This is a genomic window from Agrobacterium vaccinii, assembly GCF_021310995.1.
Taxonomy (GTDB): Bacteria; Pseudomonadota; Alphaproteobacteria; order Rhizobiales; family Rhizobiaceae; genus Agrobacterium; species Agrobacterium vaccinii.
In genome coordinates, this window is sequence record NZ_CP054150.1 from 1,360,269 (window position 1) to 1,475,611 (window position 115,343).

Genomic DNA, 115,343 nt, shown 5'->3' on the forward strand with positions numbered 1-115,343 from the left:
TTTTTATATTCGCCTTTACGACCTCTGATCATGGGCGCAAGAATATAGAGCCGCTTGCCCTCCTCGAACGCGAGGATGCGGTCGACCATCTGGCTGACGGTCTGGCTTTCGATGGGCAGCCCGGTCGCTGGCGAATAGGGAACGCCGACACGCGCAAACAGTAGGCGCATGTAGTCATAGATTTCCGTGACAGTTCCGACCGTCGAGCGCGGGTTGCGCGAGGTCGTCTTCTGTTCGATGGAAATGGCCGGCGACAGACCTTCGATCTGATCCACGTCGGGCTTCTGCATCATTTCCAGAAACTGCCGGGCATAGGCCGAAAGGCTTTCGACGTAGCGACGCTGCCCCTCCGCATAGATCGTGTCAAATGCGAGAGAAGATTTGCCGGAGCCCGACAGCCCAGTCATGACGATCAGCTTGTTGCGCGGCAAATCCAGATCGATGCCTTTGAGGTTGTGCTCGCGGGCGCCACGGATCGAAATCGTCTTTAATTCACTCATGAGGAGGCTCAAAATACTCGTTGGGAGGCGTAGGCTCTTATGTAATGACCGAAACCGGCGTGTCGAGGTATATTAAGATTTTCGTATGCTTTTCGATGCGCTTGACTCACTCGATTGCCTTTAATAGAACAAATGAAGAACGATTGACAAGTGTCTTCACAGGACAAAAACATTCCTTGTGGATTGTCGTTCCATCCGGTGCCCTTCCGGCGCAAGGATGGTCTATGGTGAATGAGATTTTGAACAGTATGAGGCTGGCCATGACGGCTGGTAGACAGGATTGAAGAGATGGCTGGCAGCGTAAACAAGGTTATTCTGGTTGGAAATGTCGGCGCTGATCCCGAAATTCGCCGCACGCAGGACGGTCGCCCCATCGCGAATTTGCGGATTGCCACGTCTGAAAGCTGGCGTGACCGTAACTCCGGTGAACGCCGCGAAAAGACCGAATGGCACACCGTCGTGGTTTTCAACGAAGGCCTTTGCAAGGTCGTCGAGCAATATGTGAAGAAGGGTGCCAAGCTCTATATCGAGGGCGCGCTTCAGACCCGCAAATGGCAGGACCAGACCGGCGCCGATCGTTACTCCACGGAAATCGTGTTGCAGGGCTTCAACTCCACGCTGACCATGCTTGATGGTCGCGGTGAAGGCGGCGGTGGTGGTGCAGGCCGTGGCGGAGACGATTTCGGTGGCGGCGGCGGAAATTACGGCGGCGGCAACGATCAGCCATCGTCCTCTTCGCGCGGTGGCGCATCCCGCGGCGGCCAGCCAGCAGGCAATTTCAACAATGACATGGACGACGATATTCCATTCTGATTTTTGAACCATAGCAGGGGGACAGCATGACCGAGACGACGACAACGACGCGCCAGCCATCGACTTGGCGCATCGTCCTTGCAGCGATTCTGGATTTCTTTACGGCCTTCTGGGTATTCGGATATCTCGTTGCTGTTGTGTCCGGCGGACGCACGGAAAGCGGTTTCAGCCTGCAGGGCATGCCTGCGCTTATTCTCTTTGCGCTCATCGTTGCCTACTTTTTGGTCTTCAATCGCTACTTGGGCGGAACGATCTGGAAGCGCATTTTGAAGGCGAGGCGGTCCGACTGAACGTTTACTGACGCTGAGGGGCACGCAGGCCATTAGGTTCGGTCTGTTGCTTCATTGGTCTGTTAGATGAAGTTTCGGTTGGCGGCGTTTATTTGCCAGCCTTGTCCGCCAACATTCCCACCATCACGTCCGATTGGGAAATGATGCCAGCAAGTTTTTTGTTGCTGTCTACGACAGGCAGATAATGCAGGCCCTGTTCCGCCAGCATAATGATGGCGTCCTCTATCGGCGTCTCCGGTGAGACGGTTTTGACCGGCGATGTCATGATGTCTTTGACGGTGCCATTCGGCGCGCTGCGTCCTGAAAAGATCAGCCGGATGCGCTGAAGAAGCCCGATCACCGGGCGGCCACTCGTCCAGCTTGCCTTTTCCAGAAAATCCGTCTGCGTCACAATGCCGACCACCTCGGCTGTGTCGTTGGTCACCGGTAGAGCCTTGAAATGGTGGTCGCGCATCAGGTCGTGCGCGGTTTTCAGAGAGTCGTCCGGCGCCACACCAACGACGTCGCGTGACATGATGCTCGCGCAATCCAGATGGGTCGTGCGGCGTCTGTAGGAGCGCAGTTCGGTACGGCGCAAAATCGTTTCGAGATCGTCGCGATCGATGTCGATGACCTGATCATACTCCCTCAAGACATCATCAAGATCATCTCTGGAAAAGCCGATACGCTGGATAGGTGAGGGGTCTTTCGTGCCATGGCTGGCGGGGACGGAGCGGACGACGTGAGGGTAACGACGGCCTGAGATGTTGTTGAAGATCACAGCGAGGGCGAGAAGCGCTACGGAGTTTCCAGCCACTGGCCACAGCACGAAGCCGTAACCCAATCCTTGAATGGCTGATCCACCCAATACCGCAGTCAGTGCAACAGCGCCGCTGGGCGGATGGAGGCAACGCAGCGTCATCATTGCAGCAATGGCGATGCTGATCGCCAGTGCTGCCGCCAAGAAGGGGTCTGCGACCAACATCGCGACGGTTACGCCCACAAAAGCGGAAACAATATTGCCGCAGAGAATGGACCAAGGCTGCGCAAGCGGGCTTGAGGGAACGGCGAACAACAGCACGGCGGAGGCGCCCATGGGCGCAATAAGGGCTGGCAACGCGGCATTGTCGCCAACTGCCCAGTGCCCGATAAGGCCTGTTACAAGAATTCCGAGTAGTGCCCCGGTCGCGGAGCGAAGACGCTCCTTATAACTGACCGGCATTGTCTCCGGCACAACGCGGCGTAACGGATTTAGCATTCTGAAACTCTCGTGTGTCGTTACGACGCAATAACAGATTTCACGCCGTCCACCACGAACTGCACCGAAAGCGCTGCCAAAAGTACGCCCAGCAAGCGGGTTAGGATGGCGCGGCCGGTGTTGCCGAGAAAGCGGTCCAGACGGTCGGCAGCGAGCAGCGCGAGAAACACCAGCAGCATGCTGAAGGCGAGGATGAGAATAAAGATGATCTTGTCGAACGTCGTCTGCATCGAGCCTGAGATCAGCACGGTTGCGGAGATCGCACCGGGACCGGCGATCAACGGGAGCGCCAAAGGAAAGACGGCGATATTCTGGATGTGATCCAACGTGATCGCCATTTCCGACGTCTTTTCCTTACGCTCCTGCCGCTTTTCGAAAATCATTTCAAAGGAAATCCAGAAGAGCAGAAGGCCGCCGGAGATGCGGAAGGCACCCAGAGATATACCGAGGAGTTCCAGAATGGACGAACCGAACAGAGCAAACATGGCGAGAATGGCAAAGGCGATGATCGAGCCTCTCAGCGCCACCTGGCCGCGCTGGGCCCGCGTCATGCCAACCGTCAGCGCCAGAAACACAGGCGCAAGGCCGGGTGGGTCGAGTGTCACCAGCATCGTTGTCAGCGCGTTGATGAGAAGTTCGGTGGTTGCCATGGTGTCCCCGTTTCAGCGCTTGCAAACCCCGTGCATTGGCAGGAGTTTCGACGTCTTGTTTTGCGTGATGGTAGGTAAGTCACGCCCGGTTTGAAACCCCGCCCGAGCCGTTTTCGCCCACCACCTTGATAAAACTGTGTATCGTCTTGCAAATGACGCAAAAGACTGTTCAAAACGCCCTTGGAAATTGGCGCTTTAGCACTGTTTCCGCTATAAAAATCCATCCGATTCTTAACATAGAATGTGATCCGATTTGACTGACCAGAGCCCCCCAGGCGGCGGAAAGCTTCCGCCAGGCATTGAGCCGATTTCCATCATGGAGGAAATGCAGCGGTCGTATCTCGATTACGCCATGAGCGTTATCGTCAGCCGTGCGCTTCCAGACGTCCGTGACGGACTGAAACCCGTTCATCGCCGTATTCTTTATGGGATGAATGAACTCGGCCTCGACTGGAACAAGAAATACGTCAAGTCCGCCCGCGTAACCGGTGACGTGATGGGTAAATACCATCCGCACGGGGACTCGGCGATTTACGACGCGTTGGCACGTATGGCCCAGGACTGGTCGCTGCGCATGCCGCTGATCGATGGCCAGGGCAATTTCGGCTCCATTGACGGCGATCCGCCAGCTGCCCAGCGTTATACCGAGTGCCGCCTCGAGAAGGTGGCGCACGCGCTGCTGGATGATCTCGACAAGGAAACGGTCGATTTCCGCGACAACTACGATGGCACCATGACGGAGCCGGTCGTGGTTCCCGCCAAGTTCCCCAACCTTCTCGTCAATGGCGCAGGCGGCATCGCCGTCGGCATGGCGACCAACATTCCTCCGCACAATCTGACCGAAGTCATCAACGGCTCCATCGCGCTGATCGACAACCCGGAGATCGAGTTGCCGGAACTGATGGAAATCATTCCCGGCCCGGATTTCCCGACAGGCGCCTTCATTCTCGGACGCTCGGGCATTCGTTCGGCTTACGAAACAGGCCGTGGTTCCGTCATCATGCGCGGCCGTGCGACGATCGAGCCGATGCGTGGCGACCGCGAACAGATCATCATCACCGAAGTTCCCTTCCAGGTGAACAAGTCGTCGATGATCGAAAAGATGGCCGAACTGGTCAAGGACAAACGCGTCGAAGGCATTTCCGACCTTCGCGACGAGTCCGACCGCCAGGGTTACCGCGTGGTGGTCGAGCTGAAGCGTGATGCCAATGCCGAAGTCATTTTGAACCAGCTTTACCGTTACACGCCATTGCAGACGTCTTTCGGTTGCAACATGGTGGCGCTGAACGGCGGCAAGCCGGAGCAGATGACGCTGCTGGACATGCTGCGCGCTTTCGTTTCCTTCCGCGAAGAAGTCGTCAGCCGTCGTACCAAGTACCTGCTGCGCAAGGCGCGTGACCGCGCGCATGTGTTGGTGGGTCTGGCGATTGCAGTCGCCAATATCGACGAGGTCATTCGAGTCATCCGTCAGGCACCTGACCCGGCAACCGCGCGTGAGCAGTTGATGACACGCCGCTGGCCTGCCTCGGATGTCGAAAGCCTGATCATGTTGATCGACGATCCGCGCCACCGCATCAACGAGGACAAGACCTATAATCTGTCCGAAGAGCAGGCGCGCGCCATTCTCGAATTGCGCTTGGCACGTTTGACGGCTCTCGGTCGCGATGAAATCGGTGACGAGCTGAACAAGATCGGCGCCGAGATCAGTGAATATCTCGATATTCTGTCGTCCCGCATTCGCATTCAGCAAATCGTCAAGGATGAGCTGGCAGCGGTGCGTGATGAGTTCGGCACGCCGCGTCGAAGCCAGATCGTCGAAGGCGGCCCTGATATGGACGATGAAGACCTCATCGCCCGCGAAGACATGGTCGTGACCGTATCGCACCTCGGCTACATCAAGCGCGTGCCGTTGACGACCTACAAGGCGCAGCGTCGTGGCGGTAAGGGTCGCTCCGGCATGGCAACGCGCGATGCGGACTTCGTGAACCGGCTGTTCGTGGCAAACACCCATACGCCCGTTCTGTTCTTCTCCTCGCGCGGTATCGTCTATAAGGAAAAGGTCTGGCGTCTGCCTATCGGCACCCCGCAGTCCAAGGGCAAGGCACTGATCAACATGTTGCCATTGGCGGCTGGCGAGCGCATCACCACCATCATGCCATTGCCGGAAGACGAGACGACGTGGGAAACGCTGGACGTGATGTTCTCGACCACGCGTGGAACGGTTCGCCGTAACAAGCTCTCCGACTTCGTTCAGGTCAACCGCAACGGCAAGATCGCGATGAAGCTGGACGAAGAGGGCGACGAAATCCTCTCCGTCGAAACCTGCACCGAACGTGACGACGTGCTCCTCACCACGGCGTTGGGCCAGTGCATTCGCTTCTCCGTGGATGACGTTCGCGTCTTTGCAGGCCGTAACTCGGTCGGCGTTCGCGGTATCAACATGGGCGAGGGCGATCGCATCATCTCCATGACCATCGTCGGCAGCAGCGACGCGCAGCCATGGGAGCGTGCGGCCTATCTGAAACGTTCTGCCGCCGAGCGTCGTGCAGCAGGTGTGGATGAGGAAGATATCGCGCTGGTCGGCGAAGAGGTTCTCGAAGAGGGTGATCTTGGCGAAGAGCGCTATCAGGTACTGAAGGCACGCGAACAATTCGTGCTGACTGTCTCCCAGAAGGGCTTCGGTAAGCGCTCCTCTTCGTATGACTTCCGTACATCCGGTCGTGGCGGCAAGGGTATCCGTGCTACCGATACGTCCAAGACGACGGAAATCGGTGAGCTGGTTGCGGCCTTCCCGGTCGAAGACGGCGACCAGATCATGCTCGTCTCCGATGGTGGCCAGCTGATCCGTGTGCCTGTCAATGGCATCCGCATCGCGAGCCGCGCCACAAAGGGCGTCACGATCTTCTCCACAGCCAAGGATGAGAAGGTTGTCTCTGTCGAGCGCATCAACGAGCCGGAGGGCGACGACGAGGTCGAAGCCATCGAAGGTGAAGTGGTCGTTGAAGGCGGGACTGCTGATGACGCAGCCGCTCCAGACGGCGACGCTCAGGAATGACAATAGGGAACGGCGGGCTCAACCCCGCCGTTTTCGTTTGCAGTCGATGTATTCCTCATAAAACTAACCTATAAGCAAACAGCAAAAAGCCCTGCGAAACACATGTCTCGCAGGGCTTTTTATATGCCGTTAGATTTCAGCGCAGGCGCAAATGAATGACGCTTTGGCCGGAGCGGGAAGCGATATGAAGATGTATCTTTGCTTCCGGCTGGTTGCTTCGCCAGGCGCGGGCGCCGTGGCAAAGCAGGAGATTGACGAGATCGCGTGTCTTGTGGCGCGATTTATTCAGGCCGAGATCGGCAATTCGCATTGCCGCTTCGTGGATCGGATGCAGCACGGAAAGACTTTGCTGTCTGCCTTTGCCCGCTGCCATGTCCGCATAATTTTCGTTGATCGCCATCTGGAAACCCTCGTTACACAATACAATTCGAGGAGTGGAACCGGTAATTTTAAGTTTGATAGTCATTACCGGCCCCGATACCGTCTGTCGCTTACTGGAGAGAAGCCCAGCAGCTGATGCCCTTCTTCTTCAAGAGGTTGCATGCGTTGACCGCTTCGTTCTGGCCGCCGAAGCCGCCGAAACGTGCACGGTACATCTGGGAGCCGTCCTTGCTAAAGGCGACCGTGAATGGCTTGGCAGTGCGAAGTAGACTGCCACCCTTGTCCTGTGCTGCCTGAAGCAGGTTGCGTGCAGAGCCTTCATCCGGCGATGCGCCGATCTGAATGACCCAGCCAGCGCTGCCTGATGTTACAGGCGCAGGAACTGTAGATGCCGTCACGATGTTGTCGACCTTGGTGGAGTTCGTCACAAGCGAACGATCCGGCTTCATGTCGACAGGAGGAACGGGACGGGCAGGGGTCTTTGCGCGTGTCACGACATCCATGGCAGCGACAGCAGCATTGGCTTGAGCCGGTGCAAAAGCCGTAACCGGTGTCTCGTCTGCATAGCGTGCCTGCGGAACGGGCCCGGCATGCGGCAGACCGGAAGGTTGTGTGGACGCAGCAACGGCCATTGGCTCTTCGAGCAGAGCAGATGGAGTAGCTGCGATCAGGTTGCTGTTACCACCACGAGATGCCTGTGGAAGATATTCCGCAACAAGCTTACGCATCGTCGCATCGCGAGCAGCGCTGGAACGACCGCCTAGGACAACAGCAACGATGGAACGACCGTCCAGCTGTGCTGATGTTGCAAGGTTGCTACCGGCAGCGCGCGTATAACCAGTCTTGATACCATCGACGCCGCGAACGGTGCCAACGAGGCGGTTATGATTGCCGATGACCTGCTTGCCGAAGGTAAAGGTGCGGGTGTTGAAGTAGCCGTAATACTGCGGGAAGTGCTGACGCAGCGCAACGGAAAGACGAGCCTGATCGCGCGCCGTCGTCATCTGCGCCGTATTGGGCAGGCCGTGAGCATTGCGATAGGTCGTGCGGGTCATGCCCAGTGCACGTGCCTTCGCCGTCATGAGCCGTCCCCAACGTTCTTCCGAGCCGCCGAGATATTCGCCGAGTGCCGTCGCAACGTCGTTGGCCGAGCGGGTGACCAGAGCAAGAATGGCCTGCTCGACCGTAACCGAGCCGCCTGCGCGAACGCCCAATTTCGATGGAGGCTCTTTCGCAGCGTTGGCAGAAATCGGAACTTTCGAGTCGAGAGTGATGCGGCCTGAGTTCAACGCTTCGAACGTCAGATACAGGGTCATCATTTTGGTCAGCGATGCAGGATAGCGCAAACCATCAGGGTCCTCACTATACAGAACCTTGCCGGTTCTGGCATCCAGAACGATGCCCGCATATTTGGGATCAGCTTTCGCGATCTGCGTTGTGGCGGTGGTTGCCGTCGCCATAGCGACCGCAAACATGAAAACCTTCACGCAAGACTTAGCGTTTACCGCTTGCCCGAGTACCTCAGATATTTTTTTGAACACGGTTGAACTCATTAATCGCATGCCACTGTTCCGTCCGACACGCCCCGCCAGACTTTTCACCCGCCAACTTTAGAGTGATGGCGTTACCAAGTGGTTTATGAATGGTATCTGAAGCCGATAAAATGCATGGCGTGATCAAAACCGATACAGGCCACTCAAGTCTGTGCAGCGATGGCAATGCATATTGAAACACAGCGCGCCGATTGCTACCTGTCGCGAAACGAAGGATGCACCATGGCCTCACGCGATCGATATTCCCGCAAACTCGAATGTTCCAAATGCGGCCATAGCGGCTTTGCAGAAGCGTCCGAGCAGGATGAGAAGGCAAATCCCGATGTGGATTTTCGCATAGATGAAATGCCCAGGGGTTTTCGTGCGGAGCGTCCGTCGAGAAATCCAGCTGAGTACATGATACGCTGCGGGCAGTGCGGAAACATCTTCCGCTTCCTGCAAAAGGTGGCCTATGCGCCGGGTGGCGAACCGCGAGCCAGCCAGCGTTGATCATCCAGCCCGGAGTGCATTATGAGCACCGTTGACAATAACCAGAGACGAGACAGGCCACCGCCACGTAAAAAGCCGATCTGGCCGTGGCTGCTTCTGCTCGTCCTCACGCTCCTTGGTATTTACGCCTGGAACCGGGCGCACGAGCTTTTCGACGAATTCTCAAGAAACATGCCAACTGCCATCATAGAGTTGTTCGAAGACTTGCTGAAAGAAAATCACGAGAGCAGGCCTGCGCCGGGACTGGATGTATCGGCCCCGTCTCCCAGCCGCAGCTACTGACAGATTTCCGGCTGCAAACAAAAAAGCCCCGCAATGGGCGGGGCAGGTTGGTCGCTCGGGGAAAGTCGGGCAAAGCCCTTGAGCGATGGCTCTTTCTATTTGAGATTTGCCAAATTAGGAAAGTGCACATCCAGCCGCATCGGTACGCTCGTTAAAAATAAGTCAGCAATCACGACATAATTTTTCTGACGGCATAAAAAAAGCCCCACCAAAAGGCGGGGCCAAGCTATGCCTGATTGGCTTTCAGGACTTGGGAGCTCCTCCCGTGGAGGAAGCAAATCAGGCATAACGGTGGATGCCAGCGTGTGAAAGGCCATTGTGGTGGCGAACGGTACGCTTCTGGTTGAATTTCAAACCTTGGCGATACGCGTTTTCCGCGTTCAGCACTTGTTCATCACTGCCGTGCCATTTTGCGAGCATATTGAGCCGATACCCGAGACTGGTTCGGCTCACATGGAGCAGCCCGCAATGAAAAAGATTCTTCTCGCTACACTTGCCGCAATCATCGCCAGCGGCGCGGTGTTGACCAGCGTTCAGACTGCATCAGCACAATATTACGATGGCCCCTACAGGTACGACCGTCGCGGTCCGCCGCCACCTCCTTATCGTGACCCTCCGCGCAGACACCGCGACCATGACGGCAGAATTATTGCCGGTGGCATCGCAGCTGGCGTTCTGGGTGGTATTATTGGCGGCGCTCTCGCCAACAGCGGCCCTCGCTACGTCGAGCCACCACCACCTCCGCCGCCAAGATGCTGGTTCGAGGACCGTCAGATCCGCAACGCCTATGATGGCGGCTGGCACACCGAAAGTTTCCGCGTCTGCCAGTAATGGCTGCACAACGAATGAGTTGATGAAAGCCGGCCTTCAGGTCGGCTTTTCTTTTGCGCCACCGACACTTCATATCATCGCCTCATTGTTTTCGAAGGGTCTGATCACGACAGACTTGAAAACAAGGACAATATGATGCGCAGCGCAACACACGACGTTTTTGGCGAACCGCAGGACGTGCTTGCTTTGAAGGACGCTCCGGTCCCAAAACCTGGTGAAGGGCAGTTGCGCATACGCACGCTTCTTTCCCCCATCCATAATCACGACCTTTGGACGGTGCGTGGCAACTATGGATACAAGCCACCGTTACCCGGCGCGATCGGTGGCAGCGAAGCGGTTGGTATCGTTGAAGAACTGGGCGAGGGCGCTGATGCTTCTCTGTTGGGTCGACGGGTCGCGGTAGCGGGTGTGCACGGGTCCTGGGCCGAGTATTTTCTCGCACCTGCGGCTGGCGTCGTTCCCGTGCCCGATACGATATCCGACGAAGCGGCCGCGCAGTTGATCGCCATGCCCTTCAGTGCCATCACATTGCTGGAGTTTCTGGGCGTCAAGGAAGGTGACTGGATGATCCAAAACACCGCCAACGGCGCCGTTGGCAAGGCCGTCGCCATGCTTGCGCAGGCCCGCAACATTCACGTCGTCAATCTCGTGCGTCGTGATGACGGCATCAAGGAGCTCTCCGACCTCGGCATCATCAACGGTGTGTCGACGGCAACGCCGGATTGGAAGGATGAGGTGCGCTCAATGACCGGGGATCATCCAATCCGCGCCGGTGTCGATTCTATTGGTGGCACTGCCAGCAACGATATTGCCGAATTGCTGGGTGATGACGGTCTGCTCGTTTCCTTTGGATCGATGACCGGTGCGCCCATGCAAATTTCGTCCGGCCCTGTCATTTTCAAACAACTGACCATCAAGGGTTTTTGGGGCAGCAAGGTCATTGGCTCCATGCCGACGGATGTCCGGCACCGCCTCTTCGGTGAACTCATCAGGCTGGTGGAAGATGGCACGATCAAACTACCCGTAGAGGGCGTCTACGATCTGGCTGACATCGCCGATGCAGTGAAGGCGTCACTCGCGTCAGGAAAGGCGGGGAAAGTTCTGTTGAAGCCGTAGGACGTCAAGCGAGAGGCGCACGGCGGGGCGGTCAAAGCCGCTTCCGCACGCCGATGTTTGGTGCTAACTGGCGATTGGAGCATTACATCCGGGGGGATAGACTTTGATCGCCAATATTCTCATCGTGCTGATCGCAGCACTTCATTTCTATATTCTGATCTTGCAGATGGCCTTTTGGACAAAACCGGCGGGTCGAAAAGCCTTCAGGCTCTCGCCGGAATTTGCAGAAAGCAGCAAGGTGCTTGCCGCCAATCAGGGTCTTTACAACGGTTTCCTCGCGGCTGGTCTGATCTTCAGCTTAGCACACGGCATCGCCGACAGAAGCATCGCTATCTTCTTTCTGGTCTGCATCTTCGTCGCTGGCATCTTCGGTGGCGTGACGGCGCATCGAAAAATCATGATGATCCAGTCAGCACCTGCGCTGATCGCTCTCGTCGCGGTGCTAGCGGGGGTCTGACCTACTTGGATGCCGCAGCGTGGAGGCGGGCGACGATGTAATCGTAGCTCTCCATGACCTGCACGCGCTCATTTCCAGCACGCAGAATAAGTGTGCCTTGCGCCAGCGGTGAAATCTGGGTGACGTGGTCGAAATTGATGGCAAACTTCTGATTATTGCCCGCCGCTGTCACTTCAATCCACATCTTAAAGCCCTTTGAGAATCGTCAATTCCGGCTCTTATAAATGCTGCGATAAAAGCCGCCAATGATTCACGATAACAATTTGCAAGCATAAGCGCGCAAGCGTTGTATAGGCTGAAAAAACAGAAGAATAACTGGGAATGCAGGATGCGTATCGCCACAATCGGCAATGGAAAATCCTGGCAGATGGGGTGGGATTCGAACCCACGGTACGCTCTCACGCACGCCGGTTTTCAAGACCGGTTCCTTAAACCACTCGGACACCCATCCGTGTTATGCGTGGCTTTATAACGGTTTGCTCTACTGCGTCAATCCGTCGTTATGGGCTTTTCGGCGTCGTGGAAGAGGTGGTGCGATTAATAAAGCGGTAACCACGTTGGTTACAATTTTATCTAAATCGCATTACCCGTTCGCAATTTCGCCATGTTGCGAGCAAGATTAAGCGGCTGTTAGGTGCTTCGATGTCAGGGGCATGATCATCGAGGCATGAGAGGGGTTGTCGTAAAGACGGCTCAAAGCAGCACGGGGCACGGATTTGAAATCTACGGTAACGAAAGTCGGTGTGAGCGCGAAGTGGCTCGGCATTGCCGTTCTATGCGCAGCGACAGCATCCTGTTCGACAACGTCGAAGACCGAAACCAAGCCTAAGCGGAGCAAGGAATATTTTTCCGAATCCGAGTATGGCGTCAAGGCCAGCCCGCGTGTTGCCGATGGCGCCAATATTCCAAAGGGCGGCGGGCGTTTCCTCGTCGGTAATGCCTATACCGTCAAGGGTCGCCGCTATTTCCCGAAGGAAGAACAGAATTACGACAAGTCGGGCCTTGCGTCCTGGTACGGCTCCGCATTCCACGGTCGTCTCACGGCCAATGGTGAAGCCTACGACAAGGAACACCTGTCTGCGGCGCACCCGACTTTCCCTTTGCCCAGCTATGCCCGCGTTACCAACCTGAACAACGGCTCCTCCGTCATCGTCCGCGTCAACGATCGCGGCCCGTTCCACGAGGGTCGCTTGATCGACGTGTCCAGCAAGACAGCCGATCTACTGGATATGAAGGCCACCGGCACGGCAAACGTCCGCGTCCAATATGTCGGTCGCGCACCGCTTGATGGCCATGATATGCCGTATCTGATGGCGTCCTATTCGCCGAAGGGTTCGCGTGGTCCGGGCATCAATCCCGAGGGACAGATTGCGACGGGCGTGATGGTCGCATCCGCTTCGGCAACCAATATTCCAATTCCGTCCAGCCCTGCCTATGGCGGCTCTGCGCAGATGGCGATGGTTGGTACGAAGAAAAATCAGGCGCTACAGGCCATGCCACTGGTCAATGGCCCGGCACCTGTCATGAGCCAGGGCTCCGAGCAATTCGTGATTCTCCCTGAGATCGGCCCGTTCCTCAGTGAGCGCCCGGAAGGCAATTTCCTTCGTGCGCCGACGCCAGCAGGCCGTTTCGCTTCAGCCTATTCCGAAGAAGCCGCACCTGTTTCAAAGGCCGCGAGCGCCTTCGACAAGGTTCTCGTCAATCGCGGGCAACTGACCGAAGCGTCCATTCTGAGCTTCGTGAAAAACAAGCAGGGCAAGGCACGCTGATTCTTTGCCCCTCCTGCCTGCCTCGAACCCATCTTCGACTGCGGAACGATTCAGAAAGTGTTTTCAGGAAAATTGCCTGAAGATGCTGCAAGTCGTTGCGCTTGCTGAAAGACACAGACTGGCGGGCTGAGACGTTATGCGCACACTTATTTTCCGACATTTTCGCCCACTTCTGATTGCTGCGGTCTGTATCCACGCTGGCGCAGGCATTGCCTCGGCCCAAGCAACCATCACGGTCAAGGCGCAGCAGGCCTATATGGTCGATGCCGAGACCGGCACGGTTCTGCTTGCCATAGATGAAAACAAGCCGTTTCCACCCGCATCACTTGCCAAACTGATGACCGTCGAAGTGGTGATGGACGCGTTGACACAGGGGCAGGTGAGTGCCGAGACGGCCTATCCCGTTTCTGAATATGCCTGGCGCACCGGGGGCGCACCATCGCGGACATCCACGATGTTTGCGGCACTGAAATCCTCCGTTCCGATCAATGATCTTCTGACCGGAATTATCGTGCAGAACGCCAATGACGGCTGCCTTATCGTCGCCGAAGGTATGGCGGGGTCCGATCCGGCTTTCGCAAAGCGGATGACCGAGCGGGCAAAGACGCTCGGCATGACAGCCAGCGCCTTTGCAAACTCGACTGGTTTGCCCGACCAAGTCAGCAGCACCACGGCGAAAGACATGGTTTTGCTGGCAAAGCACATTCACGACACGTCGGGGGATCGCTACGGCCTGTTCAGCAAGCCGGATTTTGAGTGGAACCGCATTTTCCAGCGCAACAAGAATTCGCTGATCGGTAACGGAATCGACGGGTTGGGATTGGGTTATGCCGAGGGCCACGGCTTTTCAGCTGTCGTTTCGGCTGAGCGTGATGGACGCCGCATTTATCTCACTCTCGCGGGGATAGCGGATGACAAGACCCGGCAGGAAGAAGCGCGTCGCGTGGTGGAGTGGGGACTGACAGCGTTCGAAAAGCGCAGCCTGTTCCAGAAGGATGAGACCGTTGGCAATATCAGCGTCTACGGCGGCTCTGTTTCGGCTGTCGATCTGGCGGTGCACGAGCAGGTCAGCATTCTCGTGCCGATCAACAATCCCGACCGGCTTTCTGGCCGCATCGTCTATAAATGGCCGCTTAATGCCCCGTTGGAGGCCAATTTCAATGCGGCAACGCTGCGGATTTTCTCCGGCGAAAAACTGCTGCGTGAGGTGCCGCTTTACACCAAGGCCGCTGTAGACACGGGAACGTTGACGCAGAATGCGACAGGCGCACTGAAAGAACTGTTGTTCTTCTGGTTATAGCAACATCGCACGGTTTGGCTGCGGTTTTCCGAGACGTGCTTTCACGTCGATAGTTTCCCAATCTGCTGATATGGGTTACACACAGGCCGACCTATTGCGGAAGTCAGGAAGTTACATTGTCCGAAAACACTGGATTGTTCATCAGCTTCGAAGGCGGCGAGGGCGCTGGAAAATCCACGCAGATTACCCTTCTTGCCGAGACCTTGCGCAAGCGCGGACTTGAAGTCGTCGTGACCCGCGAGCCGGGCGGTTCTCCGGGTGCGGAAGCCGTGCGTCATGTGCTTCTTTCGGGTGCCGCCGAACCTTTTGGCGTGCGCATGGAGGCCATGCTGTTTGCCGCCGCGCGCAACGACCATGTGGAAGAGGTGATCAGACCAGCACTGAACAAGGGCTCCGTTGTTCTGTGCGACCGCTTTCTGGATTCCTCCCGGGTTTATCAGGGTACGACAGGCAATCTGGAGCCGGAATTCATCGAGACCCTGCAGCGCATTGCAATCGACGGCACGATGCCGGATCTGACGCTTATTTTCGATATCCCTGCCGCCTCCGGTCTTGCACGGGCGCGTAAGCGGGCAGACGAGGGCGCGACGCCTGACAGGTTCGAGAAGGAAGAGCTGGAAACGCACGAGAAGCGGCGCGAGGCCTATCTCGATATCGCCCTGAACGAGCCGCGGCGGTGTCGCATCGTCAACGCAGATCAGCCACCTGAAAAGGTAACCGAAGACGTGTTGTTACTGGTAGAACCGCTGCTGGCGAACGTCACGGAAATTGCGGAATGAGCGAGGTTCACGGCGTTCTGGACGGAGCCATTCCGCCGCAGGAAAACCCGAAATTATTCGGTCATGACGAGGCAGCGCAGTTCCTGGCGCAATCCTATCGCTCGGGTAAGGGTCACCATGCCATCCTGATCGAGGGGCCGGAAGGCATTGGCAAGGCGACGCTTGCGTTCCGCTTTGCCCACCACGTGTTGTCTTACCCGGAGCCCGCGCTGGCGCCGGAAAATCTAGCCGACCCTGACCCGGAATCTCAGGTCAGCCATCAGATTGCGTCTGGCGCATCGCATAATCTGCTGCATTTGACACGACCGGTCGATGAGAAAACCGGAAAGGTGAAGTCGGCTATTACGGTGGATGAGGTTCGAAGGGCAGGGCACTTCTTCTCCCAGACCTCCGGTACCGGCAACTGGCGTATCGTCATCATCGACCCGGCAGACGACCTGAACCGCAATGCCGCGAATGCAATCCTGAAAATTCTTGAAGAGCCACCGAAACGGGCGCTGTTTCTGGTTCTTTCGCATGCGCCTGGCAAACTTCTGCCCACCATCCGCTCACGCTGCATGCCCTTGCGTCTCCTACCGCTGGGCAATGGCGATATGGAGCGGGCCCTGCAAAATCTCGGCCTGACCATGTCTGATGACAAGCGGACATCGCTTCTGGCCGCGTCCAAGGGCAGCGTTTCGCAAGCGCTGAAGCTTCTGAACTACGGCGGCTCCGACATCGTGGATGTGTTCAGCGACGTCATGGCGGCGAGCGGTCCTTCTGCGCGAAAACAGATGCACAAACTTGCCGACGTGCTGGCCCAGAAGGACGGCGACATCGTTCTCGGCTTCTTCATGGAGCATGCAACCGAAACTCTGATGGACAGAGCAAGGGCTGCGGCCATGGCAGGCGATATCAGTGCCGCCGAGCGTCATGCGCGCCTGTCATCATCGCTTTCAGAACGCATTACCATCGCGCAGGCCTATAATCTGGACAAGAAGCAGATGGTGCTTTCCATTCTGGAAGACATGCGCGCCGTTTGACAGTCCGTCAATTTTGTACGGCTTTTGCTTTCGCTTGCGCGAACAATAGGCTAAGAGCGGTCTATCTCAAAAACAGACCGTAAAGCCGATCGAGCGTCATGACAGACAAGACACCTTTCTACATCACAACAGCGATTTCCTATCCCAACGGCAAGCCGCATATCGGCCATGCCTACGAGCTGATCGCAACGGATGCCATGGCGCGTTTTCAGCGTCTGGATGGTAAGGACGTCTTCTTTCTGACCGGCACGGACGAACACGGCCAGAAGATGCAACAGACAGCGCGCGCCGAAGGCATCACGCCGGAAGAACTGGCGCAGCGCAACTCCGACCAGTTCCGCGCCATGGGCAAGCTGCTCAACGCCTCCAATGACGATTTCATCCGCACCACGGAAGAACGTCACCACGAGACGTCGCGCAACATCTGGAACCTGATGGCCGATAACGGCGACATCTATAAGGACAGCTATGCCGGCTGGTACTCCGTGCGTGACGAGGCCTATTATGCCGAGGACGAGACAGAGGTGCGTACCGATGGCGTCCGGTACGGCCCGCAGGGCTCACCGGTCGAATGGGTCGAAGAGGAAAGCTATTTCTTCAAACTGTCCGAATATCAGGACAAACTGCTGAAGCTCTACGAAGAGAACCCTGATTTCATCGGTCCAGCCGAGCGCCGCAACGAAGTCATCTCCTTCGTTAAGTCCGGTCTGAAAGACCTCTCAGTCTCGCGCACGACGTTCGATTGGGGGATCAAGGTCCCCAATGATCCGAAGCACGTCATGTATGTGTGGGTGGATGCCCTCACCAACTACATCACCGCGACCGGCTACATCGAAGACAAGGATGGCCCGCGCGCCAAATACTGGCCTGCCGACGTGCACATCATCGGAAAGGACATCATTCGCTTCCACGCGGTGTACTGGCCTGCCTTCCTGATGAGCGCTGGCTTGCCACTGCCCAAGCGCGTTTACGCCCACGGCTTCCTGCTCAACAAGGGCGAGAAAATGTCGAAGTCTGTCGGCAACGTGGTCGATCCCGTCGATCTGGTGAACCATTTCGGGCTGGATCAGGTGCGTTACTTCTTCCTGCGCGAAGTCTCCTTCGGACAGGATGGAAGCTACAGCGAAGACGGAATCGCCACCCGCATCAATGCCGATCTGGCAAATGGCATCGGTAACCTTGCCAGCCGCTCGCTATCCATGATCGTCAAGAATTGCGATGGTCAGATTCCGACACCCGGTGCCTTTACCGAAGAAGACAAGGCGATGCTCGCCGCCGCCGATGCGCTGCATGCGACATGCCGCGACGAGATGGGCAAGCAGATGATCCACAAGGCGCTTGCCGCGATCATCGCTGTCGTTTCTGAAACTGACCGCTACTTTGCGGGACAGGAACCTTGGGCGTTGAAAAAGACTGACCCGGAGCGCATGGGCACGGTTCTCTATGTGACGGCAGAAGTGGTTCGCCAGATCGGCATTCTTCTTCAGCCGTTCATGCCAGGTTCTTGCGAAAAGCTTCTCGATCTCGTTGCCGCACCTGCGGACAAACGTGATTTCGCAGCCTTGGGTGAGGGCGGTCGTCTCGTTCCCGGTACGCCGCTCGAAGCGCCGAAGCCGATCTTCCCGCGTTATGTGGCGCCAGAGGCTTGAAGCCGATGCTGATCGATACCCATTGCCATCTGGATTTTGCCGATTTCGATGCAGAGCGCGACGATATCATCGCGCGCGCTCATACATCCGGCGTCAGCCAGATGGTGACGATCTCCACCCGCGTCGCGCGTCTGCCGGAACTGCTGAAGATTGCGGAAAAATATCCCTCAGTCTTTTGTTCGGTCGGCACGCATCCCAACAATGCCGACGAAGAACTCGACATCATGGCCGACGATCTGGTGCGGCTGGCCAACAGCCACGATAAGATCGTTGCCATAGGCGAGGCGGGTCTGGATTATTTCTACGATACGCAAAAGCCTGAAGATCAGAAAACCGGTCTGCGACGCCACATCGGAGCTGCGCGTATTACGAAGCTGCCTCTCGTCATCCATAGCCGCAGCGCCGATGACGACATGATCGCGATTTTGCGCGAAGAAAGCGGGAAGGGTGCTTTTCCGTTCATTCTGCACTGCTTTTCAGCTGGTCAGGAACTGGCGAATGCCGGTGTGGAGCTTGGCGGCTACGTCTCCTTCTCAGGCATTCTGACCTTCCCAAAATCGCAGGACATCAGAGATATCGCAGCGACCGTTCCGCTGGACCGGCTGCTGGTGGAAACAGATGCGCCCTATCTTGCGCCCAAGCGCTGGCGCGGCAAACGCAATGAGCCATCCTACGTCGTCAACACGGCCGAGGTATTGGCCGAGGTGCATGGCATCTCCTATGAGCAGATGGCTGACATCACCACGGAAAATGCTTTCCGCTGCTTTTCCAAGATGACGAAGGTGTAGGTTTGGCAGGCTATCGGCGTCGCTTCACGATACTGGGTTGCGGCTCGTCGCCGGGCGTGCCGCGTATCAATGGTGACTGGGGCGCTTGTGATCCTGAAAATCCCAGAAATATGCGCACTCGCGCGGCCTTCATGGTCCAGCAATTTGCTCCCGATGGTGGCATGACGACCGTGGTGATCGATACCGGGCCGGATCTTCGTGCGCAGCTGATTGCCGCGAGGGTCGAACATTTAGACGCTGTGATCTACACCCACTCCCATGCCGACCACCTCCATGGCATCGATGACCTGCGTGGATATTTCATTTCCAGCCGCAAACGGATTCCCATCCACGCCGACCCGGCGACGATGCAGCGCATTCGCGATGGATTTCCCTATTGTCTGGAAACACCGCCGGGCAGCAACTATCCACCCATCGTCGAGCCGCATATCATCCACGACATGGACACGGAATTCGAGGTTGCCGGGGCAGGCGGCACTATCAGTTTCAAGCCACACATGCAGCAGCACGGCGACACGCACTCGCTGGGTTTTCGCATCGGCGATGTCGCCTATTGCACCGATGTCAGCGACTTTCCGCCCGAGTCCGTGGAAAAGCTGATGGATATCGCCGTGCTGGTGATCGATACGTTGCAGTACCGCTTTCATCCCAGCCATCTGTCGCTTGAACAGTCGCTGGATTGGATTGCGAAGCTTCGAGCCAAGCGCGCCATACTAACCCACATGCACACGCCGCTAGATTATGACACAGTCATGCGGGAAACGCCCGACCACGTAGAGCCGGGTTACGACCAGATGCGCTTCGAGATCGACCTGATTTGACCTGATCTCGGACTGCCAAGGAAAAACGATGTCGACCAAGCCTTTCCGTGCACCCACTATGGCAAGCTTCTTCGATAATCTCCGCTCAAGCCGCCTGCGCGCGGTTTTCCGGCGCGGCGAAGTCGCGTTGGTCATACTGGCTTTGTTTGTGGGCGCGGCGGCGGGTCTTTTCGTCGTCCTCATCGGCGCAATCACGACCTTTCTCCACACGCTCGTCTTTGGCGTAGAGCGATTGAGCAGCAGCGACCTGTCCGGCTGGATCGTGCTTCTCGGGCCGCTGGCCGGCGGTATCATTCTCGGCACCATCATTTTCATTATCTCGAAAACCCGCAAGAAACCGATGATCGACCCCATCGAGGCAAACGCCTTGCATGGCGGTCGCCTGTCTTTGACCGATAGCGTTATCGTCTGCTTGCAGAACATCGTTTCCAACGGATTTGGCGCATCCGTGGGGCTTGAGGCCGGTTACACACAGGTCGCCAGTGGCGTCGCATCGAAGCTCGGCGTCAATCTGAAGCTGAGGCGAGGCGACATGCGTATCCTGGTCGGCTGCGGCGCGGCAGGTGCCATCGCTGCGGCCTTCAATGCGCCGCTGACAGGCGCGTTCTATGCCATAGAGCTCATCATCGGCACATACACCATCGTCACGCTCGCGCCCTTGATCGTTTCAGCGCTGGTCGCGACCATCGTAGCTGGCCTGTTGTCCCAGCATGGCCTCAGCATCGACATCGTCGGCCACAGCGCCGTGACGCCACCCGATTATATTCCCGCGATATTTCTGGGCGCGGTCTGCGCTGGCATCGGCATCATTCTCATGCAGACTGTGTCTTTCATCGAGGAAACAGCCCGGAAAAGCCGAATCCCGATCTGGCTCAGGCCAGCGCTGGGCGGCATTGCCGTCGGCGCACTGGCACTGATTTCGCCGCAGGTTTTGTCCAGCGGCCACGGCGCGCTGCATCTAAACCTCGATGCGGCCATGACGGTCTGGGCATTGAGCGGATTGTTTGTTCTGAAAGCCGCTGCCAGTGCCATTTCAATTGGCTCTAACTTTCGCGGCGGCCTATTTTTTGCATCCTTGTTCATGGGCTCGCTGTTGGGCAAAATTTTTGCGATTTTTGCGCCCTATATCGGTTACGGCGATACCCAGCCCATCGTCTACGCCGTCATCGGCATGAGTGCCTTCGCAGCCGCAATCATCGGCGGACCCTTGACCATGACGTTTCTGGCGCTGGAACTGACGGGCGACTTCCAGATCACCGTTTTGGTGCTCGCAGCGGTCATGACGACTTCGCTGGTGGTGCGCACGACCTTCGGATATTCCTTCGCCACATGGCGCTTCCATTTGCGCGGCGAAAGCATACGCAGCGCCCACGACATCGGCTGGATTCGCGACCTGACCGTCGGAAAAATGATGCGCGCCGATATCAGAAAAGAAACCGTCAGCATCGGCCTGCCAGCCTTCAAGGAAAAGTTTCCACTCGGCTCGACCCAGCGCGTCATCATGACGCACGACGACGGACGCTACGCCGGCATCATCCTCGTACCGGAAATCTACGCCGACCCCATGGAGCGGGATTCCAAAACGATCAGCCTCGAAACCTATCTACGCTACAAGAGCGACGTACTTTTGCCAACCATGAACGCCCGCCAGGCCGCGGCCTTGTTCGACACCACGGAAAGCGAAGTGCTCGCTGTCGTCAACGACAAGATAGAGAACAGACCCATCGGCCTGCTAACCGAAAGCCACACGCTCCGAAGGTACAGCGAAGAACTCGACATCAGACGTCGGGAGGCTTCTGGGGAAATATGATTTTGAAGGAGGTCTTCTCTCTATGAATTCAAACCGGCAACGCTAGATGGCTTGAGACACCCGGCTTATTCCTCGGCGCTACCTTGTTCCACTTAAAAGGGCTGCAAATTTCAGGATAAACCGAGCTGCGTCTGACGCTCGAGACTGAAGAAGAAAGTGCGGTCCATCAATCGTTGAAATCGTCTCGGAGACCAGTTCAAAATCTTGCGACATTCTTGCGGGCACCAACCGATCCTGCGTGGCGCGAAGATAGATAAATGGCAGAGACAATTCTTTCAATTGGTCACGCATGTCTACCTTCAGAACCTCTCTCAACCGACCGGAAAAGGTTCTTGCAGGTACGAGATTCACAGCGTTCTGAAACCTTTCCGTGAACATCTTGCTCGACCATCGACCCATTAGGAGCGGCTGTATCAACCAAGCCAGGAATGGTGATTTGAACGGTATTATTCTCACCAAGTGGGGCAGAAACGAAGGCAAATGTAGAGGCGATCGCGCAAATGTCGCAACGAAGACGATGCCTCTCAAACCCACAGGCCTTTGCGACGCCAACATAATCGCAAGTGGCCCAGCAAAGGATTCCGCTACCACAATGAAATCATCACTCGGAAGTTTGTCTTTCACCCAACACAGAAGATCATCATATCGATAGCAATCTGTGGGATACCGAATAACCGAAACCGCGTTCTCTTTTGCGAGAATACTCTCTAGCTCCGTAAGAAGAAGCCCAGTCCCATCCAGTCCTGGTAGAATGAAGATTTTCATATCATTATCGCTCATGAGCCTTTGCCGCGAGAGCAATCTTGCAAAGAGTGGCAACGATGTCGAGCGTTGTGATAAACCTCAAGTTCCGGCAAACGCATCGTATCAAAAAGTTCCATAATATATGTTATGCAATCTTTATGTGTAACGGCTATATAGTAATGCGACAGTTGGGCCAGTTAGAGATGCGACAGTCTCGCCTCTCGACGCACTGTGTTATGCGCACCCACACCTTGCCGAGGCGCACCCTAGTTTGCCAAAATCGGCTTGCTGATGATCTGTATCCTCTCTGTCTTCAATAACGCACGGACAACTCTGTCGCTTGATAGACTCTGCCACTCATCTGGCCAATAGAGATTAAGATCAACGCTACGCTCGAAGATCGCCTCCATTTTCGCAACTGCTGGCGCCAATTCGAAAAGGTCCACGTCGCCGATGATCATCAGATCGACATCGCTATCCGCACGCTCGGTTCCTCGGGCAACAGATCCGAAGACGAAAGCTTCGCTGATCCGCTCTCTGATTGGACCAAGTTCGTCAGCAACAACATTTGCGATTCCGAATGTCTTGCGCATGATCGACCTGAGCTCTTCGTAGATCGGACTATTGGTGTTGACCGAGTACACAAGCTGGTTTCTACGCTTGGCTGCAACCACCACCCCGGCCTTGATTAGAGCACGGATGACGTTCCTCCCCGCTCCGACACCAGGGCCGCCGATTGCTATGAGTTCGTTCGTGCCGAATTCTCGCCGAGGATGAAGTAGCAATGCCCGAAGTATTTTTTGCTGGCGCTTTGAAAACATGAAATCAATTGACAAGGGTGCGATCCATTCACTGGATTGATCGAACCATAAAATGGATCATTTCGTGCAAATTGACAACCGGGGTCGGGATAGGATCCAGCCTCCTACAACCGGTTCTGTATCCAAGCTTTTGTACATTCACGAACACCGGGTGGCTGCCCCTCAACACCCGATCTTGAAGAGAAAGCACCATCACCGTCGTCGGACACCACCCCGCCCATTCCAGGCGAGGCATCCTTCACGGTTTCTCCCGGACTTCCTTTTCAATACACGCCACTCTGAACTCGCGATCATGGTTGCATGGAGCAAGAGGCCGCCTCCACACGATCCATCGCTTTGAAATTACCTAGTGTGGGGCGTGGGTGGAGCGCCCTGCCCTTGTCCCTTGCGAGGCCGCCCGGAACTGTGAATGGAACCGAAGAGAGCGAGATTACAATGACAGGATACATCACAGGAATGACGAGAGCCGAGCGCATGGCCGTCGACAACTTCATCCAAGTGATAGGGTTCGTCGACGAGGATGGGAAACTTGTCTCGGGTGTCCTCGACCGGTTCCAATCCCGCTTCGCGTATCTCCATGGTCCATCCGGCACGATGCATATTTCCGTCACCCCCCTCGCCAATCAGGGCATCACCAAGTTCTCGATAAGGGACGCGGTGATCTTCGGTTTCTCTACTGTGGAATACCTCGATCTGCTTGAATGGGAGAGGCAATCCAGCCACTACATCCAGAACGAGGACGAACTTACCGCACTATACGACAGTGCGCTTCGCAATGATCTTCCTTATCCCTGAGCACGCCGTCGTGGCCTGCTATAGATGAATCCGATGTCGTCTGGATAATGCAGCAATGCCTTCTGACGGTGCGCGTAGGCCGTCATCTCATCTGGACGTGATGCAAACGCTGCGCGGATTATCTCCCGCAGGCGCGACTCCATCCGCGCCAGTATTGCTTCATCCTCCGGAAATCTCATTGAGGTTGGCTCAACGATGAATGAGCCCACTCGGCTGATGTTTCTCTGGTGCAAGGGGCCGGAAACCCTCCTGTTTTCAATTGCAACCCAAATTCGATAGGCCTCTTCCGTGGTTACAAGTGCAAGAAGAGACTCGCAATTTTTGTCGAGGAAGGTCAAAAGATCGCTCTGCAACACCGCAGAAGTCCGTGCCACGGCGGAGACGAGATTCATTACGACCAGCTTTCGAACACTTGGAGGAACGTCCGCGCTGGAAAGCAGAACATAACCTAGGCTAAGTGAATGTTTCGCGAGCGACACTGTCCTTGGAAATGATGCTCCCAAAGCGGATCCAGCCTCTACACTGTTGACCAGGAAGGGCGTAATGCCGCTCGAACCGCCAATCCCGTCAATGGAGGATTCAAGTGCGCGCACGAGCTTTGCATCCAGCCGCAGCCTATCGTCTGGTTCGAGCATCTCCACGCAGCGTGGTTCAATGTTGATCACCTGTAGAACGGCATCATCGGCGCACCGTCGTTGATCCGCAGACAGCGTCAACGTCGTGCAGAACAAACGCTTCGCAATAGCTGTGCGAATAGACGCTTTATTGATCCGGGCGCACCCACAGAGAAACTTCACGGCGTTTCGCCACGTTTCAGAGTTGTGGGTGACGAACAGTTTGACAACCCGCTCTACCAGCCGAATGTGCGTGGCCTCCGTCAACAGCGCGACCTCCGCTGCGACGATCGCTTGGTCGGCGGCATCGGTGCCTACGAAGTAATCAGAGTTCTGAAGGCGGCTGACAATTTCCTCGACAGTGACGATAGGATCGAGATTTCGCTGCCTCAGAAACAACTCGACCCCTTTTTTAAGGAGATGGGCCGCTTCGAAGTCCCGGATGTTCTTCCCTCCTGGATGCGCAGATCGGTTTCTCGCCGCACGGAGTTCGTCAAGATAGTCAATTTTCTCCTGCTCGAGCAGCCCAACGGGTCGCAAACAACTTAGCAACCGCGCTTCGAACGCGTCGCCGCTTTCCTTTCTGTCGTCCACGTCCTTTACGGCCTGGCGATATCGCGGATCGATCTTTGCCGCGAAACGCAACTTCTCGTCCGCGTACGCGAAAACGGCATTTGAAAGCATGAGAACACAAGATCGGTAGCTGCCAGCTCGGAAATTCGCGAGTGTTTCTGCAAAGTAGCATGGGCCGTTCGTGTCCTCGTGGACTGTCTCCTGCATCGTCTTGATATCCGCTTCCAGCAGCATCGGGTTCGCTCCTTCGCATTTCAAACCATCTGACATCCTCCATGTGGTGTCCGTAGTGAATCCTTGGTTGACCACCCGATGTAAACGGCAAGCTTCGGATGGATTTCAAAGACCGTGGTTAATCAAACATCTGGCAATTGGTTTCCAAAGAACAGCGCGGTCATGGGTTCACTAAAGACGATGCCAAGTCTTTCAAGGCGTGAGCGGCGGATCCTTGTCGTGTTCTAGGCGCACTAGCGCGACAGGATGGAATGTATGGTCGCCGTACCGATTTTCGTCTCAAGTAGACCGCATTGATTTGATGACGTGGTCTATATCCTCTCCCGTCATAACCTCCCGCTCTATGAATTCCTGAACAAGCATCTCAAACTGAGGTCGCCTCCCTTCTAGGATCCGCCGCGCCCTTTCGAGTTCCTGCTGCATGATCCCTTCAACTTGCCTACTCAAAACCGGGTCTGCTCTCCGTAGTTCGAACAGATCGTCGGGTGTCGATGCCGGATGATACAGGATTGATCCCATGCCAAGGCAAGCAACCATGTTCGTGGTGATATCCGTGGCCCGCTGTAAATCGGACCCCATCCCGCCTCCGACTCCGCTGAACGTCTCACCGAACACCATCTGTTCCGCCGCCATTCCTCCGAGATACATTGCGACCTCGTCTCTGAAAGAACCTTCGGCACGATGAAGCTTTCTTCCACGATACCAGGCAACGTGGCCGAAACTGTCGCTCTGCGGATTGATCGATCGAGGGACGACCACGTTTGCTATCGCTCCATGCCCGACATCGAGCCCCACGATCACATGCCCAGCCTCATGAACGGCATTCGCATGCCTGCTTTCAGCATCGACTGGTGTCACCGGCGGCGCGGCAGCTAGCAGATCATCGGGTTCTAAAACCCGCCCTGCCCGCCGAGCCTTTCGACGAGCGTCTTTGGCGAGCTGCGCAAGATCGGCACCAGAAAATCCTCCCGTCGCAAGGGCAGCGGTCCTTAGCGTATCTGCCGGAAACTGCACACCGAGATGCAGTGTCAGGATGCGCTTGCGGTCATCATAGTTAGGCAAATCAACCACGATGTGTCGGTCAAGCCGTCCGGGCCGCCTCAAAGCCGGGTCGACTTCGGAGGGATGATTTGTCGCGGCAATTACGACCACGCCTTCGCGATCGGCGGCACCGTCCAATGCTTCTAGCAAGCCGTTGACCACCTGAATGCAGTAATTGGCATTGCTCCCGCTGAACTTCGCCCTGTCCCCGACCGCGTCTATTTCATCAATGAACAGTATGCACGGTGCCTTTTCGGACGCAATGCGGAACGACGCGCGCATCGCCTTCAGTAGATCACCTAGGTGGCCTGCCGCCTGCCACTGCGCACAGGACGCGGCGACGAATTCGACGTTGCACATTCGTGCCACCGCCGAGGCGAACATCGTCTTCCCCGTACCCGGAGGGCCACTGAGCAGCAGCCCGGTGTCCACATCTGACCAGGCGATGTTTCCGGAGCGCCAGTCATTGATGTCCTGCGCAAGGTTCGTCGCCCAGTCTTTGGCGGCCCCGTAGCCAGGCAATTCCTCAAGGCCGACCGTTTTGGCGCTCTTCAGCGCGACCGGAGACGGAAGCGTTTTCAGCCGTGCAATAGCGTCATCAATCTTACGTCCCTTTCGCAGCGACTGAAAGATGAGGTCGACCGGGAATTCAAGAAGTACTGATGCCTCCTCTCGAGACACAGGCATATCCAGAACGGTCTTGATGGCGGAGACCAAGTGTACGGGTCGGATGGAAACCACGGCCACAACTTCATCGAGAGCGACGGCGACATTGTCCGGTGGCTCAGCATCCGCAGGCATTAGCAGGATTACTCCCGCTTTCACGGCGAGGAATTCGACAGCGTCGCTCCACTTGTAGCTATCCCTATAGAAGTCACCAATCCTGTCGATGAAGTACGCATCGGAGATGTTCATGCCTGCAAGAACAGACTTTGTCGCGTCCGCATACGCAATGATGTTGGCATCCGCTGGAAGACGAAGCCCGATGGCCAATCCCTTCCGCCTGAAGGCACCTGCTTTGCGAAGAGCTATCCGTATGGCATGAGTGTAGGTGACCACCTCCAGCGACGCAGCCCTTTCGAGAAAATTCGGTTTCATGACGTTTCCTAGCGATTTCCACGCCGGACAACGGTGTCCGGACCAATCAATGCCTCGTCGAGGTCTACAGAGATGAATTGTTGGAGTATGAGCGTTGCCATCCCTGGGACCGGCGCGATTTCGCGAAAGAGGGATAGCCCCTCGGCAACGGTGAAGGATCCAACTTCGTCGATGGTAGCAATTACTCGGATCCTGTCACCGAGAGGGCACTGATAGTTTCCATACCTCAAGAGATCGCGGGCGTTTCGAAGTCGCGCCCCCTCCTCCCGGTCCGCTCTCGTCATCACCCCATATTCGAAGCCCTCCTCCTCAGAAGCGGCCTGTATCCATGGGATCGGATGCATGTCGACAGCGTCCAGGAGACGCTGCGCACCCGAGCAGTACGTGACGAGGAAATCGGGAGCGTGGATCAGGTCATGGTGACAGAGTTCGAGCGGGAGGCACCTCCAGGCCTTTACATCCGGGTCGACATCGAGAAGGCAAGCCAGATCTCGCGCCTCCTTGTTACGGAACGCGGGCGCACCTTCGCACTTGATCGTCGCTTTGGGAGCGAAGAATTGAGGATGAGGATTTGAGGTATCCTGAATTTCGGGGGGTGTTATTTCGGAACGCATGACAACATCCATCAACGAGTGAAAGCAGCCGCGTGTGCGGCGGTTCAATCATCGTTGTTGTTGTCGGCGATCTTTTTTCATGAGTGAACAAATAAAGAACAAGTGAGTGAGAGTCAATTCTCCCGGGAGGGTTGTGGTCAACTTTTTTCATGCGCGTGGGATGATGGTTCCGGAGAATAGTTCTGCGAGTAGATGGCCCGCCCTTACATGGGCCGATCTCGGCGACCCTGCGGCCCTCCAGAGCACGGAGCTCAACGCTTGTCGCACCACAGTTCAAAACCCCGGGGCCTCTCTCACTTCACTCGGCAGTGTAATGGCGACCGACCCATCGACGCTGGTGCGCCATGTTGAGTTCTGGAAACGCGCGGGTTCGTACATTCGGAAGCAGCGCGCGAACAAGGCGGGAAGAAGTTCAGGACAACGCGAGAAGGCGATGAAGTAATCCTGCAACCCTCCCGATTTGGGACGGGGCCTTCACGCGCCTGAAAGACAAACCGGCAGATGATATTTCTGATCGTATCCTGCAAAGTCCACTGGCTGCTGGATGGATGACTGATCTGATTCCGAAGGATGGGCCTTCCAACCCCTGCAGCCGGTTAGAAGTCTATTGTGACATCCAGGTGATTTCGACATTATCCTCAAGACGAGGCTTGTTGACTGGCTGGTTGAGAATGATGGGCATCGGCATGATCGAGTCCGCACCGACGATCAATGCTTCGCCATCTCTCATGTTCGGCAGGAACGCGACCGTTGACTGGTCGAGAACGCCGCTCGCGTTTACCACCACCAATTGGTCTCGCTCATTGATCAGACGATGTACGACGAACATGCCGATCTGCGACAGCACGTCTTCCGGAACGTCGCGCGGGCGCTGCGTCGCGAGAAGACAAGTCAGTCCGTACTTTCGGCCTTCCTTCGCGATAAGTCCGAAAGCGTCGAGCGTCAACTTGTTGCTGTCGTCCCCGATGCTTTTGTTCAGGAACTGATGAGCTTCATCGATTGCGACGACAAGCGGAACCTTCTGGAAATCGCCGTTCCTCGCCCGACCGAGCAGGTACCTCCCGATCGCATTCACCACGAGTTCGCGGGTATGTTGCTCGAAGGCCAGATACCGCATCGAGACCCTCAGCACTGAAGTTTCAGCATCCCCCAGAAACTCACTGATCACCTCTGTCAGATCCGTCATGTAGCTCGCTGGAGCGAATACGGGCACCATCGGCTGCGACTTTTGGAAGGTAGTAATCCTCATGCAGAGTGTGACGCAACTGTCAAAGGAGTTCTGATGTCTGCCGCCCCAGTGGCTCTTCAAGCCCTCCTTGTTCGAGGTCGGATAAACGCACTCCGCGAACACCTGGTGGACGAGGTCTTGGAAAACAAAGAATGCAGACGGCGCGTGCAGCGCGCGATCGTGTGCAACGATCGCATGGTTGACTGGCTTCCATGCTCGTTCTTCCTTGACCAGTATGCTCGAACCCTCATCCAGAAGCCCGGGCTCTAGCTGCACCAATTTGAGACTCTGCAAGGCCTCACGCAGTTTAGGGGCTTGCACGCCAGGGCTTGGCTGGAGGAAGGCAAAAAGATCCATCTCCGTCAGATGAAAGTACGGGAAGGATACAAACTCCCGTGGGTCGGCATCGCTGTCGCGCGTCCCACCAAGATGGACGTGTCTGACCCTGCCCTTGAGCGTATGGTATTCCCCCGTGGGATCAAGAAGGATTACCTTGCCGCCGCGATCGGCGGCTTGCTCGACCAGACGCGCCGTTGACCAGCTCTTGCCGCCGCCCGTGGTTCCAAGAACAGCACAATGCCTTCCAAATATCGACGCGGGAGAAAGCGAGATGCGGGTCTCTGGAGCTCCGCTGAGATGTCCGATCTCGATCAGCCCACCCTTGGTACCCGTCGTCGAAACAATCGCATGGCGGACGAAATCCGGGTGCGCCAGATAGACGTAGTCCCCTACCCTCGGAACCTCTCCAATCCCGCGGCTCGACCGATGAGAGTTCAAATCGACCGAACCCAAGAGCCGAACCATACCGATAGGATTGGCGACCTCATCCCCTTCATTTCTCTCGGGTTCGACGGACAGACGGTCTCGATCAGGAAGCTGAATCTCCGTGATCCGGCCTATAATCGCGCTTCCAAAGGATTCGATTACGACGAATTCGCCCACCTGTCCCCTCGTAACTCGGTGCCCGGCATACTGCGAGGGAGAAACCTCTGTCGCGAAGGGAAAGTTCACCCGGACCCCGAGTGGGCTTACGCGCGACACGGAACCCAGATAGCGGGAACGTTCAAACGGATAGCTGGGTACTGGTTCAGCCATTTGCACGTCCCATGTTACGGACGCGCTCGGCATGTCGCTCGAGCTCCGTTTCTGCAATCACGTCCGGGACCATAGGAACGATTTCCTCGAACTTGCCCGCTATCAACGCCAGCCTCGCATCACCGTTGTCGATCAGCGTCCCAACAGCGCTCAGGTAGCTGTTGCTTCTCGCGCCGCCGTCGCTGGCTGCCTCGACGTCAGGATTGATCACCACGACGTTGAGCGAAAGGTTAGCTTTGATGGCGCCCAGGATTGGTTCGGAAATGTGCTTGTCGTTGAACCCGAACCCAATGACAAGGAGTGTGGTATTGGGCGTGCGTAGAGCAGTCTGGAAAGTCCCCATCATCTCGATATAGGGCTGACTGAATGACAGTTCGTATTTCGTAGACTTTGGGTAGATCAGCAGCGGTTTCTTCGTGCCGGGCCTTTTGGCGATTTGCCCGGATGTCTGATCGAATTCCCAGTCAATGGATCCATGAACCTTGTAGAGGTGAAACAGGTTTTCGATGAAGTCAGACTTCTCCTCCCCCGCAGCACGACGCACGACATCGTAGGAAAACTGCGACGAGTCAAAATACGCCTCGCTTCCGAAAGCGAAGCCGTCGACTACTACGAACGCGGATCGCCTTGCTGCGGTCTCGAAGCAGGTATCGTAGTTCGTCGTGAAAATCTTCGTCCGAGCGCGTCGTGCTGACCTGCGAGCCACTCTTCGTAGAAACGCCTCATGCACCGGTACTTTGATCGTTTCGTCCATGAAATTGACTTCGTCGCGGATGATTCCCTCCGCTATATCAAGAAGATTGCGCACTTTCTTCGCGTCGTCATCGGGCAGAAAGTCGACTGCCGTCGTTGCCCGCGACATCAAATGCTCGAGGTCCTCGGTATCTTCTGCGACATTCGCGAATGTCACGAAAGACCTCCATCGTGCACCCTCGGATGCTCCGTCGACAATGTCTGCGGTGTTGAATATTCCTTTGATCCTCGAAAGCAGATCCCACATAGTCGGAGCCGCCTTTTTTCCGTTCTTCAGGACGCACAGCGACGTCCCGAGGCCCGTCAGGATGACCAGGTTCTGTGCGCGGACTGCAGAAGACAATACGCGCCCAATGTCGGATGTCGCCGGATCGGGCCTGTCATCGGTCGGTTGCTGGACTTGTATCCAATCCCCGGCACCCTGTGAACTCTTGATCTTCAAAGTCGATTCCCCCTCTTAGACCCGAACCTTGCCACGGGTCCTAGCGATTGCAACCCAATATTGTGGTCATCGCCAAGCCCGTAGAGAAAGTCGCGACTGACGGGTTGGAGCATGTGATCACTAAAGCATCGCCTTCCCATACGATGTCGAGGTTGCGGGTGTCTTGCCGGAAAAACTTTAAGCTGTCGCGACCGACCTCGGTGTTGCGGGTGTTATCGACGCTGTCGATTTCCGACAACCCGCCCATGACGAGGATTGCCCTCGGATCGCGAGTTCTCGTGGCTATCGTCGCAAAACCAACGGTGCCTCTTTGCCCTATCAGAAACTTTCCGACGTACCGTCGGAGTAGATAACCTTGATCACATTGAGCACGGCCTTCGCAGTCCCGGTCGAGACTGGTCCGGTCAGCTTGTCGTATGGTTCAGCCTGAATGAAGGGATTGTCCTCCCAGGTGTAGAACGTCTCGCTCACTACGGTCTTTCCTGGAGGGATCTTAATGTCGAGCTTGCTCTCGCCATCAATGATCTTGTCCCCGAAGGCGTCGGTAATCGATACGGTGTGAGCGATTGCTACGACTGTTTTCTTTGACGTGTTCTTGAAACTGGGTACGAGTTCGACGCGATCATTAAAAATCTGGGTCTGATAGTTTTTTCTCTGGACGCGCAATTTCGCATTGACCAGTTCCACGGTTGCCTTTGCAGAAGTGCTTACAACACCTGCTGCAGTCGGCGCAGCAGCAGTTCCGTCCGAGCCTGGCACAGCAATAGCATCAAAACACGTCAGTCGTTTCAGCGAGTCGCTCTCTGCCTTGCATGATCGTAGGTCGGCAAGAACATCTGCTTGCGTCGCGCCAGCCGTGAGGCAGAGCATGAGCGGTAAAAATAGCATTCGCACCTAAAGTTCCTCCTAGAAATTTACCTCGTCGGCGGACGTCCCTCCGCCGCGCAACCTAGCTCACGCTCTCGACCACTGCTTTCCTGATTAGGCTACCTAGCAGTATTTCCAACTCGTCTCCTGCCTCTGCATCCAGAACCGCCTTTGCCAGAGGTGCGCTTCGATTGACCAGCCCCCTTTCCGGCGCGCTTGGATCCTTGACGATCGTGAACTGGTAGGTCTCCTGACCGCGATCAAGGTAACGCAGCCGAACTTTGCTTCCGAGGCGCACGGTGCCGCTTTTCACTGCCGCTGGCGTGGGGCGATCAGGCTTCCCTTGAGGGATGTCCACGGGTAGCACAAGCTGTTCGATCGCGGCGCGACCGACATTCGTTGTTGCTGCTGTCGTGGTCACAGCTAGCGGCGTTGGTGTCGTCACGACAGCACGCTCAGCGAGCTTGGTCTTCAACTGTTCCAAGCGCTCGCTGATGGCCGCCCGGAGCCTCTCTGCCTCACGACGGGGATCGTCGAACCAGTCGGTCGACCAGACACGGTGGATGTTCCAGCCAAGGCTCTCCAGTATCTCCTGACGGTGACGGTCGCGATCACGAGCTGATCGAGATGAGTGGTAGGTCGCTCCGTCGCATTCGACCCCCATGAGGAAGCCATGCGGCCACTGCGGATGGCGGACGCCCAGATCGATGGAATAGCCACCTGCTCCGACCTGAGGTACCGCTGTACATCCCATGGACTCGATCTGGGCAGCGACAAATTCCTCAAGCGGAGAGTCAAACGCGCCATGCGTCCCGGTTCCCGCCTGCAGAGGGCCACCCGCGCTGTACTCTAGCCAGCGTTTGAGCATCCAGGCACCTGCGTTTCCGGTCTCCTCGGCTGTGATGTCTGAAGGCGTCATCGACGTGAAGGTCTTGATCTGCTCCTTTGCGCGGGAGAACAGCACGTTTAGACGTCTGCGGCCCGTGGGACCAGCGATGGGGCCGAAATGTTGCGCCACCTTGCCGCCTTCCGACGGTGGGCCGTAGACCGTTGACACGAAGATTACGTCGCGCTCGTCTCCCTGCACGTTCTCGAGGTTCTTGACGAAGAACTCCTCGAGACCATCACGTTCGTGGAGCCACCTATCAACAAATTCTCCGGCGGCGCTGTCTCGTGCAATCTCATACTGGATACGCTCGTTGATGTAGTCGGACTGGGCCTTGTTGACCGCGACGATGCCCAGCGACCGGCTTGAATCATGACGCATGAAGTTCAACGCGGCCTCGACGACTGCATGCGCTTCCGTCGTATTCACGCCCGCCTTATAGATGCCACCAGTCTGCACAAGCGATACACCCATCCTCGGATTATCTTCGTTGGCAGACGGAAAGACGGTAAGTCTGTCCTTGTAGATCAAGCTGTTTGAAAATCTGATAAGGCCCGAATGCTTTGATCGGTAGTGCCAGGTGAGCATTCGGCGCGGCCGGAACGCGCTGTTTGCCATTTCGAGGACTGACTCCTCGGTCACTGCGTCGGTTTCCTCGTCGTCAACGGTGTCTGCGATGCTCTTGTGGAAGAAGTTGGTCGGCGGAAGTTGCTGGGTGTCGCCAACAATCATTGCCTGCCTGCTTCTGAACAAGGCACCGATGGCGTCCTCCGGTGGCATCTGCGAGGCTTCGTCGATGATGCAGATGTCGAACTCCAAGGTGTTCTTCTGGATGTACTGAGCCACCGCGAGAGGCGACATCATCCAGCAGGGCTTGAGAGCCAGAAGGGCACGCCCTGCCCGCTTTGTGATGTCTCGCACCGGAACCCTGATCTTCTTCTGCCCTGCCAAATGCTCGAGCAGACCCATTTCGGTGTATTCGGCGACTCGTCCACGTGCGTTTCCTACAGGCGGCCGCGATCCGGAAATCAACTGGTGGCGCAGCGCCTTGCGGGAGAGAATCGTGATCTCATCATCAAGCGACTTCAGTCTCGCGCGGAGAGCCTCTAACTGCCGTCCCGAATAGTTCACAAGTTCTCGACCGTACTTGTCATAGACCCGGCCAGCAGCCGCGCGGCGAAGCATGGCCTCGACATGGCCGGAGACGTCTACCGTGCCCACTTGCCTCACTAGCATATCGACTGTTTCGAGAAGGCCCATGCGAGCGATCTCTGACCTCGATTTTGCAACGTTCGTCCAATGTGCGAAAGCTTCTGCGTCCTTGGATGCGACTGAAAGATACGCTGCCGCCTGCACGTATGTCAGCTTATTGATCTTGGCGCCCATGTCGAGGAGACCTTCGACAGAAAGCCGCGCAAGGAGCGCCTGCGCATTTTCGGCAGCTTGGTGTGCGACTTTTGATGATGAAAGCAATTCCTGGAGGTGACCCTTGTGCGCCGCCAAGGCCAATGCGCTTCCATAACGATGCTTCTGAAGCAGGTGCGCGACTTCAACCAGGTAATCGATTGTATCTCGCTTGCTCTTCCATCCATGGAAGTAACTGCCAAGCACCGAGGCAAGTTCGCTGCGATCAAGTCTTCCGACCAGTTCCTGGAGTTCGCGAACCTCGTCTGCGAATATCCGTAGATTCGAACTGGTCACGGCTGCATGGCGATGGAATATCTGAGTGAGCAGTCTCAACTCAGCGTCGGTGGATTTCAACTCCTCAAGTTTCGTTTCGAGCTTCACACGGGTTCCCGACAGGTCGCGAAGTGCGGCCTCGGACGGCAAGCCCGTAAGAGTTGGGATGTTGACCAGAGTGTCGACGATCCCGCTTTTCAGGAAGTCACGCACTTCCCGATTGTTGAAGCCGCCGAGCTGGGCATCCACGTTCTCGTAAAAGGCCGTCAGTTCTCCGAAGCTCTCGAAATCCGTGTCAATGCCATCGAACCGGGTTCCGAACACGCCGCTGTTCGTTGCGCGCGCGCTGAATCGGGCCTCTTCTTCGAGTTGATCGCGCGCTGCACCGAAATGCTGGACCGCAAGCTGTTTGTCGAACTTTCCGGCTTTCGAGATCGCGAGATAGAAGGACTTTGCATCCCTGAACGTCGATGACAGGAAGCTGAAAGCTCCCGCCCCTCGCATCGCCCCGAGATGCCGATCAATATCGGATGCTCGAACATCCGATCGCAAAGACAAGTGTCCTTCCAAAGTGCGCCGCTTGTCCCGCAGGGAAATTCCGGCCTCTAGCATCGATTTCAATGTGGCGACGGCACCAGCGTCCCCAAGAATGGTCGAGCGCATACGCAATACGTCGATACGCGCCGACGCGACGATATCGGCTGCTTTTCCAAGCGATCCCACGGTCCAGCCCGCCGCCGGCGGATGGTGAGAGATGAACTCGTCAGCCGTTGCGAGCACTTGTTCCAGATCGGCGATCGTGGACTCTATGGCCGATACCTCCAGGGAGCGACCAGCCGCATCCAAGGATTTCAGACCAGCAGCGCTGATGATCTCGTTGATCCGGTCTAACTTCTGAACGATGTCCTGGCCATGCGGATCAACCAGTTCCGTAGACACTCTGCTTGCGAGCAAGCGCGCCGCATCGCAATCCTTGAAGAAGTTCGAGATTTCGCCCGGGTACGCGTACGTTGCTATCGTCACTTCTGAATCGGAAAATTCCCCCTCGACAAGCTCGCGGATGGAAGCCGCCAGACTCTCGAAGTCGGATATGTCTGCCAGCGAGAGATCGTCCTCCAGGCCTAATCCCAGCAGTATGTCCACCGCATCCTTGAGCTGTTCGTAAGCTTCGGCTGATCTGTGGGTTAGTGCGAGGATTGCCGACCTCTTGAACTGGCTCGTATCGAGGTTGATGGTACCCTGCCAATGCAGACGGTCAGCGACCGGGGACGAACCTAGATTTGAAAGCCATTTCGTCTGCGCTACCAGCTCTTCAATTTCGTGACGCCTGAACTCCCGGGATGGGAGTGAATGCTCTGACAGGCCCACGGGCGACATCGCGTCCAGCAGATGCTGTGTGGCAATCGCGCGCCCTAGAACGCGGTGCACGGTTTCGCCTGTGCCTTCCCACTCACTTGACAGAATGGCGACGTACCGTGACAGGCTCTCCCTCACCGCGATAAAGCGATCCCTGTTTTCCTTCAACTCCGCGGGCAGCCTCTCTCGCACGCCTATGCGCTCTCGCACGGAACGCATAAATTCGTCTTTGGAGCTTCGTCCGGCCAGGAGCGGCAGGACGAACTCGCCCAGGCCAACAGCCTCGAGGCGGCTTTGCACGACCTCCAGAGCGGCTGACTTCTCCGCGACGAAAAGAACCTTCTTGCCTTTCGAGAGCGCCGTCGCGATCGCATTGACAATGGTGTCGGACTTACCCGTTCCCGGTGGGCCTTCAACCGCCAGGTTCTTTCCTCTGGCAACGTCAACAAGAACGCTGAACTGACTTGCGTCCGCCTTCTTCACCAAATGCGGAACTTCAGCCTCGACGTCGGGTGCGTCGACCTCGTACTCTTCTGCAACCGCGCCCGCCTCGGATGTTTCCGATCCCACAAGGATGGATTCAACGATAGCGTTCTTTGAGAAGTCGGACGAACTCGAGTCCAGGTCTTCGTACATTGCCATACGTGCCGCCGGGAATACCGAGAACGTTATCCGGCGCCGCACCTGCCAGGGAAGCTTGGCATGCCGAATGTCAGCGATCTCCTCAAAGTATTCCTCGAGCGATCCGCCCTGGAATAATGGGAGGTCGATATTGAATTCACGCTTGAATTTCTCCCGCAGGACTAGGTTGGTTTCCGCCTCCTCTCCTGTCCCCTGAACCGAGAACACCGGGCCTCCGGGCGTCTTCTTCCGCTCGACCACGACTGGAGCAAGAACGAGAGGTGAAAGATAGACGCGATCATCGGCGCGGGCGGGATCCTTCCATTCTAAGAAGCCAAACGCACCGCGCAGCAAGTTGAGACCAGTTTCCTGCTGGGCAGTCCTCCCCTTGGTCACGAGCGCATTCATTTTTCGCTCGAGATCTGGTGCTAGCAGCAGCGTCTGGATAGTGTCGTCTTCGTAACGGTCGTCGTTGACCACGTCGTCGGGAGGCGGAAGCTCGAAGCTCGGATTGATGCCGTTGTTTTTTGCATGCTGCGCTAGGGACTCGTCCTTGCGCGTGACCCTCTTTGGCATTCCGAGACTGTCACGAACCCTATCTCGGAGCGCGCGCTCGGCCTTTCTGATCCGATCAGGATAGTCTAGTGCCTCGGGATCGAGCGCCTTGCTCGTCTCTATGTATTCCTCGTCGGTCCGCAGGGCGATCGATACGGCTTCTACGAATTTTTGGGCCAGTTCGTCCTTCGCATCCTCTTCCAATGACGGGAGTGACCTGAACTTCAATGAACCGTCGTTGTTAATGCTGTAGAAAATCCGATCGGGCAGCTCGTCGACAACTCTGATCTGACTTGCCGACCGTCCGTCAAAACTCATGTTGACGAGCGGATTTCTTGACGTGAGGTCGAGAAGTCGGGGGCGGATGTCCTCAATTTTACTGGCGACAAGCTTTGAGAAGTCGCGGAACGGAGGACTGGCATGCTCGTTCATGGAATCAAGTCCATTGCTGATTTGAGATAGTATTTGTGTCCCACAGTCACAACCTATGATCAAGGTGGAAGTATTAGAGATCGTTAATTTCCAACAGCAGTCGCTTGAGGCTAAATTTATAATACTAGCCCGAGAAAGACGCAGTCCCGAGCACCGCCAAGCAAACCTTGGATATACAAAAATCATTCGTGGCTTTGATGTCGAAGACCTCTAGCTCCACAAACCTAACCTTCTCACGACAGCAAACCAGGTTGCGACGTGTCCAACGCACCGCGATGATGAATTCGGAGATTGCCCAATAGTGGCCGCCGTAAACCGAAATTCTGAACCGTTAAGGCAGTCGTTGTATGTGTCGGCTATACGGGCTCTGGCGAACGCGGATAATTGTTCGGTGCGCCCAGCAATGCTCGGTTCCTTGCGAATTCTCTGTCGCTTTGATACAAAAAGTAATGGGAGATCACAGGGGGCAAAGTCATGCGATCTGGCAAGCATTGACCACGGTCAACGCACCCCTTCCGCTTCACATCGATGCAGAGACGCTCGTGGCTTGCCTGCTTCTCGAAGAGACGGAGAAGCGGTGGCGGCCACATGTGCGCGCTTTCTTTTGTGAGGTCGGCGTCGAAATCCTGATGGACATGGTTGTCGAAGGCTCGGTCACGTTCGAAAATTTTGCAAAGGCCATATCGTTCTGGAGTGTCGATGAGGGTTACGAAAATGTACGATGGGCTCGGGAGATGGCTGCCGCCTCAGTGACAAAGGCTGATGGAGCTGACGCTTGAGGCAATCGCCACCGTCTCGCTTGGCAACGTCTCGCTTGGCAACGTGCGTCCGACAAATTGGACAGTCTGCGGCGAACTCGATCTGTCTCACCTCGAACACTGAGCGTGCACTCGCCTTCGTAGTAATGGCCGTAAGCGTCCAGGGATTACAGCGGCTTAGGCACCCAAATCGCCGTTTCCGCATCCCCGTGAGCAACCGCCATCCCATCAAGCACGCACGCGCCTACCCATGCGCAAACCACGGCATCTAACTTGTCCTCAAAGGCCTTCATCTCATACCCGCGGGCATCGAAACAAGGTATCACCAGCGCTTTCGCAACTCCGGTTATACGGGCATCAAGCAGTCCGATGATCTGCTGCCAGACATTGAACAATAGCTGTCGACGAGTGCTTGGAACCTCATTCGGCCAGTACTTCCCTATCTTCGAATGCTTGTAGGGTAATCGCCGAGCGGCTTTCGCAAGTTCCATCAAAGCCGGATGTGGATACACCTCAATGATCGACGGCCCACTAATTTCCGACACGGCGAGCGGGTATCCGATCTGACCGAAACCTGTGCGCAGATCATCGCTTACTTTGCCCGGACGCAACGCGCTCGGCGTATGCGTGCCACCGCCCCTCGCTCCGTAGAGTGATGAAACAATGTTGTCGGATACTCTGCGTCCAGAGATCGCGGCCATTGAAAGTGGCATGTCGATGGCGACGAGATCGACTGTGCATCCGGATTTTGATGAGGCCGCCAAAATGATCGCTGCGGGATCGGGAACGGTGCCTTGATGTCGATGAATGGGCGGATCACCCGCAATCGCCAGAAATTCATTATAGGATCCGGCAACATCGGCGAGCTCCCATCCTTTTCCCCCGGTCTATTACCAGAGCAACTCCGGAGGGGTTGGTCAGGGTCCACGCCGCATCTATGTCGATGACTGCTTTTTTGTTGTTTTGCCATCATGCGCACGGCTCATCCAGATTTGAGGTTCCATCAGCTCGAGATACCTTCCCGGCCCTAAAAATCTGGAGTGTCTTGTGGCGGACTTCGGGTCGCCCTTCAATCTTTCAACACCATCTCGCCGGGGCGGAACGATGTTGCTTTCAAGATTGGCTAACATGCGTGGCACCGCTAATGTGCCCCTGATAACAGGAGAGGCAGATGAAGGGTTGTTCTTGGATCTTGATGGCAGCGGCACTGCTGCTCCCGATCTCTAGTGCGCAGGCGGCATGCTTCGATGTGTCCAAGGGGCAGCCTTCCAGCCTCACCGGTCATCTGACTCATCATATCTTCGCCGGACCTCCGAACTTTGAGAACGTTCAGAAGGGCGACACACCGGAACCTGGTTACGTCCTGAAACTCGATCACCCCATTTGTATCACTGGGGACGAATTCGCTGATCCTGACCGCATGTTTGATGAAGTTCAGCTCGTGCCCGGAAACACGAGCAAGGACATGTCCCGTCTGCGCAATACTGATGTCTATGTCGATGTCATGGATCCGATGCCAGCCAAGACTGGTCATCACCACCGGCCATTGGTTGTCTGGGTGAAGTCAATCTCCTCATCACGCGACATCACCCTGAGTTACGGGACCGCTGCGACCACTGTCGAGGCCTTCTACGCCGCTCTCCGATCAGGCGACGGCAAGCTAGCTGCGAGTTTCGTTGTCCCGGAAAAGACGGAAAAGGGGCCGTTCAGTCCACAAGCGTTGACAGCGTTCTATGGTTCTCTCTTCGAACCGATCTCGCTCATTTATATAAAACGATCTCAGGACGACCGTTTTCGGGTCCGAGATCATTTCCGTGGCGGCGCGAAGGCGTGTGACGGAGTTGCGACCGTCACCACGGTGAAGCGACATGGCCGCGACTTCATAGCAGCCATTCGAGCGGAGTCAGGCTGCTAGGTGAGATCGGAGTCATCGACGCTCTCCGCTGTCTAAATCAACCCACAGATCTCCGCGTGGCTCAGCCTGCAAAATAATCTGGCAACCGATCTACGCGTCACCTTCATAACTGGATTATTTCCCAAAGTTCGCCCCGACTAGCAGCGAACGTCTTTCGGGACCGGCACCTCGAGCTAAGCACACTAGAGCGGGGACTAGCTGCCGTTACGGTGAAGGAGACAAGGACCCCTGAGCACTACTGTCTTACGCCCATCCTCAATTGCGTTAGTTGTCGATAAGCGTATTAGAACTGGGCAACATCATGCACAAAACGCAAGAACTTACATGGCATTGTTTGCGAGGGCTCTGTAAACCAATATAGTCTTAACTACCAGTGAGCCCCCCTTGGATCAGATACTCGCCATACGCACGTTCGTTCGCGTCGCCGAAGCCGGATCCTTCGCAAAAGCGGCGGACACGTTAAACCTGCCCCGCTCGTCCGTCAGCAAGCTGGTACAGGATCTGGAGGGTCATCTCGGAACGAAACTTGTGGAACGAACCACTCGCTCGGTAACGATGACCACCGAGGGCGTAGCGTACCATGAACGTGCGATCCGGCTTCTAGCCGATCTCGATGACATGGACGGCACAGTCGCCGGCTCACGCAGTACCCCGAGAGGACGACTGCGCGTGGACATCGGCTCTATTCTGGCAAATCAGATACTCATACCCTCTTTATCAGACTTTCAGCTTCAGTATCCCGACATCGATCTCCTTCTCGGCGTCAGCGACCGCTCCGCTGACCTGATCGGCGAAGGAATAGATTGCGTCATTCGTGGCGGCGCGCTGGCCGATTCCACAATGAAGGCACGTAAATTGTGCGAGCTAGATTACATACTCTGCGCAGCGCCAGCCTATCTGGAGGAGCGAACCCTGCCGACGCACCCCGACGACATCCAGGAGCATAGGATCGTCAGCTATTTCTCGGCATCGTCCGGAAAGCGGTTTCCCTTACGCTTCCGCAGAGGTGAAGATCGAATTGAATATTTACCCACCTCCAGCGGCGTCTCCGTCAACGAGAGCACCGCGCATCTCAACGCGCTGCTGGCTGGCTTAGGCATCGGACAGAGTTTCGGGTTTCTGGCAAAGCCCTATATCGAGAGTGGTTCGCTTGTCGAACTCATGCCTGAATGGAAACCGGAAAATCATTCGCTCCATCTCGTCTACCCCGCCGACAGATTTCAGAACCCTCGGCTCCGGGCCTTTGCTGACTGGGCCGCGGAACTGTTTGAAGCCGCTGACTTCAGGCGCGGTGCATAAACCAACATCATCCATGCACATGGATAATGTCTCCACACCAGGTGGCTTCTCAGCGCCTCGCTGACGCATTAACTTCATCACATCGGATGGCGACGACGGGCTTAGCCAACGCCACCCCCCGAACAGTTTCAGAAATTCAACAGGCCACTTGCGCATGGGCTGAACCCTTCCGCACGCTCGGCAACAGGAGAGTAACATGACCAACAGGCTTGTAAACAAGATCGCAATCGTCACCGGTGCCACAAGCGGCATCGGTCTTTCGACCGCAAAACTTTTCGCCGCTGAAGGCGCGCGCGTCTACATCACCGGCCGCCGCAAGGACGCACTGGACAAGGCGGTCTCTGAGATCGGCAACGGCGCTGTGGGCGTACAAGCGGATTCTTCGAGCAACGAGGATCTCGACAAGCTGTTCACCCAGGTGAAGTCAGAACAGGGGCACCTTGATGTGCTCGTGGTCAACGCGGGTGGTGGCACAATGCTTCCGCTCGGCCAGATCACCGAAGAACAAATCGACGATACGTTCGGACGAAACGTCAAGGCCGTTATCTTCACGGTACAGAAGGCGCTTCCTCTGATGGGAAATGGCTCGTCGATCGTCCTGACCGGTTCGACTGCAGGTACTGAAGGAACCGCGGCTTTCTCGGTCTACTCCGCGTCCAAGGCTGCAGTCCGCAACCTTGCCCGTTCCTGGGCACTCGACCTCAAGGGCACCGGCATTCGTGTCAACGTCGTCTCGCCCGGCGCGACTCGTACCCCCGGTCTGGTCGAACTTGCAGGCGATGACAAGGAACAGCAGCAGGGCCTCCTCGACTACCTCGCCTCCCGTATCCCGCTCGGGCGCGTCGGGGAATCCGAAGAGATTGCCAAGGCAACTCTATTTCTTGCTTCCGACGACGCAAGCTTCGTCAACGGTGCCGAACTGTTCGCCGATGGCGGCCAAGCCCAGGTCTAATCCCCGACCGGGAGCGGATACCCACCGCTCCCTCTTCACGAGGAGATCCAGCGATGCGCGCTGCAGTCTATTTCAAGCATGGCAAGCCCGAGGACGTTCTCGAAGTGGTGGATGTTGGCGATCCTAAGGCACCCGGACGCGATGAGGTGCTTGTCCGCGTCCATCTGCGGCCGGTCCACCACGGCGACCTTCTCGGTGTAGCCGGGCGGTACCAGCCCGGAGCGGCGATTTCGGAGGGCGGTGTTCGCGTCGGGTTCGAGGGCTACGGTGTGGTCGAGGCTGCAGGAGATGGGGTCACTCTGAGGCCCGGCACCCGCGTAGCCTTCTTCCCCGGAAGTGGGGCCTGGAGCGAAAAATCTATCGTCCCCGCCGAATACGTCACGGAGGTCCCCGACGACGTTTCTGACGAGGCCGCTGCCCAGCTTCACGTTAACCCTTTGACAGCCGCACTTCTTCTTCGTGCGGTAGAGAAATCGGGGGCAAAACCGGGTCGTGACGTTGTGGTTCTCACTGCCGCGGGATCCGCTGTGGCCAGATTGACGATCGCGCTGCTGCTCGATCGCGGGTATGATGTCGTCGGCGTGGTCAGAAGGGAAGCCGGCGTCAATGAACTCAACGTCGTGTTTCCGGATCTGGCTGTGGTTTCCACCGACAAATCCGGCTGGCAGGACCGGGTCACCTCCGCAGCAGATGGGAATCCGATCAAGATCGTTCTCGATCCGGTAGGTGGCGAGACCGCGAGTGCGGCATCCGGGTTGCTTTCTCAAGGCGGCAGTCTCGTATCCTACGGCGATCTTTCCGGACGGCCAATCTCCGTACCCGCACTTTATTTTTCGACACGCGATATACGGATCTCCGGAGTGACGGTCGGCCGCTGGGCAGGTCTGCCTGCGGATATTCGAAAGGCTGATCTTCGGCTGGCGCTCGAACTTGCCGCCAGCAAGCGGGAGCTGTTTCCCGTCGAGAAAATCTTCGACTTGGCGGACGTTGCCGAGGCTTCCGCGCAGGTCGAACTGCCAGGCAGGACTGGCACGATAATACTCGCGTCACCATGACGCCACGCCGCGCCCCGCAGTGTGCGGGGGCGCGGCACGACAAATAGACCCATGGCTCAATCAAGCCGCGATATGAAGGAAAACTCCATGGCAGACCATGATAAGACATTGCCAACAGGCGTAATCGTTAGCGCATATTACCGCGTCCATCCCGACGATCGGCAGACGTTCATCGATGCAGTTATTCCAGACATGACCGCTGCGCAGAAGATCGACGGCTGCAGGTTCTATGCGTTCGCGCAGGATCTCGTCGATCCCAACACATTCCATTTGATCGAAGGCTATGAGGATGAGCGCTCCTATGAGAAGCATGAGGACTCTGAAACTTTCCTCAAGGCCCTCGCTCATGTCGTAAAGAACGTCAGAATCCTTGATCGCCAAGGCGTCCGTTACGATGTCGCAAAATTGCACATAGACGACCCACGCGGCCGCGTTTCGTCCTGACCGCAACGAGAGCGGCGATCATTTCACCCCGATCGATCGCCGCCAAGCGCCGGGTGTCTGGCCACAACGTTTCTTGAATGTCCTGATGAGGTGCATCGAATCCCCGAAACCAGTTGCCGCCGCAACTCGATCCAGAGAATTTTCGGAACTTAGTAGCAACTGCTGAGCCAGCCCAATCCTCTCGTCCAGTTGCCATTGATAGGGCGAAGCGCCAGTCGATGCTTTGAACGCACGGCAGAAATGCCATTGCGACTGTCCAACGAGGCTTGCGAGTTCGCGTAGCTCAATCTGGCGCGGTAACTGTTCGCGCATGTATTCGGTAACCCTACGAACCTGCCAAGGCGCAAGCCGCTTTCCCTCTTGAGAAACATGGTGCGGTGCCGAAAGCAGCGCAAACACCGCTGCAGTCAGGCTGTCCCCCAGAAGCGTCGAGGCGCTATCATCCATCGGAATGCCGACTAGCATGCGCACCAATGTCAGAATACGTGGGTCCATGAAGCGGAGCCGAGGTTCCTCGAAAGGCTGGCTCGTAAAATCGTCCTCAAGTCTCTCGCTCAGTTTAGGGATATCGAAGATCAGAATTCCGTATCGGCAGTACCGGAGATCCTTGGCAAATCCCCAAAGATGCATGCCCCGAGGGATAAGCGCCATATGATTGGCCGTATGATCTACGGTGCAGGCCTGATGTTGTTTGAGCCTTGGCTCTGTGAGACCTCCGACTTCTTCAAGATTGATGGTCAATCGTGTGTCGTTGTCGTAAAGCATGGAGTGCAGCACACCCCCCTTGGCATGCTCGTGGATATCCTCGACCGTAATACCATTCCAGATTTGTGACCGGCGTTCGATGCTGACAACGTTTTCTGGAAGGTCATCCTCTATGATGATGGGCATGGCGATCTCGTTTGTCAGCCGAACTTAACAGATGGATATTAGCTGATGCGCGGAAATCGACAATGAGTAAGTCCCCGCCGACAACGGAATCCGCAAGAATGTCCATGTTGCTGACTGGAGACTGTTCTTTCACGGAAATGTCCCACTTAGCTTCTGTTCAAACGACGCCACTTTGCGGGGGGTACGCCCGTCTTGCTACGAAATTGTCGTATGAGATGTGTGTAGTCTGAGAAGCCGGTTTCAACCGCGATCTGGTCGATCGTGAGATCTGTCGATAAAAGGAGGGCACGGACTTCCTTGAGGCGGGCATCGAGCTGCCATTGATAGGGCGAGATCCCAGTAGAAGCTTTGAATGCGCGGGCGAAATGCCATTGCGAGAGCCCGACTAGAGCGGCAAGCTCCTGCAGCTCGACCTGAGCTGGAAGACGAAGACGCATGTAGTCAGTCACCCGTCGAAGTTGCCAACTTGAGAGCGTACCAGATCGAGATTGATTTTCACGGGACTCAAACGCAATTGCAAAAATCGCGGCTGTCAGGCTGTCACCATAGAGCTGGTATGAGACATCGTCCGCAGGAATTGCCGTCAACATCGTCACCAATTTCCATATTCTTGGCTCATCGATTTTAACTCTTGGGGCCTCCGCGCGAGCGCGGGACACATGGTGCTCGAACCGTTCCGAAAGAGCATCAAGGTCGAAGATGACAGTCGCGTCATAGACAAACTTTACACCCGAAGAAAACCCCCACAGAGGTATTCCGGCGGGAGCGAAAGCAATGTTCCTAGGCTTGTGCTCCGCCGGATCTCCGACGAACTTGCTAAGCCGAGGTTCAGTGTTGCCGCCCACTTCATCGAGATTGACGGACAGGCGCGTCATCGCCTCGTATCCGAGGGGGTGAAGAATTTCACCCTCGGTGTAATGCGCCTTCGTTATGTCGACGCGCACATTGTTCCAGGTTTGCGTCCAGGTAGCGATATCACGGATATTGAAAGGCAGTCCGAGAAGTTCGGCTTCGCGCGTGTTCATCGCCTGTTACGCCTCCATACCGCAGGACTTTCGCTGGTTCGCTTCTTAAAATCACGGGTGAGATGCATATGATCACGGAAACCAACGGCTTGTGCTATCGTGTCGAGTGAAGCATCGCTTTCGAGCAGAAGTCCTTTGACCGTCTCCAGCCTTTTATCGAGCTGCCACTGATAGGGAGAAAGGCCAGTCGAGGCTTTGAACGCGCGGCAGAAGTGCCACTGCGACATGCCAGCGATCTGGGAAAGCTCGCGGAGCTCAAGCTGCCTCGGCAAGTGATCCTGCACGTACCCGACAACCAAAGAAACTGCCTGATCGGAGAGACTGTCTGATGTGTCTAGGACGTCATCCTTACATGACAACAATGCAAACACCGCAGACGTGAGGCTGTCACCGAGTAGCGTCATGGAGGGATCATCCTGCGGGATGTCAATGAGCATTTGCACGAGAGCGTGGATACGCTCGTCCGTAAACCGCATGCGCGGATTTGCGAACATTCGCGCGTCGAAATCCTCCTGAAACTTCTTTTCCAGCACTTCCAGATCGAACAGTAGCAGTGCGTAGCGACTGTAGTGCAGCCCCTTTGTTGCATGTCCCCAGAGCTGCATTCCGCGTGGGACCAACGTCATGTGATTTGGCCTATGCTCAAGTGTGCAAGGCCGTTGCGGTCTAAGGCGGGGTTCCGTAACGCCTCCAACTTCGGTCAGTGCTAGCGCAATGCCTGTCTCGTCCTCATTCAATAGCGAATGCAGTACTTCGCCCTTTGTGTGTTCGTGGACGTCTACGATCGTGACCCCGTTCCATGACTGGACCTTTTTCTCAATCCGGACGATGTTCTCATGAAGATCGCTCCCGTTCTCACCACTCATGCCCCCTCCCGGTCGTCTGTTACGAAGTCGGCGAGCCCGCCGATAGTGAGAACAACCTAGCTTCTCAAAAGCTCGGGTAAACCTTCGAAAGTAGTCCGCCAGAAGTTTGGAGCAAGAATGTGCAGCTTCCGCAAGAACGCGCATCGCTCGCTGAGTGCGCCCGGCATAGCCTGCAAACGTCGTCGATAAGATTTTATTGGAACTATTGCCGAGACTTCAACCAATGAATTTCCGCCCACATCAAGGCGCTACGCGCCGGACTCGCGGCGGTGATCTAGCTGCCTGCAGTGCCAAATTTCGTCACGGCTAAAAAAGCGAACCATTCTGCTAACGGAAACGATCTCATGACCGAAACTTTCGTCAAGACCAACGACGGCGTCGAAATCTTCTTCAAGGACTGGGGGCCGAAGGACGCGCAGCCCATTGTCTTCCACCATGGCTGGCCCTTGTCCTCGGACGACTGGGATGCGCAGATGATGTTCTTTCTGCAGCATGGGCACCGCGTCGTCGCGCACGATCGCCGGGGTCACGGCCGATCGCAGCAGGTCAGCGAAGGCCACGATATGGATCACTATGCAGCCGACGCTTTCGCTGTCGTCGAACACCTGAACCTCACGAATGCGGTCCACATCGGCCATTCGACCGGTGGCGGCGAAGTGGCACGCTATGTCGCCAAGTTCGGCCAGCCGCATGGCCGGGTTGCAAAAGCAGTCCTCGTCTCAGCCGTACCTCCGTTGATGGTGAAAACAGCCGCCAATCCGGGCGGAACGCCGATCGAAGTGTTTGATGGCTTTCGGTCAGCCCTAGCAGCCAATCGTGCCCAGTTCTTCCTCGATGTCCCGACTGGCCCATTCTACGGTTTCAACCGTGAAGGCGCGCAAGTCTCGCAGGGTGTGATCCAGAACTGGTGGCGGCAGGGTATGATGGGCAGCACCAAGGCGCACTACGATGGTATCAAAGCCTTTTCCGAGACGGATCAGACCGTTGATCTGAAAGCGATCACCGTACCAACGCTTGTCCTTCACGGCGACGATGACCAGGTCGTTCCGATTGCCGATGCTGGCGAACTGTCCGTCAAGCTCGTCAAAAATGGCACGCTCAAAGTTTACAAAGGCTATTCGCACGGCATGCTGACGGTCAACGCCGAAGTCATCAATGCCGACTTGCTCGCCTTCGTAAGAGGATAATCGACAGTTCCAAAAAGGCGCGTCCATCTGCATGGATTGTGTATCCACGCGGGCGCGCTTCCGGAGCGATTGGCCAGGGCATAGCTATTTGTCGAACGCAAACTCCTCATCATTACGCTCGGCATAGGGTGAGTAATCAACCCGCAGATCAAAAAGGCATACTCAAATGGTTGTCAGCACGTCGAGTCGTTCATCATGGTTGGCTGTCCTGTCGCTTGCCACGGGCACCTTCGCCCTGGTGACGACCGAGTTCCTGCCAATCGGTCTGCTCTCCGACATAGCCAACGATTTTGCCAAGTCTCCGGGCTCCACCGGCATATTGGTGACTACACCCGGCATCGTCGCGGCAATCGTTGCTCCACTTTGTACCGTGTTTGCGGGATCGATTGACCGACGCCTCCTCCTTGTCAGCTTCACCCTCCTGCTTGTCTTATCGAATTTGATTGTTGCGACCTCCAGCTCATTTGAAATGGCGATCACCGGACGCGCGCTGCTCGGTGTCAGTGTCGGCGGTTTCTGGACTTTCGCGGCTGCGGTTGGCCGTAGGCTAGTTGAGACCCATCAGGGAAACAGGGCGATATCTGTCGTCATGACCGGGATTTCAGTCGGGACTGTGGTCGGTGTTCCCTTGGGTTCTGCGCTCGGCGGCCTGCTTGGATGGCGATCCGCTTTCATCGCGGTCGCAGCTCTTTGCCTGTCCGTCCTGCTGTTTCAAGTAGCCGTGTTGCCCAAGATCACGATGACGACCTCACAGTCCTTCAAAGGGCTTGCCGACACCATTCGCGATCGGAAACTGGTCATTGCCTTTGCTGCGATCGCGCTTGCGGCCTGCGGACACTTCACGGCTTACACATATCTCGAACCGCATCTGGTGCATGATGTCGGCGCAGACACCACTACATTGGGCTGGATGCTTGCGATCTTCGGGGCTGCTGGAATTGTCGGCACGTTCATCGGCGAACGTGTCGCCAGCCGAAACCCTCCTGCGGGAACCAGTCTCGTCGCGCTGATCATGGCGGCCTCCATTCTGATGTCGATCCTTGTTGTCTCAAACCTGCTGTATGAAGCAATTGCTGTCGCACTTTGGGGTGCAGCATTCGGAGCTATTCCCGTCTGCGTGCAGTTGTGGACGTTTACAGCCTATCCCGATCGTTTCGAGACGAGTTCCGCGTTGATGGTGACGGTATTCCAGATTGCGCTTGCAGCAGGCTCACTTGTCGGCGGCCTTCTCACCGATACCTGGGGCATTCCGGCAGCCTTCATGGCTGCCACAGCATTCGGCATTATCTGCTCGCTTTTGAGCATTTCCGCCAGTTTGAAAACCTTCACTAGATCACAGGAGATCTGACATGATCCCACGCGCCGTTACAGCAATGATGTTTGCGACTATCGCCTCTGTCTTGATGACGAACTCTTCGTTCGCGCAGCAGCCCAATTCGGGCGTCGAGCAAACCTCCGACGAAGCGTTGGTTGCTTCCTTACCGGGCTTTAAAAATACCGACGTCGAAGTCAACGGCGTGAAGCTGCACTATGTGATCGGCGGGCAAGGAAGCCCTGTCGTTCTCCTTCCAGGTTGGCCGGAGACGTGGTGGTCATGGCACAAGATCATGCCGGAACTTGCCAAGCGCCACACGGTGATTTCGCTCGACATCAGAGGGATGGGATCGTCGGACAAGCCTGAAGCTGGTTACGAGAAAAAGGCGCTCGCCAGCGACGTCCACGAGTTGGTCAAGACGCTCGGCTATGAAAAGGCCGATGTGGTCGGACATGATATCGGATCGATGGTGGCTTTTGCCTATGCGGCCAACTTTCCAGAAGCGACCGGAAAGGTCGTGATGCTGGATGTCCCACACCCGGACGCAGAGCTTGCGAAATGGCCGCTCCTGCCGACGGTCGGCACATTTGGCGACCGGATCGACGAGGACCACGCCTACGCCTGGTGGTTCGCTTTCCATCAGGTGAAGGGTCTGCCGGAAGACCTGCTCGAAGGTCGCCAGGACATCGAGCAAAAATGGTTCTTCCGCTACCTGATGAAGGACGAAAGCAAGATCGGCGCCCGCGACCGCGCCGTCTACGCCAACGCTTATGCCAGTCGCGACGCGATCCGAGCCGGCAACGCTTGGTACCAGGCATTCCCGCAAGACATCGTCGACGACGGCACCTACGGCAAAGTCACTGCGCCTGTTCTGGCCCTCGGAGGACCTGGGTATCTGTGGCTGAAGAGCACGCTCGAGCGCAAGACAACCACTCTCAAGGCTTACAAGATCGCCAATAGCGGTCACTTCATCGCAGAGGAGCAGCCAGAAGAAACGCTGAAATACCTCATCGATTTCCTTCAATAGCGCCTTTCAAACAAGGATACGACAATGACCGATCAATCGACCGTCGCCACGCGCCGGCGCATTCTCCAGCTTGCGATCGCAGTGCCAGCGGTAGCGTCGCTTGCCTCCCAGGCGAGCGCCGCATCACCAGATTTTTCAATACCTGCTGCTACCAGCGACGTGAAGCCGTTCAAGGTTTCCGTACCGCAAGCTGCCATCGACGACCTCAAGCGTCGCCTCAAGAACACGCGGTGGCCAAACAAGGAGACCGTCTCGGATTGGTCGCAGGGTGTGCCGTTGCAAAAAGCCAAGGCCCTGATCGCCTATTGGGAAAGCAAATACGACTGGCGGAAGTTCGAGAAGCAGATCAATGCCTACCCACAGTTTCGTACCGAGATTGATGGTCTCGGAATTCACTTCATCCATGTGAGGTCCAAACACGAAAACGCCCTACCGATCATTCTGACACACGGGTGGCCGGGATCCGTCGTCGAGTTTCTCAAAATCATTGGCCCCATGACAGATCCAATTGCCCATGGTGGCAAAGCGGAAGACGCCTTCCACGTTGTCATCCCGTCGCAGCCGGGTTTTGGCTTCTCCGACAAGCCAACGTCCGAGGGTTGGACCGTGGTCCGCACTGCTAAAGCCTGGGGCGAACTGATGAAACGTCTCGGTTACGAAAAGTGGGTAGCCCAGGGAGGTGACTGGGGCTCCGGCGTCACGCATGCGCTTGGCCACGTTCGCCCTGAAGGCCTTGTCGCAGCACACGTAAACTGGCCGCTTGTCTTCCCGGAGAAATTCCCCGATAGCCCGACAGCCGAGGAGAAGGCCGCGATGGAGGCGGCAGCGAATTTTGCCAACGATCAGTTCGGGTACTTCAAAGAACAGGCGACCCGTCCGCAGACAATTGGGTATACGTTGGCAGACTCTCCCGTTGGACAAGCAACCTGGATCTATGAGAAATTCCAGGCCTGGACGGACAATCGCGGCGAGCCGGAAGACGCTTTGACTGTCGATGAAATGCTTGATGACATCTCGCTCTACTGGTTCACCAACACCGCTGCCTCCTCTGCCCGCATCTATTGGGAAAACGCCCGCAACGGTGGCGGTTTCGATGCTGGGCGCATCGAACTGCCCATGGCAGCGACTATTTTTCCCAAGGAAATCTTCCGGGCACCAAAGGCTTGGGCACAGGCTAAATGGCCGAACTTCTTCTATTGGAACGAGGTCAACAAGGGCGGCCATTTTGCCGCGTTTGAACAACCCGCGCTGTTCACGGACGAAATGCGCAACGCCTTCAGATCCATTCGCTGACATGCAGCTCAACATAGAAAGACAGTCACATGCCCACAAATGAAGACATCATCCGCGAACTCTATCGCACCGCCGAGGTTAAGGACGTTGAAGGATTCGTCGCACTGTTTTCCGAGGATGGCTACTTCTGGGACGTCTCGGCCGGCGCAAAATACTACGGCGCCGATATTGGCAAAACCGTCGATATCTACGCGACGGCATTTCACGATATGCACCGCGAGCTTGGGAATTTCTACGTGACCGACGACGTCATCATAGTAGAATTAACGCTCAACGGCACCCAGACCGGACCGCTTGCAATGCCGGCTGGCACGATCCCGCCGACGGGCAAGGAAATGCATGCACCGTGCTGCGACGTTTTTCAACTGAAAGACGGTAAGGTCACGTCGTTCCACTGCTACACTGCGGCAACGATCATTTTCGGGCAGCTCGGTATTCTCGGCAATCTCACTGCGGCCCTGCAGCCCAAGTAAGCTCCCAACAGCTCCTGGTGCCAGAGTTTCTGATGGACGATGTCTCCACGGCGGCCTTCTTCTGCCGTGGAGGCCTGCACCTTACGTTACTTGTGTCCTTGTTCGCCCACTTTCGGACGATAACTGACAAAGACCATCAGCCGGCGGAATAAAACCGCAGCACCATTGTCCACGAAATAGGTGACACCACAGTCGTCACATTTCGAAAGGCACGAACATGCGCATTCTTAACCCTATCGTTCTGTCCGCCGCGTTTTGCTGCGTTTCCTGTTTGGCATTCGCCCACGCGCGATTGACCGTGTCGCAGCCAGCCGACGGCGCGTCGCTGCAGACATCTCCGGAAACGATCTCCCTGCATTTTTCCGAAAGCCTAGAACCTGCATTTTCGCATCTGACTTTGACTACCGCATCAGGCGATACGATCAAGCTCGGCGGCGAGACCGTGCGCGGCAACGAGCAGGACGAGCTTGCGGCTGCTCCGACTTCGCCGCTCACGCCGGGCATCTACATGATAAAATGGGATGTGCTCTCAACCGATGGTCACAAAACCAGCGGCACTAGAAAATTTACGGTGTTGCCATGACACCGCATGACGCTCTTGTCATTGACCGCTTCTTGCTAGACTCCGCACTCTCACTCGTCTGGGGTGGTTTGGGCTTCACTCAGCTAGCCTCAGGTGGGGTCCGGTCACGTCTGCTGGTGACGATGCGCACACCTATGATGGCGTCCTGCGCCGTCGCCTGCCTCGCCGCCATCGCGGCACTTCCGCTGCAAACGGCTGAGATCGGATCGCATTGGAGTGCGGGCTGGCAGATGGAGCTGCTTACTTCCGTTGCGTTCATGACTGACGTGGGTGTCTCAACCGTAACAGAGGCGGCGACGGTCGCGGCTCTCGTTGCTGCGGCGTTGTCGGGTCGGCGTAATCCTACCCTTTCTCTAGCCGGTCTCGCGCTTTTCTCAGTCGCGACCCGCGGCCACGCTGCGGCGTCTTTCGACCTGCTGGGGAGCTTGCAGATCTTACTGCTCGCTATCCACATCCTAGCCGCGGCAGCGTGGGTGGGGGCGCTGATCCCGTTTATCCTCGTCGTCCGGATGTCGATCCCACCGGACCTGCGACGAGATGCGATTGCTTCGATGCGGCGGTTTTCCAGGTTTGGCCATTGGGCGGTTGCCCTAGTTTTCGTCACTGGCGTGGCAAACACGCTGCTGATCCTCGGGCACATCCCCGCCGACCTAAATTCAGCCTACCAGTTCAAACTGCTTTTGAAGGTCGCCGTTGTACTTTCCATGACGTCGCTGGCGGTCGCGAACAGGTACCTAATCGTGCCACTCCACCGACATCATGCCGATCTCTCCAGATGCGCCCTCCTGTTTGGAGCGGGTGCCGAAATCGCACTGGGGATGCTCGCCTTCTCTCTCGTTGCATCATTCGGTCTCGATGATCCGACTGTGTGAAAAAATTCAGAGACCAGCGGAATAAATCTTTCGTCCGGTTGTCTACCCATACGTAACCAAAGGAAGAAGTCGATGACAACTTGGTCGAACAGAAAATCAGCCGTCGTCGCCGCGATTGTCATGGCGGCGGCCGGATCATGCGCTGCATTCGCTCACGATCACAGCCAACCCTCCCCTGCTGCAGCACAGTCGTCTGACGACGAGACCGCCTATCTTGCCGAAAACAATGCTGCCATGGACAGGATGATGGCGGATATGGAAACCAGTCCAACCGGCGATATCGACCGTGACTTCGTAGCCATGATGACACCCCATCACCAAGGTGCGATCGCCATGGCGCTCGCCGTCCTCAAATACGGCAAGAACGAACAACTCAAGCGTATCGCGCAAGAGATTATCGTGGAGCAGCAACAAGAGATTGCGGCCATGAAGCTTGCGATTGGCGACCCTCTCCCCCCATCCGACGCCGCCCCGACACAGGTCGTACCGGAAATTCCCCCCGCTCAATCCACGCCCGACCAGACCATGCAGGGCATGGACCCAAACATGAAAATGTAATCTTTAAAGGACATCAGCAATGACAATTCGGACATCTTTTGCCGCCAGCTTGCTGGCGGGCAGCATGCTATTGCCTGTTTCTGCATTCGCAGGCCAAGCACCTTTTGCAACCTCCGATCCGGAAATTCCGGTCAGCAGCAAGGACCGCGTTTATGCGGCGGAGCAATTCTCCAACACGGTGTCGGTCACCGATCCGTCGACGAACAAGCTGCTCGGCGTCATCAAGCTTGGCGATCCCCAGCCCGGCAATCTCTCGCCGCTCTACAAGGGTCAGGTTCTAGTTCACGGCATGGGGTTTTCACCGGACAAGAAGACCATCGCGGTCGTTTCGATCGGCTCCAACTCTGTAACCTTCATCGATACCGCCACCAATGCAGTCAAGCACACCACTTATGTCGGCCGCTCGCCGCACGAGGCCTTTTTCACACCTGACGGAAAGGAAGTCTGGGTCACGGTGCGCGGCGAGGACTATATCTCCGTCATCGACACGAGCACCTATCAGGAAAAGGCGCAGATCAAGGTACCCGCGGGTCCCGGCATGCAGATCTTTTCGCCCGACGGCAAATACGGCTATATCTGCTCATCCTTTAATCCCGATACCGTCGTCGTTACCGTTGCCGATCATCAGATCGTTGGGCACGTCAAACAGGAGAGTCCGTTCTGCCCAAACATCGCCGCGTCACCTGATGGGAAGCAGGTCTGGTTCACGCTGAAGGACGTCGGCAAGACCCAGGTCTTCAACGCACAAGCGCCTTTTGATCTGATCAAGACCATCGACACCGGCCCGATCACAAACCACGTCAATCTTGTCACCAACAAGAATGGCAGTTTTGCTTATGTCACTGTGGGCGGCCTGAACGAAGTGAAGGTTTTCCGCACCGACAATTTCGAGCAGGTCGCGACAATCCCGGTTGGCAATCTGCCGCACGGTATCTGGCCGTCGGGCGACGGAAGCCGCGTTTATGTTGGCCTCGAAAATGCCGACGCGATGGCCGCGATCGACACGTTGACCAACAAGGTGATTGCCATGATACCGATTGGCCAGGCAGCGCAGGCTGTCAACTATGTGCCGAATGCAGTACCCGAAGGTGATGGCCTGCAGAACTTGCAGCCACTCGGCACAGCGGGTGTCGCCGCTCACCTGAAACTCGAAATAAAGGGTGACAAGGAAAAGAGGACTCCGACGAGTGTGTCGCTGTTCGATCAGGGTCTGACCCAGGTTCTCCAAGCCTCGGTCACGGGGCTGGAGCCGAAAAAGATGTATGTGCTGGCGCTCTCCGATAAGGCGGACGGCAGTGGGCCACTCCAAGGTCTTTCGAACTTCATGACCAATCCGGCTGGATCAGCAATCGTTAACGCAGTCGGTCCTATCCGCCAGATTGTCGAATCCAAGCACAAGGACGAACGCCGCTATCTCGTGGTAGCGTCCGTCGAAGATGGAAATCCCGGCAAGGTCCTGCAAGTGCAAACTGCGCAGTAACGGTGATTAGTCGGTCCGCAGTATGACTGCGGGCCGCCCGTCCTGAAGGAATTGAGACATGGACGATTTGTTTTTCCTGGTAGAGCCTATGATCCCTGCCCTAAGACGTTACGCACGTGGTCTGATTAGGGATCGTGAGACCGCTGATGACATTGTTCAGGATTGCCTGGAAAAAGTTGTGTTGCACTGGAGCCGGCGCCGTGATGAGAATCCGCGACCATGGGTGTTTGCCATCCTTCACAACCTGGCGATCAACAGGCTGAGGCAAGACGCAAGACGTGGATCCGTCCTTCCGATCGAGGACGTACCTGAGGCCTTGAACGCACAAGCGCCGACACAGGAGGAGACGATATACGGCCAGGAGGTCATGGCAGCCATCGACCACCTACCGCCTGATTATCGAAGCATTCTGCTGCTGGTCTCAGTGGAAGATCTTTCCTATGCAGATGCGGCAAAAGTCCTGGAAATTCCCTTGGGAACTGTGATGTCAAGACTGTCTCGTGCGCGAGAACAGTTAAAGACGATCCTCGAAACGAACCCGGCGGGGGCTTTCACCGGCGTCTCTTACATCCGGAGGGTGAAATGAATATGAAGCCAATCACCGAAGACGATCTCCACGCCTATGTAGACAGCGCACTGGACGCAGAGCGTCACCGCGAAGTGACAGACTATCTGGAGGGAAACGCCGATGCTGCCGCGCGGGTCAACTCCTATCGGGCACAGGCCGCAGCACTACGCTCAGCCCTTGAGCCGGTTGCGCGACAGCCAGTGCCGTCCAGGCTCAATCTCAGAACGATCGCGGCGGCCCACGTCCCTGCCCGCCGACAAGCGCCCTTCCGACTTGCTGCGGCAGCCGTCCTGCTGTTGGCGATCGGAGCAAGCGGCGGCTGGATTATGAAGGGATACACCGTGCCGCCCACAGAAGGCGTAGCCGCGCTCGCGCAGGAAGCGTCTGCCAGTTACGGCACCTTTGCTCCAGACCGTTTGCATCCCGTAGAGGTTAGGGCTGACGCAGGCGATACGCTTCGCCAATTTGCCGTCGCGACGCTTGGGCGTTCCGTGGCCATTCCGGATCTCAGCAAAGCCGGCTACCGCGTTATGGGCGGTCGCATCATTCCCACGGCACACGGCCCCGGCCTAATGCTGATGTATGATGACGACAAGGGCAGTCGCCTTGTCATGCTCACCCGGCCGATGAATGTGGACCAGAACAAGCCGATGGTTGCGAGTAGTACCGGCGATGTCAGAGGCTGGAGCTGGGCGAAGAATGGCATGGGCTATAGCCTTGTGGGGTCAATGCCCCACGAAGATCTCCACCCCATCGCAGACGCCGTGCGCTCGCAAATCTAAGGGCGCAATGGCACGTGAGTTGGGTGCCAGTCGGGTGGAGTTCGCTGCCTTTGCGCACCTTATTTTTTCTACACAATAGCTACAGAAGAGAGTTTCGAATGCGCGTGGATCCGAACAAGTTAATCGCCACCTACAATCTTAGTCCGAAGAAATCCGATACCTCATCAGACATGCCTTTCTTGCTCGGCGACGATGAGCAAGAGGCTCAAACGGAACCATCCAGCATCGAGACTGGGACTTCCACCTCGAGTCAAGCGTCCGCAAATGTTTCGGCTGCGCTGTGGCACATTTCCGACCCCGGTGGCCTGTCGGCATCAACATCATCAGTCGAGATATCTGTGGAAGGAACCGCCAGAATACAGGCGATGCTTAGCGGGTCCTCAGATGACCTTCTCGATCAATTCCTGGCGCTTTCGCGCGAAACTCCGGCCGAAAGGATTCGTACGGAATATTTAAACGAGCACTACCTGACAGAGAACAGTTTTAAGGAACTTCCTATCGACCAACAGAATGAAATAGACAAGATGATCGCCGAGCGCATCAAGCAACAACTCGGCCTCGATGACGGCGTAAATGCTGCGTCAGCCGATTCGCATCGAATACTTCGATGATACGCCACGGTAGCATGTCAATTTCACTTCTGTGCGTGGGTTGCAAGTGTCACTTCACATACCTCCGCGCCATGGCGTGAAAGCAGGTCGAAGTCGTTGTCCGATATCCGTGTCAAGTTGGTCGGGTAACTCAGCGAAACGGCACCCTGTTCGTCAGAAAGTCGTTCCGCGAGCGCAGTAGGATCCATACCGAACTGTCGCATGGACACGCCCATCCGGAGCAGGACCCCATTGACTTCGCCGCGCGAGATCGATCCCATCAGCATGCGGGAGCGCAGTGCCCGTATCTGATCGCTCGCAATGTCGAAAAGCCTCGGCGAGTTAAGTCTACCTCGAAGCATGCCGACGAGCGAGAACGGCTTCGGCGCCGTAAGGGGGCCAGAGGCATCGCTGCAGATGAGAAAGTCGCATCCCCGAAGGCCGTCGGCAGGCTTGTAGAGGGCCTCCATACCCATGTTCTCGTATGCCCCACCATCCCAAAGTCGAACGCGTGGCATGGGCCGTGAAATCTTCTCTTGTGGCTTCTTGGTTGCCCGATCCGTCTTCCACCATCCATGTTCCGGCAGCTCGAGTCGTAGGACGCCAATCACGTATGGAACCGCTGCCGACGCCGCGATGGCCTTCGCGATCGGGACGTCCGGGCTAAAGTGACTACCGAACTGCCAGTCCCCCATCATCTTCTTCGAGAACCGCCAGTTCTTGCCAGTTTCGAAGCAGGTAGTGTTGATATGCCATTCCGGTGTGTCAGGCAGATCCTTCACCGATCCTCTGACACCCCAGCGCGCGGAAAGAAGCATCTGAAGAATTTCTGCTCTTCGAAAGAGGATTCGAATGTTCTCTCGGAGAATTCCACGCCAGCCCAAGGCGGTCAGACTGAAAAGGTCGCCAGTTGTGAGCCTCTTGCGAAGCTCGGGATAGATTTCATCCAAGAACTGCTTGGAGGTCGGCCATCTGAAATCCGCGTGGGAGAAGATCGCGCCGACGATGAGGCTCCCTCCGGATACGGTGGATATCTGTGTGACCCCCTCAAGTCGGCCCTGCCTTGCAAGATGGCTGAGAACGCCAAGGTGAAACACTGCCGCGCGGACACCGCCGCCCGAAAGAGCGAGGCCCAAGCGCGGCCTGTCTACGACGCTATCCATCTGCCAACCTCCTCGTTCCGGCCATTAGTAGCGAAATGTCGTTCTCCGCGACGATCAACGAGATTGCCGGCAGGCCGTCGAGTTCCATAGCATCGTTCAGTTGCTTGATCTGTTCGAGGTCGGTGCCGCTTGGAAGAGAGGACCGACCCGCGGGATGCGAATGCCATTCGCCGACATACCGGATCTGGTTTCCTGTCCGGGCGGCAGCGGCCTCAATGTCTGTACGCAACCGCGAGACGCCGCGAGTAAACGAAGACGGGGTGCCGATGCTGTCGCTGGTGGATGGAGGGCTCCGACGACATCAATACGACGGCGCTCGAAGTCGATCATTCCCATCAGCGATCCACCGGTTTCCGAAGGAAGTGCCGTCGAGCGGCGTTGCCGGAGTTCGTCTTTTAAAGCGGCTGGCAGGACGACCGACCACCCGTCCGCCGTCATCGTCAATATGGTACCCGAAACCGGAGTAACCCTGACACCGTCCTCGTTCATGGTCCAGATCTTGACTGCAGCTCTCGGTGCCCTGACAACGGATGAAATCCCCGCAGCGATCAGCCCCGAGAGCACCTGAATCGATGCCATCGGAATCCTGTTCGTCAATGCTCTGCACGCCCCGGTGTACTGCATCCGGTCGACGGAGCCGAGATGATCCGCAAGAGACGGGTTCTGGAAGATCTCCCGGAGATATAGCGTCTCGAGATCGCGAAGCGTCATGGAGCGCGCCTCGTCCTCGACCATCAGGACCGCGGACTTTCCATCGGGCGTGAAGAACGCGCAGAGACGTCGCGTAGTACCAGGCAGATCGGATGCCCACCGGGAAACGGGAACGGAAGCCGAGGCGTCGAGAATGAGATCGGCATCTCCTAATTGCTGATCCAATGCAGCCCGATCCACCGGGGTCAGGACATTGTCGACGACAGTACGCGTATCGACGTCGTCCCTGACCCCCATGAGTCTGTTTGCAAGCCCGATAGCCTTGCTTCTGCCGACAAACTGGTTGTTGAGCGTGTGTCTCGCAATGTTGTGCGGAAGCAGTGTGTCGTCGTCTACGATCGTCCACTTGAAGAGACCCTGTCGGGCGAGGATTTCCGAAATCACCGAACCGGCCGATCCAGCGCCGATCATCACTATTCGACGCTCGTCGGCGTACGGCTCGCCAGAGAGACGGGCCGCACCGGCTGCATCGAATTCCTTATGGACGAAGGACATTGATACGGGCACGTCGCGCGCCGCGTCCATCGATACGCGCGCACCGACATTGGGGAGGAAGTTGATTTCCTTTGCCTCGCCGGAGACGTTGCGCAAGAGGAAGCCCATCTTCTCTCCGATCTCTCCGGGGCTGAGTGCAGTCACGAACGCAACCGTCTCGGTCGTTCCGACATCACCGGTGGTCGGATCGATCTGGGGCATTGTCACCAAGAGGCAGGTGATGCGCTTGCCGTCTCCTATTTCCCTCTTGCCATTCACCCAGTCCTTGATGGACTGCTGGAGGAGGCTGGGAAAATCGACCCCAGCGTCGACCAGAAAGTCCGACAACTGTCCAAGGTCGCGGGGTGCCCTCTTCATCCGCTTCATCCGCTGTGGCTCGATCGCGCAATGAAAGGCCATCAAGCGGATATCGTCTCCTCTGACGATCGACGGCCTCGATCCTCCAATGAAGATGAATTGCGCTTCTTGGTCGACGGCCCAAATGAACAGGTTCGAACCCAGCCGGGCTGCTTCCCAGAAATCGTTCTTCAAAATGATCTGGTTGAAATGTTCCGGCAAGAAGAGCGGGTCGAGAGGCTGCCCTGCCCCATGAAGCTCGCCTTGGCATGCTTTTTCGAACCAACCACTCAAACGCCCAACGAGCTCGGCGGCAGTATAGAAGCTCCGAGTGTCATGCCACGGCCGGTCGTCGATGCAGATGCAGGCGGGAAATCCTTCTGGCATCAGGTTTTGATGCGGAGTGTCGGGAAAGTCTGGGCGTGCAACTAGAACCGTGAAAGACATCGAGCCGGTCCGCGCGAAACACACAGTCAAGGATTCAACAGGCAATATGTCATAGACCGGACGCTGCGGCCGCTCGACCACTAGATCGAACGAAAGAAGGTCGAAATCTCCGAACCGTCGACACTCACCGAGTGTGGTGTAGTTCTCGCCCGGCCCAACAACGTAATCGTGGAGCGCCTTCGCAAGAGGATTAGCGAATCCTAGTACGTCGACGACCTCCGATGCTTCAGGCTGCCAGTACATACGGTCAGCCGTTCCTGCCTGCACGCGTGGGCATCGATGCGGCGACACTGGTAGCGGTCGCCGCTGCCGCGAGCATGACGGAAACGCCTTGGGCAGTGATCTTCAGATGAATCGGCTTCGGTCGGGCTTCGCTCGGGGTCTCCATGGTGACGAGGAACTTGCCATTCGAATCCTTGATGATCTTGCAGTAGTAGGCTGCAGCCTGACGATGCGGCGGCTGCACGTCCTTATCGGCTTCAGTGCCCTTCACCGGGATCGGCTTGCTCGGAGACACGATGATCTCATTCTGCCGGGCAAGCTCTTCGAACAGCCACTTAACGTCCTTGACTGGTTCCGTCATATCCTCCCCCTTATCCGGCGATAGCGACAGGTAGGAGCAGTGGTGGAAAAGCTTCAAGACATCCCAGTGCAGTCGGTGCTCGTTGTCGTGTTCGCGGCTCGTCCGAACGATCTGGGAGAGGCTCTCGTGATCGATGTCTGCACCGAGCAGCGCATAGGATTCCTTCAGTCCTTCGCGCATCGTCATCTGCACGACGATCGACCCCTGATTTCGGTCGATCAGGCCTACATCCGTGCGCCAGGCGAAGGGACTGTGCACGAAAAACTCGACAGCTTCCGAACCCCACTTGCTAAAACCCGGAACCAGCTCGCCTGCGTTGACGATGCAGTGCATCCGGGATTCGAGTGTAAGACCGTTGTCCTCAAGGTACGATTTGAGGGCCTCCGGACGAGAGAAAACCTTGATGCCCTTCCCTTCTTTCAGACGGTGCCGGGCTTCCTGCCGGATCACGCGGGCGTCGTCGTCGAGAGCGACCTCCGTCAGGACACCCGCGGGCACCCAGAGCTCGTCGATCTTCATGCGGTCGCCGCCTTGATATGCGACCGCGTGTTCGAACCAGAAGAACTCGCTGGCGCGGAAGATGTGGTCCTTGTCGAGATGGGTGAAGGCGACGACCCGGAAGGATTCCTGACCGGCTTCGTCCATGGCGTTGCGGATCGCGGATGGAAGGTCGATCCGTTTGTCGACTACGTCATTCTCGTTGCGCATGTGCGCGTAGTCCATCAGGACCACCTGGTTGTTCGCAAGTTGGATAAAGGTCGTATCAGCATTCCCAGTGGGGAAAAACTTCATATGTGCCGTCATCTACAGGGATCCTCTTCGCCGCGCCATTTTTATTAGAGTTTTCTATATCAACCCAAGATGGGTCCGGTATCTGACGACCGCAAGAGACTTTGTTCACTTTTGTTCCGTTTTCCACCGCAGAAATCATCAGATAGGAGGAACGGCCAGCATCTTGGCCACGAGAGCGTCGCGCGGCATCTCACGTAGAAGGGTCGTCGGCGAGTTCAATCCAAACTGGGGCATGGTCGCTTGTGTGCTCCCATCCTCGGACGTGCTTGTCGACTTCCGCCTTCCCGATCCGGTCGGCGAGATCGGGGCTGAGCAGGAAATGGTCCAGGCGTAGTCCGGCGTTTCTCCCGTACGCATTCCTGAAATAGTCCCAGAAAGTGTAAATGCGTTCGCTCGGATGAAGGTGCCGGAGGGCTTCGGTCCAGCCCTGCCCGAGTAACTCGCGAAAGGCTTCACGCACTTCGATGCGGAACAGTGCATCGTCTTTCCATCGCTCCGGCTTGTAGACGTCGAGCTCAGTTGGCATGACGTTGTAGTCACCCGCCAAAATGACAGGTACTCCTAGCTCCAGCAGTTCGGCTGCGTAGTCGTGTAAGCGCTTGAGCCATCGTAGTTTGTATTCGAATTTGCGGCCGGGATATGGATTGCCGTTGGGAAGATAAAGACTGCCTATCACCGTCCCATCGACAACAGCTTCAATATATCGGCTCTGCTCGTAATCTGGATCATCCGGGAGGCCCTTTCTCGTGAGTATCGGCGCCACCGCGGGCGAGTATTGCCACTCCGTTTCAGGACTTCTGGCCATGCCACACTGCACCTTATCCTGCCTTCTCGATCTCCTTCGCAAGAAATCTGGCATCAGGTGCTCTAAGCTCCTGAAGTACGACAATGTCCGGTGTTGCCTCGGCCAGCCACCTAAGCAACACGTTGATCCGACCGTTCACGCCGTTGACGTTGTAGGTGGCGACCTTCACTTGCGCTTGTGGTCGCCCTTGTCACCCTCGCCCGGCTTCGCATCGTGCTTTGCCTCGTGACGTTTGTCAGCGGACAGGGATCTGCCAACATCGACAGATTCGCTGAACTGGCCTTTTTCGTCACGGCGCACGTATCGCTTGTCAGTTCCGGTATCGATCAGCTCTCGCTTGCTCAAGGGACTCTCCTGTGGTTGCGATACGAAGTTAACTCGCGACATGACGAAAAGATGCATCGATTCCAGCGGCTTGGTTCGACTTCTCCGGTTGTGGTGGAAAACTGAATCAAGTCATTGAAAAAGAGTCGCTTTTTGTGCCGGAACGAATCGCAAGTGATTCGGTTGAATCGCCTAGGTTGCGTCAGTTGCGTGGGAGAGTTCGATGGCAGGCCAGCGTGCACAGTGGAAGGGCTTCATCAAATTTGGCGAGGTGTCGGCAGGAGTGGCACTGTATACAGCCGCATCAACTTCCGACCGTATAACCTTCAACACGATCAACAAGGCGACCTGCAACCGGGTCAATCGCGTTTTCGTAGACAGCGAGACGGAAGAGCTAGTCGAGAAGGAACATCAGACCAAAGGCTTCGAGATCGAAAACGGTCAGTACATCATCATCGACCCGGACGAAGTGGCAGCAGCAATCCCTGAGAGCAACAAAACGCTCGAGATCGAAGCTTTCATCCCATGTTCGGACGTCGACGATGTCTACTTCGACAAGCCATACTACCTTACCCCGGACAAGATGGGGTCCGACGCCTTCGTCGCTTTGCGGGACGGCATGCGCAAATCGAAGGTCGCGGCCATTGCCAGAACCGTTCTGTTCCGTCGGATGCGGACTGTGCTGATCCGCCCTCACGGCAAAGGCCTGATAGCCACGACGCTGAACTACGATTACGAGGTCCGCTCCTCGAAGAAGGCCTTCGAGGAAATGCCCAAGATCAAGGTCGACGCCGAGATGCTGGAATTGGCGAAGCATATCATCAGCACCAAGAAGGGTGACTTCGATCCCGCGACTTTTGATGATCGATACGAGGCCGCGCTCGAGGAGATGGTGAAGGCCAAGATCGAAGGCAAGGCGACGCCGAAGCGTAAGAAAGTCGAGGCTTCCAAGCCAAACGATCTGCTTGCCGCGCTCCGCGAAAGCGCTGGCATGATGAAAGCCGCTGATAAGCCTAAACGCACGGCAGCCAACGTAAATGCCGGAGCGAGCAGGCAGCGCGCAACACGTGGCGCGGCCAAGCCCACCTCTTCCAAGACCGCGCAACAGCGCAAGGCCGGGTAAGGAAATCGATCATGGCACTTCGACCATACTGGAAAGGTTATCTGAAACTGTCGCTGGTCACCTGTCCGGTGCACATGATGCCCGCAACGTCAGAATCGGAAAAGGTCCGTTTCCACACGCTCAACAAGGAGACGGGCAATCGCGTCGTGTCGCAGTACATCGACTCTATAACAGGCAAGCCTGTCAAGGACGAGAACGAGGCGAAGGGATATGCGCGTGGTGAGAACGACTACGTCATACTCACGGACGATGACCTCGACAACGTTGCGCTCGACACGGTCAAAACGATCGACATCCAGAAATTTGCTCCCGCTGAATCCATAGAATGGGTCTACCTGGAGAAGCCCCATTATCTTATGCCGGACGACGCCGTTGGTCACGAGGCCTTCGCCGTCATCCGCGACGCGATGAAGGCCGACAAGGTCGTAGGCATCTCGAAGCTCGTCATCGGGCGTCGCGAAAAGGCGGTCGTGCTGGAGCCGCGCGACGATGGCATCGTCCTGTGGTCGCTCCGCTTCGGCGACGAGGTTCGGCCAGAAGAGGCATATTTTGAAGACATCGACGACGCCGCAGACCCTGATCTGATCCCACTTGTCCAAAAGCTGATTAAGCAGAAGACAGCAAGGTGGTCGCCGGACATGGTAAGCGACCCTATCCAGGAAAGCTTGCTCAAGTTAATTGCCGAAAAGAAGAAGGCACTCAAGCCCAAGAAAGCGGCGAAGGGCAAGAAATCGGAAGCCGCCGAGCCAAAATCCAACGTGATCAACATCATGGACGCGCTTCGCAAATCGGTTGCAGACGAGCTCAAGAGCAGGAAATCAGGCTGACGCGACGTCGTGTTCGCGTTCATCCGACACTAGAGGTGCCAGCGGCTGCCGTTATCAAGACAAGGCATTCTGAAGAAACCGCGCCGCAGTGTCCGCACCGCTCCTTGAGATCGTGTGACCCACTCCAGGCTCGATTTCCACCTCGACCGAGAACCCAGCGGCTCGCAACTGTCCGGCCGCCATGGTGGAAGCAACAGATGGTATAATGCGGTCATCGGCACCATGTACAAGAAGCACAGGGGTCCGGTTGCTTTCTGGCAAGATGGATATGGGAGGCAAAAGGCCCGAGAACGCGACCACAGCGCCTACGCTCCAACGGCCAGACGCGACGCCATCCAGAGCCATGATTGCGCCTTGTGACACGCCTACGAATGCAACGTCATGAATTCGGTCTTCGAAACCGTTCTGTGTGATCACGTCGCGGATCTTACGGTCGAAACCCTCTCGCGCCTCGCGTATTCGATCAGGATCTAGCTGCATGCCATCAACTTTGAACCACTGATGGCCACCGTACCCGTTACGATATGGCGCATCCGGACTCGCGAATACCGCTGTGGGCAGCCGAGCGTTCCACGACGATGCCAGAGGTTTGAGCTGCTGGCCGGACGCGCCGATGCCGTGGAGGAAGATGATGAGGTGCGACGCTGACATGTGATCTCGGTGTTGGGAAACAAACGGAGGGCGCTCAACCCATCATGGGGAGCGCCCTCGTCACCCTAGACAGCAAACGCGCAACCGTCATGGTTGCTGCAGGCCGCCGATATGTGGGTGGTGATCCTTAGATGAGCACCGCCCACGCGTTTTTCAAGGTCACATCGACTCTGCGGTTGTTTCCATCCACGAGCGATGTTTCAGCTCATCCTGATGAGCGGTGAGGAAGAATGCCTTCGTGCTCGGAATGGCATCCTCGTGTTTTGCCGCGCGCTCGTAAGCGGTTACCGTGTCATCCTCGTTCGTCTTCATGGCTTTGAGAATAGCGGAATCGCCGAATAGATCGGCAAGCGCGATCTTGCCCGTCGTCAACATCTGTTTCATGTCGCCTTCCGCAGGAGGTTCGATACCGATCTCCAGTGCGATTTCGTTGAGAACAGCCACGTGCTGGAGATGGTCTTGCTTGAATTCTTCAATTTTCGCAGCCAGCGCCTTGTCGTCAAGGCGTTCGATGCATGAGTCATATGCTGCGATAGCGTCATGTTCGAGATAAAGCAGATCCTTGACCAGCTTTTCGATGCTTCCTTCGTTTCCAACCATGGTGACCATAAATTCTTCTCCTCGTTGATGTTGAGGTCCAATAACCAACCGCTTTTGCGATGGTTCCCTTCCGGGGCCGCCCGGTGAACTGAAGCTGCTCGTGAGGCGACCGCGTCGGAGCGAACACGCCCGCATCGCAACGAATTCCCAAATCACCAAAGCCTGCGGCGCGCCGCATCGCGCGTGGCGACATGAACGAGTACTGCGGTTGATAGGAGGATGCTGGACACCAACACGGCAATAGACAGCAATCCACCGTTTGATATCTCAGCCTTTGCAGAGAGGCCTGAATCCTTGGGTAGCTTCAGCGATACTTCCGCCCGCTGGCGATCACTGATAAACGCTGGCCTCGCATCTTTGCCATCTTCATGATTGGAAAGTGGCTTTTCCTTATGTCTCATCCCTTGCTCTGCCTTCAGCCTTGGTCCGGGAGTTTCGACCCGGAAACGCAGCGGATATGCCGATGTTCCGCAATTCTCAGCCAACATTACGTTTACGTTGCCTGCGGCTGCTGTTGCGTCCTCTTCCGGCTCGCCGCCCGCCGAGCCGGTCTGAGTTCTTCGATCGTCGGTTGCCACCATTCTGCTCCATCGGGTGCAGAAGTTTTCGACGGCCATGCCTGAACGAGTTCTTCGAAAGTAGGTTTCCGCCAAATTCCCCAAACGTGATCGTCGGTGACACCAGGGTAGAATTCGCCGACGACCTCCGGGTCAACGATCTCCCCGGTCACCTCTTCAAAGACAACCAGACCGTACCGGATTGCGACGACGCGTCCAGCGGGCGGAAGGTCGTCGCTGTTCAATGGATAGCGCCGTCTCTTTCTTTCTGCCGACCGTGCTTTCGACTTCGCTTCCTCTTCTGTTCCCTTTCGCTCGGCCGCACGGCGTCGCCGTTCCTCAGGTTCGTTCCGGCGTGCTGCTTCCTCGATCTTAGGCCATCGATCCTTGAGCTCTTGAAATGAACGAAACGGAACGTGCCACACCTTGAGGTCGCCATCCCATCGCGAATAGGGAACCTCATGAAGCCTGTCGACGACGGTTGTCGAATAGGGAGTCTTGATGCGAAAACCCGCTCTTCCAGGCTCCAGGTAAGCACTCTGGATCGGATCGAAGTCGAAGGCATCCCTGCCCTTCGCGTCGGCGAAGGCATCGGCTTCAGCCTCAAGTTCCGCCAGCCACCGAGTGAACCGACGCGAAGCCGTGCGGCCAGGGACGAACCACGCTTGACGAGCGTCGCTCCACCGGGCGCGGGGAAAGTGTTCCCGGAACTGTTCCACAGTTACCCTGTCATACGGAAAGCTAACGTCGGCACCGGGGGTGGCATCGGCTTCAACCTTACCTTCGACATCGTCTGGTGTGGCTTTGTTACTCATGACGATCATAACGCCTGTCGGACCCGTCAGGTTTCCAACAGTTATGCCGCAACGCGCAGGAGTTTCGATGCAAGCTCGGAGACTAGAGCGGAAACAATCGACGCGTGCTGGCCCGAAACAGACCTCGAAGACGCTGTAAGTGTTGGCCTAACAAAAACTCAGGAGCCAGCCTATCGGAGTCGTTATATTCTGTACATCTTGGAAAAGAACAACAGGAGAGGCCGATGCTAACGATGCCGGAAATGGTCGAACGCGAACCACAGCGTTATGTCGCTGTTCGTTTGCCAGTTGTAATCCCGTTCGACGAGGACGTCGATCCAGCTTTCGATGAACTGTTCGATGCTTTCGCGCGAGCGGGAGTTGCACCAGACGGTGTCGAGTTCATCAAGTTCAACCTAATTGATATGCCGCGCCTCGAGATTGAAACAGGTATGACCACAGATGGGTCAATTCCACTTTCGGGCCGTCTGGTCGAAGGCGTCCTGCCTGGAGGACGATATGTCCGAATGACCTACAATGGCCCCTATGAAGGACTTTATGATGCTACCGCCATGCTCGTCGGATGGGCAAAGGAGAAGGGCTTGGTATGGGACTCATCGAGCACAGAGGCTGGAGAGCTGTTCGCGTGCCGGCTCGAGGTACACGATAACAATCCTTCAGTTGAACCTGATCCAAGCAAGCTGATAACAACGTTGCTTTTCAAGCTGGCAGACTGATTAGGAAATTGGAGTATGGCGGCTGTTGGCCCCAAGCAGACATCCACCGTCGGAGAAATGGTCTTGATTATCCTGACTTCGCGGCGCTGCAAATGTCGGAAATCTGCGACAATAGCCTAGCTTTGAGCCACCGCATCGCAACTCTTTTGCCCCCGCCTTGATTTCGTCAGAACTTCGAAGATCACTGATCCCATGACCAGGCTGCCGCCGACCCATGTAGCCCATGCGGGAATTTCCCCGAAGGCTATCCAGACCCAAAGCGGCGCAAGCGGGTTTTCCAAGCTGCCTATCAAGGCAGAGCGAGTGGCTGAGATCAACCGGGTTCCGACCGTCATCAACAGCAGACCGAGGCCGAACTGAACGGTTCCAAACAGCACGAGGTCTAACATGACAGGGGCCGTTACCTGCATGGGCTGAGCGAATGGCAGCACTACGAGTGCGCAGAGAAAGGCGGACAGGGAGGCTGCCGGGAGCATGGAAACATGCCGGCTCTTGCGGATGATGACCATCATTACGGCATAAGATAGCGCCATCGTCGTCGCGAAGGCGTAACCTGTTAAATGGCTGCCTGACGCTTGCGGGTTAACGATGATCATAACGCCGACCAGCGCCATGAAACTTGCCGACCATGTCGTCCAGTCTTCCCGCTCGCCCAAGAACACAAGGGCAATTACGGCGGTCATGAAAGGAATTGCGGCATGGATTGTCATCACGTCTGCCACCGGGGCCAGGCGCAAGGCATTGATGAAGCAAACCGTGGCAACCGTAGACAGCACCATGACCCAGAAGCCGGGCATTCCAATGGCAAGGACTGTTCGCCGTAAGTCTTGCCGATACCGCCAGACCACATAAGCGCCGATGAACAGCCCGCCAAAAATTCCTCGCCAGAACAGAACCGTCCACACATCGAGCCTGATGAGCTGGGTGAAGTATCCGGACAGGCTGTAGGCGATTGCAGAGCCTACAATCAGCAGCGTGCCAAGCCATTTGTTGTGATCGTCTTGCATTGTCGCCCCCTTGCATTCGGAACCTTGTAATCTCATACTACTGACACCGTTTTGTCAGTAGTGTTTGAAAGGCTTCTCATGCGCCGTGCAGATCGTCTTTTCGATATTATTCAGGCGCTGCGCGGAACGACACAACCCACTACAGCCGCTGCGCTCGCGCAAAAACTCGAAGTGACTCCTCGGACCATCTATCGCGACATCGCGACCTTGCAGGCACGTCGGATTCCGATCGAGGGTGAGCCTGGTCTCGGTTATTTCTTGCGCAAAGGATTTGATTTACCGCCTCTGATGTTCACAATGGAAGAAATCGAGGCAATCACTGTCGGTGCCAATCTCGTGCAACGGATTCGTGATCCGAAACTGCAGGAAGCGGCCGAGAGCGTCCTGAATAAGCTACAGCATACCGTTCCCAAGGAACTGCGCTCCTACCTGGCGTCTCCCCGGTTCTATGTTTCGGAAGGGGATGCAGTCCGACCGGAGGGGATCGAGCTGCTCGACGTGCGCAATGCAATCCGCACATGCCGCAAGATCAGCATCAGCTACATCGACGACCAACAGCGCCGATCACAACGCACAATCTGGCCTGTCGCCACGGTCTATTATGTCGATGTTACGTTGATTGCCGCATGGTGCGAGCTTCGGGGGGATTATCGTCATTTCCGTGCAGATCGTATCCTGCAATCCAAAGTGCTTGACGATCGATTTGCCGCAGATAGCAGCGCTATGATGGCCGAGTGGATGGCGACGCGTTCGCAGAAATCCTAATCCCGCAAGACTTGTTGTCCCGATTTTCAAGTCACCGCAGGATATGGAATTTTGTAGCCGCCGCAATGTCAGCTATTGGCGCATCAGCGCCATTGCGTCATTTGGCCCAAACTGGTCATCAGAGTGGACTGTCACGGTCCTGTCAGGTAGATGGGGGCTTGTAAATGGTAAGGAATAACGATGGCTTTGCATTTCTCCGGCGTTGTCCTCGATCTTGATGGGCTCCTTCTTGACACGGAAAGACTCCAGTTCGAAGTCGGACCAGCAGTCTTGAGGGACCTCGGTTATGACCTCGCTCCCGCCTTCTTTCGGACTCTCGTTGGAATTGACCGTACTGAGAGCGCAAGGCTGATCAATCTCGAACTTGGCGCGAGCATCGACGGAGCAGAACTCGACCGTGTTTGGAACGGAGCCATGGATGACAGAATGCGGGACGGCATCCCTTTGCGTCCAGGCGTTCATGACTTCCTAGACGCGCTTGACCAGCACCAATTGCCTCGGGCCATCGCCACGAATAGCGTAACCGCGCGGGCGGAATGGAAGCTTGAGCACGCGGGCCTTCTGAAGCGGATCGACGCGGTCGTGGGTGTTGACAAGGTTGCGCGTGGAAAACCCGCTCCAGACGTTTATGTTGCTGCGGCGAAGACCCTCAGCTTGGAGCCATCTCAATGTATCGCATTGGATGACAGCGATCTCGGCGTGCGGGCTGCGCTGGCGGCAGGCATCGGCAAAGTCATCCAAATCCCTGATCTCGTTATGAGCAAGGATTTAAGCGCTCACCATCAGGTCGATTCGCTATATGACGCCCGCACCGTAATGGGCATGTAGCATCGGGGGGCTGGCGTTGGCCTTCACGCTGAGAGTGGTATGACCGCTTATGGCGCAAAGCTGCCAATGTAGTAGTCGGCCCTTGCCGGGCATTGGCAGTCCCATTTTGCAGATCAGGGTCGACATGGTGATAGACGCAGAAGTTCATTCGCCACACGTTGCACCTATTCCGTCGCGGATTACTGGCCTTTTAGACTACTGGAAATTCCGGCTCTTCACCTTGAGACTATCGATATGCAAATCCGGGATGAAGATGTCACGAACCTTGTTCGGCTTTGGACGATCCCTCGCATCCCCGCCTCCATGCGATCCGTGCGCGAACTCATCGCCCCTTCCACTCGGGTTCCGGAACTCCGCGTTGCGGTTCGACAGAGACGAAAGATCTCCAGACAAATCATCAAGCTGCCGGGCGATCAGATGAACGACATCCCCCTCCCTCTGGATCTTGCCCTGTATCGCCATCATGGATGCTCCGAGCACGATGCGGCGGCGCTTTTCGAATAGCGACGGCCAGACGACGATATTAGCGATGCCCGTCTCGTCTTCCACGGTTATGAACATGACACCCTTCGCCGAGCCGGGTTTCTGCCGGACGAGCACAAGCCCGGCAACGCAGAGCCAGCTCTTGTCGCGGGCATTCATCGCATCGGCGCAGGTGACGATGCGGCGTGCGGCCAGATCCCGGCGCAGGAATGACAACGGGTGCGCTCGAAGCGTCAGGCCAACGTGTTGATAGTCCTCGACCACGTTGTGTCCTTCCGTCATTTGCCTGAGTTCGACTTCCGGCTCCTGCTGCTCCGCGACAGTCTTCATTTCCCGCTCGGCGGCCGCCACGAACAGTGGAAGCGGCTCGTCGCGCAACGCCTTGATCGCCCAGAGCGCATCCCGACGCTCGATATCGAATGCTGGTCGGAAGGCATCGGCTTCGGCAAGTTGAACCAGCGCCTCTGATGGCACTTCCGAGCGTCGCCACACGTCATCGACGCTTTCGAATGGACGCTCGATCCGGGCGGCGACAATCCTCGCGGCATCTCGAACGGCCAGTCCGGTGACCTGGCGCATGCCAAGCCGAACGGCATGGCGGTCTGTGCCGGGGATCTCCTCAAGCGTGCAGTCCCAGCGTGAATGTTGAACGGAGATCGGCCGGACTTCGACACCGTGCTTCTGCGCGTCGCCGATGATTTGGGCGGGCGCGTAAAAGCCCATCGGAAGCGAGTTCATGAGCGCCGCGGCGAAGGCATCCGGGTAGTGGCATTTGATGAAACAGCTCGCATAAGCGATGAGCGCGAACGATGCAGCATGGCTTTCCGGGAAGCCGTAGCTGCCGAAGCCTTCGAGCTGCGAAAAGGTCTTCTCGGCAAATTCCGGCGTGTACCCGTTCTTCACCATTCCGGAGACGAGCTTGTCCTTGAACCGACTCACGCCGCCAGTGAATTTGAAAGTCGCCATCGACTTGCGAAGCTGGTCCGCCTCCCCGCCCGTGAACCCGGCGCAGACCATGGCCACCCGCATGGCAGATTCCTGAAACAGCGGCACGCCCAGCGTCTTGCCAAGCACTGCCTCCAGCTCGGGTGTGGGATATTCGACGGGTTCCTTGCCTTCGCGGCGACGGAGGTATGGATGCACCATATCGCCCTGTATCGGCCCCGGTCGGACGATCGCTACTTGGACCACCAAATCATAAAATGTCCTGGGCTTCAGCCGAGGAAGCATGGCCATCTGCGCCCGGCTCTCTACCTGAAACGTGCCGAGGGTGTCCGCCTTCCGGATCATCGCATATGTCGGCCCGTCTTCCTGCCGTATCTTGGCGAGATCGAGATCCTCGTGCTTGTGCTCCCGGATCAGGTCGAAGGCTTTCTGCATACAGGTGAGCATGCCGAGCGCCAGCACGTCGACCTTCATCATCTTCAATGCTTCGACATCGTCCTTGTCCCATTCGATCACCTGAGGATCTTCCATGGCGGCGGGTTCTATCGGGACAAGATCGTCCAAGCGTGAACGCGTCAGGACGAATCCGCCGACATGCTGGCCCAGATGTCTCGGTGCCCCCATCAGCTCCCGCGCCAGCCGCAACGTCATCACGAGACGATAGTCGTCGGGGTTGAGGTTCAGCTCGCGAACGTTGCGCTCGGTCACCTCTTCCGACCACGACCACAGACCGGACGACAGCGCCTTGGTCACGTCCTCCGGAAGCCCCATCGCCTTGCCGACATCCTTGATTGCGCCCTTGGCCCGGTAGCGCGTTACGGTGCAGACGAGCGCGGCCCGATCACGGCCGTATGTCTTGTAGATCCACTGGATGACCTCTTCGCGACGCTGGTGTTCGAAGTCGACATCAATGTCCGGCGGCTCGTTGCGTTCCTTGCTGACGAACCGCTCGAACAGCAAATCGTTGGTCTCGGGATCGATCGATGTGATACCGAGAATGTAGCAGATAGCGCTGTTGGCCGCCGATCCCCGGCCCTGGCAAAGTATGCCCTGCCCCCGCGCGAAACGGACGATGCTGTAGACAGTCAGGAAGTACGGCGCGTATTCCATCTCCTTGATGAGATCGAGTTCGTGCTTGACCGTCCGCAGCACGCTTTGCGGCAGACCCTCCGGGTATCGGTCAGGAATACACTCACGGACGCATTGCTCCAGCGACTGCTGCGCATCCAAGCCGTCGATCAGCGCTTCCTCGGGATACTCGTAGGTCAGCTCCTCGAGCGAGAACCTGCATTGCTCGACGATCTCCATCGTGCGTTCGAGAGCCTGCGTGTATCGTGGGAACAAGCGCTCCAACTCTTCCGGGGGCTTGAGATAGCGGTCGGCATGCCGTTCCCTGTCGAAGCCCACGTCGTCGATGGTCGTATTCGTGCGAATGCAGGTAACGATGTCCTGAAGCTGTCTTCTGGACGGCTCATGGAAGAGAGCATCGTTTGTGACGACAGTCTTCACCTTGAACTTCGCCGCGAGGTTCGAAAGCTCATGCAGCCGCATCTGGTCGTTGGGTCGCCGTCTGAGGCTGAGCGAAAGATAGGCGCGCCTGCCGAATATCTCCGTCATCTTGCGGAGCTGCACAGCACAGACATCGTCTGCGAGATCAGGCACGAGAATGCCGATCAGGCCGTCGGCATAGAGGGCGAGATCATCAATATGAAGGATGCAGTTGTTCTTGCCGCCCCGGCCCTTGCCGACGGTAATCAGTCGGGTGAGCCGGGAGTACGCTGCCTTGTCCGTCGGGTAGACGAGCACAGACATGCCGTCCTGCAGATCGAGCCGACAGCCTACGACCAGACGAATCCCGGTTTCGCGGGAAGCTTCCAACGCGCGTACGATCCCCGCCAGGCTGTTGCGGTCCACCACACCGATGGCGTCGATGCCGAGTTCTTTCGCCGTCGCGAACAGCTCCTGCGCGGACGATGCGCCTCGCAGGAAGGAGAAATGTGTCGTGACCTGGAGTTCAGCATATTTCATCAGGCAAAGATCCCGTGCATGAACCATCGGTGCGAACCCGTTTCCGGATCGATCCCGTCCCCAGAGCGGAAGATCCAGAACCGCTCGCCGTCGTCGTTTTCGATGACGAAGTAATCCCTAACCGCTTCCAGCTCCGTCGGGCGCTTCCACCATTCTCCGAAGATGCGCTCGGGTCCGTCGGCTCGCTTCACGCGGTGGCGTTTTCCGCGCCAAGTTATGCTGGCGGGTGGATAGTCTGGCATGAGTGCGATCGCCTGAATCTGTTCTGGTCGTGCGAACAATCTGGTCGGTCTGCGCCAGTGCCCCACCCAGCTCTCGGCAACGTCTTCGGCGACCGCGGAGATCTGCTGCACGCTCCGCTCGGGAACATCCGAGGCCACAGGTGCCACCCGATAAACGCGCTGACCGCCACGATTGCTGAAGATGTCGATCAATGGTGTGAGGTCGGTTATCTCTTCCTCGACGAGAGACGAGGCCTTTTGCTCTTCCTGCAGCGGTTCCGCCGACACGGCAACGAGGACGAGTTTCTCGATGCCGAAACCGGGATCGATCTGCTCTGTGCGATCCCCGAACAGTTTTGTGAGCCACGCAACATCCCGTGCTGGCTTCGCCGTCCCTGCACGGATCGCCTGGAGGGTGTTGTCGACGCGATGCACGATGAGATCCGTCCGGCGCGCGCCGAGGCCGCGTTTTTCGAGTTCGGCGACGAGCTGGACGACGAGTCGACCGACATATTTGTTGATGGTGTCGGCCGCGCCTATCGGTTCCTGAAACGATCTGGAGACCTCAACGAGATCGGCAGTGCGGATCGGATCGATAGGTTCTCCCGCACGACCAAACATCTGGTCGAGGCGACGACCGACTTCAGGTCCGAAGCGGAGGGCCAGCGGTGCTCTCGGCGTATTCGACAGCTCGCCGATGGAATGAAAGCCAAGGACACCCAGATCGTGGACAACCTTCTCCGGGAGCCGAAGCAATGAGATCGGCAGCTTCTCAACCGCTCGCACGATCTCGCCGCGGGGAACGTTGACGGTATCCCGGTTGATTGCACGGACGCATGCGTGCGCTGCTCCCCACGTATCCGCGATGGCCACCTTCGCAGACAGTTTCCTCGAATGAAATGTATTCACGATGCCGCTGATCATTTTGGCTTCTCCGCCCTGCAGATGATCGGCACCCTCGGTGTCGAGGACGAGGCCATCGATGCCGTCAACGGCGACGATCGGGGAATAGTGACCAAGAGCCCACAGCGCGATCCGATCCAGGGCGGCGGCATCGGCGGCGGGATCTGCATCTATCAGCATCAGCCCGCGGAATATGGCCTGCGCCTTAGCGGCAGGCATCCCGACGCGAACACCGATCTTCTGCGCCGCAACGTCGGCAGACGACACCCACCTCTTGGATCCGCTATGCGCAATCACAGCGATCGGCTGGTCAGCCGGTATGGTGGGATCGTCTCGTCTGATCCTGTCCGTCGGCAAACTCGGTAGAAATATGGATACGACCCTTGCCATCACATGCTCCTACGCAGAACTCTTTGCACTCACCCGCACGCGATCTCATCAACTCAAGAAACCATCGTGGTCGTCCTACTCCCGGTACCGGAAGCTCTTCAGACGGCACCACACTCACCCGCCACCGTGTCGTGCTCGCCGTTGGCTGCCCGAAGTCGTTGGCCTCGGTCTGCCTCCGCCAGCGGCGCACTGCCAAGGCAATTGTCCCCGTTCGCTCCGCGACGAGTTGGAGCCGACGGCTCACGACCATTGGCAACCGCACCATCTCGCCGACGACCGCGCCACAGCCGCCGTAGGAAAGCGCCTCTTCCATGTTGGCAGCGACATCCTCTTCCTTGTCGCTTTCTACGAAGATGACCCGACGCGGATGCAGCCCCGCCTGAGCAAGAGCTGGGAAGAACAGATCGGGCCGCGTCAGACACCAGACGATTGGCCCCTTCGTGCGTGCAGCGATCCCGGCGGCAAAGAGAGCGGCCGCTGCACCATCGACGGTTCCAGAGCCGCCACCCGCGAATTCATGGAGTGCGCCATGTGCCAGGCCGCCACCGGGCAAGATCGCATCAATCTCCTCGACGCCAAAAGGGAGACAGCCTTTCTTCTTCGCGCCCTCCCCCTGAATGGACGAGATGCGTTCGCGCAGATCAGCAAGCACTTGATCGCGGACAGCCGACATCGATCACGAATCCTTCCGAAATCGCGGTGAAAACAGAGACGACTTCATGTCGCCAGAACTTGATTGTTCTTCTTCTGTTCCCTATCGTCAGCGGCGTCAAGACACCTGAAAATCAGGAATCTACTCCTAGGATTAGCAAAGCCGAAGATTCATAGAGTTGAATCATGATGGTAGCGGAGATTCCGGCGCAGGCCTTCTGGCGTAAATATTTTTGCTACCTCAGCGCGGACATCGATGTGATGCCGGTCCGCTAGACCGGGTGACGCAGGGCACAGGGAAACGGGATGCGAAGAAGACAACCAAAGCCCGATAACGAAGGCGGACCGATGCTGAAGGATTGCCGCCTTCCCGTGATCGAGATCGTGTGCGCACCGTGTGGTCGCCGGGACCTACTGGAGCGAAAGGCACTGGTAGAACAGTTCGGTGCCGGGGTAAGCTTCTCACGATTGAGACGACGGCTGGCGATGGGATGCGAGCGCCTTTGCCACCCCCAGGGCGATCACTGTGGAACGCGTTTCACCTGCCTGGAAAATGTCAAAGATCGCAAAAGCGGTTGAAACGGCGAGAGTTGGAAATCTGTTTTGAGAACCCAACAACCGACCGCGCGGTATCACGGAGGGTTTGGATTGCAGACTCTGTAGTCCGGGCGCGCGCGATCTTCGCGAGCGCTTTGGAAAGTGCTGCGATGGGCGTCGAGGGTCTGGTCTGTTGATCCATAGGCCACTGCCTTTCCGGCACGTGCCGTTTTTTCAGCGTATATTTTCGCACAACGTGCTATTTTTGCATAGTAAAAGTTCTTTGAAGGCCTTTCCGATGGAGTCCATTGCTGGCCGTTTTTATGGGCCGATGGCGAGCTGCCCGAGTGAACCGAGCACCTCTCTTTCGGAGTAGGGTTTTCCGACAAAACCGAGTGGCCTGAGAGGAAGTGCGGCGTCGCGTGTGCGCTCATCGAGATTTCCGCTGACGAACAGCGATGGTATATTCCAGCGCTCCCGCAGGGCCGCTGCTGTCTCGACACCGTTCGTGCCCCGAGCAAGATTGACATCCATGATGGCAACGTCGATCTCACCGCTCTTCTGGTCGGCGAGCGCGATGGCCTGCTGCATGTAAGATGCTTGACCGACGACGTCGTAGCCTGCGTCGAGGAGCATATCCTCAAGATCCATAGCCAGAAGCATTTCATCTTCGACTATCATGATACGTAGAGGCATCAGTTACGCTCCTTGGGAAAGGTCACCGCAACTTTTTGCTCGGCTGTCTGTGGATGGTAATGAAATTCCCCGTCGATCTGCGTAGCCATGCTCCTGACCAACCTGAACGACAAGTCGGACAGGACTTGTGGACCGCGGCTCGCGTCCGGCTCGCGGATTTCCAGTTCCATCAGTCCATCGAAAACCTCACGAAGCGATACGATAACAGGACCATCGTCCTTCGATGCGCTCCTGATTTGCGAACTGAGTAGCTCGTTGAGGATAACCGACAGGGGAATAGCCCGCTCTGTCGGCAACGACAGAGCATCGGCCTCGACAGTGATCTTTCGTGCCTTCGGTGATGCGGCTATATCCAGGCAAAGCCTGCTGATGTGATCGACCATGTCTACGCTCAGAGAGTTTTCGGATCGGTAGAGGCGTTCATGAACTGAGATGATCGCCCTCACCCGAGAGATGGCTTGGTCGAACGCCTCCGTCGCAACGGGGTCTTCAAGGCGCCTCGCCTGCAGACGAAGGGTGCTCACGACAAGCTGGAGACTGTTCTTCACACGGTGATTCACTTCGGAAAGCAACTGCTCAAGGGCTTTGAGAGCGCTTGATAGATCTTCCTCTCTTCTGCGGTCGGCCGTCACGTCCATCATGACGCCGATCATCCTGACCTTTCCCGTCGATGTCCTGAGCACTTCACCGCGTGATGCAACGTACCTTATGTCGCCGTCGGGAAGAACAATCCTGTAGTCGAAGTTCATCAAGGTCTGATCGGGGCTGTCGATTGCACTGGATACAACGCCCCGCACGCGCTGAAGGTCCTCAGGTAGCATTCTTGCGAAAAACGGCTCGGCAACTGGCCCGCCGCCGCCGGGAGAAAAACCAAACATCACGTCGACGGAGTGGCTCCGCCGCCAGATATCGGTCTCAGGCTCATACTCCCATGATGCCAGGTCCGCTGCATGTAAAGCTACGCGAAGCCGCGCATCGGCCTCGCGTTGTTTGACGACGCTCTCGGTGACATCCATGGGGTTTTGAATGATATATTGGATCGCCCCGTCCTGCCCGATGACCGGGGTATGCACCGGTGTCCAGAATTTCTGAACGAAGCCGCCACCTGGTTGCGGGATGTCGTATTGGATAACCGCCATCTCGTGCGGCTTACCGGAGGCAATAACGTGTCTGAGTGAGACTTCGAGCGGGCCCTGCTCAACGGTGCCCCCTTCATCAGGATTCTCCGGGAATGCCTCAAGGATGTTCCGACCGACAATGTCGTCTCGGGTCCGCTGTGTAAGCGCCAGGTAGGCGTCTGATGCCCCCACGATAACCAAGTCAACATCAAGAACCAAGTAGGGCTGCGGCATCCCCATGAGGATCGCAGCGTAATCTATATGAGTGGTCGTTACTTTCAAATGCTCGTCTACCCCATTCCGCCTGGAAAGGCAGCACAGATGCCACCAGGAACTACGGAAGCCAAAACTGATCATTCCGTTGAGACAAGCGGCGCTCCGTCCGACATTCCAACTCCCCGGCAACGTAACTCTGAAAGTGTGTAAAGGTTCACCATCAAACGCAAAATTTCTTAACTGACGAAACAAACCCGACTAAACCGCCGCTAAGCGCTTTTTACGTTGCGTACTTGAGGGCAACCAACGTCCGTGGCCTTCCTTCTTGGATTACCGCTATTTGGCGTGGCTCTGGTTTATGTAAAACCTTTGCTTCCAGCGCTAGCCGGTCAACCATCAGTGTGGCTTCGCTGGTCGCACAGAAAGGCGTCGAGAATAAACATCCGAGATCGTCCAGTACGGAGTGATCCTCGTATATCAAATGAAAATAGTATGTTTTCATCACACAGCACCCCGCTCTCGGCTCACGCCGCTCGATGCAATACCAGACCCATCCAGTCATATTTTTTTTGAAATCGGTAATATGGAAATCGGCAAGTGGGAAGGGACTGTACGCAATCGTACAAGTCAGAACGCCCGACCGCTAGAATTCGGGAGGCGATCGCTAAACGCCTCGTCAGTGCTTCTTAGCGCGACAAACCTACGGGGGGTGCCATCCTCCAAGATGACCACCTGCTTCGGAACTGACTTTCCTCTTACCTTCGCCTCCAAAGCGAACGTAAGCAAGTTCAACTCCGCTTCGGTAATTGCCCGATATGGAGTCGAGAAACGGCTCCCGGACTCATCTAGCGTGGTAGAGTCCTGATATTCCATGTGGAAATAACACTTAGTCATAACGCCTTCACAGATACTCACTTCGTGTCCCAAACCAACGCGTGAGCACTTCGTTCCTATCGCCTTTCTAATGTTTGATTTCCTAATGAAAGGTTTCGTTAAACGTAGAAACAGAAGGAGTTGACGTTTCTTTGTACGGTAGCGTACGCGCAAGAAGTCGTACTGGAATACCGCGTCACGCTGAGATAAGCAGAAAAAATGTCTGATCTGTTCGAACGTATCGAAAATGTCCTTGGTAATTCTGTTGAGTTGTTTTTCTCAAACGAACTCTGGACGGTGCGCGTCATTGAGAATGGCTGTGCTACAGTCACGACGTATGCGGACGAGCCTACTGCCACCGAATTTGCGGAAGCCGAAGTAAAACGTCTCGGATTAACCGCTATCATTCGTTTGTGATTCAGCGACAGATTGCGGAACTGTTTGTGCTGATCTGCATTATTTGATCACCATCGTGTCCCCTGATGGCCCCGTCAGCAAATCTTCGCACACGATGATTTCTGACATTGTGCTGGCTAATCCCTCTTTCGGTTTCCCCTAGTCCCCGTCGAGATTAGCCAGCACTTATCTCAGTATTCCCATTCAATTGCGAGAGAGTTGGTGCCGCCCAAAGGTACGTTGCCAGCGGACGTCGTGATTTGTATCTGAGCCAGATCAACTGTAATATCTGACGTAAGCGTTCCGAGATAATTCACGCTGCGTCCACTCGTGCCAACCGCAATCCATCTATTCAGGTTCGGCGCGAGTCGCCTGAACTCAACTTCATCGTAAATCGGTTGGGTAGCGGCTCCGGGCCATAGCGGAATATCCCTCCGATAAACGGTGCCTGCTCCATTCAGACCGGCACACGCATCGCTGTTCTATTGAAGGAACTGCTTGCGTGTCTGTTTGTTAATTCTCCTTACCGACTTTGGTATGTGCAACGTGGTACGCCCCTAACATCGAGATTTGTTTTGGGAAGAAGGCCCTAGGAGAGTACGATTATGTCAAACGTGACAACGTCAAACGACAGCGAAAACACGAGCGATACAAGGTTCGGCAAATCTGTTGAAAGCCAGGCCCAAATCCGGGATAGCTCTACTGTGGCTGAACGCTCCGGTGAACCTCTTAACATTTACCGTCTGGAGCCTACCGCCAGCCCCGACGATCCCAGGTGGCAGGGTTTTCAGCCAAATGGACCAGTGACGGTGGCTGCTCGCACGTCTGGCGATGCACGGATTGTCGCATCAAGCCGCGAGGTCGATTTCATGGAAATTGATTCCGCCCCTGCAGAAGATGTCACAACTGCAAACGCAAGCGCATTCCGCGACGAAAAGCTCTACACCGTGATCGAGATCGAGCACGGTCGTACAGATGTTGCCCGAGGCGTTACCGAGGGGGTCGTTCGGGTCGATGCTATTAAGCCTCTACAGGACTAGCCACGTGATTTTATCAAGTCGCATGCGTGTCCGAATGCGGTGCTCGGCAGATCCGCATCGATGTTAGCACCCGCATGCGCGGCATATGGAATTAGGAGCGAGCGATGTGCAATCTCTATAACGTGACCACGACACGTAACGCCGTACTGCAGTTCACCAAGGCATTCCGTGATCTGGCCGGATGGAACGAGGCGAGCTTCGACGTCCATCCCGGATACCAGGCTCCCATTGTTCGTGTCGCCGAGGACGGAGAAAGGGAGATCGTCCGGGCAACATGGGGCATGCCTTCACCTCCGGCCTACGTGAAAAACTATGATCCCGGCGTCACCAATATCCGCAATGTCGGTTCTCCGCATTGGCGTCGGTGGCTCGGACCGACCAGTCGCTGCGTTGTTCCCTTCACGTCCTTCGCCGAACCAGATCCGGCAAGCAAGGTCGGAGGCGGACGCGTACCGAATGCGTGGTTTGCCAAAGATGCCACCAAACCCTTGATGTTCTTCGCAGGCTTTTGGACGCCATGGAAAGGCATTCGCAAAGTCAGAGACGGGGAGCAGGAGTACGAGCTGTTCGGCTTCCTGACGACGTCGCCCAACGAGATCGTCTCACCCATCCATGAAAAAGCGATGCCAGCGGTCCTGACGACGCCGGAAGAAGTCGATACGTGGCTGACGGCACCTTGGGACGAGGCGCGTCACCTTCAGAGACCCCTGCCCAGCAACATGCTGGTCATCGTGCCTCCGGAGACAAAGCCCGACCTGCAGGAAGAGGGGCTGTTGTTGTGAGAAGATTGTGTTGCATCTACCCGGCTCGGGAGCGAGTCGACTTCGCTGGGGAAGCACAAGGTCAATCGGTAAGGCCCTGACATGCACGCGGTTCGTAAAATCATTCACGTGGATATGGATGCCTTCTACGCCTCCGTCGAGCAACGTGACAACCCGGAGCTTCGTGGCAAGCCACTAGCGGTCGGCAGATCTGCTGCCAGAGGGCGCGAAGATGAAAGTATTTCTCCAGGCGGCGGCTAACGTTTCAACGAGATACGTTGCATTTTACCTACGAGGTCGGGGCGTTCATTTTTTTAGCCCCTTGTTTTCCGCCATCTTTGCGGGCTCGTCTTCTGCCAGCTTTTAAAAGATCGGTAGAACGAACTTTCGTCTTCGTAGCCCAGGAGAAACGCGATCTCATCGATTGCGATGGAGGCATCCGAAAGAAGCGATATCGCAAGCTCCTGTCTTACCTCGTCCAGCAGCGCCCGGAACGTTGTTCCCGCGTCGCCTATGCGCCGTTGCAAGGTCCGTTCGCTCAATCCCAGCTCTTGTGCGGCGTTGGCTATACCTGGGCGACCGCTGGCCAAGTTACGCTTCAATACAACCTTGATGTGCTCGGGCACGCTCCCCCAGGTCTCTACATCTACGAGAGCCGCAGTAAGTGCCGGGGTCATTATGGAAAGCATTTCCGGGTTATGTCCCGCGAATGGCATCTCCATATCCGACGATTTCAAAACGAGCCTATCGCGATCCGCACCGAAGCGGACAGGGCAGCCGTAAAACTCCTCATGAACGGCCGATGCTTCTCCGTTCCTTGCATACTCGACAAGCACAGGGACGATGTGCTTTCCGGAACCGCGGCGACCCAACTCAACAATCATCGCAAAACTCGCATCTACTGATAAGGCTGGTTCTGCTCCCGTGCCCGAAGGCCAATCCGGCGCGAGTGAAACCTTGCCATCTCTTTCCTCGAACAGCATTTTGTCGGGACTGCATATACGTTTGAAGCGCACGATCCGCTCAAGTCCGTCACGAAAGTTAACTGCGAAAGACGCTGTCAAAAATGCAAGCTTGTGGTTTGCTGTGCTGGTCTGTTCCACCATCCGGAGACCGAAACCATGATCGCCCGATAATGCTTCGATCGCCTCCCACACGGAGAAAAGTTGCGCCGTAGTGATTACCGCAGACTCGTCGAGATACAGCATCATGGGCAGCTTCGCGTGGCTCAGAACCGCCGAAGGGCGCAGACCAAGGGTTTCGATGCCATACCAGAAGGGGCGAGGCAATCTGCACCGGTCTGAAGATGAGGCCACTTTTACCGTCATGTAGATTATCCTCGATCTTGCTCACCACGCTTACTCGAAAGCATCGATGGCCCTTTCAGGCCGTCAAAAACCTTGGTGCAAGATGGCGTCGTTTGCAAGTTTTTTGGCGCTTGTTGCCGTAGTGAACAGGCAGCTCGGAGCGTAGGATTGGATATATCACCAAATGGAGCCGCTCAATGACTATCAAATTTTACACCAATCCGAACTCCCGAGGCCGTATGGTCCGCTGGATGCTCGAAGAGGTAGGTGCCGATTACGACACCATCGTGCTTGATTACCAGAAAGCGAGCGCGGATGATCAGTGGGGCGGCGCAGCCCTGGAAAAACCCACCTCCGACGACAAGAGCGAGCAGGCGCGCTTTTTCGGGGAGGTCAATCCGATTGGCAAGATACCTGCTATCGAGCATGACGGTCGCGTCATCAGCGAGAGCGGAGCCATCATCGCCTATTTGGCCGATATCTTCCCTTTAGCGAACCTCTCGCCCGGGAACGATGAGAAAGCTGACTACTATCGTTGGATGTTCTTTGCCGCGGGTCCGGTGGAGCAGGCCGTTACCAACAAGCGAGCGGGGTTTGTCCCATTGCCGGAACAGGAATTCTTCTTTGGTCATGGCAGCTATGAGCGCACCCTGGATCAACTCGAGTTCGCAGTGACAAGACATCCCTTCATCGCTGGTGAACGGTTCACCGCCGCCGACGTATACGTCGGTTCGCATATCGGATGGGGTCTTGGATTGGGAACGATCCCTCCCCGCGAGGCATTCGTGAAATACGCGGGAAACCTGGTGTCCAGAGCCGCCTATAAGCGGAGCGTTGAACTCGATAACGCCTTGCTCCAGGAAATCTGACCTTATGTTCGTCGGTTGAGCTTCCCATATGGCGCTCGTCCCTGCCCGACTGTCGGTCCGGGAGGAGCGCCTTTTCGAACTCCTGCCCGTTCAGCCCGGGACCTTTCCTGCGACTAGGAAGGCCTGATCCCAAACGATCGTTCCGCCGACAGCGCGACGTTCTTCTTCGATCCGGTCCCGGAGCGTATCGATCTGCACGTCCTCCGCCCTGCAGACGTTGTGTTCGACGAACCTCGGGAGCATGACGTGCATGAGAGTTGGCAGGAAAGACGGCTCGTTGGGTGGTATCAACACGCCCTCATTCCGACACTCTACAATCGAAAGACCCTGCTCACTCATCTTGTCGATAAGCTTCAGACCGAGAGTGACATCGCCACCCTCCGCTGCCACCGTGTTCCAAGCCCAGTCATATAGCCTGCGATGCAGTGGAACGTCCCCTAGACCGAATGGGAAGTTGCCGCGTGCATGCTCCTGAAACGCCAGGATTCCACCCGGCTTCCCGAGCGCAACCAGCCGCGAGAGTGTCGATGAAGCATCGGGAAGGTACATCAGGACACGGCGCCCGACGATGACGTCGAACCGACCGAGATCGGGAAGGTCCGATGCCAGATCGACAAATCGGTAGTCTATCGGAGCCGCATCGGTTTCGCTCTCTTTGTTCCGCGCCAGTTGCAACGCGTACTCGCTGCTGTCGATCGCAACCACTACGCCGTCTGGGCCTACGATCCTGGCCATGAGCCTGCTCAGATCGCCGTTGCCGCACCCTATATCCAGGACCCTTGATCCTTCCGGAATACCAAGCCCCCCGAAGAAGCGGGCACTGGAGGCATTGGCAGGATTAGGAGGCGGCGCATGATCTGAATGTAACATTATTACCGTTTAGCGGAGGTGATCGACCTCGGCAAGGGGAGGTTTGCCATGAATATCCGGCGGTAAGCTATCCCGCTGACCGACCCGTCATCGCATTGCAGGAGTGCGGTCTTCTGTTATGAAAGCAGAGGTTGGCATTTGAGTGCCCCGGATTAAAAAGACAGGTCGGAGCGTTGATATGAAAACGATCGGAATTCTGGGTGGGATGTCGGTAGCATCGACGCAGACCTATTATCGAGAGCTGGTGAGGCTTACACGGGAAGGCTGGGCGGCCTTCACTCTCCGGACCTTTTGATACGATCCGTCGATTTCGACCGCATAGCCACGCTCCAGGCCTCGTCGGACTGGGATACTGCTGGACAGGTTCTCAATGCCGAAGCCCGTGCGCTCGAACGTGGCGGAGCGCAATTAGTGCTTCTTGCGACCAACACCATGCACAAGGTCGCCGACAAGGTCGTCGATGGCCTCTCGATACCGCTGCTGCACATTGCCGACGCAACCGCGGAGAAAATCGCGGCAAAGGGGTTGAGACGTCCAGGCTTGATGGCAACCAAGTTCACGATGGAGCAGTCCTTCTACACCGACCGCCTCAAGGTTCACGACTTGATGCCGATCGTGCCCAATGCAGATGACAGAGCCGAAACACATCGTATCATCTACGAAGAACTCTGCCGTGACGTGACCAACGAAGTCAGCCGAACAACCTTCGAAACCATTGCGCAACGGCTGGTCTCGAAAGGGTGTGACTGCCTTATCCTTGGGTGCACCGAGGTCGGAATGCTCTTGAGCCAAGGGAATGTTTCGGTGCCTGTGTTCGATACGACGTTGATCCACTGCGAGGCTGCGCTCTCCGCTGCTATTGCTTGAAATCAAGCGGGGCTCTGAAAACGATCGAGGTTCTGTTCAGCCCTGCTCGTGACGCAAAAAATTGCAAAGTGCATGTCTTCTTGCGCGGTTTTCACCGAAGGGCTTGGGCGATCTGGCTCTTCTTTCGCAAGCCCCGCCTCCCGAAGGCGGGATGTTTTGTCCTCTCGGGACTTCGTCATGCAGTCATTGTCTTCATCAGCGTGACGCCAGGCGAAAAACTGGGACTGTAACGGAAGAAGCGGCAATCTACTAAGTCGCAATCCAGTCTTTGTCAGTTTCCCAGCGCCCCAAACGATATCTAACACCATGGCTGCCGACGGCCAGTCCATGTCCTCGCCAGACCTTCGCTAACAAGGATATCTCCCAGGCTGCGACCGTCTCGCACGAACACTCGGAGCTTGCGACCGTACTTGTCCTCGTCGCGACCTTGCCATGCCTGCATCTGAAACGGCCCGGCGTTGACGAGCTGGAGAAGCCTTTTTGTCGCCTTGGCCCCGAGGGCTGCCTCCGATGAACATTTTGGGTCGCCGACTTCCGGTGTATCGATATCGGCTATTCGGATCTTGGTACCCTCATGCCAGATCGTGTCGCCGTCGACGACACAGTGTGACCGAGTTGATCCTGAGCAAAGAGAATACGGTCTGAAACCTGGAACGTTCTGTGTCGGTGGCGATTTCACTACCTGCACAGCCGATGGGTTTTGGGTACGAGCGCTTCCGCCCTGCGGCGAGACATGTTTGTTTGCGTAGAAGCTGTAGCCAGCCCCCGCCCAAAATGCTCCGATCATTCCAAGAGCCACAAGTTTACCGAACGACATGATCCCCTCCGTCTCGCTTTGCTATATTTGCTGAAGGTTGAGATTGGTGGAATCGGTTGCATAAGATTTTATACGTCACGGGAGCGGTCTTGCCGATACCATAGCGGTTTCCGAAAAATCCGAACACGACAGCAAGTAGCCCTGCGGGCACACCCTTCGCTCCACCCATCGCAGCAAACTGCCGATCATGAGACCGATGACGGCACCTGCGATGACCCCGATGAGACCAACGTGTCTCTTGAGGTCGAGCCTTTCCTGCGTCACTGACCTTGGGTGCTCCATCCTAGATTTTCTGTTTCATCTCGAGACCCCGGACAAGCGCTTCCCGCTCTGGGTGCACGCTATCTCGGCCACTCGCGTTGCCGACGAACCACCCATCAGTTGTCCTCAGGAGGGATTGGCTTTCGATTTGAGCATTCCTTCGACGGTCTCGCCGCTGCCAAGGGCCTGAGCCATTGCTTCCGGGTGGCTTCGGCACCGATATCTCCATCAGTTCGCCGCTGCCGGCTTCGAGCCGCTCTTCGGATTCACGCAGAAGGCGAAACCGACTTCGTAGATAAGGGCCAGAACTATCCTGTGTCCTGTATTGGTGCGGATCGTAGTTCCGCTTGGATTCCGACAGATTCTTCATGATTGCATTTGCGCCAATAGCAAATGCATCCGCATTTCCGGATGAATCCGAGGCAACGTTTACGCCGAAGCGAAGTCTAGCGGCTTGGGTTCACGAGTTTTATCGGCCTTTGATTCTATCAGCCGCCCTGTTCACCGGAGTCGATGCTGTCTGCCAGCTTGCTGTCGTCTGGACGTGGCTGAGGATGTGGTTGCCGTCAAGATAACGAGCGCGATTGCGCCAGAGCGAAGGGTCATGAAGCGTTCTCTTTCGACTACCGTAAAGATCACAAACTATGTCAAGCAGCATCACTCGACAATGGCGGAGCTGTTGTTTGAAGACCTGAGCGGTCATCTGCAAACGCGTTTCGCAGGAAAATGCGCAATTAGGTAGCAGGCACCACCAAACCGCTACCGCTGCTCTGGTTTAGAGATCAACGCGGTTTTCGACCGTTGATCTCTTCAATCACGTGCAGGCGTGTGCGGTTGCGAGGCATTAGCGTATCGTAAATTTCGGACAGCTCGAGAGCAGCGCCAATCTCCGGCATTTGGATCACGCTTGCAAGGTCATCGTACTTCTCGGACCACCACGCTCCCTCACTGTCGCGTCTGTAGAGCTTGACGAGGACACTGCTCGGCTCGACGAACATGATGAGCCGGACCGCCGGATGTTCCCGGTATTCGTCGAGCTTGTCGGTGGTGTCCACTGAACTCGTGCCGGGGGACGAGACCTCCACCACAAGTGTGGGGCTTTCGGCAACCATCGCGTCCGGGTCGGGGGGGCCGCAGTCCACGACAATGTCGGGGTACCGAATGGTGCTCGCCAGCGTCTGGACGGCTGTGTCGCTTGAAGTCGTTCGGCAGCCACCAGCTTTCGACTGCGGCCCCAGCGAGGAAACGATGTTCGAAACGACGACGTTATGGCCCTGCTTTGCACCAGCCATCATCTCGATGACATAACCATCAACCAGCTCGAATCGGCCCTCTTGGTTGAGAATCCACTCGAGGAAATCCTCCGCCGAGACACGATCGTGTTCCATAGGTTGCATGTCGTGCTCCCTCCTTTAAGTCATTATAGCATATCATTGCCGTCATGTCGTGACTACGCCTCTCGGCTTAGTTGGTGGCACCTGCTACCGAATAGCGGGAAAATGCTTAGGCGGGCGAATCCGCATTAACGGTAATTGCCATCTGGGTGACGAGATAGACGAGCACCGACATGCCGTCCTGCAGATCGGCTAAAAAGCATTGAAGCTGTGTTGAAGCACGATCTCACATTTTACAAACAGTGATCTGTACTATTTCCGAAGATAGCTTTTCGAACCACCGTCCGTTATGCAGTAGCGCCCACCACGCGGACCTGTGCAATATGCTCCGGAACGGCACGAGCATTCATTACCGACCACTGGCGACATGTTAGAGCCGCTCTCATCGATAAGGCCGAGTGCACCCCCCATATAGGCCGAGCACGATTTTTTGCTGCCACTCACTGAACCATCATTACAGATGAAAGTCTCGCCCCGACAACTAGCAATTCCCCCTTTGCTTCCGCTGCAAGGCGTATTCGTGGCCTGTGAGTCAGCAGTCCAAGCCGACAACATCAAAGCCATCGCCAGGAGCAGTCGCAACAGTTTCAAAACTGAGTTCCCGAATATGAGCCCGCCTCTAATCACAGCAGACTTTCCGGACATAGGTATTCCCGATCGTCACCATCGAGTCGCTGGCAATGAGACCCTTTGCCATGAGTGCGTTCGAAACGTCCTTTGCTTCCCGCTCCAAGTAATTATCCAGCAGGGTAACCGCGAACCAACCATTCGCTGCGAGGTGTGCGGCTAGTGGTACCGAAGATTTACGGACGAAGGCTTCCGCTTCCGGCAGCGAACTGAAACTCTTCACCTGCACGAAACGATGGTCTCCTGGCTTCTCTTCGAACTGGTCCACCCGGATCCAGGAATAGTGCATGTAGCCGTGTTGCCCGGCGACGGAGACCCGATACCAGTCCCCGGATATCGAAAGAATTTCCACTGGGGATCCGTTCGCAGCGTTGCCGATGCTTTTAGCGTCCGAGCTGCCCAGAAGTTTAATCGGTGCCGCGCCTTTTGGGTGCCGGACGGCTCCAGTTCGCGCAACGGGAATATCGAGGGAAACTTCGGTCTTGGCCTGAATGCCTCCCGAAGGGGTCGTTGTCTGCACGGTAGGAACGCTGCCGGGGTTAATCGCCATTGTCGGCGGCGAGGCTATTGTGGTCACTCGAAATTTGGTCATCTCGCTACCCGACAGGTATCGTATGTCATCACTGTCATAGCTGAGAGATAGCTGGAGCAATGCCGGATCCACGCCCATCTCCATCATGTATCCGATGACATCGGCAGTCAGTTGCTGAACTGCGGAAACGGCATCGTGTGTCTGGAGACCGCTTGTGTCGCTGAACGAAGACTTGTGGACCCCGATCGAACCAGGCTGCGCGGCCCGGCTTACGCCACCCAGAAATGCCAGAGAGCAAGCCGATGCGCACTCAGACGTCCTAACCTGGACGGTCGACAGTCCAAGCGCCCGAACGAGACGTCCGAGTTCGATCGCCTTCACGACATTGCCACCCGGACTGTCGAACACGACGAAGACAGGGTGCTCCCTGGATACAACAGCACGGAAGTCGGAGAGGTCGTCACTGAATTCGAAAGCCCCCGAGACGATCAGGAATCTGTCTCCGCCCTCTGAGGCTTGCGTAGTGTATGCTAGACGGGCTTGAGCCGGTGCGACAGCCACCAATAGAAGTGCGGCCATGCCGATAGAAAGCCATCGTGAAATTGCAACCATGTGTCCAACCCTGCCCAGAGTGACAAATTGCATGGCCGGATGCCAGGTTGCAAGTAACCGATGAGATTATGGTAGAATAGGTGAATGACCAGGAAAAGGGCGATTGGTGTCAAACCGACGCAGCCTCTTCCATGTTCTTGAACGCGGTGACGTGTCGGCTGAATACCAGCGGGTTGCAGTATATGTCCTGCATGTAACGCACGCAGCCTAAGCTGCGGGCTTTCTAGCCCGGAAGATTGGACCAATCAGCCGATCGAATCCTTGGTTTCGGCCAGTTCCCAAAGACCAACACGATGCCAGGACACAAATCAGTCGATGCCATCTGTCCGATCGCGTGCCCCGTTAGCTAGGAATTCGCGCGCATCGCGTTTTGCTGCGCTGCGGGAATAGCTTAGCGTGAATACACCATCACCATCCTCAATTTCCTGCGGGCCTAGCGTCCGTGCTGCCTCGAAAATCGCTGGCATGTTGTCTGCAACCTTTTCAAGCGTGAGTCGCGTTAGCTTGTTCATAGCGAACCGAGATTCCTGTGTCGTGACCAGTTCGTGCACTATAGAATTAAATCGAACGAACCTAAGGGGAATCTTCCACGGTACCCACATTAAATTTTCGTTTTTTAGAAGAAGCAGAAATGTCGTGATCAACGCAGACCAGTCGCAAGCCGACTTTGCCATGGCATACACCCGTCAGAAAGTAGGTTCAGGTGAGGCTGCAACAGCTCGAATCTTGCATCAAAGAACTCATCGGGATGCTGTCTCACTGAAAACGATGCAAAATTCGGAATATTTACATTTCATAAAGCATGATCCGGGACCCTGTTATGACGGCTCACAGGAACCAGCCCATGACCAGGAGTCATTTTCTGCTAGATACAAGCGTGTTGAGCGAAGCGAGATGCGCAAAACCAGTTGAAGAAGTAGTAAGATTTCTAAGGGCACTTCCGAAAGGATCTGTCGCAGTACCGACGTGGACCATCTTCGAGCTCGAGCGCGGCGGACAGATGTTGCGCCTGATAGACGCGCCGCGAGCCATCCCGCTTCTGAGGTGGCTTGATGATCTGCTCGAGACAGATGTTTTTGTACCTCCTACTAACGCGGAAATACACAGACTGATTGCCCGGATGTCAGTTGTACCTGAACTCCGAAGGTTCTGGTCTGGATCAGCGGGGTCCACCAAAATGAGATTTGGATCAGATCCCAGCATCGCTGCGGTCGCGATCCACTATGAAATGCCAATCGCGACTAGAGACATCAGAGATTTCATGTTGATCCATTCGCACTTTCCTCTTCCAGGTCTGTTTGATCCATATCGTTCACGGTGGTTCGTGGAACCCGTGGGAGAATGGCGAATGGCGTTTGACAGAACCTGTACCGAAAATGCTCCAATGATGTGGATGTGACATAATTTCTGGAAGGATCAGGGGGCGATTTTTAGATTTTTTCAACGGAGGTGGTTGCCACGGGATTACCGCAAGCGTCACCTCCACCTGCCCCTAAATGATACAGGCCGTCTCCTCACAAACCTTTTCTTCTCCAGAAAAATCAGGGAATGACAGTTTCGGGCCGTATACCCATTAACCATTTATTAAATTGAATTCTTAAACAATTTTAACCACGTGCAGCGCTAACCCATTGGTTTCGATGCACTACTCGTTGAAAATTTCTATTGACGGATTGCCGACACTGTGTTGATTTTACCTCGAATTGATCCAAATGCGATCGATTAAACAAGGACCTGAACCACATGCAACAAGTTGCACCGACATACACGGCCTGGAAGGGCCAACAAGCCGCCTAAGGCATCGGTACGACTCCGGTGACCGACGCGGTCCCGGCACCTTCCCTCAGCAAGACGACCATGTTTTGAAAATTGAGGAAACGCATGTCTAAGTCCAATACCACTTCCCCTCGCCGCAACGGCCTCTCTCATCGACAATGATCTTGGCGCGGCATCAAACTGATGCCACCCCGACACCCATCGGTCTGTCCGCAGGGTGTCTTCCGGTTTCACCGGAGAGATTGGTCCGAAGCGCCATGATGCCGCTGTCGGACCGCGCGCACCGGGCCTCCCGTCCGGTCTGATGCCAAGACATGCGGTTGGTTCCCAGATCCAGCCGATGACAACCCCGATAGAGTGAGAAAGGATCTGCGCCATGACGCAGTGTGAGGACCCGCGCCTTCTTTTTGGCGAACGCATTCCTGCAAAGTTCATCCCCGATCTCCGGGCGTGGTTCAAAAACCAGCCCGCAGGTCACTTCAGCCGCGCTGAGCGGGAGTTGCACTCCGTCGCCGCCGTTGCGTGGGCTAACTCGTCCCGTCCGACGATTGTCCAGGCCTACTGGATTCTCTGCGGCCTCATCGATGAGGATGCAAGCTACGGCGGCGGAGGTGTTCGCAAACCTTCTCTCACCACGTTCCGTAACCGTGTCCGCTCCCTTCCCCCTGAATTCGTCCGATCCATGCGTTTGGGACGGCGTCGGCGAACGACGACGTTTGATCTCGTATCTGCAGCTTCTGCCGTGATCGAGCCCACTTACACCGCCACCGCGAATGTCGCCAACGACAACTAAGGAGAACACAATGAAGAAGCCCTACATCATCAACAGAGACCGCCTGAACGAAATCACCGACGAGGCTTTCGTAGCTGCCGAAGCCGAGATGAACCTCCGTGTTTTGAACGGATATTTAGATGTTGAGCGCAACGCCCTCGAGGTGGCGCTTTCTACAGCATCGGAGGTGCCCGGTAACGAACGTAAAGTATGGGAGCTGATGAGTTCCTTGATCGCGGAGACGAATGAAGGTCTCAAGCGTGAGGGGCACCCGGTCCTGTACTGTGTCTCGTATGAGGTTTTCACCGCCCTGCTTGCTGAGCGCGTCGTTCGCGAGCCGGTTCATTAGATCCCTCAGGAAATCTTCTGCGAGACAGACTCTGACATGCATAAATCATTGTTGAAGAAAGGAAAAAACATGTCTGACCACGACACGAAGGCAACGCTTTTGGATTGCGTCGAGGTTCTCGGTGATCTCATCCATCAGCCCGGAGTTCGCGTTGCCTTTGGCATCGATGAACTGGAGGCTGCTGATTATCATCCGCGTCCGTTCTTCGATGTTCTTCTCGATGAAGAGAGACCGCTGCACGAACGTATCAGCCGCGTTATGGCACGCCGCGATGAGGTCGCCGAGATGCGTGGACGCGAATACGACAAAGCGCCGATGACGATGGTTCATGGATGCCCGTCGGAGAAGATTCTCGCCTATTATGCCCGAATTGCGCAGAAAATGCCGTCATCCACTGATGTGTCCTTTAAGGCGTTAATCAGTCAGCTTCGCGCCCAGATGCACTGGCGCTTCGACGAAGCCAACACTGACGCTTGGTGTAAGATGTTCCTAGACCGCGCCTTTGATGAAGAGCTGAGCGCAGCACTGTAGTAATTACCAGACGGTCGTAACAGCCGTCCGGCTTGTCTCCATTCCCCCCAAAAATCGATAAAGAAAGGAAACTGCCATGTTGCAGAATGAACACCCGTGTCTTCCGATCAGCACGCCCATCCCCGCTACCTTCCATAAGGATATCGACAATCTGGCCCGCTGGATTCGCGGAAGCGGCTTTAGCGACATTGAGGCCGACTTCATCATCGAAGCAGTGCTTGAATACCTTGATCCGGGTCTACCGAGCATCGCGTACCTTTACAGGCGCATGACCCGCCGCATCGCGTTACTCTCTCACCACGACGACCGTCTCTACGATGTCCCGCGCTTTGTCTCGTTTTGCCACTATGTAAAATCTCTTCCCCCGGTGCTCGTTGCTCTGTGCCGTAACAATCGCGCGCACCCGGAGACCAGTCAGGACGACGTCGTTTTGATCGGCGACCGCACCGCGAGTTCCATGCTGGAGTCCAACCTCGCTGCGGCAGCCGACCGCCATCAGCGACAGTGAGGTCAGGAAAATGAAGGCACGCCGTATCCTCCGCGAAATCCAGCACCACGCGCTCGGATTTGACGCTCTCCCTACCCCGGACGCCCCCGGGATTCTTACCCCCGATCGCCCTAACGTGGGTCGCTTCGTTCGTTTCGTGGACGGTGCTTATCTTCAACGATGAATCCCTGACGTTCGAGGAAGCGGGTGACCGCACTGACGTTGCCTGGATTCGCCCCACGCCTCCGACGGGCTACATCAAGCAGCGTAAGCCCAAGGAAAAGGGATCCGTTGTCGGCAACGACTATGCTCACCGTTTCAACCGAGCGCTTTCCTACGCCAGCGGCCTCGAGAGTAAGTTCACGATGATGCTCCTCGCAGACCGACATGTCGTCGACTTGCGTGAGCAGTGGCCAAAGCTCTGGTACTGGCGGCCAGGCGCACGCACTCAGAACTGGACGGTCGTTGATCACTACGCTGTCTACGACACCGGTTTCCGCATCGCATACTCGGTGAAAGCTAGCGAGTTCCTCGGAGAGAGCGAGGCTTTTGATATCCGGGATTTGGTGCGCGAGCAGCTCATGGGCGACAAGTTCGACGAGTACGTCGTTCTCACGGAAGAACAGATCACCGATGACAAGGCCGCAAACGCGGAGGACATCGTCGTAGCATGTTCCAACCGGAACGACTGCCACTGTGCGCTCGTCATGGAGTTCATGCGTACCATAGTCCAGCCCATCAGCTTTCTCGCGGTCGAGCGCACGCTGCCGCCGGAGATCGATGTACGCAACTCCCTGCTCTGCCTGATCTACGACGGTCTGGTCGAGCACCTGTCGCCGGAGCAGGCCTTCGACGACGCCCCATTCATCCAGACGATCATCAACTAACAAGGAGAGCAAATATGCTCGATCTCATGACTCCGGCCACCGGCTCCAGCCTGCTGCCTATCAAGACCACCTCCCGTCTTACGGAATTCGACAAGATCATCATCAATGGCGTTGAGTACATGTGGGATAAAGATGTTGCCGATGAGCGCATCTTTATCATGGCCGAAGGAAACGGCCGCGCACGAAAGATCGATTGCACCACAGTCGAGGCGATGATCGAAATCGGTGACATGGTCGTCATCGAGGGATATTATTACGCGCGCGCCGTCGAGCGCCGTGCCCTTGTCGGCCATGACAGCGTCCTGGCAATGCAGGATCACAAGCTTAATGAGGCGATCCGCAAGCTCAAGTGGGTTCAGCTCGCCATGCGCGCCAAGTCGGAGCGCAAGTACGGCAAGCTGGCGGACGCTGAAGATCTTCCCTTTCGCATCCTGCGCGACTACCAGAAGTCCATCGCCGCGGCGATGAAGCGTGATGGTGGCAAGCTTCAGGAAACGAACTCGAAGAACAGCAAAGGTCAGAGCCTGCTGCTTGGCGCTGCGCCGCCCTTGCGTACGCTCAATCACTGGATCGCGCAGTACAAGGCTGCCGACTATGACATCAGCGGCCTGATAGACCATCGCCATGGAGACCACACGTCGCCCTTCACGGACGAGGAGCGAAACCTCCACACGCGCTTTGCACTCAAATATGCGAGCCGTACCAAACCCACGGTCCCCCACCTTCACCGCCGCATGGTCGCAACCTTCATCCGCCTGAACCGCTCCCGCGTTCTTGAGGGTCTGCCAAAGCTTCGTCCCATCGGGGAGACGAGCTTCCGCAAGAAGATCAACAAACTCCCAGAGTTCTACAAAATGTCCGGACGCGAGGGCAGAAAGAAGGCTCGCCTCTACTTTCAGATCGTACGCGGCGGTATCGACAAGGGAATTCCGGGTCAGCGCGGCGAAACGGATGAATGGACAGTCGAACTCAAGACCATCTTGGAAGATACCGGTGTCTGGAACGACCTACTACCCGAGGAACGCCGCGCGCTTCAGACAGTTCGTCTGTTTTTTTCCGGCGTGATCGATGTCGCCACTAAATGCATCGTTGCCTTCCGCGTATTCGTCAACGCGCCCAATACTGACAGCGCGCTGACAACCCTTGAGCTAACCACCCGCGACAAGACTTTCCTGGCGAAGGCAGCCGGGTGCAGGTCTCCATGGGAAATGAAGTGCAAGTTCCACTCGATAGGTTTGGACAACGCCTCCTGGAACAAGTCGGATGCCGTTCGCGGCACCCTTCTGGATGCCGGTGTCAGGGAAGTCTTCCCTCCAGCTCGGGAACCGTACCTGCGCGGCACGATTGAGCGCTTCTTCCGCACCCTGGCATTTCTCGGCCTTCAGGACTTCACCGGGCGGACCTTCAGCAACGTCGTCAAGAAGGGTGATTACGACCCTGATCAGGACGCCTCGATCCGTACCGACCAGCTCGCGCTGATCTTTATCCGGCTGATCGTGGATGTATATCACAACATCCCGCATTCGGGATTGTGGGGTGCGACACCGCGACAGGCTTGGCTCGAACTGACCCGAGGTCGCAAGTTATCTCCGCCGCCGACTGGTTCCTTGCGCCGCAACATCTACGGCACCCATGCGATCCGCTCGATTACCAAGCAGGGTATCGTCTTCGAAGACATCCAGTTCCAGTCCGAAGAGATCCAGCAGATCCGCCGTGACGATCCCAGCATGCAGGTTCATATCCGCGTCGACCGATATGATCTCAGCGAGATTTCAGTCATCTGGAAGAACGGATTTCTTCGTGTCCCGGCGACCCTCAAGGGATTGAAAGGAGTGAGCTACTGGCAGTGGATGAAAGCGAAGGAGCGTCTGCGTCTTCATGACCGCCAGGACTACGACCTTCGCGCGGACGTGATCGCCGACGCTCTCGAGTGGGCGGCGGAACAGTCCGACGTAGCCATTGCCCAGTTGGAGCTGGATGCACCGCCCCTCAAGTTTGACGAGTACGAATACGAGGACGCGCGCATGGCCCGCTTCATCCGCGCGACCGACACGGGTAGCGAACTGGCCGGGAAGGTCCGTGCCCAGGCATCGCTCCGCCCGGAACTCGCGGGTATCTTTGGTTCATCGGCTCCCAAGGCGGTTCTTGCCGACGAGGTCAAGGCGCAGCGCAGCGCTGAGGAAATTGCCGAGCTACGTGCCGCAGAGGCTCGCAAGACCGCCCGCCGCGCGCCGTCCGAAGACGACGAATTCGGTATCATCGACTAAAAAGGAAAGAGAAAATGGCCAGAAATAACATGAACCCGGAGCTGATCGAGGCGTTGTCGCGTGTTCGCGCATCTATGCCCCAGTCCGAACTCGACGTCGCCGACCGTATCGCGGAGATTTCCGCCAAGCATGTCGAGACACATCGTGACCGTGCCTTCAACAGCCGATTCCGCAAGATGAAACGTAGCCTCGTCGCCCATTTTTCGGGCGACACCAAGCAGCACCGCATCCTGATTGTAACGGGAGAGTCGCATTCAGGAAAGACCGCCATGATCGAGAATGCTCTCGACAACGACGCGGGGTTCGACCCGTACCCCGACAGCAATGGGAACATGACCATGCCGGTCCTCAGAATGGAATGCGCGTCCCCCGCATACCTTGTGAACGTAGCGCTCGACGGTCTCGAGGCCCTCGGTTATCCGATGGATCCAAAGACGCGTGAAAAGGTCGCCTGGACAGAATTCCGCAAGCGCCTCAAGCAGCGCAAGGTGCTTCTCGTGTTCATCGACGAGGCTCAGCACAGCGTCAATTCGACCAACGGAGCTGAACTGCAGAAGCTGCGGGATATCCTCAAGCATATGGTGCAGATGAAGGACTGGCCGATTCGCATCATCCTCGCCGGAGTCCCTCCTCTCGAAAAGTTCAGAGAGGACCAGCAGATCAGAAAGCGCTCCATGACGCTGCACCTTGGCCCGCTCACCACAGGTCATAACGACGAACACGTCCGCCACTGGGTGAAGAAAATCGTGACCGAGCATGCTGAAATGGAGATCGACGACTTCATGGCTGGTGACTTCCCTCAGAGGCTGATTCACGCTTGCGGCGGCTGTTTCGGATCGATCGTCCAGTTGACCCGCCTGGCGATCGAAGAGGAACTCATGAAAGGTGCGGCCACAGTCGGAGCGCCGAGCTTTGCGAATGCCTACAAGACGATGACCGGATGCCTTGTGAACGAGAACATCTTCACTGCCAAGACATGGCACCAGATCCAGGGTTCGGGCGCGAAGTTGGAGAGCGGATCGACTTCTGGATCCACTACGGACTATGATGACGACAAGCCGTGTGCGGCGCGCCTCAAGCCTTTGCGCGGCGGGGAGCGACCAAAGTGACACGCCTGTCCCTCACTGTACCATTCCACCTCGACGAGCACACGGACAGCGTCATGTCGCGGGTTGCGGCAGCCAATGGCGACAGCCTGAGCATCTTCATTGGCAACATGGGTCTCGATAGAAGAGGCCTCAAAAACTGGGACGACGAATGCTTCGCCAAGGCGGCTTACCTTGCCGGAATCGAACAGTCATCTCTCATCGGCCGGGCCGTGCGGAAGCAGGAACGCGGTGTCGCCGTTGCAGGGCATTACATGCCAGAGAGCCGGATCAAGAGGTTCAGGTTCAATTATTGCCCGCTATGCCTCGAAGAGGATCGTACGTCGGGTACCGGATTAGTCGGATGTCGTCCCTACGGCAGGCTCATCTGGCTGGTGGATTTTATCACGTGTTGTCCTGAGCACGGGATCGCGCTGATGGAAGCAAATGAGGGTCGCGACCTTAAAGCCGGCAGCGACTTCTCAAGGCAGATGGCGGAGCTCGCTGGGCGCGGGAAGCAGACAATCAGGCAGCCCACGGAATTCGAGCTTTATACCGGGCGGCGGCTTGTCGGGCTGTGCGGAACTGCGACACCGTTTCTCGAGCAGCATCCCCTTCACGTGGTTGTTGGCATCTGCGAAGCAGTCGGCACGAGGGATATCCACGGCATTAACGTGAAGAAGCAGGAGCTCACCGAGGAAGACATGGTCGAAATCCGGCAGCGAGGATTCGACGTCCTCTTGAGTAATCAGGATGGTTTCCGCAATTACATCGGCGCGCTTGCCGATGCTGCTCTAAAGGGCAATACCGGCCTCAAAGGCCGGAACATCTACGGTCCGATCTATTCCGATCTCCGCCGAAAGTTGAATCATGTTGATTTCGACCATTTCAGGCAGATCATCCGCGAAGTTAGTGTGGAGCGGTTGCCGCTAGGTCCCGAGGATGACCTCTTCGGACCCTTGCCACCTCGACGCTGGCATTCCCTGCATTCCGCTTCGAAGGAGTTTAAGATTGGCGCAAGTACTCTGTCCAAGATTTCATCGGCGGCCGGTATCATCGACGCCGGAACTCACGGAACGGCGGCAAGCTACGTTGTGGTTGAGGCAACCCGCATGAAGGAGTTTGTCAAGGCTTACCGTGAAAGCCTCGACGCTGCGGCGGCGGTGAGATATCTCGCGGTCCCGACCGCGCACTGGGAACAGGTGGTCGTGCTTTCCGGAATTAGTCCTTTGACGCTGCGGCCAGGTCGCCGCAATCCTCTCTATAAGGTCGCTGATCTCGATCGCTTTGTCGCGCGTCTTGCTGGGGGTCGCGCTATCAAGCCTTCCGGCTCTCATGATCAGGGTCACGTTGATATTCTGTCTGCCCGTGAAATCGCAAAATGTCGTCTCATCGACATTTTCGGCCTTTTGTTGAATGGTGAGCTCGAAAAGGTCACGCGAACTGATACAGCAACCGGACTAACGTCGATCTATGTCGACCCAGTGGAGGTGAATGTCAGAACTGCCGGTCTGGTTGGGCGGACGGTGAATTTCAACCAGTTGGGCGGAAAACTATCGTCTCTTCCCGATAGGGTGACAAGCCTCGTCGAGGCGGGATACCTGTCGATCTCATCGCCATTGGAAATCGATGGCGATATTCGCCAGGCGAAGTTCATGGCCTGGAGTGTGGAACTATTCCATGAGCGGCACAGAATCCTGCGCGATCTTGCAGATCGCATGTGGCTGGAGCCCCGGCATGTCAGGAGGCTACTAGTTGAAGCCGGTATCTCCCCGCTTCTGAATGAAGCTAAGCCTAGCTATTCGTTTTACGACATCCGGGAAGTCGAACGGTTCGAGGCGGAGGAGTTGATTAAGTGAAACAAAATCAGTGCCAGTCGTTCAACGTGTTACGCGGAAGCGACGTATACTTTTTCACCCCACTCCTGCGGCAGGATGCTGACGTGGAAAAGGTTGAGTTCAAGTGTTGGAGAGCCGAACTCTTTCATGAGCGGCACCCATTCCAGCATCGCGAACGTCACGGTCTCGACGTTGCGCCACAGTCCCCGTCGATAGATTATTTTCGCCTCGTAGATAGCGTAGATCGCTTGTGCGTGAGCGTCGTTGTAACCGTCGCCAACGCTTCCGACATACGGCTCGATGCCTGCCTCCGCCAACTGCTCAGAGTAGCGAATGGACGCATAGCCGAGCCTCGGTCCGAATGGTCGATCAGCCCGCCACGGTGGAGGGATCGCCATCATGTGGTATCTGATCAGGGGCATCAAGTACAAAGCTCGTATGGGCAGTCCGACTTGCCTGCCAAATCACAATGCGGCGAGCGAAGACATCGATTACAAAATCCACGTCGGCGAGACCTTGCCAACTCGCGACATAGGTGAAATCGGAAAGCCGGAGGATGCTAGACGCGGAAGCCTTAAATTAGCGTTGCACGCGGCTTAGCGTACATGCGGCAGACTTGTCTGCCGCATTAGTTAGCCGCCGGTCTTCGATATCCCGAACACTAGATAGTTCAGACTCAATGCCTTCGTTTTGTCACTCCTCGGCAGCACCGCCCCAGACGCGGCATCCCAGACGAAATCGTCCCATTTCCATTCTGTCTCGTCTGTCTGAACCACAACATAGGATCCCAGTTTCAGCTTTGCGGTCGTCCTGCTGTTCGAGAAGTCGAGCCCAAGCGCGAATTTGAAGACTTCGCGATTCTTATTGCGATTCAGGACTGACGTCACAACACCATCAGCAAGCTTGACAAACGGCTTCAAGACGGGCTGTGCGGTGGTCAAAAGAGATAGTCCGTCACGAAATGTTGCATTGCCCAAGGCATCAAGCATCATGTCGTCATTATCGCTTCTGACGTTGACCGTACGACCTTCGAACGAAAGCCCGTCTTTGCCGACGTTGACACCGACAAAGATCGGGTGGCCGATATGGGCGGCAAAGCTCTTGTCATTCGCAGCGACGGTCAGCGCGAACCGCATTGCCTCGGCTTCCTTCTGCGTCTGGTTCTTGCCACTGAACTCGCAAAGGATACGGTGCTTACCCGTCCCTGGATAGTTTTGGACGTGGAAGACGTCTAAGCTGATCTTCAGCGCCTGATCCTTTAGGGAGTGGTCTGCCTCCATCCCAATGGCATTGACGATATCGCATCCTACTTTCTTTCCCGCCGCTGGAATGAAACCGATTTTTGCACCGGTATATCCCCATTCGTCATTGATGAAAGGTACTGAAAGTCGCTGCGCCTTTACACCATCCGAGTGAAAACGCTTTGCGGCCTGCTCATCTCCGATCAGCTCGAGGTAGTCCGCGATCTCGTTCGGACGACATTTTCCAAGCATTTTCGTGGTCTGTGCGGTCATCTTCTATCCTACTGTTGAATGCGTATGCGGCTGCGCGGAAGCACCGCTGCTCTCACTGCAGCACTCACCGACGCGTAGATATCTTCACGCACGGTAGCCGCGACTTCGAGAGTTATGGCCAGCGAGTACGGGACCGGGGTTTCTCGATAGTTTGGGGACAGCGCCCTCGCCTGAACGCCGACGAAGAGGCCCGCCGAGTCCGTGAAAACCGCACTATTTTCTCCTTCGAGAACGAAGTGGGCTACGGTTCCACGCCGGATATCATCCGGATGCGGTTGCATGACCTTCTTCAATCCGCGCCAGAAGTCGCGCTTGCCGTCTCGATCGACGATGTCGATCGCGGCGCCCCGATAGGCAATCGAGGTTGGATGGAACGGTGGTGCCCAGGCAACCGTCATCACTATCCGCCTCAACTCCCTCGAACCTATCATGCTCGCAGGAATCGGAATCCTGTATTCGTGGAGTTGTTCGTGGGACACGGCATCATCGGCAAGCAGAGTGATACGGTTGGTATCTCCGGCCACAACACGCTCAAAGTCCGGACGACCGTATCCTAGAAATTTCGTGATGCTGCTTCTGCGCGCCCTCCACTGACGCGGCGTTGCGGGCGGATAGATACGTTCCAGGATGTCCCCGTGATCGCGCCAAGCAGAGCTGTGGATAAGCAAGGCTCTCGTAGCAAGCGCACGTCTTTCGAACGAAGAGAGCTGAAGACCCTCTTCTTCCAACATCTCTTCGATAGCGTCCACAATCCTGATACCCGCCCGTGTGACTAGCGCCGCGGCATTGCTGGTACCTGTGGAGCGCGAGGTACGCGAAAGGCTGCCTGAAATCGGATCGGGCGCAGCAGTCTTTTGACCTAAAATCCCGGTATCGCTTGGCCACAGTACATGACCGCTGGCGGTGTCCTCGGTCGCAGCAAGCTGCCGTCCGCCGGCCTCGACAAGATCCGGTTTAAGAGAGCGGTTGATACCGGGGCCTATCGCACTTCCCAGGTTCGTCACACCGAACGAAGGGAAAGGGTCTACATGCCCTGGCGGGCACACACCGGAGTCATCAAGATGCAATGCGCCAACGGTCAGGACATTCATTGCTTCCGCGGGACTGAGAAGGCCGCGAATTCCTTTCGTTGCCTCCACCGCCAACATCGTTGAAGCCTGGCGGGCCACCGGCGAGGCAGCAGCGTAAGCCGCTTCGTCGGCGAAGCCCGTCGGGAACTCTCTTGTGATGTTCCCCGAACTCACCACGAACAGCACTCCGTACTCCGTACTCATCCAATCGAGCAGCCTCGCCCAGACGCTTGGTCTGCGGACAAACGATCCTTCGGAGTCGCATACCGAGTGATTTATCAGGACAACGTCGGGTCCGGTCGGCGGATTGCCGTTTAAGCCAGCTTTCAGGGCTAAAACCGCTCGGTAGATCATGCCGATAGGGAGGTAATCAGTGTCGAGGCGCTCGTCCGAGAGATCTTGTGGAGCAGCAAGGATCGGAACCGCCTTGAGTTTTCTTGCGATGGGTTCCTCGCCGGCGGCAAGATCCCCGTGGATGATAAGCGAAGCTATCGCCGTGCCATGATATCGGCGCATTACCGGCACCATGGCTGCCGTAATATCGACTTCCTCCACATCGACCCGTCCTGCGAGCAATCGATGGTTAGCCATTGGGTAGCCGTCAAGGATTGCCGCAACTGCGGGGCGGAGATCTTCTTCATCGAATCCTTCGTCGGCAATAATAGTGTCGCCGCTGTCCGGATTTGGATTCGAACGGAAAAACGACTGCGGACGGATCGACATGATCTGGTCGGCCTCTGCAACCGCACCAGACCGCGACTGAACACCACTCGCGCTATCTGGCGGAACCTCAACGAGAGCCACCTGATAGCGGATCGGGTCGATCGTGACAAAGTCCAGGATAGTCCCGCCCACATCGTCAAGAACCTGCTGCAGACCTTCGCGCGCTGTTGCCCGCAGGATTGGATCGCCTCTGTACCATAAATCCACTTCCAGGCGGACAGGAGCGTCTGGATCGCGCTCAAGCTGTCTTCCGATAAACGCCTGTGTGGCTGGGTCGATGCGGTCAGTTGCGTTCCAAGGCCTGACCGCTGACAGATAACCGAAGACCTTCCACCAATCCTGCTCGCCAACGCCAGGAGCGCGTTTTGCCGTGAACCTGTTCCACATGGCCAACATCCGCTCGACGCCAACGATGGTCGGCATCGTAATGTACATCAATGACGAGACGACATCATCCTCGTCGCCTTCATCCGAGGAGGTCGCGTTCTCGAGTTCGGCATTCGCGTAGTCTTCGGTGAGCCATTCGAAGCCAATCTGTTGAACGGCGTCCACGAATTTCTCGATAGGCCCGATGACTTCGAAGACGAGCGCTCGGTCTGGTGACGCAAAAGCCGGATTGCTATTGCTGCCTGCAGCGATTGACTGCCTCAGCATATCTATGCCGGGCGCCAACCGCCGAGCTTGGCTCTCAGAGGAGAGTGCCCTTGGCGGGATGAACTTTCGCTTGCCCTTTATTCTTTTTTGAAGTCCTTGGAGACGATGGAGTCTTACTATCGGGCGGTTGGCGATCGGTCACACTCCTTACGTGCGATTTATGCTTCTCAAGCTTAGCCAGCGCTACGTTAGTCGCTTCTTCCGGCGAAACCTTTCCTCGAGACAACACAACCTTACGTCGGATATCCAAGGTGAAAGCTTCGATATCGGAAAAGTTCATTCCGAGCAACGACTCAATGAAGAGATTCTCGCTCACGTTGAAATTGTCACCGAAATCTTTGCCCAGCCGGCGGAACCATTCCGCTATTTCCGACCTGCCAGGCAGTGGCACGTCCAAACGCAGTTCGAAGCGGCGCCACACGGCGCGATCGAGCAGTTCAGGATGATTGGTGGCACAGACGACCACGCAATGGCTCGGGATAGAGTCCATCTGCAAAAGAAGCGAACTCACCACTCTCTTTATCTCGCCCGTTTCCTGCGTGTCGCCGCGCTCCTTGCCTACCGTGTCAAACTCGTCGAAGAAGACGAGACAGGGCTTTTGCGATACGAAGTCCGTCAGTTTGCGCAGCCGTGTCGCCGTCTCACCGAGATAGCTCGCAATTAATCCGTCATATCGTACGACGAGAAACGGAAGTTTCAGCTCGGAGGCCAGAACCTCTGCGAGGCTCGTCTTGCCTGTACCTGGAGGTCCGACCAGCAGAACCTTATGGCGAGGCTCCAGACCATAGGAACGGAGAAGAGCAAGATCCAAGTACTCCGCCACGAAGTCGCGAATCTCGTCGCCGGTCTCATGCGGCAATACCAGATCAGTAAGGTGTCTACGGGGGGTCAGTTCGACGAGAGAACCTTCGACGTCAGCGGGGATTGCATTTCGGGCACGGGCTTTCGCCTGCGGCATTGGCGCACCTCCGGATGCTTTCTCGAGGCGCTCCGCAAATCCGAGGACCTGCTTGGATCGAGCCTCCGCGGCGAGTGCCTGCAGGGCAGCGCGCGCCGGTCCTGTGTCGAGAGCCCTGTCCTCTCTTTTCCGCGCCGTCTGATTGCTTGGCATCTGCTCGGTGGTCCTTTCTTGAGCCTGCTTAGTTATCATAGGAGAACCCGTGAGTTATTATAGAGTTTCAAATTATCTCTCCCTTCAGAGCAAGCGGCAACGCTCAATTACCACACCTCGGGCAGATAAGCAGAATACTGACACCTTCATTAGATCAGTACCCGGGTGAACTGACCACCCTGAGGCAGGGGTTACAGTTTCTTGCTACTGAAACGTTAATCACGACGTATTCGCATGTCGGACCTGTCCGCACGCTTCCGAGAGCGATCCTGCGGTAAGCCCAGATTTTCGATTCGTGTCTCAATTATCCTGTTGCTTCCTGAAGACAAGGTCAACCGCTGAAAAATGGTGCCTGATGGCATGTCAAAGCCGAGCTTAACCCGGGATCGCGCTGCCTTCATCCAGGCGATGGTCAACGACGTCCGAAGTCACCGTTGCTCAATAGGAGGAAGCCATTATTACCCCAATTCTTCTTAACCAAATAAACGACCTCTCTCCGAAAATCGCGTGCTCCACTCGGAAAGAGACTGTCCCCTGTTCTAACCGGTTAGTCCCGGCGGATACGAGAGCTACAGATATCGGTATGGGTACATTGCAATCTAGCGCGGATACTCCCCGAGGGGGCAAGCAAAGATAGCCGATCAGGAAGCCTTTGGAGCGTTCATTTGGGATTGCTCTGTGAAAAACACCGCAAAAGAAAGTCAGTTTTATCCACACCAAGAAAGCTGTCGCTTTGAGGAGGCTTCCTCCTGTGTCGTGGCGACCCAAAGTCTTGCCCATCCGGCTGATCACTATCAAGCAAAGTCCAATTACCTGCACCGCTCAGATGTTGGTTTGATCTCGACAGTTAATCGTAGGCCGCAGATCGAATTTTCTGGGCTGAAACGATCCGCTGGTATGCAATTCTGGCAAGATGTCAGTGCACTTAGGCAAAACGCCGTGTGATCGGCACGATTTTCTGCAATGATTTCAGAAGACCTTAGGCAAGGTGTGGGTGCGTGTAACACACTGGTCAAATCCAACGTTGGGAGCAAGGATGACGACATTCAACCTGGTCGAGACCATGAGCGGTCGGAGTCGTCATGTCCTGTTTGATCACCATGTCGCAGAAAGAGTTGCATCGCCTTGAACTTATCCAGAAGATCCGTGACGAACGCCTGAGCGTTGTGCAGGCGGCCGAACGGCTCGACCTCAGTCGAAGCCAGGTGCATCGGCTGCTGCAGGCCTATGACCGGGATGGCCCAGCCGGGCTCGTTTCGAAGAAGCGATCGCGTCCTAGCAACCGGCGCCACAGCGAGGAGTTTCGTAATGCGGCGCTGGATCTGATTCGTGAACGATATTTGGATTTCGGTCCGACGCTGGCACGTGAGAAGCTGATCGAGCTGCACCGGATCTCGGTCGCCAAGGAGACGCTGCGACAATGGATGACCGAGGCTGGTATCTGGGTCTCACGCAAAGAACGCAAGAAACGGGTTTTCCAGCCACGCGGCCGACGTGATTGCTTTGGCGAACTGGTGCAGATCGATGGCTCGCATCACTGGTGGTTCGAGAACCGTGGGCCCAAATGCGCCCTGCTCGTCTATATCGATGACGCGACCGGCAAGCTGCTGCATCTACGGTTTGCAGGATCGGAGAATACGTTCGACTATCTACATGCGACGAAGGCCTATCTGCAGCAATGGGGCAAACCGCTGGCCTTCTACAGCGACAAGCACGGCGTTTTTCGTTCGACCCATGCGTCGGAGAAGGACCGGACGAGCGGCCTGACACAATTCGGCCGGGCGCTTTATGAGCTAAACATCGACATCATTTGTGCCAACACCCCGCAGGCCAAAGGCCGGGTGGAGCGTGCCAATCAGACGCTGCAGGATCGGTTGGTGAAAGAAATGCGGCTTCGCGGCATCGATACAATTGAAGCTGCCAATGCCTATGCGCCTGAGTTCATGGAGGATTTCAACACGCGTTTCGGCAAGCAACCACGCAATACGAAGGACATGCACCGACCTTTGGCCTCGCATGAGAACCTCGATGGCGCCATGTGCCGCAAGGAAGTCCGCACCCTGTCGCAATCCCTTACGCTGCGTTACGACAAGGTGCTGTTCATTCTCGATCCGACCGAGATTTCCAAGCCATTGGCAGGGCAGAAGGTGATTGTCTGCGATTATCCGGACGGCCGGCTTGAGATCATGCACGAGAGCTTTGCCCTACCCTACAGGACCTTCGATACGTTACGCTCGGTGCATCGTTCGGAGGTCGTCGACAACAAGCGGCTGGACGATATGCTGTCGATCGTCGCCGAGTTGCAGGCAGGCAGAGAACAGCAACGCAGCAAGAGTGGCCCCCGACGCACTGGACAGAAGGATCATATGTTCGGCATTCGCGACGGCAGCACCGGCAACGGCTACCAGAAGCGTGGCCGCAAACCGGGCCCCCGGGCGGATTTCATGAATGATCCGAAGGTGATTGCGAAGCGAGAGAAGGCGTTGATGAGGCAGCCAGCGGCAGAATAACGATCTCAATGGACGCCGATGTCGCTCTGCGTATCCGACTCCAGTTGCAGGCACGCTGGCCAAAGTGGCGTCTTGTGGAAGGATCCGTCCTGGAGGAACGTGAGCCCCTCTCGTGCCTCGTAGAGCAGGCCCAGCCAGCACAAGCGTCGAAAGACACCATACTGAAGATCGGATTTCAGTTCCCAGGCTTCCAGGGTCATTTCGGTCTCAGACAGGGGCGCGAAGTCTGGCTTGAGGATCTTCACAACCTGCAATGGCGTGCACCCTTCTCTGGCCTTGATATTGAGAAGATTGAGGAACATGCGCCACCAGCGTAACCGTGCTCGGACCTCCTCTTCCCGTTCGGTGTCGTGGACATAGGAATAGAGATAATCCGTGGCAATCAGATCAAAGAAGGCGTTCGGGTCCAGCAGAAACTCCCGGCCGCGTTTGGTTGGCAGCAGCACATTCTTTTTCCGGCGAAGGAATTTTAGATGACGGGTCATGTCGCGCACGACCCAGAGCGGCGGCATGTCGCTTTCGTTCAGGACTTTGTTCATGCTGTATAGGTCTTCGGCCGTAAACCCTGGCCAGAGGAAGTGCACGGCGGCCCAATGCACGAACTTGCGGTTTATGGCGCCGGTCGCTGTCAATCCTATGCCACTTTCGCCGTCAGCATAGGCGACGGACAAAAGCATACCGCGAAGAAGTGGTGAAAGCGCGGCCACGTCGACGTTGCCGTGCAACTTGATTTCCGGAAGCATCATGCCGCTTTGATCCCTACCCGCCCGATGCAGGTGCAAAACGATTATCAACTGGCTATGAGATAATTGCTACTGAGGAAGCTAAAGCCGAGGAGGGAGTTCTATCATCCGCCCCCTCCCTACCCTTGCAACCCGGGCCAGCCGGTCCGGTCGGGGGCTGATCGGTATCGCCAGTGTCGCATTTCTAATGGGCCAGCGGCGTCGCAGCTCTAACCAGCTTTGACATTCTATGTAGCCGGGGTGGGCGATGACGGCGGACCCACCCCTTCAGTTTTGGAACAAACTCAAACTCGCAGGGTTTTCTGGGAAATCAGAGGAGCCCCACATGCCGATATCGCAGCCAGTTCGCTTTTCTCCCGATCTTGAAGAGATCAAGCCTGATGAACAGGAAACGATCCAAGGTCTCAATGAAACCTTCGACACGATCCTTCAAAAGACCGCCAGCGATTACGGTCATGCTGTGAGGTCGGTGCATGCCAAGTCCCATGGCATTCTTCAGGGCACGCTTGACGTCAAAGACGATCTCCCACCTGAACTTGCCCAAGGCTTATTTGCTAGACCCGGCAGTTACACCGTGTTCATGCGTATATCGACGAACGCTGGCGATATTCTCCCCGATGCGATTTCTCTGCCCCGTGGCATGGCCATAAAAGTCGTGGGCGTGGATGGCGAACGCCTCCCCGATGCGGCAGGCCGCAGCCAGGATTTTGTCATGGTCAACGGCCCCGTGTTTCAAGCCAAAACCGCTGACAAATTTCTCGGCAGTCTGAAAATGCTTGCTAAGACCACCGACAAAATGGAAGGTACGAAAAAGGCGATGTCGAGTGTGCTTCAGGTGGTCAACAGCGCGATGGAGGCCGTGGGACTGTCCAGCTCCACGGTTCAATCGATGGGTGGCGCTCCGAATGTTGATCCGCTGGGAGAAACCTATTTCAGCGTGACGCCTTTCCGATATGGCGACCACGTCGCGAAATTCAGTCTCAAGCCCATTTCTCACGATCTAATCGAGCTCAGCGGTAGAGAGATCGATACCAGCACCGGCGAAGACGCTATTCGCGACACTGTGCAGGCCGAAATGAAGACGATTTCAGGACAATGGGAATTCCAGGTTCAGCTCTGTCGTGACATGAAGGCTCAACCCATCGAAGATCCAACGGTCGAGTGGGACCAAGCGGAGGCTCCCTTCGTAACTGTTGCGACCATAACGGCGGCTCCACAGGACAGTTGGAGCGAAGAGCAGGTCAAGCGGGTGGACGAAGAAATGCGCTTTAGTGTCTGGACCGGATTGGCTGCGCATCAGCCGCTTGGAAATATCAATCGCGCGCGAAAAGAACCTTACGAACACTCTGCTAAGTTCCGGGCGCATTTCAACGGCTGTCCTGTCCACGAACCGCAACAATAGGCGCGGCGTTACTGTAGATAGATCGTGTGGCGATGAGTGTGTGGGGGACGAGTTTCCCCGCGCTAGCTTCGCTACAGAACCTGTTGAAGCCCCCGGCCCCATCCGATTTGGCTATGAATTTACTCGCTGCGCCAATATTGCACCTCCCTCCAGCTTTGCCATCATGTGCACGTTGATCCCGTCGTTCCGCGCTCGCTTTCACCTGACATCCATCCCATTTCGCTCAAGCCAGAAATAACACTTGGGTATTTTCGACTGCAATTCTAAAAGACGTTGGAGTTCAGTTGAAGAAGAAGTGTTGATGCCGCAGATTTATGTCGATGCTGATGCGTGTCCGGTGAAGCCGGAGATATTGAGGGTTGCCGAAAGACACGGGCTTGAGGTGACGTTCGTGGCGAATTCCGGTTTGCGGCCTTCGCGGGATCCTATGGTCAAGAACGTAATCGTCTCCGCGTCGTTCGATGCAGCCGATGACTGGATTGCGGAGCGTGCCATCGAGGGCGATATCGTCGTCACCGCCGATGTGCCGCTCGCGGGTCGTTGCGTGGCCAATGGTGCGCAGGTGACCGGACCAACGGGGCGCGTTTTCGACAAGGCCAATATCGGTATGGCGACGGCCATGCGGGATCTCGGCGCGCACTTGCGGGAAACCGGCGAAAGCAAAGGCTACAACGCAGCGTTTTCGCCGCGCGACAGGTCTCAGTTTCTTGAAACGCTTGACCGCCTTTGTCGCCGCGTCAAAAAATAGGCCCTGTTGGAGAACCCCATGCAAACGGCGCAGCAACACAGTCAATTTGCCAGACATAAACCGTTCCTCGTGGCTTTTATTTTCAGCGCATTGGTGTTGGTTGGCACGATCATCGTGAAGCCATCGCTGGCTGTCGAATGCGCAGCTGTCGTGTTTTTCCTGACCTATCTGGTCATCGTCGCTTCGCGCCTCCCTCGCCTCACGGCCGCGCATCTGAAAGCGCATGCAGATAGTGACGACTTGCCAGCGATGGTCATCATCGCCATCACGTTTCTGGCTGTCGGCGTTGCGGTCGCATCGCTGTTTCTGGCGCTCAATCACACCACGGGTGAAACCGTCTGGTCGCTTACCTTAGCTTTTCTGTCGGTGTTGCTTGGCTGGTTGACCATCCACACCATGACGGCAATGCATTATGCCCACCTCTTCTGGCGCCCCGCGAAAGCGACGGGAAAGAAGCAGCCACGCGGTGGCATGGATTTCCCAGATACCGACGAGCCCGGTGTCTACGAGTTCCTGTATTTCGCCGTCGTGATCGGCATGACCGCCCAGACGTCCGATGTCGCGGTCACCACGACGCCAATGCGCAAGGTGGTGCTTCTGCATTCCATCGTCTCGTTCTTTTTCAACACCGTGCTCGTTGCGGCAGCCGTCAATGCTGCCGTGTCGCTTGCAGGCTGAGATCGGCCCAAAATCAAGGAATACACATGAAAATCATCTCTCAAAACACCGCTTTCGGCGGCATGCAGGGCGTTTTTACGCATGAGTCCGACGTCACCAATTGCGAGATGACATTTGCCGTCTACGTCCCGCTAAAGGCTATTCAGGAGCCCTGCCCGGTTGTCTGGTATCTTTCAGGTCTGACCTGCACCCACGCCAATGTCATGGACAAGGGCGAATACAGGCGTATGGCGTCAGAGCTTGGCTTGATCGTCGTCTGCCCCGATACCAGCCCCCGCGGCAGCGATGTGCCCGATGAGTTGACCAACTGGCAGATGGGTAAAGGCGCTGGCTTTTATCTTGATGCGACCGAGACGCCATGGGCTGAGAACTACCAGATGTACAGCTACGTTACAGAGGAACTGCCTGCCCTCATCGCGCAGCAGTTTCGCGTAGACATGAACCGGCAGGGGATTTTCGGCCATTCCATGGGCGGTCATGGCGCCATGACGATTGCTCTTAAAAATCCGGATCGCTTCAAAAGCTGCTCGGCATTTGCCCCCATCGTCGCGCCGTCCTCCGCCGACTGGTCGCGCCCTGCCCTCGAAAAATATCTCGGCGAGAACGAGGCCGTCTGGCGTCAGTACGATGCTTGTGCATTGGTCGAAGATGGTGCGCGCTTCCCCGCCTTCCTTGTCGATCAGGGCAAGGCAGACAATTTTCTTGAAAACGGCCTTCGTCCGTGGCTGTTCGAAGAGGCTATCAAAGGCACGGATATCGACCTGACGCTGCGCATGCATGACCGCTACGATCACTCATACTTCTTCATTTCGACCTTCATGGACGATCACCTCAAATGGCATGCGGAGCGTCTTGGCTGATCGTTGCTCAAAACTTGCCGGGAAAGAGCGCTGTCGCCAGAGGTGATGCGCGGTCGAGGCGGAATTCGGTGAGGACACGGTCCACGATGCCAGTCGCCAGCTCGTGATCGATGGCGGCTTTGTCGATTCCGATGATGGTTGCCGTGAATTTCGTTTCGGCGACCACTTCACCGGTCTGCACCGCTGCTGCACGAACCACGACGCGCGCAGCTGCACGTTCACCGAACATGAACGAGCCTCGGTCGACGGAGATGAGCCGTATCGTCAGCACCACGCGCGGGCGGGTCTTGTCCCGCGTGGTGGATTTGATGGCGTTCGACATCTGGTAGTGGATGGACTGCATCAACTCCGGTGAAATATCCGGCCTAGCAGCCACGAATGCACCGCGCACGTCATAAAGCAGCCTCTCACCCTCGCCTGCTTTCGGCTCCAGCCTGAAAGACATGAGCGCAAGAGACGCCAGCATGATGATGCCGAGACGCTGCAGCGAGTGGTGCATGATAGACGCTTCCCCCCAACGTCAGGTTAGGCATCTATCATCATCTTTTACGGTTAGAAAAGCGTTAAACCCTGATAGCACCATCGCGTGCAGCGACCAGCACGGCCAATGCCGCGCGCATGTCAACAAGCCTTGCAGCCCGCCTTATCTGCGCTTCCTCGTCTTCGCCCCACTGCTCGGATGTCCAGTCTTCGTCAAGATGCGCAAGTGCCCAGATTTCCTCAAGGCTGCGCACGCCTTCGGCCAGCGCAAGCGCCAGAATGGCAGACCCTGTCAACGCCGTCATGGTGTGCAACGCTGCAAGCTCTATCGCGGTATCATACTTGCGCAGGGTCACGGCAAAGGCGGCGACGGCTTCGCGCGGCTGCTCCTGATGAATGACGCCTTCGACCAGAATGAACCGTGCGCCAAGCGTCTGTGCGGCCCAGTCGATGATCGGATCCCACTGGTCCGTCTGGCGCTCCACCAGCGCAGCGGGTTCTGCGGCGCGGTAACACAAGAGATCGCTTGAGGAGAACCGCAAGATGTCTTCGAACACAGCCTGCGTATCAGCTGCGATGCCATCGATGGCCGTGTTGACGTGCCGAGAAATCGGCATGATGGTAGGGTTTACCACCTCAGCCTGTGCATCCCACTCATCTCTCAGCAGTTGCGCAAGGGCACGTGTCGGCACGGTCAGCGCGTGTTTCGCAGGTGTCCGCATGGTCTTGCCATCGAGAAGAACGGTGAAGACACCCTCCTCCATTTCCCCAACCGACACATCCTTGTAGAAACGCTTCGGCAAGGGCTTCTGCATCTGGATTTGCGAGCGGCGAATGGGGTCGGGATGGCTTAGGCCTTCGGTCAGATCGTTCAAAAGGTCACGCATGATACGTCCTCATCAGCCCGGTATGTGGCCGGGAATTTCGCTGGGATGGTTGACGATGGCGTCTGCTCCGGCGTTCCAGAGATCATCAACGGACGCGTAGCCCCAGGCGACGCCAATGGCTTTTGCGCCCGCCGCTTTTGCCATCTGCATATCATAGATGGCATCGCCGATCACGATCGTATCGGCTGGCACCATGCCGGTCTCGCTGCAGCATTCCGTCACCATGGCCGGATGCGGCTTGGAAGGGCAATCATCCGCCGTGCGCGATACGATGAAATGCTGGCGGAAACCATGCGTATCCATGATCAGGTTAAGGCCCCGGCGAGACTTGCCAGTGACAGCCCCCATCAGCAGTTCCTGGCGTTTGGCCAGCGTATCGATCATGGCGTGAATGCCGTCGAACATTGGCTCTTCAAAGCCCGGTTCAGCTCGCGTTGCCGCAAAGATGGCTTTGTAATGCGCCGTCATGGCAATCGCTTCGTCATCCACATGCGGCTTTCCCTGCATGCGAGCGATGGCGATGTCCAATGTGAGCCCGATGATCGACTTCGTCAGCGCGACATCTGGGCGATCATAGCCGAAATGCACGAAGGTGCGGGCCATGACCTCATGAATAAGGCCGACGCTGTCCACCAGCGTACCATCGCAATCGAAGAGAACCAGTTTCATTCGTCGTCCCTGTCACCATCGGCCACGTCAAGACCGAGCAGATTCCACGTCTGCACCATGTGCGGTGGCAACGGTGCGGTCACACGCAGGCGTCCACCGGATGGATGCGGAATGTCGATCTTGCGCGCATGCAGGTGCAGGCGTTTCTGGACGCCGCCGGGGAAATCCCAATTGACGTCCTCGATGTAATATTTGGGATCGCCGATGATTGGATGGCCCATATGCAGTGCGTGAACACGCAGCTGGTGGGTACGGCCCGTATAGGGCTCCATTTCCAGCCATGCCAGATTTTGCGCCGCCGTATCGATAACGCGGTAATAAGAGATCGCGTGATCGGCGCCCTCCTCACCGTGCTTGGCAATGCGCATG

The 115,343-nt window shown here is 56.5% G+C and carries 106 protein-coding genes, 1 tRNA gene and 4 pseudogenes (2 of these 111 cut by a window edge); 60 read left to right on the top strand and 51 right to left on the bottom strand.

What is annotated here, in order from left to right; all coding sequences use genetic code 11:
• On the bottom strand, positions 1-500 hold the 5' portion of the coding sequence (uvrA, locus tag HRR99_RS06880) for an excinuclease ABC subunit UvrA (protein WP_233123230.1). 2,422 nt of this gene lie to the left of the window's left edge; the window shows 500 of its 2,922 coding nt (coding positions 1-500); the start codon lies at positions 498-500; the stop codon falls past the left edge of the window.
• 288 nt (positions 501-788) lie between these two features.
• Between uvrA and HRR99_RS06885 the strand changes: the two genes are divergently transcribed.
• Both HRR99_RS06885 and HRR99_RS06890 read left to right on the top strand, forming a co-directional pair.
• Positions 789-1,313, top strand: coding sequence for a single-stranded DNA-binding protein (locus HRR99_RS06885; protein WP_111838355.1), 525 nt, complete (start codon positions 789-791; stop codon positions 1,311-1,313).
• Positions 1,314-1,339: 26 nt separating this feature from the next.
• A complete protein-coding gene (locus HRR99_RS06890) occupies positions 1,340-1,603 on the top strand; it encodes a hypothetical protein (RefSeq protein WP_233123231.1) in 264 nt (87 codons plus the stop codon).
• Between the two features lie 88 nt (positions 1,604-1,691).
• Here the strand turns inward: HRR99_RS06890 and HRR99_RS06895 are convergent, their stop codons facing one another.
• Both HRR99_RS06895 and HRR99_RS06900 read right to left on the bottom strand, forming a co-directional pair.
• Positions 1,692-2,840: an HPP family protein gene (locus HRR99_RS06895; RefSeq protein ID WP_233123232.1), complete on the bottom strand. Its 1,149-nt coding sequence runs from the start codon at positions 2,838-2,840 to the stop codon at positions 1,692-1,694.
• Positions 2,841-2,860: 20 nt separating this feature from the next.
• Complete coding sequence (locus tag HRR99_RS06900; RefSeq protein WP_112499973.1) at positions 2,861-3,490, bottom strand: MarC family protein; 630 nt, start codon at positions 3,488-3,490, stop codon at positions 2,861-2,863.
• 253 nt (positions 3,491-3,743) lie between these two features.
• Between HRR99_RS06900 and gyrA the strand changes: the two genes are divergently transcribed.
• Entirely contained in the window at positions 3,744-6,545 is a 2,802-nt protein-coding gene (gyrA, locus tag HRR99_RS06905; protein WP_233123233.1) for a DNA gyrase subunit A, read from the top strand.
• Positions 6,546-6,681: 136 nt separating this feature from the next.
• On the opposite strand, the gene HRR99_RS06910 is transcribed toward gyrA, so the two are convergent.
• Positions 6,682-6,945 carry a hypothetical protein gene (locus HRR99_RS06910; protein WP_111838351.1) on the bottom strand — a complete coding sequence of 88 codons (264 nt, stop codon included), beginning with the start codon at positions 6,943-6,945 and terminating at the stop codon, positions 6,682-6,684.
• 91 nt (positions 6,946-7,036) lie between these two features.
• A complete protein-coding gene (locus HRR99_RS06915; protein WP_422387299.1) occupies positions 7,037-8,401 on the bottom strand; it encodes an SPOR domain-containing protein in 1,365 nt (454 codons plus the stop codon).
• Between the two features lie 300 nt (positions 8,402-8,701).
• Between HRR99_RS06915 and HRR99_RS06920 the strand changes: the two genes are divergently transcribed.
• From HRR99_RS06920 to HRR99_RS06940, 5 genes are all read left to right on the top strand, one after another.
• Entirely contained in the window at positions 8,702-8,968 is a 267-nt protein-coding gene (locus HRR99_RS06920; RefSeq protein WP_112500037.1) for a hypothetical protein, read from the top strand.
• Between the two features lie 21 nt (positions 8,969-8,989).
• Complete coding sequence (locus HRR99_RS06925; protein ID WP_233123234.1) at positions 8,990-9,250, top strand: hypothetical protein; 261 nt, start codon at positions 8,990-8,992, stop codon at positions 9,248-9,250.
• A gap of 468 nt (positions 9,251-9,718) precedes the next feature.
• Positions 9,719-10,081, top strand: coding sequence for a hypothetical protein (locus HRR99_RS06930; protein ID WP_111838494.1), 363 nt, complete (start codon positions 9,719-9,721; stop codon positions 10,079-10,081).
• A gap of 135 nt (positions 10,082-10,216) precedes the next feature.
• Complete coding sequence (locus tag HRR99_RS06935) at positions 10,217-11,197, top strand: zinc-binding dehydrogenase (protein WP_233123235.1); 981 nt, start codon at positions 10,217-10,219, stop codon at positions 11,195-11,197.
• 103 nt (positions 11,198-11,300) lie between these two features.
• Complete coding sequence (locus HRR99_RS06940) at positions 11,301-11,654, top strand: DUF1304 domain-containing protein (RefSeq protein WP_233123236.1); 354 nt, start codon at positions 11,301-11,303, stop codon at positions 11,652-11,654.
• 1 nt (position 11,655) lies between these two features.
• Here the strand turns inward: HRR99_RS06940 and HRR99_RS06945 are convergent, their stop codons facing one another.
• Positions 11,656-11,838, bottom strand: coding sequence for a hypothetical protein (locus HRR99_RS06945; protein WP_111838349.1), 183 nt, complete (start codon positions 11,836-11,838; stop codon positions 11,656-11,658).
• A 177-nt stretch (positions 11,839-12,015) separates the two neighbouring features.
• Positions 12,016-12,105: transfer RNA gene (locus HRR99_RS06950), tRNA-Ser, on the bottom strand.
• Positions 12,106-12,370: 265 nt separating this feature from the next.
• On the opposite strand from HRR99_RS06950, the gene HRR99_RS06955 reads away from it, so the two are divergent.
• From HRR99_RS06955 to HRR99_RS06990, 8 genes are all read left to right on the top strand, one after another.
• Positions 12,371-13,423 carry a septal ring lytic transglycosylase RlpA family protein gene (locus HRR99_RS06955; RefSeq protein WP_233123237.1) on the top strand — a complete coding sequence of 351 codons (1,053 nt, stop codon included), beginning with the start codon at positions 12,371-12,373 and terminating at the stop codon, positions 13,421-13,423.
• Positions 13,424-13,559: 136 nt separating this feature from the next.
• Positions 13,560-14,723, top strand: a complete 1,164-nt coding sequence (locus HRR99_RS06960; RefSeq protein ID WP_233123238.1) for a D-alanyl-D-alanine carboxypeptidase family protein — start codon at positions 13,560-13,562, stop codon at positions 14,721-14,723.
• Positions 14,724-14,839: 116 nt separating this feature from the next.
• The gene (gene tmk, locus HRR99_RS06965) at positions 14,840-15,502 is read left to right on the top strand and encodes a dTMP kinase (RefSeq protein ID WP_233123239.1); all 663 of its coding nucleotides are present in this window, start codon (positions 14,840-14,842) and stop codon (positions 15,500-15,502) included.
• Complete coding sequence (locus HRR99_RS06970; RefSeq protein WP_233123240.1) at positions 15,499-16,524, top strand: DNA polymerase III subunit delta'; 1,026 nt, start codon at positions 15,499-15,501, stop codon at positions 16,522-16,524. Before tmk ends, HRR99_RS06970 begins: the two co-directional genes overlap by 4 nt.
• A 98-nt stretch (positions 16,525-16,622) precedes the next feature.
• Positions 16,623-18,173: a methionine--tRNA ligase gene (metG, locus tag HRR99_RS06975; protein ID WP_233123241.1), complete on the top strand. Its 1,551-nt coding sequence runs from the start codon at positions 16,623-16,625 to the stop codon at positions 18,171-18,173.
• Between the two features lie 5 nt (positions 18,174-18,178).
• Positions 18,179-18,961, top strand: a complete 783-nt coding sequence (locus tag HRR99_RS06980; protein ID WP_233123242.1) for a TatD family hydrolase — start codon at positions 18,179-18,181, stop codon at positions 18,959-18,961.
• 2 nt (positions 18,962-18,963) lie between these two features.
• On the top strand, positions 18,964-19,782 hold the full coding sequence (locus tag HRR99_RS06985; protein WP_233123243.1) for an MBL fold metallo-hydrolase: 819 nt from the start codon (positions 18,964-18,966) through the stop codon (positions 19,780-19,782).
• A gap of 28 nt (positions 19,783-19,810) precedes the next feature.
• A complete protein-coding gene (locus HRR99_RS06990; RefSeq protein ID WP_233123244.1) occupies positions 19,811-21,592 on the top strand; it encodes a chloride channel protein in 1,782 nt (593 codons plus the stop codon).
• A 78-nt stretch (positions 21,593-21,670) separates the two neighbouring features.
• On the opposite strand, the gene HRR99_RS06995 is transcribed toward HRR99_RS06990, so the two are convergent.
• Complete coding sequence (locus HRR99_RS06995; RefSeq protein WP_233123245.1) at positions 21,671-22,372, bottom strand: alpha/beta fold hydrolase; 702 nt, start codon at positions 22,370-22,372, stop codon at positions 21,671-21,673.
• A 230-nt stretch (positions 22,373-22,602) separates the two neighbouring features.
• Positions 22,603-23,172, bottom strand: coding sequence for a nucleotidyltransferase domain-containing protein (locus tag HRR99_RS07000; RefSeq protein WP_233123246.1), 570 nt, complete (start codon positions 23,170-23,172; stop codon positions 22,603-22,605).
• A gap of 420 nt (positions 23,173-23,592) precedes the next feature.
• Between HRR99_RS07000 and HRR99_RS07005 the strand changes: the two genes are divergently transcribed.
• Positions 23,593-23,952, top strand: a complete 360-nt coding sequence (locus HRR99_RS07005) for a hypothetical protein (RefSeq protein WP_233123247.1) — start codon at positions 23,593-23,595, stop codon at positions 23,950-23,952.
• Here the strand turns inward: HRR99_RS07005 and HRR99_RS07010 are convergent.
• From HRR99_RS07010 to HRR99_RS07040, 7 genes are all read right to left on the bottom strand, one after another.
• A complete protein-coding gene (locus HRR99_RS07010; RefSeq protein ID WP_233123248.1) occupies positions 23,943-25,373 on the bottom strand; it encodes a hypothetical protein in 1,431 nt (476 codons plus the stop codon). The genes HRR99_RS07005 and HRR99_RS07010 overlap by 10 nt on opposite strands.
• A gap of 279 nt (positions 25,374-25,652) precedes the next feature.
• Entirely contained in the window at positions 25,653-27,512 is a 1,860-nt protein-coding gene (locus HRR99_RS07015) for an AAA family ATPase (RefSeq protein WP_233123249.1), read from the bottom strand.
• Between the two features lie 8 nt (positions 27,513-27,520).
• Positions 27,521-28,126, bottom strand: coding sequence for a hypothetical protein (locus HRR99_RS07020; protein ID WP_233123250.1), 606 nt, complete (start codon positions 28,124-28,126; stop codon positions 27,521-27,523).
• 604 nt (positions 28,127-28,730) lie between these two features.
• Complete coding sequence (locus tag HRR99_RS07025) at positions 28,731-30,296, bottom strand: ATP-binding protein (RefSeq protein WP_233123251.1); 1,566 nt, start codon at positions 30,294-30,296, stop codon at positions 28,731-28,733.
• A 145-nt stretch (positions 30,297-30,441) separates the two neighbouring features.
• Entirely contained in the window at positions 30,442-31,644 is a 1,203-nt protein-coding gene (locus HRR99_RS07030; RefSeq protein ID WP_233123252.1) for an SIR2 family protein, read from the bottom strand.
• A 318-nt stretch (positions 31,645-31,962) separates the two neighbouring features.
• Positions 31,963-32,532 carry a hypothetical protein gene (locus HRR99_RS07035; protein ID WP_233123253.1) on the bottom strand — a complete coding sequence of 190 codons (570 nt, stop codon included), beginning with the start codon at positions 32,530-32,532 and terminating at the stop codon, positions 31,963-31,965.
• Between the two features lie 61 nt (positions 32,533-32,593).
• Positions 32,594-38,041, bottom strand: coding sequence for a DUF4011 domain-containing protein (locus HRR99_RS07040; protein ID WP_233123254.1), 5,448 nt, complete (start codon positions 38,039-38,041; stop codon positions 32,594-32,596).
• Positions 38,042-38,532: 491 nt separating this feature from the next.
• Here HRR99_RS07040 and HRR99_RS07045 point away from each other — a divergent pair, with 491 nt between their 5' ends.
• Positions 38,533-38,820 carry a hypothetical protein gene (locus HRR99_RS07045; RefSeq protein ID WP_233123255.1) on the top strand — a complete coding sequence of 96 codons (288 nt, stop codon included), beginning with the start codon at positions 38,533-38,535 and terminating at the stop codon, positions 38,818-38,820.
• 146 nt (positions 38,821-38,966) lie between these two features.
• Here the strand turns inward: HRR99_RS07045 and HRR99_RS07050 are convergent, their stop codons facing one another.
• Positions 38,967-39,563, bottom strand: coding sequence for a DUF429 domain-containing protein (locus tag HRR99_RS07050; RefSeq protein WP_233123256.1), 597 nt, complete (start codon positions 39,561-39,563; stop codon positions 38,967-38,969).
• Between the two features lie 407 nt (positions 39,564-39,970).
• On the opposite strand from HRR99_RS07050, the gene HRR99_RS07055 reads away from it, so the two are divergent.
• The 5 genes from HRR99_RS07055 (at position 39,971) to HRR99_RS07075 (ending at position 44,464) form a co-directional block, all read left to right on the top strand.
• The gene (locus tag HRR99_RS07055) at positions 39,971-40,714 is read left to right on the top strand and encodes a hypothetical protein (RefSeq protein WP_233123257.1); all 744 of its coding nucleotides are present in this window, start codon (positions 39,971-39,973) and stop codon (positions 40,712-40,714) included.
• A 384-nt stretch (positions 40,715-41,098) separates the two neighbouring features.
• Positions 41,099-42,013 carry a LysR family transcriptional regulator gene (locus tag HRR99_RS07060; RefSeq protein ID WP_233123258.1) on the top strand — a complete coding sequence of 305 codons (915 nt, stop codon included), beginning with the start codon at positions 41,099-41,101 and terminating at the stop codon, positions 42,011-42,013.
• 196 nt (positions 42,014-42,209) lie between these two features.
• The gene (locus HRR99_RS07065; RefSeq protein ID WP_233123259.1) at positions 42,210-42,965 is read left to right on the top strand and encodes an SDR family NAD(P)-dependent oxidoreductase; all 756 of its coding nucleotides are present in this window, start codon (positions 42,210-42,212) and stop codon (positions 42,963-42,965) included.
• A 53-nt stretch (positions 42,966-43,018) separates the two neighbouring features.
• On the top strand, positions 43,019-44,020 hold the full coding sequence (locus HRR99_RS07070; protein WP_233123260.1) for a zinc-binding dehydrogenase: 1,002 nt from the start codon (positions 43,019-43,021) through the stop codon (positions 44,018-44,020).
• Between the two features lie 87 nt (positions 44,021-44,107).
• Positions 44,108-44,464 (top strand): putative quinol monooxygenase, encoded by a 357-nt coding sequence (locus HRR99_RS07075; protein ID WP_233123261.1) that lies wholly within the window; start codon positions 44,108-44,110, stop codon positions 44,462-44,464.
• Positions 44,465-44,482: 18 nt separating this feature from the next.
• Here HRR99_RS07075 and HRR99_RS07080 read toward each other — a convergent pair whose 3' ends face one another.
• The 3 genes from HRR99_RS07080 to HRR99_RS07090 all read right to left on the bottom strand — a co-directional run bounded on the left by HRR99_RS07080 (position 44,483) and on the right by HRR99_RS07090 (position 47,246).
• A complete protein-coding gene (locus HRR99_RS07080) occupies positions 44,483-45,355 on the bottom strand; it encodes an AraC family transcriptional regulator (protein WP_233123262.1) in 873 nt (290 codons plus the stop codon).
• 146 nt (positions 45,356-45,501) lie between these two features.
• Positions 45,502-46,380: a helix-turn-helix domain-containing protein gene (locus HRR99_RS07085; protein ID WP_233123263.1), complete on the bottom strand. Its 879-nt coding sequence runs from the start codon at positions 46,378-46,380 to the stop codon at positions 45,502-45,504.
• Complete coding sequence (locus HRR99_RS07090; RefSeq protein WP_233123264.1) at positions 46,377-47,246, bottom strand: helix-turn-helix domain-containing protein; 870 nt, start codon at positions 47,244-47,246, stop codon at positions 46,377-46,379. Before HRR99_RS07090 ends, HRR99_RS07085 begins: the two co-directional genes overlap by 4 nt.
• Before the next feature lie 344 nt (positions 47,247-47,590).
• Here HRR99_RS07090 and HRR99_RS07095 point away from each other — a divergent pair, with 344 nt between their 5' ends.
• From HRR99_RS07095 to HRR99_RS07150, 12 genes are all read left to right on the top strand, one after another.
• On the top strand, positions 47,591-48,433 hold the full coding sequence (locus HRR99_RS07095; RefSeq protein WP_233123265.1) for an alpha/beta fold hydrolase: 843 nt from the start codon (positions 47,591-47,593) through the stop codon (positions 48,431-48,433).
• Positions 48,434-48,599: 166 nt separating this feature from the next.
• Positions 48,600-49,781: an MFS transporter gene (locus HRR99_RS07100; RefSeq protein ID WP_233123266.1), complete on the top strand. Its 1,182-nt coding sequence runs from the start codon at positions 48,600-48,602 to the stop codon at positions 49,779-49,781.
• A gap of 1 nt (position 49,782) precedes the next feature.
• Positions 49,783-50,775 carry an alpha/beta fold hydrolase gene (locus HRR99_RS07105; RefSeq protein ID WP_233123267.1) on the top strand — a complete coding sequence of 331 codons (993 nt, stop codon included), beginning with the start codon at positions 49,783-49,785 and terminating at the stop codon, positions 50,773-50,775.
• Between the two features lie 24 nt (positions 50,776-50,799).
• A complete protein-coding gene (locus HRR99_RS07110; protein WP_233123268.1) occupies positions 50,800-52,068 on the top strand; it encodes an epoxide hydrolase family protein in 1,269 nt (422 codons plus the stop codon).
• A 29-nt stretch (positions 52,069-52,097) separates the two neighbouring features.
• Positions 52,098-52,541 carry a nuclear transport factor 2 family protein gene (locus tag HRR99_RS07115; protein ID WP_233123269.1) on the top strand — a complete coding sequence of 148 codons (444 nt, stop codon included), beginning with the start codon at positions 52,098-52,100 and terminating at the stop codon, positions 52,539-52,541.
• A 217-nt stretch (positions 52,542-52,758) separates the two neighbouring features.
• Positions 52,759-53,124 (top strand): copper homeostasis periplasmic binding protein CopC, encoded by a 366-nt coding sequence (copC, locus tag HRR99_RS07120; protein ID WP_233123270.1) that lies wholly within the window; start codon positions 52,759-52,761, stop codon positions 53,122-53,124.
• Complete coding sequence (locus tag HRR99_RS07125; RefSeq protein WP_233123271.1) at positions 53,121-53,996, top strand: CopD family protein; 876 nt, start codon at positions 53,121-53,123, stop codon at positions 53,994-53,996. The genes copC and HRR99_RS07125 overlap by 4 nt, the downstream gene beginning before the upstream one ends.
• A 72-nt stretch (positions 53,997-54,068) precedes the next feature.
• Positions 54,069-54,554 (top strand): DUF305 domain-containing protein, encoded by a 486-nt coding sequence (locus HRR99_RS07130; protein WP_233123272.1) that lies wholly within the window; start codon positions 54,069-54,071, stop codon positions 54,552-54,554.
• A gap of 19 nt (positions 54,555-54,573) precedes the next feature.
• Positions 54,574-56,034 (top strand): YncE family protein, encoded by a 1,461-nt coding sequence (locus tag HRR99_RS07135; protein ID WP_233123273.1) that lies wholly within the window; start codon positions 54,574-54,576, stop codon positions 56,032-56,034.
• A 58-nt stretch (positions 56,035-56,092) separates the two neighbouring features.
• Positions 56,093-56,620 (top strand): RNA polymerase sigma factor, encoded by a 528-nt coding sequence (locus tag HRR99_RS07140; RefSeq protein ID WP_233123274.1) that lies wholly within the window; start codon positions 56,093-56,095, stop codon positions 56,618-56,620.
• Entirely contained in the window at positions 56,617-57,384 is a 768-nt protein-coding gene (locus HRR99_RS07145; RefSeq protein WP_233123275.1) for an anti-sigma factor family protein, read from the top strand. Before HRR99_RS07140 ends, HRR99_RS07145 begins: the two co-directional genes overlap by 4 nt.
• Positions 57,385-57,482: 98 nt before the next feature.
• Positions 57,483-57,995, top strand: a complete 513-nt coding sequence (locus HRR99_RS07150; protein ID WP_233123276.1) for a hypothetical protein — start codon at positions 57,483-57,485, stop codon at positions 57,993-57,995.
• Between the two features lie 23 nt (positions 57,996-58,018).
• On the opposite strand, the gene HRR99_RS07155 is transcribed toward HRR99_RS07150, so the two are convergent.
• The 6 genes and pseudogenes from HRR99_RS07155 to HRR99_RS07175 form a co-directional block, all read right to left on the bottom strand.
• Positions 58,019-59,137 carry a patatin-like phospholipase family protein gene (locus HRR99_RS07155; protein WP_233123277.1) on the bottom strand — a complete coding sequence of 373 codons (1,119 nt, stop codon included), beginning with the start codon at positions 59,135-59,137 and terminating at the stop codon, positions 58,019-58,021.
• Positions 59,130-59,321 carry a Mov34/MPN/PAD-1 family protein gene (locus HRR99_RS23270; protein WP_422387311.1) on the bottom strand — a complete coding sequence of 64 codons (192 nt, stop codon included), beginning with the start codon at positions 59,319-59,321 and terminating at the stop codon, positions 59,130-59,132. Before HRR99_RS23270 ends, HRR99_RS07155 begins: the two co-directional genes overlap by 8 nt.
• The gene (locus HRR99_RS07160; protein WP_233123278.1) at positions 59,234-61,369 is read right to left on the bottom strand and encodes a ThiF family adenylyltransferase; all 2,136 of its coding nucleotides are present in this window, start codon (positions 61,367-61,369) and stop codon (positions 59,234-59,236) included. The genes HRR99_RS23270 and HRR99_RS07160 overlap by 88 nt, the downstream gene beginning before the upstream one ends.
• A gap of 4 nt (positions 61,370-61,373) precedes the next feature.
• Positions 61,374-62,513 (bottom strand): ComEC/Rec2 family competence protein, encoded by a 1,140-nt coding sequence (locus HRR99_RS07165; RefSeq protein WP_233123279.1) that lies wholly within the window; start codon positions 62,511-62,513, stop codon positions 61,374-61,376.
• A 178-nt stretch (positions 62,514-62,691) separates the two neighbouring features.
• Positions 62,692-63,475, bottom strand: a pseudogene (gene xth / locus HRR99_RS07170) (exodeoxyribonuclease III).
• Positions 63,472-63,651: a hypothetical protein gene (locus tag HRR99_RS07175; RefSeq protein WP_233123280.1), complete on the bottom strand. Its 180-nt coding sequence runs from the start codon at positions 63,649-63,651 to the stop codon at positions 63,472-63,474. Before HRR99_RS07175 ends, xth begins: the two are co-directional and overlap by 4 nt.
• A 202-nt stretch (positions 63,652-63,853) precedes the next feature.
• Between HRR99_RS07175 and ku (HRR99_RS07180) the strand changes: the two genes are divergently transcribed.
• Positions 63,854-64,753, top strand: coding sequence for a non-homologous end joining protein Ku (gene ku / locus HRR99_RS07180; RefSeq protein ID WP_233123281.1), 900 nt, complete (start codon positions 63,854-63,856; stop codon positions 64,751-64,753).
• Between the two features lie 11 nt (positions 64,754-64,764).
• Positions 64,765-65,580 carry a non-homologous end joining protein Ku gene (gene ku, locus HRR99_RS07185; protein ID WP_233123282.1) on the top strand — a complete coding sequence of 272 codons (816 nt, stop codon included), beginning with the start codon at positions 64,765-64,767 and terminating at the stop codon, positions 65,578-65,580.
• 54 nt (positions 65,581-65,634) lie between these two features.
• Here the strand turns inward: ku (HRR99_RS07185) and HRR99_RS07190 are convergent, their stop codons facing one another.
• The 4 genes from HRR99_RS07190 to HRR99_RS07205 form a co-directional block, all read right to left on the bottom strand.
• Positions 65,635-66,231 (bottom strand): alpha/beta hydrolase, encoded by a 597-nt coding sequence (locus HRR99_RS07190; RefSeq protein WP_233123283.1) that lies wholly within the window; start codon positions 66,229-66,231, stop codon positions 65,635-65,637.
• 159 nt (positions 66,232-66,390) lie between these two features.
• Positions 66,391-66,840: a DUF892 family protein gene (locus tag HRR99_RS07195; protein ID WP_233123284.1), complete on the bottom strand. Its 450-nt coding sequence runs from the start codon at positions 66,838-66,840 to the stop codon at positions 66,391-66,393.
• A 143-nt stretch (positions 66,841-66,983) separates the two neighbouring features.
• Entirely contained in the window at positions 66,984-67,319 is a 336-nt protein-coding gene (locus tag HRR99_RS07200; protein WP_233123285.1) for a hypothetical protein, read from the bottom strand.
• Between the two features lie 5 nt (positions 67,320-67,324).
• Entirely contained in the window at positions 67,325-68,203 is an 879-nt protein-coding gene (locus tag HRR99_RS07205) for a hypothetical protein (protein ID WP_233123286.1), read from the bottom strand.
• Positions 68,204-68,427: 224 nt separating this feature from the next.
• Between HRR99_RS07205 and HRR99_RS07210 the strand changes: the two genes are divergently transcribed.
• The gene (locus HRR99_RS07210; protein ID WP_103587816.1) at positions 68,428-68,919 is read left to right on the top strand and encodes a GyrI-like domain-containing protein; all 492 of its coding nucleotides are present in this window, start codon (positions 68,428-68,430) and stop codon (positions 68,917-68,919) included.
• A gap of 116 nt (positions 68,920-69,035) precedes the next feature.
• Here HRR99_RS07210 and HRR99_RS07215 read toward each other — a convergent pair whose 3' ends face one another.
• Positions 69,036-69,926 carry a DMT family transporter gene (locus HRR99_RS07215; protein ID WP_233123287.1) on the bottom strand — a complete coding sequence of 297 codons (891 nt, stop codon included), beginning with the start codon at positions 69,924-69,926 and terminating at the stop codon, positions 69,036-69,038.
• Positions 69,927-70,004: 78 nt separating this feature from the next.
• Here HRR99_RS07215 and HRR99_RS07220 point away from each other — a divergent pair, with 78 nt between their 5' ends.
• Positions 70,005-70,691, top strand: coding sequence for a helix-turn-helix transcriptional regulator (locus HRR99_RS07220; protein WP_077122372.1), 687 nt, complete (start codon positions 70,005-70,007; stop codon positions 70,689-70,691).
• A gap of 180 nt (positions 70,692-70,871) precedes the next feature.
• Positions 70,872-71,519: an HAD family hydrolase gene (locus HRR99_RS07225; protein WP_233123288.1), complete on the top strand. Its 648-nt coding sequence runs from the start codon at positions 70,872-70,874 to the stop codon at positions 71,517-71,519.
• A 195-nt stretch (positions 71,520-71,714) separates the two neighbouring features.
• On the opposite strand, the gene HRR99_RS07230 is transcribed toward HRR99_RS07225, so the two are convergent.
• The 5 genes from HRR99_RS07230 to HRR99_RS07255 all read right to left on the bottom strand — a co-directional run bounded on the left by HRR99_RS07230 (position 71,715) and on the right by HRR99_RS07255 (position 79,773).
• Positions 71,715-74,975, bottom strand: coding sequence for an error-prone DNA polymerase (locus tag HRR99_RS07230; protein ID WP_233123289.1), 3,261 nt, complete (start codon positions 74,973-74,975; stop codon positions 71,715-71,717).
• A complete protein-coding gene (locus HRR99_RS07235; protein ID WP_233123290.1) occupies positions 74,975-76,489 on the bottom strand; it encodes a Y-family DNA polymerase in 1,515 nt (504 codons plus the stop codon). The genes HRR99_RS07230 and HRR99_RS07235 overlap by 1 nt, the downstream gene beginning before the upstream one ends.
• A complete protein-coding gene (locus HRR99_RS07240) occupies positions 76,410-77,162 on the bottom strand; it encodes an ImuA family protein (RefSeq protein WP_233123291.1) in 753 nt (250 codons plus the stop codon). Before HRR99_RS07240 ends, HRR99_RS07235 begins: the two co-directional genes overlap by 80 nt.
• An 836-nt stretch (positions 77,163-77,998) precedes the next feature.
• Positions 77,999-78,373, bottom strand: a complete 375-nt coding sequence (locus HRR99_RS07250) for a response regulator (RefSeq protein WP_233123293.1) — start codon at positions 78,371-78,373, stop codon at positions 77,999-78,001.
• Entirely contained in the window at positions 78,373-79,773 is a 1,401-nt protein-coding gene (locus HRR99_RS07255) for a sensor histidine kinase (protein WP_233123294.1), read from the bottom strand. The genes HRR99_RS07250 and HRR99_RS07255 overlap by 1 nt, the downstream gene beginning before the upstream one ends.
• Positions 79,774-80,799: 1,026 nt before the next feature.
• On the opposite strand from HRR99_RS07255, the gene HRR99_RS07260 reads away from it, so the two are divergent.
• The 4 genes and pseudogenes from HRR99_RS07260 to HRR99_RS07275 all read left to right on the top strand — a co-directional run.
• Complete coding sequence (locus HRR99_RS07260; RefSeq protein WP_233123295.1) at positions 80,800-80,997, top strand: hypothetical protein; 198 nt, start codon at positions 80,800-80,802, stop codon at positions 80,995-80,997.
• Between the two features lie 584 nt (positions 80,998-81,581).
• The gene (locus HRR99_RS07265; protein WP_233123296.1) at positions 81,582-82,016 is read left to right on the top strand and encodes a hypothetical protein; all 435 of its coding nucleotides are present in this window, start codon (positions 81,582-81,584) and stop codon (positions 82,014-82,016) included.
• A 104-nt stretch (positions 82,017-82,120) separates the two neighbouring features.
• Complete coding sequence (locus HRR99_RS07270) at positions 82,121-82,798, top strand: SOS response-associated peptidase (protein ID WP_233123297.1); 678 nt, start codon at positions 82,121-82,123, stop codon at positions 82,796-82,798.
• An 81-nt stretch (positions 82,799-82,879) separates the two neighbouring features.
• Positions 82,880-83,002 (top strand): annotated as a pseudogene (locus HRR99_RS07275) (Y-family DNA polymerase); the annotation flags it as partial.
• Positions 83,003-83,091: 89 nt separating this feature from the next.
• On the opposite strand, the gene HRR99_RS07280 reads toward HRR99_RS07275, so the two are convergent.
• Positions 83,092-84,105 (bottom strand): AraC family transcriptional regulator, encoded by a 1,014-nt coding sequence (locus HRR99_RS07280; protein ID WP_233123298.1) that lies wholly within the window; start codon positions 84,103-84,105, stop codon positions 83,092-83,094.
• A 176-nt stretch (positions 84,106-84,281) separates the two neighbouring features.
• On the opposite strand from HRR99_RS07280, the gene HRR99_RS07285 reads away from it, so the two are divergent.
• Entirely contained in the window at positions 84,282-84,953 is a 672-nt protein-coding gene (locus HRR99_RS07285) for a glutathione S-transferase family protein (RefSeq protein WP_233123299.1), read from the top strand.
• Positions 84,954-85,043: 90 nt separating this feature from the next.
• Here the strand turns inward: HRR99_RS07285 and HRR99_RS07290 are convergent, their stop codons facing one another.
• On the bottom strand, positions 85,044-85,823 hold the full coding sequence (locus HRR99_RS07290) for a class I SAM-dependent methyltransferase (RefSeq protein ID WP_233123300.1): 780 nt from the start codon (positions 85,821-85,823) through the stop codon (positions 85,044-85,046).
• A gap of 178 nt (positions 85,824-86,001) precedes the next feature.
• On the opposite strand from HRR99_RS07290, the pseudogene HRR99_RS07295 reads away from it, so the two are divergent.
• A pseudogene (locus HRR99_RS07295) lies at positions 86,002-86,690 on the top strand (aspartate/glutamate racemase family protein).
• Between the two features lie 298 nt (positions 86,691-86,988).
• Here the strand turns inward: HRR99_RS07295 and HRR99_RS07300 are convergent.
• The 4 genes from HRR99_RS07300 to HRR99_RS07315 form a co-directional block, all read right to left on the bottom strand.
• Positions 86,989-87,378: a thermonuclease family protein gene (locus tag HRR99_RS07300; RefSeq protein ID WP_422387312.1), complete on the bottom strand. Its 390-nt coding sequence runs from the start codon at positions 87,376-87,378 to the stop codon at positions 86,989-86,991.
• Between the two features lie 1,172 nt (positions 87,379-88,550).
• A complete protein-coding gene (locus HRR99_RS07305; protein WP_233123302.1) occupies positions 88,551-89,165 on the bottom strand; it encodes a Uma2 family endonuclease in 615 nt (204 codons plus the stop codon).
• A 616-nt stretch (positions 89,166-89,781) separates the two neighbouring features.
• Positions 89,782-90,933: an SH3 domain-containing protein gene (locus HRR99_RS07310; protein ID WP_233123303.1), complete on the bottom strand. Its 1,152-nt coding sequence runs from the start codon at positions 90,931-90,933 to the stop codon at positions 89,782-89,784.
• Positions 90,934-91,241: 308 nt separating this feature from the next.
• Positions 91,242-91,445 (bottom strand): hypothetical protein, encoded by a 204-nt coding sequence (locus tag HRR99_RS07315; protein WP_233123304.1) that lies wholly within the window; start codon positions 91,443-91,445, stop codon positions 91,242-91,244.
• Positions 91,446-93,085: 1,640 nt separating this feature from the next.
• Here HRR99_RS07315 and HRR99_RS07320 point away from each other — a divergent pair.
• The 8 genes from HRR99_RS07320 (at position 93,086) to HRR99_RS07355 (ending at position 100,946) form a co-directional block, all read left to right on the top strand.
• The gene (locus tag HRR99_RS07320) at positions 93,086-93,502 is read left to right on the top strand and encodes a hypothetical protein (protein WP_233123305.1); all 417 of its coding nucleotides are present in this window, start codon (positions 93,086-93,088) and stop codon (positions 93,500-93,502) included.
• A gap of 10 nt (positions 93,503-93,512) precedes the next feature.
• Entirely contained in the window at positions 93,513-93,830 is a 318-nt protein-coding gene (locus HRR99_RS07325) for a hypothetical protein (RefSeq protein ID WP_233123306.1), read from the top strand.
• A 69-nt stretch (positions 93,831-93,899) separates the two neighbouring features.
• Positions 93,900-94,361, top strand: coding sequence for a hypothetical protein (locus HRR99_RS07330; protein WP_233123307.1), 462 nt, complete (start codon positions 93,900-93,902; stop codon positions 94,359-94,361).
• A 76-nt stretch (positions 94,362-94,437) separates the two neighbouring features.
• Complete coding sequence (locus HRR99_RS07335; RefSeq protein ID WP_233123308.1) at positions 94,438-94,869, top strand: hypothetical protein; 432 nt, start codon at positions 94,438-94,440, stop codon at positions 94,867-94,869.
• Positions 94,870-95,012: 143 nt separating this feature from the next.
• Positions 95,013-95,735, top strand: coding sequence for a hypothetical protein (locus HRR99_RS07340; RefSeq protein WP_233123309.1), 723 nt, complete (start codon positions 95,013-95,015; stop codon positions 95,733-95,735).
• A 14-nt stretch (positions 95,736-95,749) separates the two neighbouring features.
• Positions 95,750-98,002 (top strand): Mu transposase C-terminal domain-containing protein, encoded by a 2,253-nt coding sequence (locus tag HRR99_RS07345; protein ID WP_233123310.1) that lies wholly within the window; start codon positions 95,750-95,752, stop codon positions 98,000-98,002.
• 14 nt (positions 98,003-98,016) lie between these two features.
• On the top strand, positions 98,017-99,111 hold the full coding sequence (locus HRR99_RS07350) for an ATP-binding protein (protein WP_233123311.1): 1,095 nt from the start codon (positions 98,017-98,019) through the stop codon (positions 99,109-99,111).
• On the top strand, positions 99,108-100,946 hold the full coding sequence (locus HRR99_RS07355) for a TniQ family protein (protein WP_233123312.1): 1,839 nt from the start codon (positions 99,108-99,110) through the stop codon (positions 100,944-100,946). The genes HRR99_RS07350 and HRR99_RS07355 overlap by 4 nt, the downstream gene beginning before the upstream one ends.
• A gap of 134 nt (positions 100,947-101,080) precedes the next feature.
• Here HRR99_RS07355 and HRR99_RS07360 read toward each other — a convergent pair.
• From HRR99_RS07360 to HRR99_RS07375, 4 genes and pseudogenes are all read right to left on the bottom strand, one after another.
• Positions 101,081-101,558, bottom strand: a pseudogene (locus tag HRR99_RS07360) (DDE-type integrase/transposase/recombinase); the annotation flags it as partial.
• A complete protein-coding gene (locus HRR99_RS07365) occupies positions 101,558-102,439 on the bottom strand; it encodes a hypothetical protein (RefSeq protein ID WP_233123313.1) in 882 nt (293 codons plus the stop codon). The gene HRR99_RS07365 and the pseudogene HRR99_RS07360, both read right to left, overlap by 1 nt.
• Positions 102,440-102,447: 8 nt before the next feature.
• Positions 102,448-104,784: a S8 family serine peptidase gene (locus HRR99_RS07370; protein WP_233123314.1), complete on the bottom strand. Its 2,337-nt coding sequence runs from the start codon at positions 104,782-104,784 to the stop codon at positions 102,448-102,450.
• Positions 104,785-104,920: 136 nt separating this feature from the next.
• Positions 104,921-106,036: an AAA family ATPase gene (locus HRR99_RS07375; RefSeq protein WP_233123315.1), complete on the bottom strand. Its 1,116-nt coding sequence runs from the start codon at positions 106,034-106,036 to the stop codon at positions 104,921-104,923.
• Between the two features lie 639 nt (positions 106,037-106,675).
• On the opposite strand from HRR99_RS07375, the gene HRR99_RS07380 reads away from it, so the two are divergent.
• Both HRR99_RS07380 and HRR99_RS07385 read left to right on the top strand, forming a co-directional pair.
• Positions 106,676-106,942 carry a hypothetical protein gene (locus HRR99_RS07380; protein ID WP_233123316.1) on the top strand — a complete coding sequence of 89 codons (267 nt, stop codon included), beginning with the start codon at positions 106,676-106,678 and terminating at the stop codon, positions 106,940-106,942.
• A gap of 137 nt (positions 106,943-107,079) precedes the next feature.
• A complete protein-coding gene (locus tag HRR99_RS07385; protein WP_233123317.1) occupies positions 107,080-108,507 on the top strand; it encodes an ISNCY family transposase in 1,428 nt (475 codons plus the stop codon).
• A gap of 5 nt (positions 108,508-108,512) precedes the next feature.
• Here HRR99_RS07385 and HRR99_RS07390 read toward each other — a convergent pair whose 3' ends face one another.
• The gene (locus tag HRR99_RS07390) at positions 108,513-109,250 is read right to left on the bottom strand and encodes a hypothetical protein (protein WP_233123450.1); all 738 of its coding nucleotides are present in this window, start codon (positions 109,248-109,250) and stop codon (positions 108,513-108,515) included.
• Between the two features lie 325 nt (positions 109,251-109,575).
• Between HRR99_RS07390 and HRR99_RS07395 the strand changes: the two genes are divergently transcribed.
• The 4 genes from HRR99_RS07395 to fghA all read left to right on the top strand — a co-directional run bounded on the left by HRR99_RS07395 (position 109,576) and on the right by fghA (position 112,938).
• The gene (locus HRR99_RS07395) at positions 109,576-110,652 is read left to right on the top strand and encodes a catalase family protein (protein ID WP_233123318.1); all 1,077 of its coding nucleotides are present in this window, start codon (positions 109,576-109,578) and stop codon (positions 110,650-110,652) included.
• Positions 110,653-110,953: 301 nt separating this feature from the next.
• A complete protein-coding gene (locus HRR99_RS07400; protein ID WP_233123319.1) occupies positions 110,954-111,400 on the top strand; it encodes a YaiI/YqxD family protein in 447 nt (148 codons plus the stop codon).
• Positions 111,401-111,418: 18 nt separating this feature from the next.
• Positions 111,419-112,078, top strand: a complete 660-nt coding sequence (locus HRR99_RS07405; protein WP_233123320.1) for a DUF1345 domain-containing protein — start codon at positions 111,419-111,421, stop codon at positions 112,076-112,078.
• 26 nt (positions 112,079-112,104) lie between these two features.
• Positions 112,105-112,938 carry an S-formylglutathione hydrolase gene (gene fghA, locus HRR99_RS07410; protein WP_233123321.1) on the top strand — a complete coding sequence of 278 codons (834 nt, stop codon included), beginning with the start codon at positions 112,105-112,107 and terminating at the stop codon, positions 112,936-112,938.
• A gap of 7 nt (positions 112,939-112,945) precedes the next feature.
• On the opposite strand, the gene HRR99_RS07415 is transcribed toward fghA, so the two are convergent.
• The 4 genes from HRR99_RS07415 to HRR99_RS07430 all read right to left on the bottom strand — a co-directional run.
• Entirely contained in the window at positions 112,946-113,437 is a 492-nt protein-coding gene (locus HRR99_RS07415; protein ID WP_233123322.1) for a hypothetical protein, read from the bottom strand.
• Positions 113,438-113,501: 64 nt separating this feature from the next.
• Positions 113,502-114,305 carry an ATP12 family chaperone protein gene (locus HRR99_RS07420; protein ID WP_233123323.1) on the bottom strand — a complete coding sequence of 268 codons (804 nt, stop codon included), beginning with the start codon at positions 114,303-114,305 and terminating at the stop codon, positions 113,502-113,504.
• Between the two features lie 12 nt (positions 114,306-114,317).
• On the bottom strand, positions 114,318-114,974 hold the full coding sequence (locus tag HRR99_RS07425; protein ID WP_233123324.1) for an HAD-IA family hydrolase: 657 nt from the start codon (positions 114,972-114,974) through the stop codon (positions 114,318-114,320).
• Positions 114,971-115,343, bottom strand: partial view of an RluA family pseudouridine synthase gene (locus HRR99_RS07430; RefSeq protein ID WP_111838333.1) — the 3' end only. Its footprint extends 620 nt past the window's final position; the window shows 373 of its 993 coding nt (coding positions 621-993); the start codon falls outside the window, past its right edge; it ends in the stop codon at positions 114,971-114,973. Before HRR99_RS07430 ends, HRR99_RS07425 begins: the two co-directional genes overlap by 4 nt.

Coding starts and splice junctions, on each gene's coding strand:
- HRR99_RS06885 (WP_111838355.1), top strand. CDS start 789: ATGGCTGGCAGCGTAAACAAGGTTATTCTGGTTGGAAATGTCGGCGCT.
- HRR99_RS06890 (WP_233123231.1), top strand. CDS start 1,340: ATGACCGAGACGACGACAACGACGCGCCAGCCATCGACTTGGCGCATC.
- HRR99_RS06895 (WP_233123232.1), bottom strand. CDS start 2,840: ATGCTAAATCCGTTACGCCGCGTTGTGCCGGAGACAATGCCGGTCAGT.
- HRR99_RS06900 (WP_112499973.1), bottom strand. CDS start 3,490: ATGGCAACCACCGAACTTCTCATCAACGCGCTGACAACGATGCTGGTG.
- HRR99_RS06910 (WP_111838351.1), bottom strand. CDS start 6,945: ATGGCGATCAACGAAAATTATGCGGACATGGCAGCGGGCAAAGGCAGA.
- HRR99_RS06915 (WP_422387299.1), bottom strand. CDS start 8,401: ATGTTTGCGGTCGCTATGGCGACGGCAACCACCGCCACAACGCAGATC.
- HRR99_RS06920 (WP_112500037.1), top strand. CDS start 8,702: ATGGCCTCACGCGATCGATATTCCCGCAAACTCGAATGTTCCAAATGC.
- HRR99_RS06925 (WP_233123234.1), top strand. CDS start 8,990: ATGAGCACCGTTGACAATAACCAGAGACGAGACAGGCCACCGCCACGT.
- HRR99_RS06930 (WP_111838494.1), top strand. CDS start 9,719: ATGAAAAAGATTCTTCTCGCTACACTTGCCGCAATCATCGCCAGCGGC.
- HRR99_RS06935 (WP_233123235.1), top strand. CDS start 10,217: ATGCGCAGCGCAACACACGACGTTTTTGGCGAACCGCAGGACGTGCTT.
- HRR99_RS06945 (WP_111838349.1), bottom strand. CDS start 11,838: ATGTGGATTGAAGTGACAGCGGCGGGCAATAATCAGAAGTTTGCCATC.
- HRR99_RS06960 (WP_233123238.1), top strand. CDS start 13,560: ATGCGCACACTTATTTTCCGACATTTTCGCCCACTTCTGATTGCTGCG.
- HRR99_RS06970 (WP_233123240.1), top strand. CDS start 15,499: ATGAGCGAGGTTCACGGCGTTCTGGACGGAGCCATTCCGCCGCAGGAA.
- metG (WP_233123241.1), top strand. CDS start 16,623: ATGACAGACAAGACACCTTTCTACATCACAACAGCGATTTCCTATCCC.
- HRR99_RS06980 (WP_233123242.1), top strand. CDS start 18,179: ATGCTGATCGATACCCATTGCCATCTGGATTTTGCCGATTTCGATGCA.
- HRR99_RS06990 (WP_233123244.1), top strand. CDS start 19,811: ATGTCGACCAAGCCTTTCCGTGCACCCACTATGGCAAGCTTCTTCGAT.
- HRR99_RS06995 (WP_233123245.1), bottom strand. CDS start 22,372: ATGAGCGATAATGATATGAAAATCTTCATTCTACCAGGACTGGATGGG.
- HRR99_RS07005 (WP_233123247.1), top strand. CDS start 23,593: ATGACAGGATACATCACAGGAATGACGAGAGCCGAGCGCATGGCCGTC.
- HRR99_RS07010 (WP_233123248.1), bottom strand. CDS start 25,373: ATGCTGCTGGAAGCGGATATCAAGACGATGCAGGAGACAGTCCACGAG.
- HRR99_RS07015 (WP_233123249.1), bottom strand. CDS start 27,512: ATGAAACCGAATTTTCTCGAAAGGGCTGCGTCGCTGGAGGTGGTCACC.
- HRR99_RS07020 (WP_233123250.1), bottom strand. CDS start 28,126: ATGCGTTCCGAAATAACACCCCCCGAAATTCAGGATACCTCAAATCCT.
- HRR99_RS07035 (WP_233123253.1), bottom strand. CDS start 32,532: ATGCTATTTTTACCGCTCATGCTCTGCCTCACGGCTGGCGCGACGCAA.
- HRR99_RS07040 (WP_233123254.1), bottom strand. CDS start 38,041: ATGAACGAGCATGCCAGTCCTCCGTTCCGCGACTTCTCAAAGCTTGTC.
- HRR99_RS07055 (WP_233123257.1), top strand. CDS start 39,971: ATGAAGGGTTGTTCTTGGATCTTGATGGCAGCGGCACTGCTGCTCCCG.
- HRR99_RS07065 (WP_233123259.1), top strand. CDS start 42,210: ATGACCAACAGGCTTGTAAACAAGATCGCAATCGTCACCGGTGCCACA.
- HRR99_RS07070 (WP_233123260.1), top strand. CDS start 43,019: ATGCGCGCTGCAGTCTATTTCAAGCATGGCAAGCCCGAGGACGTTCTC.
- HRR99_RS07075 (WP_233123261.1), top strand. CDS start 44,108: ATGGCAGACCATGATAAGACATTGCCAACAGGCGTAATCGTTAGCGCA.
- HRR99_RS07080 (WP_233123262.1), bottom strand. CDS start 45,355: ATGCCCATCATCATAGAGGATGACCTTCCAGAAAACGTTGTCAGCATC.
- HRR99_RS07085 (WP_233123263.1), bottom strand. CDS start 46,380: ATGAACACGCGCGAAGCCGAACTTCTCGGACTGCCTTTCAATATCCGT.
- HRR99_RS07090 (WP_233123264.1), bottom strand. CDS start 47,246: ATGAGTGGTGAGAACGGGAGCGATCTTCATGAGAACATCGTCCGGATT.
- HRR99_RS07095 (WP_233123265.1), top strand. CDS start 47,591: ATGACCGAAACTTTCGTCAAGACCAACGACGGCGTCGAAATCTTCTTC.
- HRR99_RS07100 (WP_233123266.1), top strand. CDS start 48,600: ATGGTTGTCAGCACGTCGAGTCGTTCATCATGGTTGGCTGTCCTGTCG.
- HRR99_RS07105 (WP_233123267.1), top strand. CDS start 49,783: ATGATCCCACGCGCCGTTACAGCAATGATGTTTGCGACTATCGCCTCT.
- HRR99_RS07110 (WP_233123268.1), top strand. CDS start 50,800: ATGACCGATCAATCGACCGTCGCCACGCGCCGGCGCATTCTCCAGCTT.
- HRR99_RS07115 (WP_233123269.1), top strand. CDS start 52,098: ATGCCCACAAATGAAGACATCATCCGCGAACTCTATCGCACCGCCGAG.
- copC (WP_233123270.1), top strand. CDS start 52,759: ATGCGCATTCTTAACCCTATCGTTCTGTCCGCCGCGTTTTGCTGCGTT.
- HRR99_RS07125 (WP_233123271.1), top strand. CDS start 53,121: ATGACACCGCATGACGCTCTTGTCATTGACCGCTTCTTGCTAGACTCC.
- HRR99_RS07130 (WP_233123272.1), top strand. CDS start 54,069: ATGACAACTTGGTCGAACAGAAAATCAGCCGTCGTCGCCGCGATTGTC.
- HRR99_RS07135 (WP_233123273.1), top strand. CDS start 54,574: ATGACAATTCGGACATCTTTTGCCGCCAGCTTGCTGGCGGGCAGCATG.
- HRR99_RS07140 (WP_233123274.1), top strand. CDS start 56,093: ATGGACGATTTGTTTTTCCTGGTAGAGCCTATGATCCCTGCCCTAAGA.
- HRR99_RS07145 (WP_233123275.1), top strand. CDS start 56,617: ATGAATATGAAGCCAATCACCGAAGACGATCTCCACGCCTATGTAGAC.
- HRR99_RS07150 (WP_233123276.1), top strand. CDS start 57,483: ATGCGCGTGGATCCGAACAAGTTAATCGCCACCTACAATCTTAGTCCG.
- HRR99_RS07155 (WP_233123277.1), bottom strand. CDS start 59,137: ATGGATAGCGTCGTAGACAGGCCGCGCTTGGGCCTCGCTCTTTCGGGC.
- HRR99_RS07160 (WP_233123278.1), bottom strand. CDS start 61,369: ATGTACTGGCAGCCTGAAGCATCGGAGGTCGTCGACGTACTAGGATTC.
- HRR99_RS07165 (WP_233123279.1), bottom strand. CDS start 62,513: ATGACGGCACATATGAAGTTTTTCCCCACTGGGAATGCTGATACGACC.
- ku (WP_233123281.1), top strand. CDS start 63,854: ATGGCAGGCCAGCGTGCACAGTGGAAGGGCTTCATCAAATTTGGCGAG.
- ku (WP_233123282.1), top strand. CDS start 64,765: ATGGCACTTCGACCATACTGGAAAGGTTATCTGAAACTGTCGCTGGTC.
- HRR99_RS07190 (WP_233123283.1), bottom strand. CDS start 66,231: ATGTCAGCGTCGCACCTCATCATCTTCCTCCACGGCATCGGCGCGTCC.
- HRR99_RS07195 (WP_233123284.1), bottom strand. CDS start 66,840: ATGGTCACCATGGTTGGAAACGAAGGAAGCATCGAAAAGCTGGTCAAG.
- HRR99_RS07200 (WP_233123285.1), bottom strand. CDS start 67,319: ATGTTGGCTGAGAATTGCGGAACATCGGCATATCCGCTGCGTTTCCGG.
- HRR99_RS07205 (WP_233123286.1), bottom strand. CDS start 68,203: ATGAGTAACAAAGCCACACCAGACGATGTCGAAGGTAAGGTTGAAGCC.
- HRR99_RS07210 (WP_103587816.1), top strand. CDS start 68,428: ATGCTAACGATGCCGGAAATGGTCGAACGCGAACCACAGCGTTATGTC.
- HRR99_RS07215 (WP_233123287.1), bottom strand. CDS start 69,926: ATGCAAGACGATCACAACAAATGGCTTGGCACGCTGCTGATTGTAGGC.
- HRR99_RS07220 (WP_077122372.1), top strand. CDS start 70,005: ATGCGCCGTGCAGATCGTCTTTTCGATATTATTCAGGCGCTGCGCGGA.
- HRR99_RS07225 (WP_233123288.1), top strand. CDS start 70,872: ATGGCTTTGCATTTCTCCGGCGTTGTCCTCGATCTTGATGGGCTCCTT.
- HRR99_RS07230 (WP_233123289.1), bottom strand. CDS start 74,975: ATGAAATATGCTGAACTCCAGGTCACGACACATTTCTCCTTCCTGCGA.
- HRR99_RS07235 (WP_233123290.1), bottom strand. CDS start 76,489: ATGGCAAGGGTCGTATCCATATTTCTACCGAGTTTGCCGACGGACAGG.
- HRR99_RS07240 (WP_233123291.1), bottom strand. CDS start 77,162: ATGTCGGCTGTCCGCGATCAAGTGCTTGCTGATCTGCGCGAACGCATC.
- HRR99_RS07250 (WP_233123293.1), bottom strand. CDS start 78,373: ATGCCTCTACGTATCATGATAGTCGAAGATGAAATGCTTCTGGCTATG.
- HRR99_RS07260 (WP_233123295.1), top strand. CDS start 80,800: ATGTCTGATCTGTTCGAACGTATCGAAAATGTCCTTGGTAATTCTGTT.
- HRR99_RS07265 (WP_233123296.1), top strand. CDS start 81,582: ATGTCAAACGTGACAACGTCAAACGACAGCGAAAACACGAGCGATACA.
- HRR99_RS07270 (WP_233123297.1), top strand. CDS start 82,121: ATGTGCAATCTCTATAACGTGACCACGACACGTAACGCCGTACTGCAG.
- HRR99_RS07280 (WP_233123298.1), bottom strand. CDS start 84,105: ATGACGGTAAAAGTGGCCTCATCTTCAGACCGGTGCAGATTGCCTCGC.
- HRR99_RS07285 (WP_233123299.1), top strand. CDS start 84,282: ATGACTATCAAATTTTACACCAATCCGAACTCCCGAGGCCGTATGGTC.
- HRR99_RS07290 (WP_233123300.1), bottom strand. CDS start 85,823: ATGTTACATTCAGATCATGCGCCGCCTCCTAATCCTGCCAATGCCTCC.
- HRR99_RS07305 (WP_233123302.1), bottom strand. CDS start 89,165: ATGCAACCTATGGAACACGATCGTGTCTCGGCGGAGGATTTCCTCGAG.
- HRR99_RS07310 (WP_233123303.1), bottom strand. CDS start 90,933: ATGGTTGCAATTTCACGATGGCTTTCTATCGGCATGGCCGCACTTCTA.
- HRR99_RS07315 (WP_233123304.1), bottom strand. CDS start 91,445: ATGAACAAGCTAACGCGACTCACGCTTGAAAAGGTTGCAGACAACATG.
- HRR99_RS07320 (WP_233123305.1), top strand. CDS start 93,086: ATGACGCAGTGTGAGGACCCGCGCCTTCTTTTTGGCGAACGCATTCCT.
- HRR99_RS07325 (WP_233123306.1), top strand. CDS start 93,513: ATGAAGAAGCCCTACATCATCAACAGAGACCGCCTGAACGAAATCACC.
- HRR99_RS07330 (WP_233123307.1), top strand. CDS start 93,900: ATGTCTGACCACGACACGAAGGCAACGCTTTTGGATTGCGTCGAGGTT.
- HRR99_RS07335 (WP_233123308.1), top strand. CDS start 94,438: ATGTTGCAGAATGAACACCCGTGTCTTCCGATCAGCACGCCCATCCCC.
- HRR99_RS07345 (WP_233123310.1), top strand. CDS start 95,750: ATGCTCGATCTCATGACTCCGGCCACCGGCTCCAGCCTGCTGCCTATC.
- HRR99_RS07350 (WP_233123311.1), top strand. CDS start 98,017: ATGGCCAGAAATAACATGAACCCGGAGCTGATCGAGGCGTTGTCGCGT.
- HRR99_RS07365 (WP_233123313.1), bottom strand. CDS start 102,439: ATGACCGCACAGACCACGAAAATGCTTGGAAAATGTCGTCCGAACGAG.
- HRR99_RS07375 (WP_233123315.1), bottom strand. CDS start 106,036: ATGATAACTAAGCAGGCTCAAGAAAGGACCACCGAGCAGATGCCAAGC.
- HRR99_RS07385 (WP_233123317.1), top strand. CDS start 107,080: ATGTCCTGTTTGATCACCATGTCGCAGAAAGAGTTGCATCGCCTTGAA.
- HRR99_RS07390 (WP_233123450.1), bottom strand. CDS start 109,250: ATGCTTCCGGAAATCAAGTTGCACGGCAACGTCGACGTGGCCGCGCTT.
- HRR99_RS07395 (WP_233123318.1), top strand. CDS start 109,576: ATGCCGATATCGCAGCCAGTTCGCTTTTCTCCCGATCTTGAAGAGATC.
- HRR99_RS07400 (WP_233123319.1), top strand. CDS start 110,954: ATGCCGCAGATTTATGTCGATGCTGATGCGTGTCCGGTGAAGCCGGAG.
- HRR99_RS07405 (WP_233123320.1), top strand. CDS start 111,419: ATGCAAACGGCGCAGCAACACAGTCAATTTGCCAGACATAAACCGTTC.
- fghA (WP_233123321.1), top strand. CDS start 112,105: ATGAAAATCATCTCTCAAAACACCGCTTTCGGCGGCATGCAGGGCGTT.
- HRR99_RS07415 (WP_233123322.1), bottom strand. CDS start 113,437: ATGCACCACTCGCTGCAGCGTCTCGGCATCATCATGCTGGCGTCTCTT.
- HRR99_RS07420 (WP_233123323.1), bottom strand. CDS start 114,305: ATGCGTGACCTTTTGAACGATCTGACCGAAGGCCTAAGCCATCCCGAC.
- HRR99_RS07425 (WP_233123324.1), bottom strand. CDS start 114,974: ATGAAACTGGTTCTCTTCGATTGCGATGGTACGCTGGTGGACAGCGTC.